The sequence below is a fragment of the Musicola keenii genome (assembly GCF_014855505.1).
GTDB lineage: Bacteria > Pseudomonadota > Gammaproteobacteria > Enterobacterales > Enterobacteriaceae > Musicola > Musicola paradisiaca.
The window spans coordinates 1-115,343 of sequence record NZ_JAAWVW010000009.1; the positions used below are offsets into that span (position 1 = coordinate 1).

98 protein-coding genes and 2 pseudogenes (1 of these 100 running past the window's edge) are annotated in these 115,343 nt (G+C 57.0%); 40 read left to right on the forward strand and 60 right to left on the reverse strand.

The window, feature by feature from the left end:
• The 4 genes and pseudogenes from HEP82_RS11300 to HEP82_RS11315 all read right to left on the reverse strand — a co-directional run.
• Nucleotides 1-234: pseudogene (locus HEP82_RS11300) on the reverse strand (MBL fold metallo-hydrolase); the annotation flags it as partial.
• A gap of 10 nt (nucleotides 235-244) precedes the next feature.
• On the reverse strand, nucleotides 245-571 hold the full coding sequence (locus tag HEP82_RS11305) for a hypothetical protein (RefSeq protein WP_192458173.1): 327 nt from the start codon (nucleotides 569-571) through the stop codon (nucleotides 245-247).
• Nucleotides 572-604: 33 nt separating this feature from the next.
• On the reverse strand, nucleotides 605-1,168 hold the full coding sequence (locus tag HEP82_RS11310) for a peptidylprolyl isomerase (RefSeq protein WP_192458174.1): 564 nt from the start codon (nucleotides 1,166-1,168) through the stop codon (nucleotides 605-607).
• 96 nt (nucleotides 1,169-1,264) lie between these two features.
• Entirely contained in the window at nucleotides 1,265-2,047 is a 783-nt protein-coding gene (locus HEP82_RS11315; RefSeq protein WP_192458175.1) for an alpha/beta fold hydrolase, read from the reverse strand.
• 439 nt (nucleotides 2,048-2,486) lie between these two features.
• Here HEP82_RS11315 and HEP82_RS11320 point away from each other — a divergent pair, with 439 nt between their 5' ends.
• The gene (locus tag HEP82_RS11320) at nucleotides 2,487-3,236 is read left to right on the forward strand and encodes an SDR family oxidoreductase (protein ID WP_192458176.1); all 750 of its coding nucleotides are present in this window, start codon (nucleotides 2,487-2,489) and stop codon (nucleotides 3,234-3,236) included.
• 89 nt (nucleotides 3,237-3,325) lie between these two features.
• On the opposite strand, the gene HEP82_RS11325 is transcribed toward HEP82_RS11320, so the two are convergent.
• The 6 genes from HEP82_RS11325 to HEP82_RS11350 form a co-directional block, all read right to left on the reverse strand.
• On the reverse strand, nucleotides 3,326-4,450 hold the full coding sequence (locus HEP82_RS11325) for a ribosomal protein uL16 3-hydroxylase (protein ID WP_192458177.1): 1,125 nt from the start codon (nucleotides 4,448-4,450) through the stop codon (nucleotides 3,326-3,328).
• A gap of 205 nt (nucleotides 4,451-4,655) precedes the next feature.
• Nucleotides 4,656-6,050: a glycoside hydrolase family 1 protein gene (locus tag HEP82_RS11330; protein WP_192458178.1), complete on the reverse strand. Its 1,395-nt coding sequence runs from the start codon at nucleotides 6,048-6,050 to the stop codon at nucleotides 4,656-4,658.
• 259 nt (nucleotides 6,051-6,309) lie between these two features.
• Complete coding sequence (gene licT, locus HEP82_RS11335) at nucleotides 6,310-7,140, reverse strand: BglG family transcription antiterminator LicT (RefSeq protein WP_192458179.1); 831 nt, start codon at nucleotides 7,138-7,140, stop codon at nucleotides 6,310-6,312.
• 33 nt (nucleotides 7,141-7,173) lie between these two features.
• On the reverse strand, nucleotides 7,174-9,051 hold the full coding sequence (locus tag HEP82_RS11340) for a beta-glucoside-specific PTS transporter subunit IIABC (RefSeq protein ID WP_192458180.1): 1,878 nt from the start codon (nucleotides 9,049-9,051) through the stop codon (nucleotides 7,174-7,176).
• Nucleotides 9,052-9,338: 287 nt separating this feature from the next.
• Nucleotides 9,339-9,902: a desulfoferrodoxin family protein gene (locus HEP82_RS11345; protein WP_192458181.1), complete on the reverse strand. Its 564-nt coding sequence runs from the start codon at nucleotides 9,900-9,902 to the stop codon at nucleotides 9,339-9,341.
• Between the two features lie 2 nt (nucleotides 9,903-9,904).
• A complete protein-coding gene (locus tag HEP82_RS11350) occupies nucleotides 9,905-11,050 on the reverse strand; it encodes an acyl-CoA dehydrogenase (RefSeq protein ID WP_192458182.1) in 1,146 nt (381 codons plus the stop codon).
• A gap of 637 nt (nucleotides 11,051-11,687) precedes the next feature.
• Between HEP82_RS11350 and HEP82_RS11355 the strand changes: the two genes are divergently transcribed.
• The 3 genes from HEP82_RS11355 (at nucleotide 11,688) to HEP82_RS11365 (ending at nucleotide 15,483) form a co-directional block, all read left to right on the forward strand.
• Nucleotides 11,688-12,854 carry an acyl-CoA dehydrogenase family protein gene (locus HEP82_RS11355; RefSeq protein ID WP_012765021.1) on the forward strand — a complete coding sequence of 389 codons (1,167 nt, stop codon included), beginning with the start codon at nucleotides 11,688-11,690 and terminating at the stop codon, nucleotides 12,852-12,854.
• A gap of 236 nt (nucleotides 12,855-13,090) precedes the next feature.
• The gene (locus tag HEP82_RS11360) at nucleotides 13,091-14,392 is read left to right on the forward strand and encodes an MFS transporter (RefSeq protein WP_192458183.1); all 1,302 of its coding nucleotides are present in this window, start codon (nucleotides 13,091-13,093) and stop codon (nucleotides 14,390-14,392) included.
• A 101-nt stretch (nucleotides 14,393-14,493) separates the two neighbouring features.
• Nucleotides 14,494-15,483, forward strand: coding sequence for a helix-turn-helix domain-containing protein (locus HEP82_RS11365; protein ID WP_192458184.1), 990 nt, complete (start codon nucleotides 14,494-14,496; stop codon nucleotides 15,481-15,483).
• Between the two features lie 312 nt (nucleotides 15,484-15,795).
• Here HEP82_RS11365 and fadK read toward each other — a convergent pair whose 3' ends face one another.
• The 6 genes from fadK to HEP82_RS20120 all read right to left on the reverse strand — a co-directional run bounded on the left by fadK (nucleotide 15,796) and on the right by HEP82_RS20120 (nucleotide 21,241).
• Nucleotides 15,796-17,463, reverse strand: a complete 1,668-nt coding sequence (gene fadK / locus HEP82_RS11370) for a medium-chain fatty-acid--CoA ligase (RefSeq protein ID WP_192458185.1) — start codon at nucleotides 17,461-17,463, stop codon at nucleotides 15,796-15,798.
• A gap of 258 nt (nucleotides 17,464-17,721) precedes the next feature.
• Nucleotides 17,722-18,015 (reverse strand): 4Fe-4S dicluster domain-containing protein, encoded by a 294-nt coding sequence (locus tag HEP82_RS11375; protein ID WP_192458186.1) that lies wholly within the window; start codon nucleotides 18,013-18,015, stop codon nucleotides 17,722-17,724.
• Nucleotides 18,012-19,301: an FAD-dependent oxidoreductase gene (locus HEP82_RS11380; protein ID WP_192458187.1), complete on the reverse strand. Its 1,290-nt coding sequence runs from the start codon at nucleotides 19,299-19,301 to the stop codon at nucleotides 18,012-18,014. Before HEP82_RS11380 ends, HEP82_RS11375 begins: the two co-directional genes overlap by 4 nt.
• Nucleotides 19,302-19,352: 51 nt before the next feature.
• On the reverse strand, nucleotides 19,353-20,306 hold the full coding sequence (locus tag HEP82_RS11385; RefSeq protein ID WP_192458188.1) for an electron transfer flavoprotein subunit alpha: 954 nt from the start codon (nucleotides 20,304-20,306) through the stop codon (nucleotides 19,353-19,355).
• A 21-nt stretch (nucleotides 20,307-20,327) separates the two neighbouring features.
• Nucleotides 20,328-21,092: an electron transfer flavoprotein gene (locus HEP82_RS11390; protein WP_192458189.1), complete on the reverse strand. Its 765-nt coding sequence runs from the start codon at nucleotides 21,090-21,092 to the stop codon at nucleotides 20,328-20,330.
• A 14-nt stretch (nucleotides 21,093-21,106) separates the two neighbouring features.
• Nucleotides 21,107-21,241, reverse strand: a complete 135-nt coding sequence (locus HEP82_RS20120) for a hypothetical protein (protein WP_269150423.1) — start codon at nucleotides 21,239-21,241, stop codon at nucleotides 21,107-21,109.
• Nucleotides 21,242-21,865: 624 nt separating this feature from the next.
• Here HEP82_RS20120 and HEP82_RS11395 point away from each other — a divergent pair.
• Nucleotides 21,866-22,777 (forward strand): AraC family transcriptional regulator, encoded by a 912-nt coding sequence (locus HEP82_RS11395; RefSeq protein WP_192458190.1) that lies wholly within the window; start codon nucleotides 21,866-21,868, stop codon nucleotides 22,775-22,777.
• A 491-nt stretch (nucleotides 22,778-23,268) separates the two neighbouring features.
• Here HEP82_RS11395 and HEP82_RS11400 read toward each other — a convergent pair whose 3' ends face one another.
• The 3 genes from HEP82_RS11400 to aroD all read right to left on the reverse strand — a co-directional run bounded on the left by HEP82_RS11400 (nucleotide 23,269) and on the right by aroD (nucleotide 27,178).
• Nucleotides 23,269-24,420 carry an acyl-CoA dehydrogenase gene (locus HEP82_RS11400; protein WP_012765007.1) on the reverse strand — a complete coding sequence of 384 codons (1,152 nt, stop codon included), beginning with the start codon at nucleotides 24,418-24,420 and terminating at the stop codon, nucleotides 23,269-23,271.
• A 14-nt stretch (nucleotides 24,421-24,434) separates the two neighbouring features.
• On the reverse strand, nucleotides 24,435-26,030 hold the full coding sequence (locus tag HEP82_RS11405) for an acyl CoA:acetate/3-ketoacid CoA transferase (RefSeq protein ID WP_192458191.1): 1,596 nt from the start codon (nucleotides 26,028-26,030) through the stop codon (nucleotides 24,435-24,437).
• A 389-nt stretch (nucleotides 26,031-26,419) separates the two neighbouring features.
• On the reverse strand, nucleotides 26,420-27,178 hold the full coding sequence (gene aroD, locus HEP82_RS11410; RefSeq protein ID WP_192458192.1) for a type I 3-dehydroquinate dehydratase: 759 nt from the start codon (nucleotides 27,176-27,178) through the stop codon (nucleotides 26,420-26,422).
• Nucleotides 27,179-27,217: 39 nt separating this feature from the next.
• Between aroD and HEP82_RS20125 the strand changes: the two genes are divergently transcribed.
• Nucleotides 27,218-27,352: a hypothetical protein gene (locus tag HEP82_RS20125; RefSeq protein WP_269150424.1), complete on the forward strand. Its 135-nt coding sequence runs from the start codon at nucleotides 27,218-27,220 to the stop codon at nucleotides 27,350-27,352.
• A 5-nt stretch (nucleotides 27,353-27,357) separates the two neighbouring features.
• Here HEP82_RS20125 and ydiB read toward each other — a convergent pair whose 3' ends face one another.
• Together ydiB and HEP82_RS11420 are read right to left on the reverse strand one after the other, a co-directional pair.
• Nucleotides 27,358-28,227: a quinate/shikimate dehydrogenase gene (gene ydiB, locus HEP82_RS11415; RefSeq protein WP_192458193.1), complete on the reverse strand. Its 870-nt coding sequence runs from the start codon at nucleotides 28,225-28,227 to the stop codon at nucleotides 27,358-27,360.
• 68 nt (nucleotides 28,228-28,295) lie between these two features.
• Nucleotides 28,296-29,564: an MFS transporter gene (locus tag HEP82_RS11420; protein ID WP_192458194.1), complete on the reverse strand. Its 1,269-nt coding sequence runs from the start codon at nucleotides 29,562-29,564 to the stop codon at nucleotides 28,296-28,298.
• A 765-nt stretch (nucleotides 29,565-30,329) separates the two neighbouring features.
• On the opposite strand from HEP82_RS11420, the gene HEP82_RS11425 reads away from it, so the two are divergent.
• A complete protein-coding gene (locus HEP82_RS11425; RefSeq protein WP_192458195.1) occupies nucleotides 30,330-31,232 on the forward strand; it encodes a LysR family transcriptional regulator in 903 nt (300 codons plus the stop codon).
• Between the two features lie 201 nt (nucleotides 31,233-31,433).
• On the opposite strand, the gene HEP82_RS11430 is transcribed toward HEP82_RS11425, so the two are convergent.
• The 3 genes from HEP82_RS11430 to HEP82_RS11440 all read right to left on the reverse strand — a co-directional run bounded on the left by HEP82_RS11430 (nucleotide 31,434) and on the right by HEP82_RS11440 (nucleotide 34,457).
• Nucleotides 31,434-32,675, reverse strand: a complete 1,242-nt coding sequence (locus HEP82_RS11430; RefSeq protein ID WP_192458196.1) for an MFS transporter — start codon at nucleotides 32,673-32,675, stop codon at nucleotides 31,434-31,436.
• A gap of 846 nt (nucleotides 32,676-33,521) precedes the next feature.
• The gene (aroL, locus tag HEP82_RS11435) at nucleotides 33,522-34,088 is read right to left on the reverse strand and encodes a shikimate kinase AroL (RefSeq protein WP_192458197.1); all 567 of its coding nucleotides are present in this window, start codon (nucleotides 34,086-34,088) and stop codon (nucleotides 33,522-33,524) included.
• Between the two features lie 12 nt (nucleotides 34,089-34,100).
• The gene (locus tag HEP82_RS11440; RefSeq protein WP_192458198.1) at nucleotides 34,101-34,457 is read right to left on the reverse strand and encodes an Aca2/YdiL-like domain-containing protein; all 357 of its coding nucleotides are present in this window, start codon (nucleotides 34,455-34,457) and stop codon (nucleotides 34,101-34,103) included.
• Nucleotides 34,458-34,910: 453 nt separating this feature from the next.
• Here HEP82_RS11440 and HEP82_RS11445 point away from each other — a divergent pair, with 453 nt between their 5' ends.
• The 8 genes from HEP82_RS11445 (at nucleotide 34,911) to HEP82_RS11480 (ending at nucleotide 43,455) form a co-directional block, all read left to right on the forward strand.
• Complete coding sequence (locus HEP82_RS11445) at nucleotides 34,911-35,933, forward strand: sugar kinase (RefSeq protein WP_192458199.1); 1,023 nt, start codon at nucleotides 34,911-34,913, stop codon at nucleotides 35,931-35,933.
• A 421-nt stretch (nucleotides 35,934-36,354) separates the two neighbouring features.
• Complete coding sequence (locus HEP82_RS11450; protein ID WP_192458200.1) at nucleotides 36,355-37,224, forward strand: MurR/RpiR family transcriptional regulator; 870 nt, start codon at nucleotides 36,355-36,357, stop codon at nucleotides 37,222-37,224.
• A 208-nt stretch (nucleotides 37,225-37,432) separates the two neighbouring features.
• Nucleotides 37,433-37,999 (forward strand): D-alanyl-D-alanine dipeptidase, encoded by a 567-nt coding sequence (gene ddpX / locus HEP82_RS11455; RefSeq protein WP_192458201.1) that lies wholly within the window; start codon nucleotides 37,433-37,435, stop codon nucleotides 37,997-37,999.
• Nucleotides 38,000-38,015: 16 nt separating this feature from the next.
• Nucleotides 38,016-39,578 carry an ABC transporter substrate-binding protein gene (locus HEP82_RS11460; protein ID WP_192458202.1) on the forward strand — a complete coding sequence of 521 codons (1,563 nt, stop codon included), beginning with the start codon at nucleotides 38,016-38,018 and terminating at the stop codon, nucleotides 39,576-39,578.
• Between the two features lie 53 nt (nucleotides 39,579-39,631).
• Nucleotides 39,632-40,654 (forward strand): ABC transporter permease, encoded by a 1,023-nt coding sequence (locus HEP82_RS11465; protein ID WP_192458203.1) that lies wholly within the window; start codon nucleotides 39,632-39,634, stop codon nucleotides 40,652-40,654.
• Nucleotides 40,651-41,532: a D,D-dipeptide ABC transporter permease gene (gene ddpC / locus HEP82_RS11470; RefSeq protein WP_192458204.1), complete on the forward strand. Its 882-nt coding sequence runs from the start codon at nucleotides 40,651-40,653 to the stop codon at nucleotides 41,530-41,532. Before HEP82_RS11465 ends, ddpC begins: the two co-directional genes overlap by 4 nt.
• Entirely contained in the window at nucleotides 41,532-42,518 is a 987-nt protein-coding gene (locus tag HEP82_RS11475) for an ABC transporter ATP-binding protein (RefSeq protein WP_192458205.1), read from the forward strand. Before ddpC ends, HEP82_RS11475 begins: the two co-directional genes overlap by 1 nt.
• Nucleotides 42,511-43,455 carry an oligopeptide/dipeptide ABC transporter ATP-binding protein gene (locus HEP82_RS11480; RefSeq protein ID WP_192458206.1) on the forward strand — a complete coding sequence of 315 codons (945 nt, stop codon included), beginning with the start codon at nucleotides 42,511-42,513 and terminating at the stop codon, nucleotides 43,453-43,455. The genes HEP82_RS11475 and HEP82_RS11480 overlap by 8 nt, the downstream gene beginning before the upstream one ends.
• A 27-nt stretch (nucleotides 43,456-43,482) precedes the next feature.
• Here HEP82_RS11480 and HEP82_RS11485 read toward each other — a convergent pair whose 3' ends face one another.
• The 7 genes from HEP82_RS11485 to HEP82_RS11515 form a co-directional block, all read right to left on the reverse strand.
• Complete coding sequence (locus tag HEP82_RS11485) at nucleotides 43,483-44,661, reverse strand: acetyl-CoA C-acetyltransferase (RefSeq protein ID WP_192458207.1); 1,179 nt, start codon at nucleotides 44,659-44,661, stop codon at nucleotides 43,483-43,485.
• 291 nt (nucleotides 44,662-44,952) lie between these two features.
• Nucleotides 44,953-45,927, reverse strand: a complete 975-nt coding sequence (locus tag HEP82_RS11490; protein WP_192458208.1) for a SphA family protein — start codon at nucleotides 45,925-45,927, stop codon at nucleotides 44,953-44,955.
• Nucleotides 45,928-45,989: 62 nt separating this feature from the next.
• Complete coding sequence (locus HEP82_RS11495) at nucleotides 45,990-47,309, reverse strand: MFS transporter (RefSeq protein WP_192458209.1); 1,320 nt, start codon at nucleotides 47,307-47,309, stop codon at nucleotides 45,990-45,992.
• Between the two features lie 179 nt (nucleotides 47,310-47,488).
• The gene (locus HEP82_RS11500) at nucleotides 47,489-48,133 is read right to left on the reverse strand and encodes a CoA-transferase (protein WP_192458210.1); all 645 of its coding nucleotides are present in this window, start codon (nucleotides 48,131-48,133) and stop codon (nucleotides 47,489-47,491) included.
• Nucleotides 48,130-48,795 (reverse strand): CoA transferase subunit A, encoded by a 666-nt coding sequence (locus HEP82_RS11505; RefSeq protein ID WP_012764993.1) that lies wholly within the window; start codon nucleotides 48,793-48,795, stop codon nucleotides 48,130-48,132. Before HEP82_RS11505 ends, HEP82_RS11500 begins: the two co-directional genes overlap by 4 nt.
• Before the next feature lie 2 nt (nucleotides 48,796-48,797).
• On the reverse strand, nucleotides 48,798-49,967 hold the full coding sequence (locus HEP82_RS11510; protein ID WP_192458211.1) for a thiolase family protein: 1,170 nt from the start codon (nucleotides 49,965-49,967) through the stop codon (nucleotides 48,798-48,800).
• Nucleotides 49,968-50,044: 77 nt separating this feature from the next.
• Complete coding sequence (locus HEP82_RS11515) at nucleotides 50,045-50,893, reverse strand: BKACE family enzyme (protein WP_192458212.1); 849 nt, start codon at nucleotides 50,891-50,893, stop codon at nucleotides 50,045-50,047.
• 867 nt (nucleotides 50,894-51,760) lie between these two features.
• On the opposite strand from HEP82_RS11515, the gene HEP82_RS11520 reads away from it, so the two are divergent.
• Nucleotides 51,761-52,756: an enoyl-CoA hydratase/isomerase family protein gene (locus HEP82_RS11520; protein ID WP_192458213.1), complete on the forward strand. Its 996-nt coding sequence runs from the start codon at nucleotides 51,761-51,763 to the stop codon at nucleotides 52,754-52,756.
• A 60-nt stretch (nucleotides 52,757-52,816) separates the two neighbouring features.
• Here the strand turns inward: HEP82_RS11520 and HEP82_RS11525 are convergent, their stop codons facing one another.
• A complete protein-coding gene (locus HEP82_RS11525; protein ID WP_192458214.1) occupies nucleotides 52,817-53,725 on the reverse strand; it encodes a LysR family transcriptional regulator in 909 nt (302 codons plus the stop codon).
• Nucleotides 53,726-54,398: 673 nt separating this feature from the next.
• On the opposite strand from HEP82_RS11525, the gene HEP82_RS11530 reads away from it, so the two are divergent.
• Both HEP82_RS11530 and nrfD read left to right on the forward strand, forming a co-directional pair.
• Complete coding sequence (locus HEP82_RS11530; protein WP_192458215.1) at nucleotides 54,399-55,100, forward strand: 4Fe-4S dicluster domain-containing protein; 702 nt, start codon at nucleotides 54,399-54,401, stop codon at nucleotides 55,098-55,100.
• 26 nt (nucleotides 55,101-55,126) lie between these two features.
• Nucleotides 55,127-56,080: an NrfD/PsrC family molybdoenzyme membrane anchor subunit gene (gene nrfD, locus HEP82_RS11535; RefSeq protein ID WP_225622437.1), complete on the forward strand. Its 954-nt coding sequence runs from the start codon at nucleotides 55,127-55,129 to the stop codon at nucleotides 56,078-56,080.
• Nucleotides 56,081-56,125: 45 nt separating this feature from the next.
• Here the strand turns inward: nrfD and HEP82_RS11540 are convergent, their stop codons facing one another.
• The 4 genes from HEP82_RS11540 to HEP82_RS11550 all read right to left on the reverse strand — a co-directional run bounded on the left by HEP82_RS11540 (nucleotide 56,126) and on the right by HEP82_RS11550 (nucleotide 61,052).
• Entirely contained in the window at nucleotides 56,126-57,511 is a 1,386-nt protein-coding gene (locus tag HEP82_RS11540; RefSeq protein ID WP_192458216.1) for a carbohydrate porin, read from the reverse strand.
• Nucleotides 57,512-57,746: 235 nt separating this feature from the next.
• Nucleotides 57,747-59,333, reverse strand: coding sequence for an FAD-dependent oxidoreductase (locus HEP82_RS11545; protein ID WP_237048274.1), 1,587 nt, complete (start codon nucleotides 59,331-59,333; stop codon nucleotides 57,747-57,749).
• Nucleotides 59,334-59,344: 11 nt separating this feature from the next.
• On the reverse strand, nucleotides 59,345-59,614 hold the full coding sequence (locus HEP82_RS19970) for an FMN-binding protein (RefSeq protein WP_225622438.1): 270 nt from the start codon (nucleotides 59,612-59,614) through the stop codon (nucleotides 59,345-59,347).
• A 52-nt stretch (nucleotides 59,615-59,666) separates the two neighbouring features.
• Nucleotides 59,667-61,052: an MFS transporter gene (locus tag HEP82_RS11550; RefSeq protein ID WP_192458217.1), complete on the reverse strand. Its 1,386-nt coding sequence runs from the start codon at nucleotides 61,050-61,052 to the stop codon at nucleotides 59,667-59,669.
• Nucleotides 61,053-61,440: 388 nt separating this feature from the next.
• Here HEP82_RS11550 and HEP82_RS20130 point away from each other — a divergent pair, with 388 nt between their 5' ends.
• Together HEP82_RS20130 and katG are read left to right on the forward strand one after the other, a co-directional pair.
• Nucleotides 61,441-62,898: a sigma-54 interaction domain-containing protein gene (locus HEP82_RS20130; RefSeq protein ID WP_192458218.1), complete on the forward strand. Its 1,458-nt coding sequence runs from the start codon at nucleotides 61,441-61,443 to the stop codon at nucleotides 62,896-62,898.
• 480 nt (nucleotides 62,899-63,378) lie between these two features.
• Nucleotides 63,379-65,565, forward strand: coding sequence for a catalase/peroxidase HPI (katG, locus tag HEP82_RS11560; protein WP_192458219.1), 2,187 nt, complete (start codon nucleotides 63,379-63,381; stop codon nucleotides 65,563-65,565).
• Nucleotides 65,566-65,692: 127 nt separating this feature from the next.
• Here the strand turns inward: katG and HEP82_RS11565 are convergent, their stop codons facing one another.
• Nucleotides 65,693-66,622, reverse strand: coding sequence for a LysR family transcriptional regulator (locus HEP82_RS11565; protein ID WP_192458220.1), 930 nt, complete (start codon nucleotides 66,620-66,622; stop codon nucleotides 65,693-65,695).
• Nucleotides 66,623-66,748: 126 nt separating this feature from the next.
• On the opposite strand from HEP82_RS11565, the gene HEP82_RS11570 reads away from it, so the two are divergent.
• The 3 genes from HEP82_RS11570 (at nucleotide 66,749) to HEP82_RS11580 (ending at nucleotide 72,311) form a co-directional block, all read left to right on the forward strand.
• A complete protein-coding gene (locus HEP82_RS11570) occupies nucleotides 66,749-68,545 on the forward strand; it encodes an adenine deaminase (protein WP_192458221.1) in 1,797 nt (598 codons plus the stop codon).
• Between the two features lie 33 nt (nucleotides 68,546-68,578).
• The gene (locus HEP82_RS11575) at nucleotides 68,579-69,922 is read left to right on the forward strand and encodes an NCS2 family permease (RefSeq protein WP_192458222.1); all 1,344 of its coding nucleotides are present in this window, start codon (nucleotides 68,579-68,581) and stop codon (nucleotides 69,920-69,922) included.
• A 331-nt stretch (nucleotides 69,923-70,253) separates the two neighbouring features.
• Nucleotides 70,254-72,311 (forward strand): sensor domain-containing protein, encoded by a 2,058-nt coding sequence (locus HEP82_RS11580; RefSeq protein WP_192458223.1) that lies wholly within the window; start codon nucleotides 70,254-70,256, stop codon nucleotides 72,309-72,311.
• A gap of 105 nt (nucleotides 72,312-72,416) precedes the next feature.
• Here the strand turns inward: HEP82_RS11580 and HEP82_RS11585 are convergent, their stop codons facing one another.
• Nucleotides 72,417-73,466: a DUF2235 domain-containing protein gene (locus HEP82_RS11585; protein WP_192458224.1), complete on the reverse strand. Its 1,050-nt coding sequence runs from the start codon at nucleotides 73,464-73,466 to the stop codon at nucleotides 72,417-72,419.
• A gap of 434 nt (nucleotides 73,467-73,900) precedes the next feature.
• Between HEP82_RS11585 and HEP82_RS11590 the strand changes: the two genes are divergently transcribed.
• Both HEP82_RS11590 and HEP82_RS11595 read left to right on the forward strand, forming a co-directional pair.
• Nucleotides 73,901-74,671, forward strand: coding sequence for a CDP-diacylglycerol diphosphatase (locus HEP82_RS11590; RefSeq protein ID WP_192458225.1), 771 nt, complete (start codon nucleotides 73,901-73,903; stop codon nucleotides 74,669-74,671).
• Nucleotides 74,672-74,891: 220 nt separating this feature from the next.
• Nucleotides 74,892-75,815, forward strand: coding sequence for a LysR family transcriptional regulator (locus HEP82_RS11595; protein WP_192458226.1), 924 nt, complete (start codon nucleotides 74,892-74,894; stop codon nucleotides 75,813-75,815).
• Nucleotides 75,816-75,834: 19 nt separating this feature from the next.
• On the opposite strand, the gene HEP82_RS11600 is transcribed toward HEP82_RS11595, so the two are convergent.
• Entirely contained in the window at nucleotides 75,835-76,869 is a 1,035-nt protein-coding gene (locus HEP82_RS11600; RefSeq protein WP_225622446.1) for an ABC transporter substrate-binding protein, read from the reverse strand.
• A gap of 288 nt (nucleotides 76,870-77,157) precedes the next feature.
• On the opposite strand from HEP82_RS11600, the gene HEP82_RS11605 reads away from it, so the two are divergent.
• From HEP82_RS11605 to HEP82_RS19985, 4 genes are all read left to right on the forward strand, one after another.
• A complete protein-coding gene (locus HEP82_RS11605; RefSeq protein ID WP_192458228.1) occupies nucleotides 77,158-78,735 on the forward strand; it encodes an ABC transporter permease in 1,578 nt (525 codons plus the stop codon).
• On the forward strand, nucleotides 78,732-79,520 hold the full coding sequence (locus HEP82_RS11610; RefSeq protein ID WP_192458229.1) for an ABC transporter ATP-binding protein: 789 nt from the start codon (nucleotides 78,732-78,734) through the stop codon (nucleotides 79,518-79,520). The genes HEP82_RS11605 and HEP82_RS11610 overlap by 4 nt, the downstream gene beginning before the upstream one ends.
• A gap of 78 nt (nucleotides 79,521-79,598) precedes the next feature.
• On the forward strand, nucleotides 79,599-81,395 hold the full coding sequence (locus HEP82_RS11615) for an aryl-sulfate sulfotransferase (RefSeq protein WP_192458230.1): 1,797 nt from the start codon (nucleotides 79,599-79,601) through the stop codon (nucleotides 81,393-81,395).
• A gap of 296 nt (nucleotides 81,396-81,691) precedes the next feature.
• Complete coding sequence (locus tag HEP82_RS19985; protein WP_225622439.1) at nucleotides 81,692-81,913, forward strand: hypothetical protein; 222 nt, start codon at nucleotides 81,692-81,694, stop codon at nucleotides 81,911-81,913.
• A 114-nt stretch (nucleotides 81,914-82,027) separates the two neighbouring features.
• Here HEP82_RS19985 and HEP82_RS11625 read toward each other — a convergent pair whose 3' ends face one another.
• Genes HEP82_RS11625 through HEP82_RS11640 form a run of 4 tightly spaced genes read right to left on the reverse strand, consistent with a single transcriptional unit; the run spans nucleotide 82,028 to nucleotide 85,365 of the window.
• Complete coding sequence (locus HEP82_RS11625; protein ID WP_192458292.1) at nucleotides 82,028-82,687, reverse strand: methionine ABC transporter permease; 660 nt, start codon at nucleotides 82,685-82,687, stop codon at nucleotides 82,028-82,030.
• The gene (locus HEP82_RS11630; RefSeq protein WP_192458231.1) at nucleotides 82,684-83,475 is read right to left on the reverse strand and encodes a methionine ABC transporter ATP-binding protein; all 792 of its coding nucleotides are present in this window, start codon (nucleotides 83,473-83,475) and stop codon (nucleotides 82,684-82,686) included. The genes HEP82_RS11625 and HEP82_RS11630 overlap by 4 nt, the downstream gene beginning before the upstream one ends.
• A complete protein-coding gene (locus HEP82_RS11635; RefSeq protein ID WP_192458232.1) occupies nucleotides 83,475-84,284 on the reverse strand; it encodes a MetQ/NlpA family ABC transporter substrate-binding protein in 810 nt (269 codons plus the stop codon). Before HEP82_RS11635 ends, HEP82_RS11630 begins: the two co-directional genes overlap by 1 nt.
• A gap of 49 nt (nucleotides 84,285-84,333) precedes the next feature.
• Complete coding sequence (locus tag HEP82_RS11640; protein WP_192458233.1) at nucleotides 84,334-85,365, reverse strand: isopenicillin N synthase family dioxygenase; 1,032 nt, start codon at nucleotides 85,363-85,365, stop codon at nucleotides 84,334-84,336.
• A 450-nt stretch (nucleotides 85,366-85,815) separates the two neighbouring features.
• Between HEP82_RS11640 and HEP82_RS11645 the strand changes: the two genes are divergently transcribed.
• Together HEP82_RS11645 and HEP82_RS11650 are read left to right on the forward strand one after the other, a co-directional pair.
• Nucleotides 85,816-86,535 carry a DUF2076 domain-containing protein gene (locus HEP82_RS11645; RefSeq protein ID WP_192458234.1) on the forward strand — a complete coding sequence of 240 codons (720 nt, stop codon included), beginning with the start codon at nucleotides 85,816-85,818 and terminating at the stop codon, nucleotides 86,533-86,535.
• Between the two features lie 454 nt (nucleotides 86,536-86,989).
• Complete coding sequence (locus tag HEP82_RS11650) at nucleotides 86,990-88,279, forward strand: GGDEF domain-containing protein (RefSeq protein WP_225622441.1); 1,290 nt, start codon at nucleotides 86,990-86,992, stop codon at nucleotides 88,277-88,279.
• Nucleotides 88,280-88,283: 4 nt separating this feature from the next.
• Here HEP82_RS11650 and HEP82_RS11655 read toward each other — a convergent pair whose 3' ends face one another.
• Nucleotides 88,284-89,132, reverse strand: coding sequence for a GNAT family N-acetyltransferase (locus HEP82_RS11655; protein ID WP_192458236.1), 849 nt, complete (start codon nucleotides 89,130-89,132; stop codon nucleotides 88,284-88,286).
• Nucleotides 89,133-89,323: 191 nt separating this feature from the next.
• Between HEP82_RS11655 and HEP82_RS11660 the strand changes: the two genes are divergently transcribed.
• The 4 genes from HEP82_RS11660 to fdnI all read left to right on the forward strand — a co-directional run bounded on the left by HEP82_RS11660 (nucleotide 89,324) and on the right by fdnI (nucleotide 95,062).
• Entirely contained in the window at nucleotides 89,324-90,142 is an 819-nt protein-coding gene (locus HEP82_RS11660) for a C1 family peptidase (RefSeq protein ID WP_192458237.1), read from the forward strand.
• Between the two features lie 323 nt (nucleotides 90,143-90,465).
• Nucleotides 90,466-93,513 carry a formate dehydrogenase-N subunit alpha gene (gene fdnG / locus HEP82_RS11665; RefSeq protein ID WP_192458238.1) on the forward strand — a complete coding sequence of 1,016 codons (3,048 nt, stop codon included), beginning with the start codon at nucleotides 90,466-90,468 and terminating at the stop codon, nucleotides 93,511-93,513.
• A gap of 12 nt (nucleotides 93,514-93,525) precedes the next feature.
• Complete coding sequence (fdxH, locus tag HEP82_RS11670; protein WP_192458239.1) at nucleotides 93,526-94,434, forward strand: formate dehydrogenase subunit beta; 909 nt, start codon at nucleotides 93,526-93,528, stop codon at nucleotides 94,432-94,434.
• Nucleotides 94,427-95,062: a formate dehydrogenase-N subunit gamma gene (gene fdnI, locus HEP82_RS11675; RefSeq protein WP_192458240.1), complete on the forward strand. Its 636-nt coding sequence runs from the start codon at nucleotides 94,427-94,429 to the stop codon at nucleotides 95,060-95,062. The genes fdxH and fdnI overlap by 8 nt, the downstream gene beginning before the upstream one ends.
• 143 nt (nucleotides 95,063-95,205) lie before the next feature.
• On the opposite strand, the gene HEP82_RS11680 is transcribed toward fdnI, so the two are convergent.
• Complete coding sequence (locus HEP82_RS11680) at nucleotides 95,206-96,093, reverse strand: dihydrodipicolinate synthase family protein (RefSeq protein WP_192458241.1); 888 nt, start codon at nucleotides 96,091-96,093, stop codon at nucleotides 95,206-95,208.
• A 282-nt stretch (nucleotides 96,094-96,375) separates the two neighbouring features.
• Between HEP82_RS11680 and HEP82_RS11685 the strand changes: the two genes are divergently transcribed.
• From HEP82_RS11685 to HEP82_RS11700, 4 genes and pseudogenes are all read left to right on the forward strand, one after another.
• Nucleotides 96,376-97,530 carry an alpha/beta fold hydrolase gene (locus HEP82_RS11685; protein WP_192458242.1) on the forward strand — a complete coding sequence of 385 codons (1,155 nt, stop codon included), beginning with the start codon at nucleotides 96,376-96,378 and terminating at the stop codon, nucleotides 97,528-97,530.
• Nucleotides 97,531-97,742: 212 nt separating this feature from the next.
• Nucleotides 97,743-98,798, forward strand: a complete 1,056-nt coding sequence (locus HEP82_RS11690) for an MBL fold metallo-hydrolase (RefSeq protein WP_192458243.1) — start codon at nucleotides 97,743-97,745, stop codon at nucleotides 98,796-98,798.
• 41 nt (nucleotides 98,799-98,839) lie between these two features.
• Nucleotides 98,840-98,941: pseudogene (locus HEP82_RS11695) on the forward strand (type II toxin-antitoxin system HicA family toxin); the annotation flags it as partial.
• A gap of 27 nt (nucleotides 98,942-98,968) precedes the next feature.
• The gene (locus HEP82_RS11700) at nucleotides 98,969-99,379 is read left to right on the forward strand and encodes a type II toxin-antitoxin system HicB family antitoxin (protein WP_192458244.1); all 411 of its coding nucleotides are present in this window, start codon (nucleotides 98,969-98,971) and stop codon (nucleotides 99,377-99,379) included.
• 149 nt (nucleotides 99,380-99,528) lie between these two features.
• On the opposite strand, the gene HEP82_RS11705 is transcribed toward HEP82_RS11700, so the two are convergent.
• The 10 genes from HEP82_RS11705 to HEP82_RS11750 form a co-directional block, all read right to left on the reverse strand.
• Nucleotides 99,529-100,341, reverse strand: coding sequence for an ABC transporter ATP-binding protein (locus HEP82_RS11705; protein ID WP_192458293.1), 813 nt, complete (start codon nucleotides 100,339-100,341; stop codon nucleotides 99,529-99,531).
• A gap of 11 nt (nucleotides 100,342-100,352) precedes the next feature.
• Complete coding sequence (locus tag HEP82_RS11710) at nucleotides 100,353-101,402, reverse strand: FecCD family ABC transporter permease (protein WP_192458245.1); 1,050 nt, start codon at nucleotides 101,400-101,402, stop codon at nucleotides 100,353-100,355.
• The gene (locus HEP82_RS11715) at nucleotides 101,395-102,417 is read right to left on the reverse strand and encodes a FecCD family ABC transporter permease (RefSeq protein WP_192458246.1); all 1,023 of its coding nucleotides are present in this window, start codon (nucleotides 102,415-102,417) and stop codon (nucleotides 101,395-101,397) included. Before HEP82_RS11715 ends, HEP82_RS11710 begins: the two co-directional genes overlap by 8 nt.
• Nucleotides 102,414-103,325 (reverse strand): iron-siderophore ABC transporter substrate-binding protein, encoded by a 912-nt coding sequence (locus tag HEP82_RS11720; protein WP_225622442.1) that lies wholly within the window; start codon nucleotides 103,323-103,325, stop codon nucleotides 102,414-102,416. The genes HEP82_RS11715 and HEP82_RS11720 overlap by 4 nt, the downstream gene beginning before the upstream one ends.
• 100 nt (nucleotides 103,326-103,425) lie before the next feature.
• A complete protein-coding gene (locus HEP82_RS11725; protein ID WP_192458248.1) occupies nucleotides 103,426-105,540 on the reverse strand; it encodes a TonB-dependent receptor in 2,115 nt (704 codons plus the stop codon).
• A gap of 507 nt (nucleotides 105,541-106,047) precedes the next feature.
• Nucleotides 106,048-106,935: a phosphonate ABC transporter, permease protein PhnE gene (gene phnE, locus HEP82_RS11730; protein ID WP_192458294.1), complete on the reverse strand. Its 888-nt coding sequence runs from the start codon at nucleotides 106,933-106,935 to the stop codon at nucleotides 106,048-106,050.
• A gap of 11 nt (nucleotides 106,936-106,946) precedes the next feature.
• The gene (phnE, locus tag HEP82_RS11735; RefSeq protein ID WP_192458249.1) at nucleotides 106,947-107,813 is read right to left on the reverse strand and encodes a phosphonate ABC transporter, permease protein PhnE; all 867 of its coding nucleotides are present in this window, start codon (nucleotides 107,811-107,813) and stop codon (nucleotides 106,947-106,949) included.
• 128 nt (nucleotides 107,814-107,941) lie between these two features.
• Entirely contained in the window at nucleotides 107,942-108,874 is a 933-nt protein-coding gene (phnD, locus tag HEP82_RS11740) for a phosphonate ABC transporter substrate-binding protein (RefSeq protein WP_192458250.1), read from the reverse strand.
• Between the two features lie 62 nt (nucleotides 108,875-108,936).
• The gene (gene phnC, locus HEP82_RS11745; protein WP_192458251.1) at nucleotides 108,937-109,773 is read right to left on the reverse strand and encodes a phosphonate ABC transporter ATP-binding protein; all 837 of its coding nucleotides are present in this window, start codon (nucleotides 109,771-109,773) and stop codon (nucleotides 108,937-108,939) included.
• 132 nt (nucleotides 109,774-109,905) lie between these two features.
• Nucleotides 109,906-110,802 (reverse strand): LysR family transcriptional regulator, encoded by an 897-nt coding sequence (locus HEP82_RS11750; RefSeq protein ID WP_192458295.1) that lies wholly within the window; start codon nucleotides 110,800-110,802, stop codon nucleotides 109,906-109,908.
• A 103-nt stretch (nucleotides 110,803-110,905) separates the two neighbouring features.
• Between HEP82_RS11750 and HEP82_RS11755 the strand changes: the two genes are divergently transcribed.
• Nucleotides 110,906-111,556: an NADPH-dependent F420 reductase gene (locus HEP82_RS11755; protein ID WP_192458252.1), complete on the forward strand. Its 651-nt coding sequence runs from the start codon at nucleotides 110,906-110,908 to the stop codon at nucleotides 111,554-111,556.
• Nucleotides 111,557-111,682: 126 nt separating this feature from the next.
• Here HEP82_RS11755 and phnP read toward each other — a convergent pair whose 3' ends face one another.
• The 5 genes from phnP to phnK all read right to left on the reverse strand — a co-directional run.
• Nucleotides 111,683-112,432 carry a phosphonate metabolism protein PhnP gene (gene phnP / locus HEP82_RS11760; RefSeq protein WP_192458253.1) on the reverse strand — a complete coding sequence of 250 codons (750 nt, stop codon included), beginning with the start codon at nucleotides 112,430-112,432 and terminating at the stop codon, nucleotides 111,683-111,685.
• 84 nt (nucleotides 112,433-112,516) lie between these two features.
• On the reverse strand, nucleotides 112,517-113,071 hold the full coding sequence (phnN, locus tag HEP82_RS11765) for a ribose 1,5-bisphosphokinase (RefSeq protein WP_192458254.1): 555 nt from the start codon (nucleotides 113,069-113,071) through the stop codon (nucleotides 112,517-112,519).
• Entirely contained in the window at nucleotides 113,071-114,207 is a 1,137-nt protein-coding gene (phnM, locus tag HEP82_RS11770; RefSeq protein ID WP_192458255.1) for an alpha-D-ribose 1-methylphosphonate 5-triphosphate diphosphatase, read from the reverse strand. Before phnM ends, phnN begins: the two co-directional genes overlap by 1 nt.
• Nucleotides 114,204-114,908, reverse strand: a complete 705-nt coding sequence (phnL, locus tag HEP82_RS11775) for a phosphonate C-P lyase system protein PhnL (RefSeq protein WP_192458256.1) — start codon at nucleotides 114,906-114,908, stop codon at nucleotides 114,204-114,206. Before phnL ends, phnM begins: the two co-directional genes overlap by 4 nt.
• Before the next feature lie 19 nt (nucleotides 114,909-114,927).
• Nucleotides 114,928-115,343 carry the 3' portion of a phosphonate C-P lyase system protein PhnK gene (gene phnK / locus HEP82_RS11780; RefSeq protein ID WP_192458257.1) on the reverse strand. 373 nt of this gene lie beyond the right edge of the window, so the window shows 416 of its 789 coding nt (coding positions 374-789); its start codon lies beyond the right edge, outside the window; it ends in the stop codon at nucleotides 114,928-114,930.

Sequence of the window (115,343 nt, forward strand, 5' to 3'; positions counted from 1 at the left end):
CCCCTTAACACCGCCTGCCCCGCTATCAATAAGAATATTTTTCCCCTTCCGACGAACCAGAAAGGTATTAATATGAACTGCGTTGAGTTCATTCACTTTCGCCTTGCGTTGAATGGTTTCGCATTCGTCCTCATCAACATTTGAAAGCATTCCGAATCCGACTTGCAAATATCCATCGCTAATTGCTGTAACCTCTATATCGCCGAGATCTCTGGTTGGAAAATCGGTATTCATTATTTGTTCCTTAGTTCTTGGCATAAATATGATTTGCTTCAAAAGAGAAACAGCGAATTCGCGCCGTGACGCCTGTCTTCTTCTTAATTAATAAATCAACCTGGTGCATAAACTCATTCAATACGGACGTGGTTCGGAAAATTTCCTGCCTGAGCCTTGCTTCGAAATAGACTGGCGTGCCAAAACCTATCTCTGCGGTGAGGTAGCTGATGTGAATATTATTTTCTTTCGCGTTCAATATCTCTTTGGCGAGACGGGCTAAAGCAGTTGAAAATTCCGCAAAAGAATCTGCATCTAACCGATGGCTTGCAGACGTATAGAGCGTAATGCTGGGCATCTTATATTGACTCCCTCCGATGGGTATTGAAGCTTATGCCGCTCTGGCAGTTGCTAATCTGATGCTTTTAATGACATCCGGATTCACCACCGAGCCTGTTTCAGGAACTCCCTGGCGAAGTTGGTCAATCAATTCGATACCACGAGTGACTTTCCCAAAAGCCGTATAATTTTGGTCTAAATAACCGGCTCTGGCGGAAGTGATAAAAAACTGATGGCTGGCGCTGTGTGGATGTCGAGACCGGGCCATGCCGACGGTACCACGCTCAAAAGGCAGGCTATTAAATTCGGCGGCCAGCGGCGGTAAGCGCCTGTAATCCAACCCCGTCTCTTTTATCGGATCCCCCGTTTGCGCCATAAAACCTGAGATGACCCGGCTAAACGGCATGCCATCGTAAAATTTGGCCTGCACCAGCGATGTTATGCGTTCAACATGGCTTGGCGCCAAATCGGGAAATAAGCTGATGGTCACGGATCCGCTCTCCAGTTCCATCTCGAGGAGATCATGCTGGCTCATTAACCCTTTAAACACGGCTGGAAGCATTACCGCCCCTGCGCACAGGCTCAGGCTTCCGCCAATAAACAACCGACGATTCATATGATTTACTCCGATAGCACATCAGACTTTTTATCATCTGCCATGCCAAATTTGCCCATTAACCCCTTTCAACGACTGTCTTTCTGCTGCGGATTTTTACCGTGTGTTCTTTTTCTCAATGAACGAGATGATTTCATCAGTGAGTGCGTCGGGTTGCTCAAAATTCGGTAAATGAGCAGCGCCGGGTATGTTATGCAACTCTGCATTTCGCTTTTCAGCCAGACGTTGCGCGTAGTCCAGGGGCGTCAGTTGATCCTCACTCCCTCTCACAACCACAGCCCTTACTCCCGGAATCTTCATGTCGGTAAGATCGGTATCGGCGATGGCATACGAGCACCCCGCAAAGGCTTCAACCGTTGTCCGGCGCAGCATCTGCTTCATACCGTCTGCGTAAGGAGAGTCGATAAATTTCGGTGTCACCCATTTGCTCAAAATCCCCATTTCGAGATGTTCAACACCATGGTGAAAAACATCTTCAGCTCGGGCTCGCCAGAGCGACGGCGGAGCAGCATTCACCAGTGCAGTATCGACAATAATCATTCCCTGCACTCGTTTGGGGAGCTTGAAGCCAAGCCATTGCGCTATTGTTCCGCCGATTGACACCCCGGCAACGTAGAATTCGTTGATGTGAAGATGATCCAGCGCCGCCACGACATCATCGGCTAAATCTGACATTGAAAATGGCAGAGCGTCGACCGCGCTTAACCCATGCCCACGGATGTCCAGACGAACAACACGATAACGCTCAGTCAAACGCGGCATTTGCAAATCCCAAAGGTGCAAATCTGTCCCCAGCGAATGGAGAAGCACCAGAGGTGTCGCATTTTCACGCCCCTGCACATCGACGTGCTGCGTTAATTTACCCGGCCGAATAAACATTTATACTCCCTATTCTTATTTTGGCTTCTATCTCGTCGATTTCACATGTCGTACTCCATGAACCGACAATCTTAATTGCTGATAAACCCGATAATTTCTGCCAAACCATTGACAGGAGATATCTATATTTGAAATATCTAAAATGGTCTTATTCCATACAATGGAAAGAAGCGTTCGTATTTTTGATATTCAATCTTGCTGGCGTTACTATTATTAAAACAATTCAAAGCCCCCCTCTACCGAATAATTTCGATGTGGCTATCGAATTTATTGATGCGGAGCCGTGCCGTAATCAATGCACTCACAATAATGTAATGACTTTCGCTGCTATACCCTAAATAATTCGGGTTGCAGGAAGAGCGTATATCGTTGATTATTTTATTTATTCGTATTCAATGAACGAGCAATAGAAACAACATACACCAGGAGGAGGATTAGCATGCCCCGAAAAATCACGTTAATTACCGGAGGGTCTCGCGGTATAGGGCGCGCCACCGCGCTTTGTCTGGCGGAGAAAGGGCATCATGTCTGTATTACTTACCGAACAAGAAAGGATAGCGCGGTAGACGTTATCAATGAGATCAAAAAACAAGGTGGGCACGCGACTGCTTTTCACGTCGATATATCATCAGAAGAACAAATTACCGATTTGTTCCAGCAGATAGACCAGAATATCGGCAGAGTTTCCGGGCTGGTTAATAATGCTGGCATCATTCAGCCTCAATCGACATTTGATCAATTAAGCTATGAACGTTTGCATACCCTATTCGCAACCAATGTTATTGGCAGCTTTCTCTGTGCCAGAGAAGCCATTAAGCGTATGTCATTCCAATATGGTGGCCACGGTGGAGGTATTGTAAATGTGTCATCTGCCGCATCACGATTAGGATCTCCATTTGAATATGTTGACTATGCCGCCTCAAAAGGCGCGATGGATACCATGACGATTGGGTTGTCCCTGGAAGTGGCCGCTCAGGGGATTAGAGTCAATGCAGTTCGGCCTGGATTCATTTATACGGAAATGCACGCAGCGGGTGGAGAACCCGGTCGGGTAGACAGGGTAAAAGATAATTTACCGATGAAACGGGGTGGGCACCCTGACGAAGTCGCTCAGGCGATCGCCTGGCTGTTATCGGATGAATCGTCCTACGTCACTGGAAATTTTATCGATTTAGCCGGGGGTAAATGAAAACTCAAGGTATTAGCGCCACACATCGCTAACAGGAAGTTAGCCTCCGGGCACGCCATGTACGTCCCCGGAAGCGACGCTAAACAGCCTTATTCTTCGTCAAAGAACCAGTAACCCTGATTAATCAACCCGGTCAGCTCCGCAATAAACGCCGGGTTACGCAGCGCGTCGCCCAACTCGTGCTGGCCGAGCGTGGTGTAGCGGCACAAGGCATCCGCCGCATCCGGCTCACACGTCTCCCAGCGTTCGCTATTCACAAAAAAGCTGTCGCCGATATGCAGCACCCGCAGCCCGCTCAGACGGGTAAGCGCTTCGCCGGACATCAACACATCGGCCACTTCATCCGGGGCATAAGGGGGCTGAGCCGGCGCAATATCCAGCTCGTGACGCGGCGTCGTGGCGAAGCGGCCGAACCACTGTGTAAAGTCCTCCGGTTGATTAATCACATCGATCATCATCCCACGCAGGCGCTCAAGCTCATACGCCTCAACCCGCCCAGGATGCGCGCGACAGGTTAAATCAGGATCGCTGTAATGTTCGCCGCCAAGGTCATTTTCCAGCGCATAGTCGGCAAAACTGCTGATTAAATCCCTGCCGTTAGGCCCACGGAAGCCCACAGAATAGTTGAGCGCAGTTTGGTGAGTGATGCCGTCGTGCGGGAAACCCGGCGGAATATATAAAATATCGCCCGGTTGCAGATCCGCATCGATGATCGGCGTGAACGGGTCGACATGCAGCAGCGCCGGATGCGGGCAGAACTGCCGCATCGGCAATTTATCGCCGACGCGCCAGCGACGGCTGCCCATGCCCTGAATGATAAACACATCGTACTGATCGATATGCGGCCCAACGCCCCCACCCGGTACCGAGAACGAAATCATCAGGTCATCCAGACGCCAGTCCGGCAGTACACGAAAAGGGCGCACCAGTTCCGCCGACGGCGCATGCCAATGGTTGACCGCCTGCGCCAGCAAAGACCAATGGGTCTCGCCCAGGTCATCAAAGTGTTCAAACGGCCCGTTGCTGGCTTGCCACTGGCCATTGATATGGCTGACCAGACGGCTGTCGACTTCCACCTCCATCGCCAGCCCCGCCAGTTCATCCGGCGTAATCGGATCGACAAAGTTCGGAAAGGCATTTTTTAATACAACCGGTTGTTTCTGCCAGTATTTTTCCAGAAACTCAGGCCAGTTAAGATTCAGTTGATAAGCCATGCTGCACACCCGTGAGAAAAAACAGGCCCGATTATAAAAGGATGAATAATCGGGCCGCTTTGTCATTGGTCAAGGCATAGTGCTTAGCCAGTAAAAATGCCAGTCTGGCAGGCAGCAACAAGATGCGCGGTTAACCGCTAATCACCGCAAAACGGCACGACGCCCGGCACAGTGAAACACTAACGAACCGCATTGCCGACGCCATTCACGCCAGACTGCCGCCGTTGCTCTTGATGACCTGCTGATACCAAAAGAAACTCTGCTTCCGGCGGCGTTCCAGCGTTCCCTGCCCGTCATCGTCGCGATCGACGTAAATGAACCCGTAGCGCTTCGACATCTGCGCCGTCCCGGCGCTGACCAGATCGATCGGCCCCCAACTGGTGTACCCCAACAGCTCGACGCCGTCGGCGATCGCCTCCCGCACCTGAATCAGATGTTCCTTCAGATACTGGATACGGTAATCGTCATGAATACTGCCGTCGGCTTGCGGCACATCTTTCGCACCCAGGCCGTTTTCAACGATAAACAGCGGTTTCTGGTAGCGATCGTGTAATTCGTTCAGCAAGTAACGCAGCCCTTCCGGGTCAATCTGCCAACCCCATTCGGAACTGGCGAGATGCGGGTTAGGGATCATCTTCATGATATTGCCCTGCGAGGTGGGATATTTCTCCGGTTCCGCCGTCGCGCACCCGCTCATGTAGTAACTGAAGGAAATGAAATCGACAGTTTCCCGCAGGTCGACGCTATCCTGTTCCGTCATCTGCAGATGGATATCGTTTTCCCGGAAATAGCGCTGTATCCAGTTCGGGTAGGTGCCCCGTGCCTGCACATCGCCGAAAAACAGCCATTCACGGTTGACGCGTTGGGCCTTCAACACATCCGCCGGCTTACAGGTGATGGGGTAGCGCACGCCGCCCAACAGCATATTGCCGATTTTCGCATCGGGAATTAGCTCGTGGCAGGCTTTCACCGCCCGTGCGCTGGCCACCAACTGATGATGGATCGCCTGATAAATCGCCTGCTTGGTTCGCTCGCCCCGCAGCCCGACACCGGTAAAGGGCGCGTGCAACGCCATATTGATCTCATTGAAGGTCAGCCAGTATTTCACCTTGTCGCGATAGCGGGAAAACACCGTACGCGCATAGCGCTCAAAACAGGCGATCGTCTCGCGGCCGCCCCAGCCGTCATACTTCTCGACCAACCCGTACGGCATCTCGTAATGCGACAGCGTGATCAACGGCTGGATGCCGTGACGAATCATTTCATCGAATAGCCGATCGTAAAACCGCAGCCCGGCTTCGTTCGGCTCCGCCTCATCACCATTAGGGTAGATGCGCGTCCAGGCGATCGACGTGCGCAGCACCTTGAACCCCATTTCGGCGAAGAGTTGGATATCCTCGGGATAGCGATGATAAAAATCGATGGCGACGTCCTTGATACCAGCGGGCCGATCCGCTCGCCCCGCCGCCTTACCGTGTATCCCATGCGGTTGCAGGTCGGACGTCGAAACGCCTTTACCCGCTTCGTCCCAGGCGCCTTCCACCTGGTTTGCCGCCAGGGAACCGCCCCATAGAAACCCGTCCGGAAATGTTTTTTGCATCGAGATTCTCCTCATCATGACGCTCGCCATCGACACAACAGGTGCGTTGTCGATTACTGGCGGTTGACATCTTTCCTCGGCGACACACCTCGCCGTCGCATAACCCGAAAACCTGTCGCTTCGCCATACGGTCGTTGCAAAACCGGCCAGACGGGAAACCCGATGCGCAGCCGGTGCGACGTTCACATTCGATACCGTGCGGACGATAGCACCTGAAAACCTGGCCGCGCACCGGTGTATCGCGGTACGACCAACGGCCTCAACGCCCCCGCAGACGATTGATATGAATAGTCAGAAACATGATTTCGTCCGTGGTCAGCGGACACTGATAGTGTTTTTCAACATAGTCATTCACCTTGATCGCGCTGGCATAGGCTTTGGGCATCAACTCCCTGATGCCCTGATAGATGCTGTCGTCCGCATAAGTGACCGTATTTCGGTTGAGCAAACGCAGCGCAAAAAACTTCAAATGCGTCACAAAGCGCTGATAATCCAGCGATGATTCGTCATAGGTGATACGCAGGTCATATTTGAGGATGGTCAGCACATCCTTGATGATGACGGCGCTCTGCATAGTGCTTTGCATGTCGCTGTTATTTTTGGCATTGGCCAAATGCAGCGCGATAAATCCGGCCTCATCTTCCGGCAAAGCGATCGCCAACCGTTGTTCGATCAGCGCCAGCGCTTCCATGCCGACGGAAAATTCGGGCGCGTAGAAACGCTTGATGTCCCAGAGCAGGAAATTCCTGATTTCCAATCCGTTTTTATGCCTCTGGATGGCGAAATTAATATGATCGCTGAGCGACAGGAACAACGTATCCTGCACGGTGATGGACAACCGCTGCTGCGCCAGCGTAATAATCTGCTGGACGACGGCCAGATACAGCGGCGGGATCTCGGCCAGCAGCCGGGAAAATACCTCGGTCAATCCTTCCGATTTTTTGACGAACTGGCTCTCTATCTGGCTGGCGTCAACGCGATCGCCCGGTTTTTTCCCAAAACCTATTCCCCGGCCGATCGCGACGATCTCCTCTTCATTTTCATTGAGAAGCAGGACTGCGTTATTGCTGAGCACTTTTTCCACTTTCATCACAGTCATCTCGCCAGTAAGCGACGTTACCCTTTAGGATAACGCGATAATGGTTTCGCCGACCTTCGGCTGCGGCGCCATGGGGTAGTCAACGGCGCGATAATCGTCGGCATTGATAACGATGACCGGCGTGGTGGCGTCATAACCGGCAGCCTTTATCGCCGCGAGATCGAACTCCAACAACAACTGCCCCCGGCTGACCCATTCACCTTGCGCCACCTTCATCTGATAATGGCGACCCTCCAACTGCACGGTGTCAATGCCGACGTGGATCAGCACTTCGGCGCCGGAACGGGAACGCAGCCCAATCGCATGTCCGCTGGCATAGACATTCACCACCTGACCTTCCACCGGTGAATACACGCAGCCTTCCTGCGGCCGGATCGCAACCCCCGGCCCAACGATGCCGGAGGAAAACACCTTGTCATCCACCGCGCTCAACGGAATGATTTCCCCCTGAATCGGCAAGCCCAGATTCTCGGCCACCGCGGCGCGCTTGCGCGCCGGCGCCGGCTGCACCGCCATCACGGGCTTGCCCGCCGTCTCCGTCGCGGGTTTGCTGTCTTCAAACCCCACCAGCAGCGTTAACACCAGGCTGACTCCAAACGCGATGGCGCACCCCAATACGAAACCGATAAACCCATCGCCGTAGAAAATCGGCAGCGTCAGCAGGCTCGGCATGCCCATCGAAATCGCCGAACTCTTCGCATACCCGACCACCCCGCCGCCAATCGCCGCCGCAATCACGGCGCAAATAAACGGCTTTTTCAATTTCAGCGTGACGCCGTAGACCCCCGGCTCGGTGATGCCGAACAACGACGCCACGAAGGTACTTCCCGCCAACGCCCGCAGTTTGGTATCCCGGGTTCGCAGCATCACCGCCAGCAACGCGCCGGACTGGGCAAACACCGACGGGCTGGACGATGCCTTAAGGAAACTGCGGCCCATCACCGACAGATCGTTGATAAACACACTGACAAACCCCCAGTGCACGCCGAAAATCACCAAAATCTGCCAGGCCGCAGCAATCAGCGCGCTGGCCAGAATCGGGTTAAATTCATAAATGGTGACGAATACCGAGGCAACCAGCTTACTGGCGCTGATGCCTATCGGCCCGATCGTCATCAGTGTCAGCGGCACCATAACCACCAGCAAAATGCACGGCGTCAGAATATTGCGCACGCTTTCATGGATCCGTCGGTTGAGAAAGCGCTCGGCGTGGGACATCACCCACACGGCAAGAATGATCGGCAGCACCGACGAGGTGTATTTCATCATCACCACCGGCATGCCGAGGAATGTCACCGCACGGCCGGCGTCGAACAACCCTTGGATGGTCGGGTAGACCAGTGCGCCGGCGATCGAAACCGCGACGAAAATATTGGTGTCAAATTTGCGTGCCGAGGTGATGGCCAGCAACATCGGCAAAAAATAGAACAGGCTGTCGGAAGCCGCATGCAGAATGACGAAGGTGCTGTCCTTGCCGCTGAGCCACCCCAGCGCCAGCACGATAGCCAATACCCCTTTCAGCACCCCGGCTGCCGCCATCGCGCCTAACAACGGCGTAAAAATCGAGGACACCAAGTCGACCAATTTGCCCAGCACGGAAGCGTTGCCGGTTGACGTCCCCGCCGTGTTGCGGTCGCCGGGGCTATCATTCAACAGGCCGGAAATTGCGCCGAACGCCCGATACACCTCGGGAACGCGATTGCCGATCACCACCTGGAACTGCCCGGCGCTGTTGACGGTGGTCACTACCCCGTCAAGCGCTTCGATCTCACTCACATCCGTTGCGCTGATAGCGCTACGCAACGTAAACCGCAGGCGCGTGGCGCAATGCACCAGCGTGGCGACGTTGTCCTCGCCGCCCACCAACCTCAGTAGGTCTCGGGCAAGAGATTGAGTATTCATGGTTATCCCCTTGTTCACCATTGATGCTCGGTTTTTTCGTCCTTGCATGAAAAAGCCAAAAAAAAACCTGATTCCCGTCATGCTGAGAACAACATGACGGGAATCAGGTTTCGCTCAGGTTGCCCTGATGACGTCCTTTAGCGGCTGTTATAGCGATTCACCGTGCCCGACTCAAGCGCCAGCGCTGCAATCTGTGATGAGTATCATCCTCGCCAGTCGGCCTCCCCGCTGGGGAAACGGCAGTCACCGCCGGAGCTTGCTGCTGATTGCCGCGCCATTCCTCGGGTTTAAAACGCACATTGCCACAGGCCGTGCTGACTGCAATAGCAAAACGCGCTGAAGCCGCGTTTGCAATTAAACTTGCAGCGGCTGCCCTTACACACTGGACGATCGCAGTACACATAAGCGTCATCATCCGCCAGTGAAAACGTCGCCCCGGGCTTACCGCCCGGTTTAAGGAATTTCAGTTGCCCGCCCTGAAACGTATAGAGATAAATCCACTCCAGATGATGTTCCACCGCCATCGGGTGCAGCGGTTCGCCCACGGTCACGCTGAGCACGTTGGCGTCGAAACCGCCGGAAACCTTCATGTGCGGCTGGTGCAGGGCGGCCAGCGGAGAATCCGCATCCTGTAGCGCCAGCGCCGTCATCGGCGCGCCGCAACAAGAGAAGGACGCACATGATAATGGCGATGTCGGTTGCACCGCGATCACCAACCGATGGCAGTGATCGCAGCGGTAAAACGCCGGCGCAGGGGTGTTGAAGGCGGGTTTGGTACTGTTGCGGATCCGGGTACTGCGCCGGGCAGAGACAGATTCCTCGCTCCCCTTACGCTGAGAGACCTCTGTCATTGCTATCCCTCGTACTGCTTCAGGATCTGACGGGCGGCGATATACACCATGATTTCATCGGTACCGCCACCGATACGGTTCACCCGCACATCGCGCCAAAAGCGGGAGATGCGGCTGTCATTGGTATAACCGAGCCCACCCAGGATCTGCATCGCATCATCGACGACTTCGCAGGCGGACTGGGCGCAGTAAAGCTTACACATCGGTGCCGACTGCCGCATCGGCAGCCCCTGGTCACACTCCCAGGCCACACGGTAGACAAAGTTTTTCATGTTCTGGATTTTGATCGCCATCTGGGTCAGCTTGAGTTGCGTCATCTGGAACTGGCCGATGGTTTTATCGAACTGAACACGCTGATTGGCATAGCGGGCGGCGTCTTCAAACGCGCATTCCGCCACCCCCAGCGAATGGGCGGCGATCACCAGCCGTTCGATATCAAAGTTTTCCATCATGTGGATGAAGCCCCAGCCCTCGCGGCCGACCATGTCCTCTTCCGACACCTCGACATTGTCGAGAAACACTTCGCAGTTGCTGATCATATGCCAGCCGACCTTGTGCAAATCATTGCGCTTGACGCCGGGGGAATTCGGGTCGAGCCACCACAGGGTAAAACAGCGTTTGGGATCTTCCGGTTCCGGATTGCGCGCCAGCACCAGCATATAGGGCAAATCTTTGGCACCGGTGATAAAGGTTTTCTGCCCGTTGAGGTACACCTTACCGTTTTTGCGGGTGTAGGTGGTGGCGATGCGGTTATTGTCTGAACCGGCCTGCGGTTCGGTGAACGCCAGTGAATAGGCCGGCACGCCGGTCAGCCCGGCCTCCGCCGTCATAGCCAGTTGCCGGGCATTACCGAAACGCTGCATGTTATGGATGCACTGCCCTTCGGTCATGATATAGGCCGGCGCGCCCATGCGGGCGATCTCCGCCAGTACCAGCATCTGCGTCGTCATATCCGCCGGTACGCCGCCCAACTCTTCGGGAATACCCAATAACCCGATGCCGCTGTCAGCCAGCGCCGTAAAGAATTCGCGGGGGAACCGGTGTTGTTCGTCGCATGTTTTGAAATAGGATTCAGGAAAGTCACGGCTGATCAGTTCCCGAATGCTGGCGAGCAGTAACTCCTGCTCTTCACTTAACGCAAAATCCATGATGCCTCCCGTTATTGGCTGGCGCACAGGGCATGATTATTTCCCGGCACACGTCGAATCTGTCGATAAACAGCATTAAAAAACAAATGAATTAAATACGCTTATTTTCAGGGCCAAGAATAAAACAGAAAGCATGAATACAGGATAGACGTTTTTGATAATCAATAGGACAAAACGAACACGGAAATTATTTCAACTTATAGGAGAAACACAAAAAACACGTTATGAAAAATACACCACGCATGTTTATTTTATGCAAATTTTCCCGACGAATTAAAAATTTGAGCTCGCTCCCAAAAAATAATCACCACACACAAAAACAAGACCAGCACCATAATTCAACCAATTGATTTTAAAATAAAAATAAATAAATGTTCGATTTATCCAGCGTTATGAGCCAAATGTCAATGGTTTGAATTTCCGCGCCGTACTTATACTTCCCTCAACCAAATAGAGGTAATAAACCATGAAAAAGTGATGCCACCTCATCATTTAACGTGTTATTCACATCCGTGAAATACGAATTAAAAGAAAGGGAAATCAATACTGTCGCCCCGCCCTAAATTCGAAATATTACGGGTCAGTGGTTTATTGCTCCTGTACTTATCGTTAATTGATAATACGTAGAGGCAAGCATATGGCAATATTATCAGAACGCGCGTTGGCAGAGCTGAAGGAAAAAGTCCGCCGGGTCACTGAAAATGATCTGGAGGAATTACAGCTGGAAGTGGAAAGGACGAATGTATTTCCGGATGCCTATTACGATGTCTGCCGCAAGAATGATTTATTCCGGTTGGCTATCCCGGAAGAATTTGGCGGCATGGGGCTTAATTGCGAACAATTTTTTTCCGTCATGGAGGAGTTCTGCCGCGGCCCAGGTGGCATGCGTATGAACCTGCACCACGCCAACGGGTTGAACTGGCGTATCCTCTACGATCATGGCGCCCAGGATCTGCGGGCCAAATGGCTGCCGAAGCTGGCCAATAAGGACGCCTACATCAACTTTGCCCTGACCGAAGCCGGGTGCGGATCCGGCGCGGATATCCGCACCACCGCAGTACGCAAGGGTGATAAATACATCCTGAACGGTTCCAAGACGCTGATTTCCCACACCGATATCTCCGATGCGTCCTATGTCATCGCCGTTACCGACGAGAACAAACGCAAGAAAGGCGGTCTGACGGCGTTCTTTGTGGAAACCAATACGCCGGGCTACTACATCGACCCGATGCCGCACATGATGGGTTGCCGCGGCGCCGGTCACGCCTACCTACGGTTTGAAAACTGCGAAGTCCCGGCTCACAACATCATGGGCAAAGAAGGCGACGGGCTGGATATCTTCATGAACGCGCTGGCTCACTCCCGCGCCATGATTGCCGTCACCTGTTTGGGCATGTCCCAGCGCTTCCTGGAACTGGCCATCGCCCGCGCCAAGGATCGCGTCACCTTCGGCAAACCGCTGACCGCGCGTCAGGCCATTCAGCAGACGCTGGCGGATATGGGCACCCAGGTGCACGCGCTGCGCGTCATGCTGCAAGACTGCGCCCGTAAGTTCGACCGCGGCGAAGACATCGAAATGGTCTCGGCCATGTGTAAATTGCACGGCATCGATACGGTACGCACCGTCTCTGACGGCTGTTTGGAAATCTTCGGCGGTATCGGTTACTTCGAAGACAACCCCTACGGCCCGGTAGAACGCATGTACCGCGACGCCCGCGCATTGTGGTTCGAAGAAGGGCCGCGCACCGTGCAGCGTCTGACCATCGCTCGCCCGCTGATTGAAAGCAAGGGCGTCATCAAATAACGCACCCATTGGCCCCGGCAAACCTGTCGGGGCCATGTTGTGGTGCCCAATGACGCGCGTAATGCCGTCCACCTGAACGGGCTGGCGGGACATCTCGGGTAAACGACGCCTGCGGGGACGACGCTTCCCCCTGCGGTCATCCGTCCCCCCCGTCCTCCCCCTCTCGCTTCAGGTCAAATGTCTTCATCTTCGTGGTCGCCATCGGCGGCCATTCCTGATTTCACGCGGGAGTCATCATGAGCACATCAATAGGAAACCGACGCTGGGGTATCGTCGTTCTGCTGATTATCGACTATTTCGTCATGTTCGTAGCCCGAAGCGGTATGTCCATGTGCGGTCCAGCGCTGATGCAAGAATATGGCTGGAGCGCCACCCAATTCGGCTGGGTCTCCACCGCCTTCTTTATCGGCTACGCCATCACCATGCTGCCGGCCGGCATGCTCGCCGACCGTTTCGGCGGCGGCATCGTACTGATGACCGGCACGCTGTGGTGGGCCATCTTCACCTTTCTGACACCGCTCGGCACTACGTTGGGCACCATGATGGCGCTGCGTATTTTGGTCGGCATCGGGCAAGGTTTGCTGGTGCCGGCCAACTTTTCGTTGCTGTCGAACTGGGTCACTCGCAACGAATCCGGCAAGGGTACCGGGTTGTTGCAAATAGGTTGTCCAGCCGGCATCGCCGCCGCCATGGTGATCGCCGCCTGGATTATTCAAACCTGGGGATGGCAACATGTGTTCTATCTGCTGGCCGCGCCGGGTCTCGTCTGGTGCCTGCTGTGGTGGCGCATGGGCAGCAATCGCCCGCAGCAAGACCGACATATCAGCCCGACGGAACGGGCCTACATCGAAGCCGGTCAAAAACCTGACGCACATACCGCCGACGATGAGGAGCATCCCATCACCCGTCGCGATATTCTCTCCACCCCGTCGGTTTGGTGCTGTTCGTTGTGCTACTTCTGCACTAACTATCTGTTTTTCCTGTTTATGACCTGGTTGCCCACCTACTTCGCCATGGGACGCGGCATCAACCTGAAACAGAGCGCTATTCTGTCGATGCTGCCGTATCTGGTCGCCATCCTCGCCTATCCGCTGGGCGGCGTGGTGACGGACGGCGCGGTTCGCCGGCTGGGGCAGAGCGCGGGCCGCAAGCTGACCCCGATGGTCGGGCTGCTGCTGGCCGGCATATTTCTGATCCTCGGCACCCGCGCCAACAGCCTGTGGAATGCTGCGGCGCTGATCTCGGCCTCCAACTTTTTCCTGTGTTTCACCATGGGTGCGCACTTCTCGATTCCGATGGTGTTTTCTCGCCGCAATACCGGGATGCTAGTCGGGCTCAACGGCGTATTCGGCACTACGGCGGGTATTCTCGCGCCGGTTTTCTCCGGTCTGATCATCGACCTGACCGGGCAGTATGAATACGCCCTGTATCTGGGTGCGACGCTGGCCATCATCGGTGCATTGTTTATGTGGATGGCGCGGATCCAACCGATCACCCGCAAAGATGCACAGCACCGATCGCTGCATCACGCTGGGTAATGACGACACCGGTGCGACTGCGCGGATTTTCGCCATTCGCACCGGTGAAGAAAATCGAATAAGTGCATAATTATCAATGGTTCGACAATAAGGGAATCACCATGAATACCACCATTCCTGCCTATGCGCTCTATGGCGAACAGTCTGAACTAAGCTGGGAAAACTTCTTTAATGTGGAACATTTGTCTTTTCGCTCCCGGTCGCTGAACTGGAAGGTGTCGCCCCATGTGCACGAATCCCTGCTGCAAGTGTTGTTCATCCAGCAAGGGGACGTGGATGTGTTGTTGAATTACACCCGTTTCAAGGCACATGCCCCGTGTCTGATTCTGATCCCCGCCCAAACGGTACACGGGCTGGAATACACGCCGGATTCGGAAGGACTGACCATCACTGCCTCCCAGAAACCGCTGGAATCGACCATCGCGCTGCTGGCGCCGAATGTCATGAAACTGGTCGATACCCCGTGCATCATTTCACTGGCGCAAACACCGGATGATTGCGAGGTGGTGCAGGGCTACTATCAGGCCATGGTGCGCGAACTGCGTATCCCCAACATCAACCAGTTCGCCATGGGCATGTCGCTGTTGACCTCGCTGTTTTTGCACCTTGCCCGCATCAGCGGTCAGGTGGTGGAACCGCAGGAATACGAGATCTGTTCGCGCAAGACAGCGCAAATCAACAAGTTTCTGCAATTGGTCGATCAGCGTTTCCGCCAGCGTCTGTCGGTTAACGACTACGCCTGCAAAATGGGCATGTCGCCGGGCCACCTGTCGCGGTTGTGCCGGGAAGCACTCGGCATGTCGAGCCTGGATGTGATCAATATGCGGGTAATTCAGGAAGCGCAACGCGATCTGGTGTATACCGCCAAAACCATCAAACAGCTGGCGGCTTCGCTCGGCTTCAACGACGAGGCCTATTTCACCCGCTTCTTTCACAAGCACGCCGGCGTTAGCCCCACCCAGTTTCGCGAGCTGGCGGTCAAACAGATCGTGTTATCAGAAAATGTGCCCAACGCGACGCCGGCCCACAACGCCAAAGGCCGCGTTGACGAAGAAGAAGAGGAAGACACTCGGCAGTTAACGTTCGCCTGAAGGCATTCCCTGCAACCGCCTGACTCAGACGAGCAGGCACACTAAAAAACCCCCGGCGCGTCATAACGCCGGGGGTTTTTATTGTCAGCGTTAAACCAACTCCTCGGGAGGTGGTGATTGTTCCTGTGAGGCTCTAGCCTGAAGAAAGCCCATGCGTAAATGTTTCATCTTACACTTTGATGATTCAGAGAGACTGTGAGGTTTTTTCCTCGGTAATGCATTCGAGAAGAAGGCTAAAGAGTGGCGAATAAAGATGTTGGCCCCCTTTCAGGGGGCTACATCAAAGCCGCCTTCTTTGAAGGCGGCTTTTTACTAGACATGCAGTGAGGTGTCGGAAATCGCCGTCGGCTCTTCCGCCAAACCGAGGCGCTGGGCGATATCCTGCCGCAGCAGGTACTTTTTGATTTTCCCCGACGCAGTGCGCGGCAGATGATCAATCACCACCAGATGCTCGGGGTACTTGTATTTGGCGACACGCTTGCGGCAGAAAAACGCAATCACTTCCTCCAGCGTCAGTATGGCGCAGGACTCTTGCAACACCACATAAGCACAGGTGCGTTCCCCCAGACGTTCATCCGGCATGGCGACGACGCCGGCATCGCGCACCCGCGGATGCTGCATCAGAATCTCTTCCACTTCACGGCTGCTGATGTTCTCGCCGCCGCGCACGATGATGTCCTTCTTGCGGCCGGTGATCTTGATGTACCCCGCTTCGTCCATCCGGCACAGATCACCGCTGTAATACCAGCCGTCTTCATCCAGCGCACGCGCCGTCAATTCCGGCTCGTCCAGATACCCCATAAACACCTGCGGGCCGCGAGAGGCTTCCTCGCCTTCTTCGCCGCAGGGCACCGTCTGGTGCTGCTTGTCGACCACCCGGATTTCCACCCCGGCGACGGCGGTGCCGTCGGTGTTGACCACGCGAGACAGCGGATCATCCAGCTTAACCACCGCATGAGGCGAGCTTTCCGTCGCGCCATACACGCTCAGCAGTTTGATGCCGGCTTGCAGGCAATCGCGGGTGATTTTTTTCGGAATGGTGGTGCCGCCGCACAAGAAAAAGCGCAGCGACGACAGGTCGTAGGGGTGTTGCTGTACGGTGCACAGCAAATCGTAAACGAACGGCGTCGCCCCCAGCACACAGGTGCAGTGTTCCCGTTCCAGCAGTGTGAGGCAGTGCGTCGGGTTGAAGATATCCAGCAACACGCTGCGCCCTCCGATGAGAAACGGCAGGGTGACGCCATGCAGAAAACCGGTGGCGTGCGCCAGCGGCGCCGGCATCAGGATGGTGTCCATCCAGTTGAGATTCAGGGTGGAAGCGTAAGCACGCTCGCTGGCGAGAATATTGTTGTGGGTCAGCATCACCCCCTTCGGCACCCCTTCCGTACCGGAAGTGAACAGTACCGCGGCCAACTCGTCACCGTTGACGCTGACCGGTTGCGCCAACGGCGGATAGTCCTGCAACAGTTGGCTGAGCGCCGGCGTCGAGGTCGCGGGGGCCAGTTTGTCCACTGCCACCAGGTGTTGCAGGTGCGGCAGTTGATCCCGCAATGGCGTGACCAGCTCCAGCGGGTTGGTGTTTTTGAAACGGGTCGGCACGAACAACACCCGCGCCTGACTTTTGTTGAGGGTCCAGATCAGTTCGGTTTCCCGGTAGGCCGGCAGCAGCGGAACCGACACCGCGCCGACTTTCAGACAAGCCAGATAAATCAGCGTGAATTCGCTCCAACCGGGAAGCTGAAACGCTACCCGATCGCCCGGCTTAATGCCGCACGCCAACAGATAGGACGCCAGGCTACCGGCAGCACTGTCCAGTTCAGCGTAGGTATAGGCGGTTCCCTGATTGTCGATTACCGCGGTCTTGTCGGGCGCGGCCTTCGCTGCCTGGTGCCAGTAGTCGCCAAGCGACGCATCTCCCCAATAACCCATCCGCCGGTACAAAGCCCGGCGTTCGGCGTTAAATTTGATTGTGACAGTCATTATGTTGTCTCTGTTATACACAGCAGAACTCTCGCGGGATGCGTTGCTCCTCTACCGGTTATCGGGGGAAACACAAGGGGAGAGGCCTCCCCCTGCGAGCGTCCCGCGCATACCGGTGGGTGGTAACACAGCGCACGATACCCTGTCGTTCCATCATCACTTGCCGACACATCGAACCGTCTCAACCGGCGGGAACATCGCTGTCGGCCTCTGTCCATTCCCACCGCCGGCGCCGATGGCCCCGGCAGGTCACATCAATCAACCAAAGCGGAACTCAATACCGAACGTGCCCTGGGGGTACTCCCATTTTTCCAGGATCGTATCGCCGCACAGGATCCGGCAAGTGCCGCACTCCAGGCAGCCGGCGTAATCAAAGTGGATATTGCCTTCGCTATCCTGCTTGTAGAGCCCGGCCGGGCAAGCCTTCACCAGTTTGTTAAACTGATCTTGCGCCGGTTTATCCACCAGCACGATATGCGGATTCCCTTCATCCACATGGAACTTGTTGATGCCCAGTTTGACGTCAACATTGACGCTATTTTCGTTGCTCATAGCGCTGTCGCCCCCTTGATGCCATCTTTCAACAGGTTCATCAGCCCTACCTTTTTAGCGCGGCCCATGATTTTCGAACCCATGGACTTGCTGGGGCTGCCATCAATCACAAACAAGTCGCTCATGATGCCGGCGACCATCTGCGGATACTGAGTAAACATGCGCGGGTTTTCCATCATTGCCGGCAGCTTGCGGTAACGCTGCATGTCCTGCAGCACAAAGCTCTGCTCCAGTTTTTTCCGGTACCCGGCCAGCCCGGCGGCGGAAAAGTCCTGCGTGCTCTTCGCTTCGATAGCGGTCTGCGCGGCGGCTTCTGCCGAGGCGATGGCCAAATCCATACCACGGACGGTAAAGCCCATGTTGAGACACAATCCGGCCGCGTCCCCAACAATCATCACGCCGTCGCTCGCCAGCTGCGGCACCATCTCCAGCCCGCCTTCCGGCACGACGTGCGCGGAATATTCTTGTAATGTGCCGCCCTGAATCAGCGGACGGATAGTCGGGTGCTGTTTAAAGTCTTCCAGCATCTGCGGCACGCTCTTGGTGGCGTGCTCGATATCGCCCAGACCACAAACCAGCCCCAATGAAATCGTATCCCGGTTGGTGTAAAGGAATCCGCCGCCCATCAGGCCGTTTGACGGCGATCCGGCGAACAGCCAGGCCGCGCCTTCACCGGCAGCAAGATTAAAACGATCTTCGATCACGGAGGACGGCAGCGCGATCAGCTCTTTCACGCCGACGGCGTAATGATGCGGCGATGATTTCTGTACCATGCCGATAGATCGGCCCAACAGCGAATTAACGCCTTCGGCCAGAATCACGATGTTGGCTTCCAATACGTCGTCGCCCGCCTGCACGCCGACCACCCGGTTGCCCTCGCGCACCAGTGAATCGACACGAACGCCGGGAATAAACTGCGCACCGGCTTCTTCCGCTTTTTCCATCAGCCACGGGTCGAACAGATTACGCAATACGGTGTAGGAGGCTTTCGACGCGATATCCGGCTGCTCGCTGTGGTAATCCATCGTGACGGCGCTGTCTTCGGTGAGAAAAGAGATCTTCTCCCGGGTCACTTTGCGCTCGACCGGTGCTTCTTGCGCAAAGCCCGGTATGATTTTTTCCAGGCTGTGCGCGTACAGACGCCCGCCGGTCATATTCTTGCTGCCCGCCGTGTTGCCGCGCTCAACCACCAACACATCCAACCCGGCTTTCGCCATCACATATCCGGCGACGCAACCGGCAACGCCGGCGCCGACCACGATGGCATCAAATTTTTCTTCCGACATTGCTTCGGCTCCCTTAATCCCGCCACCGGTAAAGCAGCGGGACATGCGTCATTAACGGGTCAACTGCTCAATCAGGGCGGGGATGACTTTGTAGATGTCCCCAACCAGACCGTAGTCGGCGTATTTGAAGACCGGCGCATTCTTATCCTTGTTGATGGCGACGATGGTTTTCGCGCTGTTGCCGCCCACCATGTGCTGGATCTGGCCGGAAATACCCAGCATCAGATAGAGATCGGATTTCAGCAGCACGCCGGAAACGCCGATGTAGCGTTCGCGTTCCATCCAGTGTTCGCCTTCGGCGATCGGACGGGAACAGCCGACTTCCGCGCCGATCACATTCGCCAGGTTCTGCACCATGCTCAGATCGGTCTGAGCGGCCAGACCGCGGCCGACGCCGATCACACGTTTGGCTTTGCTCAGGTCGACGCTGCTCAGCGATTTGGCACGACGTTCCTTGCACAGGATTTCCTGACGCGGCGCGACATAGCTGGCCTGATACACCGGGCAGTCGTGTGCCGGGTTGGCGGCGACAGGTTCCAGCGCACCAGGTGCCAGCGTCACGATGGCGATCGCGGTATTGATTTTTTCACGGCCGAAGGCCAGGCCGCCGTACATGCGGTGTTCAGCAAATACGCCGTCATCCGTCACGCTCAAGGTGGTGACATCGTTAACCAACGCGGCATTCAACAGAATGCTCAGACGTGCAGCCAACGCTTTGCCGCGTTTGGTGGCGGACAACAGGATCAACGACGCGGTACGGGCGCCGTCCGCCGGTTTTTCTACTACGGACGCCAGCGTCTCGGCATAGTTTTCAATCCGCTGATTTTCCGCATTCACACCCAGTACGTAGAGCGCATCCGCACCCAACGGTTTCACCGCCGGCACTACGCCGTCATGCTGAACCAGTGCGTCGACACGTTCGCCCCATTGACGTGCGCCGGCCATCAGGTCGGCATAGCGATCGGTGTTATCGCTGAACACCCATACATTGGCTAATTTACTCATGGTGATTTTTCTCCGTCCGGGTTAGTTCAGCACTTTCTTCAGATGTTCAGCCAGTTCGGCCACCGCTTCCGGTGAATCGCTTTCAATGATGATATGTTTGCGTTCAGCCTGAGGCGGCACATGGATGGTGGCCAGTTCGGTAAAGGGCGCGCTCGGCGTCCACTCGACATCGCCGGCTTTCCACTGCGTAACCGGTTTTTTCCCGGCGCCGAGGATGGCTTTCATGGTAGGAATGCGGGGCACGTTAATATCGGACGTCACACACAGCACCGCCGGCAGCGTCAACTCCAGCACCTCGACTTCTTCTTCCAGCGTGCGTTCGACGATGACGCGATTACCGTCCAGTTGGATGCTACTGACCGCATTGATGGTCGGTACCTGCAACAGTTCCCCGGCCAACAGACCCACCTGCTGGGCGTACAGATCGCCGGAGCCTTCGCCGAATAGCATCAGATCGAACCCGATTTTACCTGCGGCGGCAACGATCGCCTGCGCGGTGTCTTTGGGCAGCGCGTTTTCCAACTGTGCGTCCTGAACCAGATAAAGTTCATGCGGGCCGCGTGACAACACGTCCTTACGCACTTTGGAGTTATCCAGGTACTTGCCGCCGACACAGAGCGCCGCGACCTGGCCGTCGTCACCCACCAGTTGGGTAGCGGCTTCAATGGCATTGAGATCAAACTGACTGATTTTGGCGTCCGCGCGATCGAAATTCAGCGTCCGATCTGCAGTAACCACAATGTCTTGCTCTTCGGGTACCAGCTTGAAGCAGGTTATAATTTTCATGGTATCTCCTATCGTCAATCACGAATATTGGGGTTGGCGGTGAAGGCGTCCGTACCTGAATGACGATAAGCCAATGGGCAAACGGAACAATTCAGATAGATGCCGGTCGCCGGCAATAAAGAAAATGGAGAGATGTTTGATTGACTCATGTTTTTCTCCGTATTAAAGACTCTCTATAACGCTGCGCCCCAATGTTGGATGGGGAATACAACCGGGTATAGAAAACTCTTTCTCTCAAAGGAATCTACTAGGTTGATATATTGATGCCGCCGCCAATAAAATACGACATGATAATATGTTTTCGTCACCAACTATCTTGCAGAAAAAAATGCCAACCCAGACAATGTGTTAATTAATTGTTTTCTGTTTATCTCCACTCTGTGGAAGATAAAGAAAAAAGCGTGTTATGTCATCGCAATGATGAAATATAAAATAACGCCAGTAAGTTGTGATGGTCATCATGTTTATTTCGATATACTCTTTTTTTTCTTTGATGGTTTCAATTCAAAATAAATATCTCGCCGCATTATGAATGTTATATGTTCGTTTTGTACTCCTCTCACCACCCATTTCATAGTTTTTATGCATGAATCTATAGATTTTATTAATGAAAAATAAAAACATCCATTATTTGCACCAGTGCACAATCTTGCATTCCATACAAACAATCTTGTTTTGGGGTTGGTTTTTTTCGTGTTATATATTGTTTCCAGCTACTCGATTGAACCATTCAGTAATTGACTTGCAGCTTACAGCTACATGGGGAAGTCATTATGTATCAGTGCAACTTTGATAATAGAACGGATTCCATCTTTGAAAACGGCTTGACGCCAAAACTCTCCCGCTATGTTATTAGCGATGATCCCAACTGGGAATCCGGTCATCATGTTCATGAAGCTGAAACCGAGTTGATTTATGTCAAAAAAGGCGTGGTTAATCTCACGATTGATTCCTCCAGCTATATTGCCCGCGCCGGCGATATCATCGTGATAGAGCGCGGCAGCCTGCACACGGTGGCCTCCGACGCCGCCTCCCCCGCCACAACCTGTACCTGTGCCATCTATGGATTTAAAATCAACGGGATGGAAGAAGGCCAGCTCATGCCGCCGCATTCATGCCCCGTCGCCTCCATGGTGAAGAACAAAGACGTCATCAAAAGCATCTTTCAGGAAATCAGTTTACTGTTGCCACGCCAAGGCAATAACGCCTCGTCGTTGGTCTATGATGCGTTTAGTTACGCACTGGCCGTGCTTTATTATGAAAATTTCAAAAATGCCGGCCGCTCCGAACTGAGCTATATCAAAAAAGATGTCCTAGTCAAAGATATTTTAGTTTATCTTAACAGTAATTATCGGGAAAAAATCACGCTGGAGCAATTAGCGAAAAAGTTCCGCGCCAGCGTCAGCTATATTTGCCACGAATTCACCAAAGAATACCATATATCGCCCATTAACTATGTTATTAAACGTCGGATTACCGAAGCGAAGTTTTCATTGACCAACACCGAGCTTTGCCTGAATGAAATCTCATTTAAAGTCGGATACGATAATGTCGATCACTTCACAAAACTCTTTATCCGGCATGTCGGTTGTTCGCCATCAGAATACCGGAAGCAGTTTAAAAATGACCTCGGCAGTCTGGAATATATGACGCAGTTTGACGATAGTGAAGAAATTCTGATTTAACCTTACTCCCCATGCCCCGACACACGCTGTCTGGGCATTCTATTTTCTTATCTGCCGCATCAACACGTTGAATAACCCTATATTAATGATTAAAAAATACGTCCATCATTATGGAAAACCCTGCTCGGAAATAACACTGTAGGTGTAAGAGGTCATTATTTAACAGAAGGACAGCGGCATATTTCATCTCTGTCGAAATAAAATTTCCCATAAAATTACCGGCCATCATTCGAGTTGCAGAAAAGCGGCAAGTGAGTGAACCACGAGGGTACGACCCCGGTAAGTCATTCGAATGACCCAATCCACCGGCAACATGAAGTATGGCAGGTACTTATACTTGCGATATGCCACACCAGATGAAAAGAAAAGCCCAAAAGAACATGGGTGGGGAGAAGGGAAAAGGATACCTACAGCAAAAAAGCGACAGGCAGTAATACCTGTCGCAACAGCATGGCGGTTCACCCGTAGAGAGTGAACCACACTGAGGATGCTTACTTGTCCTGATAATCTTTCAGGATCTGACGACCGGCGATATAAATCATGATTTCGTCGGTACCGCCGCCGATACGTTCGCAACGCACATCACGCCAGAAGCGGGAAACGCGCGCATCGTCGGTATAGCCCAGGCCGCCCATGATCTGGATCGCATCGTCGATGACTTCCAGCGATGTACGGGCACAGTACAATTTGCACAGTGCGGCGCTGGTACGCAGCGACTGGTGCATATCCGCCTGCCAGGCCACTTTCATCACCATATTGCGCATGTTTTCGATTTTGATCGCCATCAGCGCCAGTTTTTCCTGGATCATCTGGTTATGGCCGATCGGCTTGCCGAACGCGATACGCTGGTTGGCATAACGGGCGGCATCTTCAAACGCACACTCGGCAAAGCCGGCGCTGCGCGCGGCGTTGATCAGGCGTTCCATTTCGAAGTTGTACATCACGTTCAGGAAGCCCATGCCTTCTTCGCCGACCATATCGCTTTCATCCACCTCAACGTTGTCCAGGTAGACTTCGCAGGTGCTCAGCATATGCCAGCCGATTTTATGCAACGGGTTGATCTTGATGCCCGGCTTGTTCGATTCCACCCACCACAGGGTAAAGGCTTTCTTCGGATCTTTCGGCTCAGGATCACGCGCCAGCACCAGCATGTAGGGGTACTCCTTCGCCCCGGTAATGAAGGTTTTCTGGCCGTTCAGATACACTTTACCGTTTTTGCGCGTATAAGACGTACTGGCACTGCTGTTGTCTGAGCCTGCGCCCGGTTCCGTCAACGCCAGCGCATAAGCCGGGTCGCCGGTGGCCAGCGTGCTTTCCGCCGTTTTGCGCAGCTGCTCTGCCGAGCCGAACCGGCGCATACTGTGAATACATTGCCCGTTGGTGATCAGGAATGCCGGAGCACCGCATTTCGCCACTTCCATCAGCGCCAGCATCTGGGTGACATAGTCAGCCGGAATGCCGTTATATTCTTCCGGCACGCCCAACAGGGAAATACCGTTATCAGACAACGCTTTCATAAACTCTTTGGGATAAGTCCCGGTCTGATCGCATGTTCTGAAATACTCTTCCGGGAAATTATTGGTAATTAATTCCCGAATACTGGCAAGCAACAGTTCTTGCTCTTCGGTTAAGGCAAAGTTCATCTTCTTTACTCCTGTTATTGATCTGCTTCAGGCAAAACAAATCCCATGACTTTGTCGTGAAACATTCTTTCATCCATCAACTTCAGATCGCCGGAAATAATTGGCGTGAAGTCCATTTGGGCCAAAACGTCTTTTTCCAGATCGACACCGGGCGCAATTTCGACCAAATGCAAGCCATCTTCTTTCAAGGTAAATACCGCACGCTCAGTGATATAACGAACGTCGAGGCCACGCTCCAGCGCCGTTTTCCCGCTGAAGGTAATTTCCGGTATTTCTTTAATGAATTTTTTAACTTTCCCTTCCTGGGTAATACTCAGTTTTCCATCACCCACCGCAGTTTTCAGGCTGCCGGCGGTCAGGGTGCCGCAGAAAATAATTTTCTTCGACGTGGCGCTGATATCGATAAACCCGCCGGTTCCCATGATCTTGCCATTGAATTTATGTACGCCGACGTTACCGTGTTGGTCGATTTCCGCGAAGCTCAGATAGCACACGTCCAGACCACCGCCATGGTAGAAGTCAAACTGCGAGGTCATATCCAGAATAGCGCGCGTATTCACATTGGCGCCGAACGCTACGCCCTGGGTGGTGATACCGCCGATCGGGCCGGTTTCCACCGTCAGAACGAAGTCATCTGCACATCCTTCCTCACGCGCCACCAGACCGATACCATCAGCAATCCCTACCCCCACGTTACCGACCGCGCCTTTACGCATTTCAAACAGGGCACGACGGGCAACCAGTTTGCGCTGGTTAAGCGGGATATCCATTTTGGTGCTGTCATCCAGCGTGAAGTCGCCGGAAATGAAGCGATTGACCGGCGCGCCGCCATAGAGCTGGGTCTGCGCGGAATCGACAACCACGATGTCCACCAGATAGCCGGGAATTCGCACCGATTTGGGGTGCAACGTGGCTTTCTTCACCATTTTCTGGACTTGCATCATCACGATGCCGCCATTGTTGTGAACCGCCTGCGCGATCACCAATGCATCCAGATACATCACTTCGTCTTCAAACGAGGCATAACCTTCGCTGTCGCAGGTGGTGGCGCGGATAAAGGCGATGTTCGGCGCAACGGCCTTGTAATACAGGTATTCCTGATTGTCGATTTCGACCAGTTTGATCAGCTCTTCTTTGGTGACTTCATTGAGCTTCCCGCCCTGTTGGCGTGGGTCGACGAAGGTGCCGATACCGATGTTGCTCAGGATACCGGGCTGGTGCGCCGCGGCGGCGCGCAGGGTCTGGGTCAGCACCCCTTGCGGATAGTTGTAAGCAACAATCTTGTTTTGCTCAGCCAGATCAGAGATACGCGGCGACTGCCCCCAGTGGCCGCACAGTGCCCATTTCACCAGGCCCTCTTTCGCCAGCGGGCTGATACCGCGCTCGGCGCGATCCCCCAGGCCGGTCGGGCTGATCAATGACAAATTACGCGGCGACTGCGTATTTTGATATCTTTCGGACAGCGCGGTGATTAATGTCGTGGCTTCAAGGATGCCGCCGCCGGCGCCTAATACGCAAAGCGTGGCTTCATCCGGAATATATTTAACAGCTTCTTCGGCAGATAGTACCGGGACCCTGCCATTGACTCTTTTCGGTTTTTCCAGCTTCATAATTACTCCTGATTCAGGCCGAATTGAATTATTTTTCTATTCAAAAATGTGACACAACGAAGCGACATTAAATAACGCATTCCATGTATGACTTATACGTAATAAATACGCGGTGATTTTTGAATAAAAATATCCCTACCCATAGACTCATCAATAATAATTCGTCTATTTCCCGTTTATTGATAATGAGCAGGCGTTCGTGCTTATTACATTAAAATATTCATTAACGCTTAGAGCCTATCCCATTAGGACTATTTCACTTGCCATTTTAGCCCTGGGCTGTGCTCGAAACCCTCACGTACTTCCGGTACGCTCCGGTTTAACTGTTCGATATTTCTTTTATTCAGGCGCCTTGCGACGCCCGAATATTCACCTTCATTCACATCGATTTAGGCTTCATGCAAAATCGTCAGCACCGCTCGCAAATCCTTAATAGCGATCTGACCCGGTGCGGATGCTTTTTTCAGTGCGCCGAATGTGGCCGCAGACCCGAATACTTCACCCGCTAACCGCGAAATCACCCCGGTTTTGGACATCGACATGGTAATGATTGGGCGATCCGCATGCAGCTCGGACATCTCCTGCGTGGCCAACAACAGCGTCAGCACATCGCTCTTGTTCTGCGGCATCAGAGCAATTTTGGGAATATCCGCGCCCAGTTCCTGCATCCTGCACAAACGCTTGATGATCTCGTCCTTCGGCGGCGTCTTGTGGAAATCATGGTTGGACATCACCACTTTGACCCCTTTGGCATGGGCATGGGCGATGGTTTCACTCACCAGTTGGTCGCCGGTAAACAGCTCCAGATCGATCATGTCCACCAGACCGCTGTCAATCAGCCGCTTATTCAACGCGATATAGGCTTGCGGGGCGATCTCTTTCTCGCCGCCTTCTTTCGCGGTGCGAAACGTAAAGAGAATCGGCTTGTCGCTAATGATGGTACGCAGCTTGTGGGCCGCATCCAGCACACTGTCGATGTTATCCAGATTATTAAAATGATCGATGCGCCATTCCAGGATGTCGAAGTCGAAATCTCGGTAGTAATGCGCTTCCGATTCCACGGAAGACACCTCTTTCCCCATCAATGACACGATAATTTTGGGGGCGCCTTCCCCAATCACCAGATTCTTCACAGTTACGGTTTTCATGCTGTTCTCTTCGGTTGATGCCCCGCTCAGGGAGTCATAATGTTTACTTCAGCCAGTCTGGCGCACCGCGGCGGCATACGCCATCCTAGCCGGGCCAAGGTCGCCGCGTTAATACGCCGGGGCGGGCTGAACGCACAGCATGTCGCTCAGGCGCCCACGGTCAACCGGCGATAACCGGGTTATTTCCCAGTGAACCCCATGGCCTCTTTAATATATTCCAGCGGGAAGTCTTTACCGGTCCAGAGTTTGAACTGTTCAGCTCCCTGCCACAGCAACATACCGTAACCATCGACAGTCTTACAGCCAACGTCCTGCGCCATCTGCAGCAATTTAGTGATATGCGGGTTATACACGCATTCCGTCACCAGCAATTCCGGGCGCAGCATGGTTTTGTCTGTAACCGGGCTTTCATTTTCCAGCGGTTTCATCCCCAGCTTGGTTCCGTTGGTCAGGATGTCGGCGGTGGCGATGGCATCGGCAAACGCTTGTTGGTCGCCCAAGTCGTGAACGGTCACGGTACAGTCGGTGTTTTCATTCACCCGTTTGGCGAAATCGAGTGCTTTGTCGTAGAACTCATCCTTGCGGTTGAACAACTTGATGGCCTTGATGCCTTCGATCGCCGCCTGAGCGCCAATCGCGGTGGAGGCACCGCCGGCACCCACCAACACCATGGTTTTGCCCTTGATATCAAAACCGCTTTCCTTGATAGCGCGGATATGACCGGTACCGTCGGTGTTGTAGCCCTTGAGATAACCGTTGTCGTTCACAATGGTATTGATGGCCCCCACCAGCTTGGCGGCTGGGGTCAGTTCATCCACATATTCGCAGGCCAACTGCTTGTTGGGCATAGAAACACCCGTACCACGCATCTTCAGCGCCTTAAGACCTTCGATAGCCATCGGGAAGGATTCGTTATCCACTTCAAACGCCATATAGGTATAAGGCAGGCCTTCTTTATCGAGCGCTTTATTCTGCATTTCAGGCGAAAGACTGTGTCTGATGGGGTAAGCCATCAAGCCGATCAGTTCATATTTTGCAGTTACATCCATTATAAACTCCTTACGCTATGAATATGATTCTTGCTCCCCGCGCCATCATTAATGACGCGGGACTCTGCTTATGAATGCGACGGTCGGTTATTGGCATTCTTCACTGAAAACATGCCTTCACCCAGACGAACGTCATTCGCAGGAATATTGAATACTTTGTAGTAGCGAACGAAAACGATAAATGCGGTGAGCAGCGATACAGCAGCAAAACCGATATCCAGCAGAATGATGTATTTCAATTCAATCTTGGACAAATAGCCGGTAATAATCGGAATCACGAAATTCGCCAGGCCGCCCATCAACATATACAGGCTGGTGACTTTGGCTTTGCTTTTCGGGAAAAACTCGGACATCACGGAGACGCCCAGTTGCAACAACCCGCCAGCCGCCGAGAAACCGATAACGAATGCGCCGACGTTACACACCATCGCTGACGGATACAGATAAATCACCGTGCTGGCCACTACCGCCAATGCAGAGTTGAACACATTGGCCCAGACGGGGCGCACCATGCTTTTCAACAACAGAGCGAAGACGAATACGCAAACCAGCGACCCCATGCTGTAATAGGAGATGGTTTTCAATGCATCGGTTTCCGCCATCCCCGCATAGGCGGCGGCATATTTCGGCATCCAGACCACGATCACGTAAAAGGTGGAGAAGATAGCCACGCCGAACACGATGGACGCCACACCTTCCAGCCAGGCCAGCGGTTTCTGATTCATCTGCGGCAAATCTTTGATGGCATTGGCATCCACCAACTGGCTCGGGAATTTGCTCCGGACGACCAACAACGACACCAGCAGGAACGCAATCCCCGGTAGGATGATGCCGTAGCCGTACCAGATATTGCTGGAGATCAAGTAGCCGACCAATATCGGATAGAACATCTGACCGAAAGAGATCATCGCCTTAAGCAGGATAACCGCCGAGCCGGACGTTTTAGGATAGGCTTCCATCAATGCCGGATACGCCCCGGTGTCCAACGCGGCGTTGGCGACACCGACGCAGACCGCGAGAATAAAGGCCACGATCAGGTTCGGGCTGGAAGGAATACCGAAGAAGAACAAGACATACAGCGCTACGCCGATGAGAATCGACACGCGGCGGCCGAACTTATCGGAAATCACGCCGAAGAACAAAATACTGACTAGCCGCCCCAGACCAATCCCTGAAATGAGATAGGCAATTCCGGCATTGTCTGTACCGAATTTTGCCGCCAGACTCGTCATATTCTGCGCCAGGGTGATGACGCTGATACCATGAAGGAAATAACTTAGATATATGCCAATGACAGCTAATAAAAATGGCGAATTGAAGGCCTTATTCTGGCTCATACTTCTCTCCGTTTATAGTGATTTTTCGTTGTACAGTTTTTATTGCACAAATTATTCTGCCGTCTTACTTCTCTTTTTTTCTTTTATTTTCCTGAGTGTTTCGCTTCGTAAAATATTGCTAAATTATTATCTGTATTTAATGTACACGACCCTGACAATGATAAATACATCCAATAAAGTTTTTGTTGCAAACTTTATTGCAGCCCATAACTTTAGACGTTAATACCCGGTGTTGATGATTTGTGTTCTATTTTACAAAATCACCACATCATCATACTGAAAGAGGCTATCGCTGGTACAATGTGCGCCAAATAAGAATAATGCGACACGCATCAAATTTATTTTTCTCTCTCATCCATAAAGCATCATTTTTTATGCCAACACCCGCAGTAAAAAAACATCACATGCCGTTATTGTGAGCAAGTCTGCATTAATAAATGAAAATGAAAAATAAGGGGAAGTACCGCCTCTCCCGCCGCTTTCAGACACCGTTTGAGAGATGCAACTGAGCTGTTTTCAATTAACAATCCATTTACCTTATTTTCCTGCATTCGCGGTGCCAAAAGACATGCTATGTTGCACGGCGCCATAATAATATTGCATTGAGGTACTGCGTCGCGTTCTCTCCGCCGGGTCACGGTCACTATTGAAACAACCGACTGACTCGTAATGTGATTTAATCTGCGGCACACCACAACGCATTGCAGTATGTTGATATTATTAGGCGACATAGCTTCGCACCGCACTGACTTCATGAGAGCCCGAATGAATTTAAAACAACTGCATTATTTCAAACGACTGGCGGAGAAACAGCACTATACCGAAGCGGCATCCAGCCTGTACATTACGCAACCGTCGCTGAGCCATGCCATTTCCGAGCTGGAAAAAGAGCTGGGCGTCAGCTTGTTTGAACGACACGGGCGCAACGTCCGTATTACCCAAAGTGGGAAAATCTTTTTACCCTATGTCGAAGGCGCGTTGCTTGAATTGGAAAATGGCCGCACGGCGTTGAAGAAAATGTGCGCGCCGCATGATGAAGTCATCAATCTGGCATTTATTTACACCATGGGGGAAACCGTGGTGCCGCAATTAATCGATCGTTTTATTCACATTCCCGAAAATAAAAATAAACGATTCTCGTTTTTCCAGGGCACGACGTTGTCGATTGTGCAGGATCTCAAGGAAGATAAATTCGATATGGCGCTTTGTTCCCATATTCCGGACGAGCCGGATATCGAATTCATCCCCTTGATCAGCCAGGAATTGGTGCTGGTGACATCCCGCGACCACCCGCTGGCACAACGCGACGACAGCGAAATCGATCTGGAGGACGCCATTGCCTACCCGTTCATCTTTTTCTCCCAGAAAAGCGGGCTGCGGCAGTTCATCGACAAAATCTTCATGCAGAAAAAACTGATCCCCGAAATCGCCTGTTATGTGGAGGAAGATACCGCGATGGTGGGGTTGGTGAGCATCAACTACGGCATCGCAATCATGCCGCGCATCAGTACCCTTTCGCACTCCAACGTACAGGTTATGCGCCTTCGCAACCCCGGCCAAACGCGCTACGTCTATCTGGCAACGCACAAAGACCGCACGCTATCGCCGGCAGCCGTGTCGTTTAAACAGTTTGTCCTTAATGCTTGCCAGTCGATGGAATTGAAATAGACCGGTTGAAATCACAAAGCGCCCCCCAACGCTGACATCAGGTTGGGGGGCGCTCGCGGAGGAGATTATCGGAAATGTAGCGGCTTCAGCGTCATCCTACCGGTAATGCTTTTCACACATGGGATTGCCGGCCGTAGCGACACGCCGCGTGATGGGAACGCCCGACTCGGTCAACACCACCTTGTCGGCGCCCCCCGAACATCAGGCGCCGATCTGTTTCATACTGACAGAACAGCGACGGGCCTCCATATCGCGATAGCCGATAAACAGCGCCGTCAGAAAACCGGCCGCCGCCAGGCCGACATCAAACCACATGATACTGGAGATGCTGATTTGCGACAGCCGGGCGGTCGCCAACGGTATGGTGAACGTCGCCACGCTGCCGGCGCTGTAATAAATCGCGGTCGCTTTGCCCTTGGCATTCGCAAAACGCATCGCCATGACAGTCAGCCCCAGTTGCAACACCCCGCCGGCGGCGGAAAACCCAATCACGAACGAGAAGCCAATCACCACCGGCACACTGGGATACAGACACACCACCAGCAGCGCGATTAATGAAATGAAGGTACACAGCATCAACACCATACTTGAATTGGCCGCATTCTTCGCCAGCCCCGCCGTAATGAACACCCCCAACAGCGAACCGATAGTGTAGATGCTCAGCAGCTTAATTGAGGTCTCATACGGCATCCCCGCCACAAACTGCCCGTACTGGGCCAGCCATTGGCTCACCAGATAAAAAGTCGCCATGGCGATATAGCCGAAAAAGGTAAAACTGGCGAGATCCAGCATGGAGTAGGTATTACTGCCTTTCGTCATCGCGCTATCCGCAGCCGGTTGCACGTCGCTATCCGCGTCAGCCTGAATCTGAACCGGCGGCCGCGTATGGGGAGGGAACGGATATTTGAACAAGCACACGGCGTTCAGCACCATAATCCCGGCGGCCAGCACGAACGACCAACCGAACCACAGATTGGCCCACACCAGTACGCTAATCACCAGCGGCAACAAAAACTGCCCGCAGGAAATGAATGCCTTAATCAACACATTGGCTGTCCCCGGACTCTTGGGAAACGCTTCCATCAACGACGGATACGTCCCTGCGTCGAGCAAACTGTTCGCCATCCCGGCGAGCAAACCAAAGCAGTATGCCGCGACGATACTGGTGGTGCTGATGATCCCCAAAAAGAACATCAGATAAGCGACGATCCCTAGGTAAACGAAAGGTTTGCGGCCATAGCGGTCAGACAGCACCCCAACGATCAACAACAGGCTGAGCCGCCCGATCCCCAGCGAAGAAATGACCACGGACACGCCCGCGGCATCGGTTTGCCACTGACGTTCCAAAAATTGCATATTCAGGCTCATCAGGATGACGCCCATACCATGTACCAGATAATTGAGGTACAAACCAAATGCCGTTGGTATATAACGATTATTCATGCGGAACCTTCGGTTCAGAGAAAGCGTATTTAAGAACCCATCCCATCTAGAGCTATTCGACTTACCGTGCTGGCCCTGGCAATGCGCGACATTCTGACGGACTCCATGTACACGCCGGTTTACTCGCTGCGCTCGCCCGTTGGGCCGGACAAATGGCGTTGCCCGTTCGCTCTGCGTTGCATATTGTCTGCGCGCTGTCCATGTTCACACTGGCTGCGCCAATAACGCCTGCTGGGATCGGCGCTAAATGATTAATTCATTGCTTTTTTCATGCTATCAATTCAATTACAAAATAAATAATTATTTTTTTAATTACAATTCATAGATTATTTTTATAGGGTTTTTTATGAGCCACTGCACATAAAAAAACAAACCATCATTTTCATTCACACAAATAAAAACATCAGTGCAACATCCACGTCGTTATTTAACAACCCTTCAAAATTAAAACACTAAAAGCACGATGAATAAAAATAAAGACAAGGAGGATAAGGCATCGGATATATATGAAAAAAGCACAATTTACACATTTATTCTGTGGCAAAAATTCATGTCGAAAGTGCGTTTAAAAAATAAAATGCAAGATTGTATGTTCCCAGTGGAAGAACAGAATACACTATTACTTCACACTTAAAATCTATTTATTTCCATTCACCTCAATATCCTCCTCATCATTCAGACATACTGGTTGCAGTCGTCATTCGGGAGAACGGTAAATTCGTCGGGAACGGTTTAAACGCAGCGGGCAGCAGCCCAAAAGGAAGGGCGGCCAGGCCGAATAATAACGCCTGCACAGCGGCAACCTGGCGGATGACGGGGATAAACGTCCCCGCCCTCTTTGTAAGATCAGCGTTCACCAAACGGTGAAATACGTGACATATTGCTGGCGGATTCACGCAACAACATCCGGTATATGGCGTGAATCTCCTCGGTGACGTGCTCTTTTTCCTCATTGGCGTTAATCACAAAATGCGCCGACTCATGATAGAAGGGATCGCGGATCTTGATGATATTGGCAATCTCATCGGTAATGGATAACCCGGTCAACGATGGCCGTTGGTTCACGGCCGGGTTGGACTTCAACCGCCGGATCACTGTCTCTACCGATGCCGACAGATAGAAAACAATACCATTATTTTTCATATGGTTGCGATTAGCTTCCGATACAACCATCCCACCGCCGGTCGCGACGACATAGCCGGCGACGGCCACCTCTTTCAGGATCTGACTCTCGATCATACGGAAGGCTTCCCATCCCTGCTGATCGACAATCTGAGCAATCGTCAGGCGGGTTTTCGCCTGAACCATTTCATCAGTATCGACAAATTTCAATTGCAAATGATTTGCCAGCATCTTCCCCACGGTCGTTTTTCCCGACGCCCGCGGCCCCACCAGTATGATCGTATTTATCATTGACCCTCTTCCTTAACACAATCGTTCGAGATCGCGTGAGTAAAGCTCATTAGCAACCGACTGATACACTTTCCACTCCAGGAAATCACCGTCGGTATAAACGGCAAGAAAAGCATCAAAATCAGTAAAGGATCGCATGGTGTTATTGCCGATTCGACTATTTATTTTTTCAATAATCGCGCTGATTCTCTTCTTTCTTTCTTTATTCATTGATTCAAATTGTTCAATAATGGATGCAGGTACTTCCTTTTCGCCACGCTCCCACATTAACCATTTTTCACTATTCCCATCACCGGCAATATAGTGCGCAGCTTCATCTACACTCAATAGAAAAAGCTGGCGCATTGCCTGTAGCTCCAGATGATTCATGGTGTATTACTCCGAAATTATCAGGATGAAAGGTTGATAAATATCATCTCCATTCTTTATGAGGTATGATCATTATCACATTACCTCCAATAAAAAAGCGCGATGAGTAAATATCTCCGTAGCGACGTCAATGACATGTGGTTTATCAATGTAACCGACATGTTCCGGTAATATTATTCCTTGGTTAAAAACAACGTCAATATCCCTCTAGTATTTCACATTGTAAAAAATCGCGAATGCGTAGACGTCGACTTAATTCAACAACGGGGTATGAAGAAAATCAGCGTACCGACAACCTGAAATAGGTATAGATAAAAAATTATTAATGAAATACCCCCAGGTTTGTTATTTAATCATGCACTCACCGCCGATACCCGAACGCTCAAGGCGCAGGATGCAACTCTGTACGCTGCGCCGGCAAGACGGCGGGTACATTCTGAATGGACCAACAAAATGAAAGTGCTTACTTTTGGGGAAATGATGTTGCGGCTCAAGCCGCTCGGCAACAATCGCATTATCCAGTCCGATGTGTTTGAAGCCGCCTACGGCGGCGCCGAGGCCAATGTTGCGGTCTCGCTCTCGCTGCTTGGCAACGATGCCGCTTACCTGACCAAATTACCGGCCAATCTGCTGGGGGAAACCGCGTTGTCGACCCTGCGCAAATACGGCGTCGACACGGCAAAAGTGCTGCGCGGCGGCAATCGCCTGGGGATTTACTTCTTCGAGAAAGGCGCCAGCGTCCGCTCCACCAACGTCGTCTATGACCGTGCCGGCAGCGCCTTCGCCGAGGCCCGGCAAACAGAGTTCGACTGGCCGACGATTTTCAGCGACGTCGACTATTTCTACTTTTCCGGCATCACGCCCGCCATCTCCGCCGAACTGGAACAGGCCGTGACCGCAGCCTGCCAATATTGCCAGCAGCACAACATCCCGGTGGTGTGCGACATGAACTACCGCGGCAAGATGTGGTCGCCGGAACGGGCGCAGGCGGTGATGTCCACACTGATGAACTACGTCACGCTCTGTATCGCCAACGACGAAGACTTTGAAGCCACGCTGGGCATCAAGGCGTTCGACGGCGACATGTCCCGCGGCATCGACCAGATCGACGCTTTCAAGGAAGGGATGCTGGAAGTCACCCGCCGCTATCCGGGCTGTAAAAGGGTGGCCAGCGTACTGCGCAACATCCGCTCCGTGGAAGACAGCCAGTGGATGGGCCTGTTGCTCAGCGACGGTCAGTTCCATGAAACCAACCGCTACAACGTGCACGTTATGGAAGGTGTGGCGGCGGGCGACGCCTTCGGCGCCGGCCTGATGCACAGTCTGCTGCACCAGTTCGACCACCAGGAAGCCATCAACTTCGCCATTGCCGCCAGCGTGCTGAAGCTGACCATCAGCGGCGACCTGAACCTGGTGCAGGAGTCGGATATCCGTGCGGTGATGAAGAAAGGCGGCGGCGCCAGCCTGAGCCGTTAACCCGCACGCCCATGCCCGGCCGATGCGATGTCGGCCGGGCCTCTTCCGCCCCGCCCCCCCGTATGGATTTTGCCATCGCCTCGTTATCACGCTGATGATCTGTGGCTGACTGCACCAACAGCGGGCAAATCGCCCGGCGCCTGGGCACCCATCGCCAACTCATCGGGCCGACACCCGGCAGTACCTCATCTGATTCATGCCGCTCACGCCACCACCAGAAGCCGTCATCAATACGGATAACGGCCTGCCGTGCGGTCTACTTACAGCGCAGATCCGCGCGCATCGCGGCGCCGGCCGTACATCCCCGTCAATACAGCGCACCACAAGGGATACCCCAACGTCAAAACTGGCATGGCTCATGCATTGTTAGCAAGATAACAATTTGTCAGATAATGACAGCACAATAACAGTCGAGGGCGTCATGGTTGGAAAACCCGAACTTTTCGTGCGAATCGAGGCGCTTTTCAGCCAACAAACGCCGAGCGAAAAACGCATCAGCGCCTGGCTGCTGAACCACCCGGAGCAGATCCCGTTCGAAACCGCCGACAGCATCGCCCACGCCACCGGCACCAGCGGCATTACCGTCGGGCGCTATCTGCGCAAACTCGGCTACCGCAATCTGGACGATGCCCGCAACAGCCTGCGGGAACTGCCGACCCTTCTGCCTTACAAACCCTGGGGCGTGACCGATCGGCTCGACTCCTGGCAACAACAGCGCACATTGCCGGATCGCGATGAACAGGCGTTGCAGTTAGAACTGGACGCCATTCGCCACGTCTACCAGCTCGCCCAGAGCGACGCCTTCACGCGCGTCAGCCAACAACTGGCGCAAGCGCAAGCGGTGTTCATCCTCGGGATCCAATCTACCCGCGGCGTCGCCAACGCCTTTTTCAGCCACCTTGAATATCTGCGCCCCGGGGTGATTTATGCCGAAGGCGCGTCCGGTAGCTGGCTGGAGTCGCTCAACTCAGGGTTTGAACGCCCCTATGTGGTCGTCACCGATACCCGCGCCTATTCCGTCGCCGCGCGTCAATTTTGTCGGGTCGCCAGCGAGCGCCAGATACCACTGGCGTTAGTGACCGACATCTGGTGCCCCTGGGCACGCGACTACCCGCTGGATCTCCTGCAGGTGAAAACCGACACCGGCCATTTCTGGGATTCGCTGGCCCCCATCAGTTGCCTGTTCAACCTGCTGCTGTCCGCCGTGGTGGAACAACTGGGGCCGGACCTTCCGGCGCGGCTGGCGCTCAACCGGCAGCTACAACAGGAGTTTGGGCAGTTTGAACGTTAACCGAAGCAACATCAGCGCCTGTTTCGCAAGGTGTCATGCAAACAGGCGTAATGTGCGCCGCCAGTTTGAACCTGGATAGCGCCCCCACAGCCGGCAACGCCGCAACCCCAGGCACTGACTCACCTCAGTGCCTGAGCAACCCGCGCGCCTGCCGCCTGACGTATCACGGGTATACACACTATGAATAGAGGCACTAAGGATCCCTGCCATGAATCAGGAACAGGTACTGGTGGACATCGCCGCCGCATTCCCTCAGTTACATATCGATTTGAAATACGCCGGCGCCGACAACATCACCGGCCGCCCCATCTACAGCCAGCCGTACTGCCTACTGCACTCGGATGCGGTATCGCCGTTAGCCAAAAGCATCCACATCGCCCAATTAGCCGGCTTTACGCTGGTGGTCTACGACGCCTACCGGCCGCAGCAAGCGCAGGAATATCTGTGGCAAGCCTGCCCCAACGCCGACTACGTTGTGCCGGTGACGCAAGGCTCCAACCATAGCCGCGGCACCGCCATCGACGTCACCCTGATGAATCAGCACGGCGACGTTCTCGACATGGGCACCGGTTTTGATGAAATGGACGATCGCTCACACCCCTATCACCCGGCGGTTGCCACTGCGGCCCACCGTAACCGGCTGTTGCTCAACGCCATCATGTTTGGCGGCGGTTTTGTCGGTATCGCCAGCGAGTGGTGGCACTTCGAGTTGCCGAACGCCGCCCGCTACCCACTGCTGACCGATTGTTTTAGCTGTCTCTCTCCCACCCCCTGACTCACGGAGTATCACTATGAAAACGACACACACCGCTTTTTCATTGTTGCGCCCGGCGCTATTGGCCTCGGCGCTGGCCCTGAGCATCACCCCGGCGCTGGCGGCGATCCCCAAAGACATGCTGGTGATCGGCAAAGCGGCCGACCCGCAAACGCTCGACCCGGCCGTGACCATCGACAACAACGACTGGACGGTGACTTACCCGCTCTACCAACGGTTGGTGCAGTACAAAACCGTCAACGGCAAGGGGTCGACCGAAGTGGAAGGCGAGCTGGCACAACGCTGGCAGGCGAGCGACGACGGCAAAGTCTGGACGTTCACACTGCGCAAGGACGCCAAATTCGATGACGGCACACCATTGGACGCCAACGCGGTAAAACGCTCTTTTGAACGCCTGTTGCGCATCAAACAAGGGCCGGCGGAAGCCTTCCCGGCCGACCTGAAAGTCGACGCGATAGACGCCAACACCGTGCGCTTCACCCTCAGCACGCCGTTTGCGCCGTTCCTCTATACGCTGGCCAACGACGGCGCCGCCATCCTCAACCCGACGGTGCTAAACGCACACGCCGACGACGATGCCCGTGGCTTTCTGGCCGAGCACTCCGCCGGTTCCGGCGCTTACCGGTTGACGCGCTGGCAGAAAGGCCAGCAGTTAGTGCTGGAGCCCAACCCGTACTACACCGGCCCGAAACCCGCCTTCAAGCGCGTCACGGTGAAAATTATCGGTGAAAGCGCCACCCGCCGACTGCAACTGTCTAAAGGCGATCTGGATATCGCCGATTCACTGCCGGTAGACCAAATAAGCGCGCTGAAACAGGAAGGAAAAGTGGCGGTGCAGGAATACCCGGCCCTGCGCGTCACCTATCTGTACCTCAACAACAGCAAGGCACCGCTGAATCAGGTGGATCTGCGCCGCGCCATCTCCTGGTCCACCGACTACCAAGGCATGGTAAAAGGCATCCTGAGCGGCAACGGCAAGCAAATGCGCGGGCCGATCCCGGAAGGCATGTGGGGTTATGACGCCACGGCACTGCAATACCAGCAGGACGGCGCCAAGGCCAAAGCCGCCTGGGACCAGGTGGCGGACAAGCCGAAAACCCTCAGTTTCCTCTATTCCGACAACGACCCCAACTGGGAGCCGATCGCCTTGTCGACGCAGGCCAGCCTGAAATCCCTCGGCATCGACGTGAAACTGGAAAAACTGGCCAACGCCACCTTGCGCGACCGGGTCGGCAAAGGCGATTACGATATCGCCATCGGCAACTGGAGCCCGGATTTCGCCGATCCCTACATGTTCATGAACTACTGGTTCGAGTCGGGCAAAAAAGGGCTGCCGGGCAACCGTTCGTTCTACAGCAATCCGCAGGTTGACGAGTTGCTGAAGAAAGCCGTTGCCAGCACCGATCAGGCCACACGCACCAAAGACTACCAGGCGGCGCAGAACATCGTGATCGACCAGGCGGCCTACGTTTATCTGTTCCAGAAGAACTATCAGGTCGCCATGAACAAAGAGGTGAAAGGGTTTGTGTTCAACCCGATGCTGGAGCAAATCTTCAATATTGCCACCATGAGCAAGTAATCCCACTTGCCTGACCGACAGCGCAGGGCCTGCGGGCCCTGCCGGAGAAAGCCATGACGTTCTGGAGCCTGATTCGACAACGTTGCTGGGGATTGGTGCTGGTGGTGGCCGGCGTCTGCGTCATCACCTTTATTATTTCGCACCTGATACCGGGCGATCCGGCGCGCCTGCTGGCGGGCGATCGCGCCAGCGACGAGATTGTCCAGCACATGCGCCGGCAGCTCGGCCTTGATCTGCCGCTCTGGCAGCAATTTTACCGCTACGTCGCCGCCCTGCTGCACGGCGATCTTGGCACCTCGATCCGTACCGGCCGGCCGGTGCTGAACGATCTGAAAACCTTCTTTCCCGCCACGCTGGAGCTGGCGTTCTGCGCGCTCTGTCTGGCGCTGCTGCTGGGCGTGCCGCTCGGCGTACTGTCGGCGGTGTATCGCAACCGCGGGCTGGATCATCTGGTACGGCTGCTGGCGCTGACCGGTATCTCCACCCCGGCGTTTTGGCTGGGGCTCGGCGTTATCGTGCTGTTCTACGGCCACCTCGGCCTGCTGCCGGGCAGCGGCCGGCTGGATGACTGGCTGGATCCCCCCGCCCACGTCACCGGTTTTTACCTGATCGACGCTCTGCTGGCGGGCGATCTCGACGCCTTTATCAACGCGGTGCAGCACCTGGTGCTGCCATCGCTGACGCTGGCGTTCGTCCATCTCGGCATCGTCGCGCGCCAAATCCGCTCCGCCATGCTGGAGCAGCTCGGCGAAGATTACATTCGCACCGCCCGCGCCAACGGTCTACCGGGGTATCGAGTCATCCTCCAATACGCCTTGCCCAACGCGCTGATCCCGTCGGTCACGGTGCTTGGGCTGGCGCTGGGCGATCTGCTGTACGGCGCGGTGCTGACGGAAACCGTGTTCGCCTGGCCCGGCATGGGCGCCTACGTGGTGTCTTCCATTCAGGCGCTGGATTTCCCGGCGGTGATGGGTTTTGCGGTGGTGGTGTCGTTCGCCTACGTGGTAGTGAACCTGCTGGTGGACGTGCTGTACCTGTGGATTGACCCGCGGATCGCTCGGGGAGGTAAACGATGACGACGATGCAGGAAACCGTGGCGGTGCGCCGCCCCTCGCCGTGGGCCCGACGGCGATGGCTGCTGAAACAGAGCCCGCTGACGCTGATCGGCGGCGCTATCATGCTGTTGATGCTGCTGATGATGCTGTTTTCCCCGTGGTTGACGCCGCAGGATCCCAACGCCATCAATCTGGCCATGCGGCTACAGCCGCCTTCCGCCGCGCACTGGTTCGGCACCGATGAAGTCGGGCGCGATCTGTTCAGCCGGGTGCTGGCGGGCAGCCAGCAGTCGGTGGCCGCCGGGCTGGCGGTGGTGGCGTTGGCGGGCATCAGTGGTTCGCTGTTGGGGTGCCTGTCCGGCGTGCTGAGCGGCCGTGCCGACGCGCTGATCATGCGGCTGATGGACATCATGCTCTCCATCCCGTCGCTGGTGCTGACCATGGCGCTGGCGGCGGCGCTCGGCCCTAGCCTGTTCAACGCCATGCTGGCGATCGCCATCGTGCGGATCCCGTTCTATGTTCGGCTCGCGCGTGGTCAGACGCTGGTGGTGCGCCAGCATACCTATGTGGAAGCGGCGCGCACCTTCGGCGCCTCGCGCTGGCACCTGATCGACTGGCACATTCTGCGCAATGTATTACCGCCGCTGGTGGTGCAGGCATCGCTGGATATCGGCAGCGCCATTCTAATGGCCGCCACGCTAGGCTTCATCGGGTTGGGCGCGCAGCAACCCACCGCCGAGTGGGGCGCCATGGTGGCCAACGGCCGCAATTACGTGCTGGATCAATGGTGGTATTGCGCCTTCCCCGGCGCGGCAATCTTGATTACCGCAGTGGGATTCAACCTGTTCGGCGACGGCATCCGCGATCTGCTGGACCCAAAAAGCGGAGGACGCCAGTAATGGAACAGCGGGTACTCACGATAGACAATCTCCACCTTGGCTTTCCGGGGTTCGGCGGCGAAGTGCACGCGCTGAACCGGGTATCGCTGCACGTCGATCGCGGCGAGATCGTCGGCGTGGTGGGCGAATCCGGCTCCGGCAAATCGGTCACGGCGATGTTGGCCATGCGCCTGCTGCCACCGGATAGCTACCGGATCCACAACGGCAGCGTGCGCCTGTTGGGCGAGGATGTGCTGGCCGTTGACGAAGCCCGAATGCGCCGGTTACGCGGCGCACGGGTGGCGATGATTTTTCAGGAGCCGATGACTGCGCTCAATCCCACTCGCCGCATCGGTAAACAACTTATCGACGTCATCCGCCAGCACCAGCCGCTGTCACATGCGCAGGCCAAAGCCAAAGCGTTGACGCTGCTCGACGACATGCAAATCGCCGATCCGCCGCGGGTGCTGGAGCGCTACCCGTTCGAACTGTCCGGCGGTATGCGCCAGCGCATCATGATCGCGCTGGCGTTCTCCTGCGAGCCGGAACTGATTATCGCCGACGAACCCACCACCGCGTTGGACGTCACCGTCCAACGCCAGGTACTACGGCTATTACGGCAAAAAGCACGGGCCAGCGGCACCGCAGTCCTGTTCATCAGCCACGATATGGCGGTGGTCTCACAGCTGTGCGATCGGTTGTACGTCATGTACGCCGGCTCGGTGATTGAAAGCGGCCCGGCCGCGGCGGTTATCCACCAGCCGAAACACCCTTACTCACTGGGCCTGTTGCGCTGCGCGCCGGATGAAAGCGAACCCCGCGCCGTACTGCCTGCCATCCCCGGCACCGTGCCGAACCTGAGTCAACCGCCGTCCGGCTGCGCGTTCCGGGAACGCTGCTTCGCCGCATCGGAGCGCTGCCACCAGACGCCGCCGCTCCAGCCGTGGCGCGACCCGGCGCAACAGATCGCCTGCTGGCACCCACAAGCGGAGGAATCCCATGTCTGACATCCTGCTGGAAATGAACGCGGTACACGTTCGCTTCCCGACGCGCGCTAACTGGCGAGGCCAGATCACCGAGCAGGTGCACGCGCTGAACGGTATCGACCTGCAACTGTACCGTGGCGAAACACTGGGTATCGTTGGTGAATCGGGCTGCGGTAAAAGTACCCTGGCCCAGCTATTGATGGGCATGTTGTCGCCTTCGCAAGGCGAATGCCATCTGGCGCGCACGCCGACATCCTGGTTGGGGCGCGGTATGCAAATGGTGTTTCAGGATCCGCTGTCATCGCTGGATCCACGGCTGCCGGTCTGGCGCATCATCACCGAACCGGTGTGGATCCAGTCCCACCCCAGCGAACGGGAGCGTCGCGCGCTGGCGGAGCAACTGGCGTTGCAGGTCGGCATTCGGCCGGAATATCTCGACCGCCTGCCGCACGCCTTCTCCGGCGGCCAGCGTCAGCGTATCGCCATCGCCCGCGCGTTGTCGGCGCAACCGGATATCATCGTGCTGGATGAGCCGACCTCGGCGCTGGATATTTCGGTACAGGCGCAAATCCTCAACCTGCTGGTGGAATTGCAGCGTCAGCATCAGCTCACCTACGTGCTGATTTCCCACAACGTCTCGGTGGTGCGCCATCTGAGCGATCGGGTGGCGGTGATGTACCTAGGGCAGATTGTCGAGCTGGGCGACGCGCAGCAGGTGCTCGGCGCGCCGGCGCATCCCTATACCCAACTGTTGTTGGATTCGGTGCCCCGTATCGGCCGGGAACTGGAAGGGGCTCCCGCCAATACCGAACTCCCCGGCAACCGGCAGCTGCCGCAGGGTTGCTACTTTCGCGACCGTTGTCCGCACGCCACCGTGGGCTGTGAACAGGCGCAGCCGCTGCGAACACTCGCCAGCAGTAGAGCGCTGCGCTGCCGGTACGACGCGCCGAACGACTAACGGAAGACGCGGTAGCCGCAACGCCGGTCACATCCGCTCGACCACCAGCGCCACCCCCTGGCCACCGCCGACACACAGCGTTGCCAGGCCGAGCGTTTTGTCCCGCGCCGCCAGCGCATGCAGCAACGTCACCAGAATGCGCGCACCGGATGCGCCGATGGGATGGCCCAGCGCAATCGCTCCGCCGTTCACATTGGTTTTCTCCATATCCAGCCGCAGTTCCCGGGCGACGGCGATGTACTGCGCGGCAAACGCCTCGTTGGCTTCGATCAGATCGAGATCCGCCACCGTCAGCCCGGCGGCGTGCAGTGCGCGCCGGGTCGCCGGAACCGGCCCAACCCCCATCATGGCGGGATCGACGCCGCAGGTGGCGTAGCCCCGAATCCGCGCCAGCGGCTGAACGCCCAGGCTGCGCGCTCGCGTTTCGCTCATCACCAGCAGGGCCGCCGCACCGTCATTGATACCGGACGCATTACCCGCCGTTACCGACCCCACCGCATCAAACGCCGGTTTCAGCTTCGCCAACCCTTCCAGCGTCACATCCGGACGCAGGTGTTCGTCGGCGTCAAACTGCCGGTCGCCGTTCTTACTCCGCAGCATCACCGGCAGAATCTCGCGTTGAAACGCGCCCTGCGCTTGTGCTTCGGCAGCACGGCGTTGCGACAACAACGCGATCTCGTCCTGATCCTGTCGGCTGACGCCGCAGCCCCGGGCGACATTTTCCGCAGTCATCCCCATGTGATAACGGTTGATGGCGCAAAACAGGCCGTCATTCACCATGCTGTCGGTAATACGCTGATCGCCCATCCGCAGCCCCCAGCGCGCCTTATCGAGCAGATACGGCGCCGCCGACATATTTTCCATCCCCCCGGCCAGTACGGTTTCAGCGTCCCCGGCCGCGATTGTCTGCGCCGCCGCGATCACGCTCTTCAGCCCAGACCCGCACACGATGTTGAGGCTGCTCGCCGGCGTGGTATCCGGCAAACCGGCCAACAGCATCGCCTGACGGGCCGGATTCTGACCGAGCCCCGCCTGCAACACATTACCGAACACCACCTCGTCAACCACGTCGGCGTCAACGCCGGCCCGCGCCAACGATTCTTCCATAACCAGCGCCCCGAGTTTCGGTGCGGCCAATGCGCTTAGACTGCCGCCGAATTTACCGATAGCCGTGCGTACCGCGCTGACAATAACGATTGATGTCATACATCGCCTCTCGAATTAACAATAAAACACGCCTGTTCCGGCGGAATTAACCACGTCGGAATGCCTATTTCTGGTTTGCTGTTTCCGTCCAACAAAGACGGCAATTAAAATAGAAAAACTATCCGCTCATCATGCACATTGCAGGAATGAGAGCATCACGCGATAGGCATAACCTCCCACAGTCAACTACCGGGAATTTGAAATATGCCGGATGTATTTATCTATTTTGTTATCGTATTTATAAACATCATCATGCTGTAACGCATAACGTGTTGGCCTATGCGTTTCTTATTATTTAATAGGCATACTGAACCCGACATGAATAAAGGACACATCGGCGTCATTTTTAGCGCGCAGCGAACGCAGCACTCTGGCGCTGAGCGCGAACGAGCCGAAGTCATAGGCCAGCAGCGGCCCGGCCAACACATGCTCGGCGCGATTGCCTCGCCCGTAAAGCCCCTCCACCGCATCCACCGTTCGGCCATTAATTTCATCATCGGTAATCTGATGGGTATAATTACCCACCACGCCGACGGTGAAATTATTTATTTTCTTCGCCACAGTCATATCCAAATAATAAGTCATGCCTGATTGGTAATGGGTGGTTTTATTTTCCGTATTCACATCCAGAATATTATTAAATGTGACACTCCAACCGTTGGATAAATACGTTAGCGCGACATTTGGCTCTATCGTCCAATAATCATTACCGATGGTGGTAGCAGATTTAACATTACGGCCGGCGGATGCATCGTAGGTATAACGAAACATACCGTTATCGGCATACAGCGTCAGCCCGGTGCCCAGAAAATACCCCCCGCCCAGCGACCACGACAGAATGACAGGCGTAATTGCGGTATTCACCAGGCCGTTACTCCTGATACTGGCGTCGCCGTCGGCGCTATAGGTTTTCGTCCGTGCCCATTTGTACGGCTGAGCCACAGCCATAGCATAACGCGCCCCCAACACCTGCCAATCCGTCACCCAACTCAGTGCCATTACGGCGCTGACATTCGCCGCCTTGATGCGCTGTCCGCCGGGCGTCACAGCGGTATCGCCGCGACCGTTCTTCACCCAGCCGCGCTCATCGGCGATATCCGCCATCAGATACACGCCGGGAGGCGGCAAGGCACCGGCGGCGGTGCCGGTGGTTGCGCCGGGCTGCAACGGGCTAATGCCTTCGGCGGCGCCGGCGGTGCCCGCCAGCATGCCAAGCGTCAGTGCCATGAATCCGCCACACCCGACTACTGAGTTATTCAACTGCATGGATGTTTCTCCCCTGAAAACCTGCATTATCCGGAACGACAACGCATCCGGTATCGACCTGTTCACTCGCTGACCGGCGTCACATCGATAAGCCAGATCAACAACAACGCCACCGCACCGACCCCCACCAGTAGCAGATAGGCGCCGGTATACCCACCCAGATACGCCAGGCCGAACGCCAGAATGGAGAAGGCAAAACAGCGCACGATGGACTGAATGGGGTGAACGATACCGATAGCCCGCACATAGAGGCGGCGAGGAAATTTGGTGGCGATAAGCGCAGTGCTCAGGTTGGTGGCGCCCGGCAGACTGAAGCCGATCATCAGCAGAGACAGCCACAGCATCAGCGGCTGATGCGCGAACAGATTGATCAGCACCGCCGCCATCCACCAGAGGGTATACACCAGCAGCGCCCGTTTCACGCCGAGGCGATGATTGAGCCAGCCCCAACCGTAGGCGCCAAACGTGCCGAACAGCGCCGAAGCGGTCATATACAAAATGGCGGTATTCAGTTCATAGCCCATCTCCATCAGCCGCGGCACAATCTGGCTGACCACCCCGACCAGCATGATGTAGATGGCGCCGGTCGCAATCCCCATGAACCAGACATCCCGCATCCCCAGCAGTTGCCGGACGCTAAGCGGACACACATAGCTGTCGTGCTGTTGCGCCCGCGCCGCCAGCTCAGCGTTGGACAGCGGTTCGTTATCCGGCGCCAGGCCGACGTCCTCCGGCTTGTTGGCCACACACAGCAATACCAGCATCGCCATCACGAACATGGCGATGGCGATGCCCCAAAAACCGTGCCGGATGCCCAGCAACGCAAACAACCCCGCCAGCGTCGGAACGAAGAACGCGCTGGACATAGTCTGCCCCACCGTGCACCAGCCCAACGCCAGCCCGGCTTTGCGTACAAACCAGCTGGTCATCACCGCCGTGCCGCCGACATAGGCGAACCCGGTGCCGAAAAAGCAAACACCGGCGAACAACAGCGTAAAGCCGACCAGCGAGCCGCAATACCCCAGCAGGCCAAAACACACCCCGCAGGCCAGCAGGCAGAACACAATGTTAAATCTGGCGCCTTTCTTTTCGCACAACCAAGCGCAGATCGGGCCTGCCGGGATCGACGCCCAGGACGCCGGCGTCGCCAGCGCCAGCAGCGCGCTGTATTCCAGATGGTAGGTGCTCGACAACGCAGGCAGCACCACATTCAAGCCGTGTGTCACCGCTCCCGCGGCCAGCCAGAACATCACGGCCTGAAAGACGATAAGGGTCCAACCGCGGGCGCCGAACCCGTGGTCGACGCGGGTAGAGGCGGTAGCGTCATAGGCGGCGCCGTCGGTATTTTTGGTTAACGCCATATTGTTATTTTGCCCGGTCATAAGGAGATGCTCCCACGGCGCTGGCGCCGTCATGCGGTGATATCAGCGGGTCGGCGAGGCCGCCGCCCGGTTCCCGTCATGCGCGCGACGCAACGGCCGCCGCGGCATATATGTAAGTGATTGCTTGCTTGTCTCCCGGCGGCGGGTGGGCCGAACCCGCGCACGCCGCCGGGTGCGTATCAAGGCTGTAGGGTTTTCAACCGGCTGGAAATCAGCAAGCGCGGCTCCACCTGGCGCTGAATGTCGTCAGGCGTCAGCTCCTCCAGCAGTTCCACCAACATCAGGCCGTCGCGCGTGACATCGATGACGCACTGTTCCGTCACGATGTGGTCGACACAACGCTGCCCGGTCAGCGGATAGCTGCAGGTATTGACGATTTTCGGCTGGCCGTCGCGGGTGCAGAGCTCCATGGTGATGATGACCTTGCGCGCGCCGTTAACCAGATCCATCGCTCCGCCCATGCCGAACACCCGGCCGGGCTGCGCCCAGTTGGCCAGATCGCCGGTTGCCGATACCTGCAACCCGCCCAGCACCGACGCCGCCAGCTTGCCGGAACGCACCAGCGCGAAGGATTCGGCGCTGTCGAATGCGCTGGCCCCCGGCACCGGCACAAAGCGCATGGCCGTCGCGTTGGAAAACCCTTCCACCGCCTGTATGCCGGACGCCAGCGGCCCCATGCCGACTAATCCGTTTTCGGTATGGAACATCACGCCGGGTTCGGCATAGTCGCTGCACAGGCTGGGGATGCCGATGCCCAGATTGACGACATCCCCCGCCGAGAAGTATTCCGCCGCGCGGCGGGCAATACGGTTACGTGGGTTCATGGCCGTTGTCCCTCCATCGTCAAAATCTTGTCCACGTACACGCCGGGCGTGGCGATGTCATCGACACCGAGTTCGTCCAGATCCACCAGCATGTCCGCATCCACCAGCGTCATGGCGCAAGCCTTGGCCACCAGCGGATTGAAATTACGCATCGTGCCGCGGTAGGTCAGGTTGCCTAACGGGTCGGCGCTGCGGGCACGCACCAGCCCGATATCCGCCCGCAGCGCCGTTTCCAGCAGCCAGGTTTCGCCATCAATATCAATCCGCTGCTTGCCTTGCTCCGCCACGGTGCCGAGCCCGGTTTTGGTCAGCACGCCGCCCAAACCGGAACCGCCGCTACGCATACGCTCCGCCAGGCTGCCCTGCGGCACCAGCTCCAGCGCCAGCTTGCCTGCCGCCACCAACGCGACCGTTTCGGTGTTGCGCCCGATATGGGAGGCGATCAGCTTATCCACCAACCCGAGGTGAATAAGGCGGCCGATGGTCAGATCAGCGTCGCCGCTGTCGTTGGAAATCAGCGTGAAATGCCGGGCTCCGCTCGCAATCACGCAGTCAATCAGCCGGTTAGGCACGCCATGATTGGCGAAACCGCCGCACATCAACGTCTGCCCGTCCTTGAACAGCGCGATGATTTCATCGGGTAACGCGAATTTTTCCGTCATGTTTATTCCCTCGTCAGCAGTACGGCCACGCCCTGCCCGCCGCCGACGCAGAATGAGATCACGGCGTTATGCAGATTGCGTCGGCGCATGTCATAGACGGTCTTGGTAGCCAGAATGGCGCCGGTTCCCGCCAGCGGGTGTCCCATGGCGATGGCGCCCCCATTCGGGTTGACCCGATCCGGATCCATGCCGATTTCACGGATACAGGCCAGCGACTGGGCGGCAAACGCCTCGTTCAGTTCCCACAGGTCGATATCGCCGACGTTCAAACCGGCCTGTTTGAGCAGTTTGGCCGTCGCGGGGATCGGCCCCAGCCCCATCAAACCGGGTTCTACGCCAGCGGCGGCATAACCGCGGAATACCGCCAGGATCTCGCGCCCGCTCCGTTCCGCCAGCTCGCGTTCCATCATCACCACCGCGCCGGCGCCGTCGCTCATTGGCGAACTGTTGCCCGCCGTCACCACGCCGTCGGGCAGGAAACTCGGCCGCAACGCCGCCAGCCCGTCCAGCGAGCAGTCGGGCCGGATGGCTTCATCCTGCTGTACCCAGCTTTCCCGCCCTTTTTTGTCGGTCAGCATCACCGGCACGATCTGCTCCTCGAACCTTCCTGCCTGCAACGCACCGGCGGCGCGTTGATGGCTGCGCAGCGCAAACTCATCCAGCTGTCGACGGCTAAACCCGTATTTCGCCGCCACGTTTTCCGCGGTGATCCCCATCGGCGGATTACCAAACCGATCCGGCGTGGTGTGGATATCCACAAAGCGCGGCGGCTGAACGGCATAGGCGGTATCGGTTTTCTCCAGCATCCAAGTCCGCCGGGAGTCGCTTTCCACCCCGCCGGCGACTATCACATCGGCGAACCCCGCCATGATCTGAATGGCGCCATAAGCCAGCGCATTGAGCGAGGCGGCACACTGGCGATCCAGCGTGATGCCCGGCACCGTCACCGGCAGCCCGGCCTCCAGCGCCACCATGCGTCCCATGTTGTTGATTTCGTGATTCATGAGATTGGCGAAGATGACATCGTCAATCTGTTCGGGCGCGATCCCGGCGCGACGTACCGCTTCGCTGACCGCCAAAGCCCCCAACTGGTGTGCCGGCACCGGGGCCAGCCTTCCCCGGCAGCGGCCAATCGGCGTGCGTGCCGCCGCTACAATCACTGCTTCTTTCATAAGTCCTTCTTTTCGGAATGTGTGAAACACCGTTCTGCGCGCCGGACAGCCGCCGGTGCACGCCGACGATCCGTGCGTCAGTTGGCCATCAGCGGCGGAATGCCCAGTATTTTTCTGGCGATGTCCGGCGTCGCCACCCGCTTGCCGAACAGCCGCACGGCCTGCGCTGCGCGCGTCACCAACTGCGCGTTGGTGGCCTTTTCGCCTTTGCTGAAATAAACGTTGTCCTCCAGCCCTACGCGCACATGCCCGCCCAGCGCCAGCGCGGTGAACAGAATGGGAAGGTGGTGTTTGCCGATGCCAAAAGCCGACCAGGTGGAGCCGGGAGGGATATGAGTCGCCAGATAGTGCAGGTTCTCCACCGACGCGGGCATACCGCCGGGGACGCCGAGGCAGAACTGATAGTGAAGCGGCGCGCGCAGCTTACCGGTTTCGACAAAATAGTTGGCGACGCCCAGCATGCCGCTGTCGAAGATTTCCACTTCCGGCTTGATGCCCCGCTCAGTCAGGATCCCGCCCAGCTGGCCGAGAAACTGCGGCGAGTTGACGAACACACCGCCGGGCATCCAATTGAAGGAACCGGCGTCCCACGATGCCATTTCGATGCCGTCCAACGTGGCGACATGGGCCTGTCGTTGGCTATCGTTAGCCCGGCTGTCGCCGGACGTCGTACAGTTGATAATGACATCGCAGTCTTTATGGCGGCGCAGTAGACGGATGGTTTCGGCGAAGCGCTCGCGATCCATCGTGCCCAGCCCCTGCTCATCACGCATATGCAGATGAACCACCGCCGCGCCCGCCAGCCAGCAACGGTAGGCATCCTCGGCGATTTCTTCCGGGGTCAGCGGGATATGCTCGTTGATATCTTTCGGCGTTACCGCCCCGGTCAGGGCGGCGGAAATAATGACGTCATCTCCGGTATTCATAATACTGCTCCCATTTTTCAAACCTGTTTTTACTTCGTCTTTTACTTCGTTTTTTACTTCGTCGCGCTATCACGCCGTCCGTAAGAACAATCACCGCAACACGTTCATGCTGAAAACGTATTTATTCTTTCGGCCACATCACCTCGTACAGACCACATATAATTCGGTCAATTCGGTATATTTTTGACAGCACCCCATCGATATTTCAGTCGACAGTCACGATATTTAGCAGGCGGTATTCCCCCAGCGAGTACATTGCTGAAAAAGAACTCACAATATGGAGGAAATGAAATTACAGCCCATGAAAAACGGCTTCACCTTTATATTAACTTAATAACCACTACCCACCGAAACTATCACCCCGCAGCGGGGCATAGAAATTCTTTTTATTCCCGCCGCTATGTTTTTTCTACATAACCGACGTCAATTGGGTTATGATTTTTTAAAAAAACAAACAAAATCAAATAACTAACAAATAATCACACACTATAAATAACCAAGTTCGTTAAGTAATTAACTGGGATTTTTTATTTTTCTGCGTCAAATCGGGTTATACAAAAAAAACATAACCGAAAGTATAAAAAGAATTTCTGATGTTTTATTGGTGATGATAGGTTTTTCGCATCGGGAATAATCGACATTAAAGTATGGCATCGGTCAATATTTTAAACCGTTATTTCCATAACGATCCGAAATCGTCGGATCCTGGTTATTACGCCGCGTATTCAACCATAAAAGCGCATCATTATTGCGCTTCAAAATGAATACAGGCATTGAAGCAGAATACACCGTTACAGTGACGCATTCTGTACTAAAAAAGAAGGATATATTCGGCCTTCACGCTATTTCCATTAAAAGGAGCCTATCATGGTGATTAAAGCCAATTTCGAATCCGATCACGGAAAAAGAAAAGAAATGTCCCACAAGGAACTGGGAACGATTCCCCACATGCCTTTTGAAGAATATTCGGAACGACTCAAACACTGTTTCACCATGAAGCGTGAAAACGGCATCCTTGAAGCGCGCCTGCATACCAACGGCGACAGTCTGCAATGGGGGGCGCCGGCGCATCAGGGTCTGCACTACTTCTTCGACTGGGCCGGCAGGGATCCGGACAACGAGGTCATCATCCTGGGGGGAACCGGGCCGGACTTTATGAAAGGCATCGGCCGTCTTGATGAAAAAGGCAACTGGCAACCGGCTACCGAATTTGCTTCCGCGCCGGAAGAAGCCTGGAAAATGTATGAGTATCAATACTATGACGGCACCAACGATATCGAAGGCCAGGTGTTCGACGTCGAAGTGCCGACCATCGGCGTCTGGAACGGCGCCGCATTCCATACCGATCTGGTGCTGTTCAGCGATATTACTCTGTGTACCGAAGACGCCTGGACCACTGAAATGCACTATCGCGTCAACATGGTGCCCGGCGACGGCATCCAGATCGCCTGGCGGGAACTGATGGGCCGTAAACGTTACGCCTACGCCGAACTGACCGGCGAGATCATCACCGCCCGTAAAGCACTGGCGCTCGGTATGGTCAACGAAATCTGCCCGGATATCGAATCCTGCTATAAACGCGCCCATGAAATCGCCGAGCTGATCATGAAGACCGGGACGCGCGTCACCCGCCGCATGACCACCCAGCAGTTGCGTAAACCCTGGAAGGAAGATATCGCCAACGAACTGCGTAACGCCTTCGCCACTGAAATGTTCGTCACTGCGACGGAACATTCTCCGCACGAAATCAACTACTGGAACTGGGCGCACGAAGAAGCTGAGTTGGTACGCGCCGCCGAGAAACGCGGCAAAGTCATCCGCCCGAGAATCGGCGGTGGTCAGGAAGAAGAAGAAATCAAGTAATAGCGCCTAAGCGCCACCGGCTGTGCCCGCCATGCTGCGCGGCACAGCCCGGCGCTGGCGTCACCCCGCCATGTCGTTGCCGAGAAACGCCCGGAACTCCCGAATGAACAGGCTCGCCGACGGGTTCAGGTTCTGTTTAACCCACACCAATTCCAGCACGAATCCGCAATCCGCTTCTTCCAGCTCCAACAGCACGCTGTTTTTACCCAGCAAATAGCCACGGTGCTTCGGCATCAGCAGCACCACGGAACGGTTCAGCTCCAGATTGAAACAGCAGGATTTCAGGTTCGAATACTCCTTATACAGGCTGAATTCAAACCCATGACGGCGGAGGAAATGGGTACTGTAATGCTCCGACTGGGCGAACTCCCGCGGGTCGACGCGGATCACCGGCCAGTCAACCACCTCCCGCAGCGATACCCGGCCACGGCCGGCCAACGGGTGGTGTCGGTTTACCGCCACGCACAGCGGGTCAGTCTGAAACGGCAACGAACAGAAATTTTCACGCTGCGCCATAAAATTGGGGCGAATCAGGAACCCCAAATCGCACTGGCCTTCTTCCAGCAATACCAGCGCTTCGTCCAGCTCGCTATCGCGGCAATCCACCATCACTTCCTGGTGTTGGCGCTGGAAATTATCCACCAGTTCGACCAGCAGTTGGCGGATGGCTTCCCCCAGAAACGTGATCGACAGACTGTGGCGGCTCTGCCCGGTAAAAGTACGCATCACCGATACCGAGCTGTCATATTGCTGAATCACTTTACGGACTTCAGAAAATAATAATTCCCCGGCGCTGGTGAGCTCGACTTTATGCGTATCGCGCCGAAACAACTCAGTGCCAAATATTTCCTCCATCTCTTTCATATGCCGGCTGAGCACCGGTTGCGTGATATTCATCTTTTGCGCCGCCCGGGTGAAACTCAAGGATTCGGACAACATAATAAATTCACGCAATAGCTGGATTTTCATGGGAATCCTTAATTCATATGAGCGATATAATTAGTGAGGATACATTCTAAGCTATTCGCCATGACAAACCGTGACAGGAATCATAACCGGTGGCTCGCGGTAAACAACAAAAAATAAATCATTTAAAATCATATAAATAAAATAAATCTCACCATTTATAACCGTCATCATCAACCTCTATTCGACCGTCGCCATCATACCCACACACAGGTGTGATGTATCCATCCGTAAAAATGTTGACGCGCCACCGGAATACATTTTTGTATCAGGATGATGTTTAAACGCATCGAATTATTGGCGCTCGCATTTTTCCCTGAAAAAATAAAAAAACATACCCGATAAAAATCAGACAAATAGAAAATTACGTTGTTCTTTTATTTCCCCCTTCGATACTGGCGCATGAATTGCTTTTTCTCTGTGTTTTCATTTACCGCTGTTATTCAGGCGATTTACCGGTGGGCATCATTGATGTGACCAGCCGGATAACGTTTCGCACCCGCGCATCTGACGGATGGCGACAGGCGGGCTCTGCGGTCGTCCACTCTCCGTGCGCTACGCGAGTACAGGCGATATCGGCATCAGCTAGCGTCTTCCCCTTTCCACTCTCCGCGCGCTACGCGAGTACAGCCAAACAGCCAGTGAACAAGACTTTCATACTCAAAAAGGCAATGTCATGCGTTATACAAGACGAGAACTACTTAGGAACCTGGGTTCCTGTACCGTGCTGTTGGTGGGGGGCGCTCCGCTGCAGCTGATTCTGGCCAGAGAAAACGTCGCCACCGGCGTTCGTTATGCCATGCTGCACGACGAAAGCCGCTGTATCGGTTGTCAGGCATGCGTCGCCGCCTGTAAGAAAACCAATCTGGTTCCGGATGGCGTAAGCCGGTTACAGGTGCTGCCTAATCCCGCCAGGGTTGAGGGCGCGCCAGCCGGCACGCCGCCGGTACGCCAGTTTTTCCGCCGTTCCTGCCAGCACTGCGACAACCCACCCTGCGTCAGCGCTTGCCCCACCGGCGCTTCTTATAAAGACCCGGCGACCGGCATCGTCGATGTCCACCACGACCGCTGCGTCGGCTGCCGCTACTGTCTGGCGGCCTGTCCTTACCATGTGCGCTTCATCCACCCGGAAAACCGTACCGCCGACAAGTGCAATTTCTGCCGCGATACCCAGTTAGCGAAGGGGAATCTGCCCGCCTGCGTACAGATTTGCCCGATGAAGGCACTAACCTTCGGCGATATTAACGACCCCAACAGCGACATTTCCCAGGCCATCCGCAGCAAACTGGTCTACCGCACCAAGCTCTATCTTGGCACGGGGCCGAACCTGTACCGGGTTGCCGGCAAGCAGGGCGAAATCCAGATCAATCGTACCTAACCACGCTTTCGATAATGGGGAACATCATGATTAACAACGCTTTTCACTTCGATACGCTGGTGTGGGACTGGCCTATCGCCATCTACCTGTTTGTCCTTGGTATTGCCTCGGGCATGGTGATCATCGCGCTTGGCCTACAACGCCATCTTCCGGCGGAACAACGCCTCCGGTTTCAATACCGCGCCGCCATCGGCGCGCCGTTAATGGTCGCCATCGGTCTGACGCTGCTGGTGTTCCACCTCACCCGGCCGTTGTCCTTCTGGTATGTCATGCGGTATTACAACCCCGGCTCGGTCATGTCGCTGGGCGTCATGCTGTTCCAGATCTTCTTCCTGGCGCTGGCGTTCTGGTGGCTGCAACTCGGCCACCACTGGCTGATGCAGCAGGCGCAGCGGTATCGGGGGGGAATCGGCGCGGCGTTAAGCGGGCTCGGACGGCTGGGAAACCAACTCGATCGCCATGCCCGGCAACTTAACGGCGTGCTGGCGCTGCTGGCCGTGCTGCTCGGCGTCTATACCGGCTTCCTGCTGTCGACGCTGAAAGGTTTTCCCTTGCTGAACAATGGGCTACTTCCGGTGTTATTCCTGAATTCCGGGGTCATCTCCGGCCTGGCCGTGCTGTCGCTGTGTCATGCTTGCAGTACATCGTCGCCGGAGGCGGCAAGGGCGGTTCCGTCATTGCTGCACCGGATTGAGCGCGGATGCCTGCTGCTGGAAGCGCTGCTGCTGACGGCGTTTTTCTTTGGCCTGTATACCGGCGGAGGCGCCAAAACCGACGCGGCCATCACGGCGTTGCAGGGGTTCTGGGGCGGTGTGTTCTGGATTGGCGTGGCGGGTATCGGCATCCTGCTGCCGCTGTTGCTGTCATTACGGCGCCACACTGGGCGATACGCTACCGTCGTGATGGCGCTGCTGGCACTGCTGAGTGTGCTGTCGTTCCGCTTTTTTATTCTGTATGCCGGGCAGATGGTGACGGCCTGATACACGTCCCGCCGCATCGATATGCGGATGCGGCGGGCAACGTCCTTAGCGTCTGGGGGTCAGCCCCAGCAGAGTATCCAGATACAGGTTGGCCTGGATCACAAACGACCAGCCATTCTGCGGGATCAAACTGGTGTAGGGATTGCCCCAGTTGTTCATCTTCCAGGTGCGCGAACCGATGAGCTGTAGCTCAACATCCGGAGTCAGGAACAGATTGGCGGTCAGGCTCGCCTGATATTGATTGCGATCCGGCGACCAGCCACGCCCCCCGGCGCTGCGGAATGCATCGGTCAGAAAGCGCTGTTCGTCGCTGGTTAAACGCAGCCAGCTGACGTTCAGGCTGTAACTGTCGAGCGGACGGGATTCCCAAGGCGAAGACAGGATCAGACCGGTATGCAGCAGCGACCCCAGCCCGTTATCCACCTGCTCGTTAAGCAGATAGGTCATATCCGCATAGCCACTGATCGCCGTCGGGTGCCGATTATCGGCATCACGCCCGCCGTCCTGGCGCCAGAGCGCTTTTTTAGCGCCGACGTACAACGCGCTGGCGCCGGAATCACGGCGGGCCGCCGCGCTGCTGTCCGTCACCTGCGATGTACCGTTCACGGTGTAATAAGGTTCGTTGTAGCTGCGAAAGCTATGCGTCGCCATCAGTTCCCAGTTCAGCGGATAGCGTGCGTCGCGCCAGTCCTGACGGCTGACCAGGTTGGCCGCCAGCAGCGCGTTTTCCCCTTTGCCGTCGCCCCGGAATCCTTCTTCCCAGCCGTTGGTAAACGGATAGCCACGATAGGTACGCCATCCGCCGACGCCGGCCGTGAGTTGCGGCGTCGCACGCCAGGCCATACGCGCCCCCCAGCCGGAGTACGGCATGGCGGAATACCCGACCGAATTGACCAACAGCGTATTGACGCAAGCCATTGGGGAATCGCACTGCGGCGTGCCGAAATACATCCCCGGGTTACTTTTGCCGAACTCCAGCGAGTAGCGATCATCAGCGCCCCAGGTCTGTTCATAGGTAAAACGCATCAGGTGCGCAGTCTGGGGAATGTAGGGCGGCGGATTCCCCACCAGTGTATCCCCGACCTGGGTACCGTAATCCCAGTTGTGGCTGAACGGCACCCACAGCTGCAAAAAGTGTACTTTGCCGCCGGGGATCAGGTTCATCCGTTCCAAATCGATATCCGCGCCGGCAAGCAGCATGGTCAAGGCTTCCGACTCATGCGTCTGCAAACCGGCGCTGGGGTTGGTGAAATAAAATTGGCTCGCCTGCAAATGCACGCCAACGCCATGCTGCTCTAGCCATTCCCCCGTTTCGCTCAGGGGTGCGTCGCCGGCGGCAATGCTGCAGGCGGGCCATAACAACAAGGCGGAGGAATAATAAGCAGCGGGTGAAACCAGAGAGGCAAAATATTCTAATAATGTCTTTTTCATCGTAATTATCCTTTTCGTTCCGAACCATGCCGGAACCGCTTGCTTCAAATGCCCTGAATGAATGTGCTCGCCCGACGCCGCAACGAGCAGACCGGGTGTGAGCCAACGGGAGAAGCGCTCGGCAAACGCATCACGCTCCCCGCCAGAGAACCTCCGCCAGGCAAGCAGGAACTATCATCAGGGCCAGGGCGTCAGGATGGCGCCCACAACGCGCCACCCCGCAGCCCGGTTAGTGTTATTTCGCCCCTTTCACGAACTGCGCCGCGTTTTCGCCGGCAATGCGTCCGGTGTTGAAGGCATAGCCATTCGCCAGCCCCTGGTAAGGGGGATAAGCCGGCGTGGAATAGAACCCAGCGGCGTCGTTGCCAACCACGTACAAACCCGGTATCGATTTAATATTCTTATCCGTGGCCTGTAATTGCTCGTTGACGCGCACCCCGCCCAGCGTACTCAAGCTGACTTCTTGCGCCTTGAAGGCGTAGAACGGCCCGGTGCTGACGGGGAACGCCAGATACCTGGCATTTTTGAGGTAGAGCGTGTCTTTTTTGTTTTTCACCATCTGGTTGTAAGTCGCGATGGTCGCGGAGAGTTTTTCCGGCGCCATGCCGGCGTTTTTTGCCAGCTCGGCCAGCGTATTCCCTTTGAGGACATTGCCCGATTTGACGCCCACCTCGCTCAGCGCGACGAAATCGCCCGCCCCGGTGGGGTTGGGCGCACCCGCGCCGGAAATGTCGAACGGCAATTTGCCCTGGCTGTAGGCTTTCAACGTCGGGGTATCCACCACGATGAAATAGTTGCCGCCCACACTGTAGCTGGCGTTGGACCAGTATGCGGTGTCATACACCAGGCCTTCATCGGCAAAACGCTGACCGGACACATCAACCCACAGCAACGGCGACTTCAACAGCCTGATCAGCGGGCTGTCGTTGAAACCGCTGCCCTGCTGCGCGTCCACGCCCACCAGTTTGTTGGCGTGCAACAACGCCGACTGGACATTCCACTGCGCTGCGCCGGCCTGCCAAGCCATCTTCACGCCCTCGCCGTGATTGGCCCAGGCCAGCAGCGAAATGTTATCGGTCAGCATCACGTCGGACAGCATCTTCTTGTTGCCGCCGAACCCGCCGGTGGCGAGGATAACCGCGCGCGCATGCACCGTCAGACGGCCGCCGTCCGCTTTGGTAGCAATCACGCCGGTAACGTCCCCGCTCTCATTTTTGATCAGCGACTGGCCGGTCGTCCGCGTCATCAGCGTGCCGCCCATTTTGGCCAGGTTCGCATACATATTGTCGAACGCGGCCCGGGTGTCTTTGTAGTGGTGGTAAATCTGCCAGCGAATCGGATCCTCGTCCTGAGCCTGCTGGGGATTCTTGTCGGACAGATAGGTTTCGACGCCATACTTCTGCAACCAGTCGATGGTTGAGGCGGACTTGTCGATCACCGCGCGCGTCAGCGCCGCATTCGAGAGGTAATGGTTGTAATCCATCATGCGGACGAACAGATCATCCGAGGTGAAGTTGATCTTCTTCGCCTTCTCCTGCGACGAGCCGACCGCAAACAGACCGCTCGCCAGCTTGCCCGCGCCGCCGACCGACGGTGCCTTTTCCAGCACCACGACCTTGACGCCGCGTTCCGCCGCGGCCAGCGCCGCCGCAGAGCCGGATGCGCCGCCGCCGACCACCACCACGTCCGTGGTGATTTCCTGTGCTTCTCCGACGACCTTCGCAATTTGCTGTTTATAGCGCCCGACGTCAGCGCCGGATTGCGCCAGCGCCGCTTCTGCGGCCTTTTTCACCGCGTTGCTGGTTTCCGTCGCGCCGGTCATACCGTCCACGCTCAGGCTTTGCCGATCCAGAATCGCCTTGCCGACTTCAGGCCCGGCGTTTCGCCGTCGGCATTGACCGACAGGTGGGTGATCTTGCCGCTCTGATCCACCCCGAGCGTAACGCTGACGCTGCTTTCCTTACCTTGTGCGCTGCCGGTGTAATCCCCGGGAACAATACTTTCCGCCTGAGCAGTGCCCATCACACACAAGCCCAGAAGACCAGCCAACACCGACCGTACGGGATAACGCTGTGGGCCAACTTTTTTTCTTTCATAAGTCATAGCAGTACCTTTTCTTCGTTATAAAAATACCTTCATCTGCGGCGGAACCACGTCAGGATGACGCGGTGCTGCCGATACGTTTTTCAAGCTGAAAAAACAGAGGGATACACAAAAACAGCCCAACGCCCATCATGCGGAATACCCGGTCATAGCCGATCGGCGGCGTACCGGACGCGGAGAGGCCGTCGGCATGCAGCAGCAGGAAACCTAAGGAAATGCCCAATGTCATGGACATCAGTTGAACCAGCGTGAGCAGGCTGTTGCCCGCGCCGTAGCTGTGGTCGTCAAGATCGTGAAACGCCAGAGTATTCAGACCGTTGTAGAGCATTGAGCTGCACAGCCCCAGCATCATGGTCAGCGTCAGCAGCAGGGATACGCTGGCGCCTTGTGCCGCCACGGCGATCAGCAACAGTGCGCACGACAGGCTGGCCCCGCTCAGTAAACGCCGATAGCCGTAACGCGCCAGCAGCACGCCGTTGAACAGACGCGCCCCCAGCGCGCCGAGGGAAAACGCCAGCAGCGCCAACGCGCCGGTCTGCCCGCCCGAGGCACCGCGGGCCTGCAACAACAGTGACAGCATCAATGGCGCGGCCGCCAGACACAGACGCACCAGCACATTCCCCAACAGACTCACGCGATAGCTATGCCGCCGGAGCAGCGAGAACCGGAAAATCCCGTCATGCCGCCCACCGCGCCGCCGCCAGTAAGACAGCGCCAGGCCCGGTATGATCACCGCCGCCAGCAACGCTGTGGCCGGTGACAGCAGACGCTGGCCGCTCGGGGTCGACAGCACCAGCAACGCCAGCAATGCCGGTGCGAGCAGCGCATAGCCGTGCAGATCGAAAACCGGCGTTGTCAGCCGCTGACAGCGCGTAACGGGCAGCCACAAACAAGGCAGACACAACGGCAGCGGTAACAGAAACAATCCGCGCCAGGACAGCAGCGTCAGACAGGCCGCCCCGCCTAACGGCCCAAGCAGCGTCCCCAGCAAGCCGATGGCCGTGGCCTGATTGAGCCGCCGCACCCGCTCGCGTTGATCCGCGCCGTGCAGCAGCATCACCCGAGCGCAGGCCAGCATCAACGCACCGCCGCACCCCTGCCACCCGCGCCACAGACAGAGCGCGTCCAGGCTCGTGGCGCTGGCGCTGCCCACCGCGGCGAGCATAAACAGAGTCAGCGCCCACCGGTAAACCAGCCCGGCCCCCCAACGCCCCATCAGATAGTCGCTACACGGCGTACTGACGACCACAGCGGCCAGATAGCTCAGCACCACCGCGTCCATGTCGCGCACCGCCACCCCAAACGTCTGCGCCAGCGTCGGCAGCGCCAGATAAAGCAACGTGGTATCGCTGGACTGGATCAGAAAGGTCAGTGCCGCCCCCAGGATCGGCGTGCGCGGATGCACAGAGGCGCCGCGTTGGTAAAACATGAGCTTCATGGGCACGAGTCCTTGGGGTGTGGGTGCGATGGTCTAGGGCTGAGCAAGGGGCATGCCAGTGTTACGACGGGAGATAAATCCAAATAACCAATTGATTAAAAAGAAAATAAAAACAGATGTCGTCAATTGTTTCAGACACCGACTGTAGGGTGATGCGATTCCGTATCGATTTGCTATCGTCGCCGTATCAGCGGCGCGCGGTTGCTGACTGGCACCGTGACGGCGGCGGTAAAGGGAACGGACATCGGGCATCGCGAAGCGATTTGCGCTTCCCGGAAGGAATGTCATCGCAGTCGCAGTTATCTGGCTGATTTAACATTTTTTATGCCGGTGAAACGATACTGTTTTCTATTAGCCAGGGGACCGTTTGCTGCGAGAAAAAATAATCATGAAAATGGCAGAGATGATAGAAAGCGACATTAACTACAAAGAGATCCTAGATAACCTGGAGTGTCCCATCTATGTCACCGATGCCAGGGGGATCACCCGTTATGTCAACCGCGCCTATATTGCGGAGAATCCCATGTGGGATCCGGCGCACCTTATCGGCCGCAACGTTCGGGACATCATCAAAGAAGGAAAATGCTTCTCGCAAGCCATCACCCCCAAGGTGTTGCAGGAGCGGCGGGAGGCGTTCGAATTGCTCAGCCACCCATTGCTGCCGGGGAAAAGCGCCTTTGTTTCCGGCCGCCCCATCTACGACCAGCACCGGGCTCTGAAACATGTGGTATCGATCCTCTATGTGGACTCTTTTTTTCAGCGTCTGCACACCCACTTTAACTACCCGCTGCGTCAGATCTGCTCATTAGGGAAAGTCCCTTCCCAGGCCACGCTAACCGGCGATACGTTGCCAATACCGCTGATCGGCCGCAGCGATACCCTCAACCGCATCCGAACACTATTAACCCGGATAGCGCCCACTAATGTACCCGTGTTAATCACCGGCGAATCAGGCACCGGCAAAGAAGTGATCGCCAGCGCCATCCAACGGTTCAGCGCGCGCGCCGACAAGCCGTTTATTAAGGTCAACTGCGCCGCCATCCCGACCAGCCTGCTGGAAAGCGAGCTGTTCGGCTACGACAAAGGCGCGTTCACCGGCGCAACCACCCAAGGGAAGCCGGGCTTTTTTGAACAGGCCAACGGAGGGACGCTGTTTCTCGATGAAATCGGCGAGCTGCCGTGGGAAGCGCAGGCCAAACTCTTGCGCGTGCTGCAACATCAGGAAATTCAGCGGCTGGGCAGCACTCGTAGCATCATGCTGGATGTGCGGATCATCGCCGCCACCAACGCCAGCCTGCAGGAAAAAATCCAGCAACGCCTGTTTCGCAGCGATCTCTATTACCGGTTGAGCATCATCCCGCTGCATCTGCCGCCGCTGCGTGAGAGACCTGAAGACATTCCGTTGCTGATCGAGTTTTTTTCCGGGGTGTTCGATCAGCAGTACCAGCGCATCATCCGCTTCGATGTGGACGGCATCGACCGCCTTAAGCACCATATCTGGCCCGGCAATGTGCGGGAACTGCGCAACTTTCTGGAGTACATGTACATCTGCGCCGAAGAAAACTTCGTCGATGTCACGACTATCGAACACTGGTTGCTCGGCAACCGTAGCGAGGCACCGACGGACACGCCGCTGCAGTGCCCCGTCAGCGAACTGGAGAGCTTCTGCCAGTCCATGCTGGAAATGGACGTGCCGCTGAAAACCATTATCGATGAGGTGGAACGGTGCGTGCTGCGCCAGTCGCTGGCGACTCACAAAACCACCTACGCCGTGGCGAAAAAGCTGGGCGTGGCGCAACCCACCATCGTACGTAAGCTCCACGGGCACAACCTGCGCCCGGAATAACGTCGCCATGGATAGCGCGTGGGAACAGGCGCACCCCAGCCTGACGTGCGCCACCCGGTGTCGGCGGCACATAAAACAGGCAGACGATGGGACAAGCTCGGCATTAGGTACATCACTGAGCGTGCGTCTGGCGCGCACGGCAGGGCCATCACCGCATAAAACCGACGCGACACAGGCCATCAATCGTGCAGGAGTCACCGAGCGATGCTGTCGGCTATCGTTAGTCAAATTAATCTATTAAAAATAAAAATCTAGATAGCCACTGGCTATCACAATAGTCATGTAATCCGATTTTATCTCCTCACCATTGCTCACTAAGCTTAACAGGGACAGTCAGGCTATCTGATGCAACGTCCAGCCAGCCCGACAAGCCAATTCACATGACGGCGCCCACACTCTCTGACGCGAGCTATTTCATGTCCGTCGTTCATCACCCGCACTCTAGGTGAACGAGGATCTTTGAGCAAAAGGTAGGAACACATGACGACTGAAAGCAAATGCCCTTTTCATCAGACCAACACCGCCGGCAGCGGCGGCACCTCCAACCGGGACTGGTGGCCGGAACAACTGAATCTGAATATCCTGCACCAGCATTCATCGTTGTCCGATCCGATGGACGACAATTTCAATTACGCGCAAGCCTTCAATACGCTCGATCTGGACGCCGTTAAACACGATCTTCACGCATTGATGACCGATTCCCAGGAATGGTGGCCCGCCGACTTCGGCCACTACGGCCCGTTATTCATCCGCATGGCCTGGCACAGCGCAGGCACTTACCGTACCGGCGACGGCCGCGGCGGTGCGGGCGCCGGTCAACAACGCTTCGCTCCGCTCAATAGCTGGCCGGATAACGGCAACCTCGATAAAGCGCGCCGCCTGTTGTGGCCAATCAAGCAAAAATACGGTCGTAAACTCTCGTGGGCTGACCTGATGATCCTCGCCGGTAATGTCGCGCTGGAGTCGATGGGCTTTAAGACCTTCGGCTTCGCCGGCGGCCGGGCAGATGTCTGGGAACCGGAAGAAGATGTGTATTGGGGGGCGGAAAAGACATGGCTCGGCGGCGACAAACGCTATGCTGGCGAGCGGGATCTGGAAAATCCGCTGGCGGCGGTGCAAATGGGGCTGATTTACGTCAACCCGGAAGGCCCGGACGGCAACCCGGATCCCATCGCTGCCGCCAAAGACATTCGTGAAACCTTTAAACGGATGGCGATGAACGACGAGGAAACCGTCGCCCTGATTGCCGGTGGCCATACCTTCGGTAAAACCCACGGCGCCGGCGACGCCGCGCTGGTCGGCCCGGAACCGGAAGCGGCAGCGATTGAAGAACAGGGGCTGGGCTGGAAAAGCCGTTTTGGTAGCGGTAAAGGCGGCGACGCCATCACCAGCGGGCTTGAAGTCATATGGACTCAGACACCGACCCAATGGAGCAACTACTTTTTCCAGAACCTGTTCGGCTACGAATGGGAACTGACCAAAAGCCCGGCGGGCGCTCACCAGTGGCAGCCGAAGAACGGTGCCGGCGCCGACGAGATACCGGATGCGCACGACCCGGCCAAACGCCGCGTGCCGACCATGTTGACTACCGATCTGTCGCTGCGTTTCGACCCGATCTACGCGGAAATTTCCCGTCGCTTCTACGAGAACCCGGATCAATTTGCCGACGCCTTCGCCCGCGCCTGGTTCAAACTGACCCACCGCGATATGGGGCCGCGTGCCCGCTACCTTGGCCCGGATGTCCCGGCCGAAGAACTGATTTGGCAAGATCCGATCCCTGCGGTTAATCATCCGCTGGTGAGCGAGCAACATATCGCCGACCTGAAAAACCAGATTCTGGCTTCCGGCCTGACGGTATCGCAGTTGGTCTCCACCGCTTGGGCTTCCGCTGCCACCTTCCGAGGCTCCGACAAGCGCGGCGGCGCCAACGGCGCGCGCATTCGCCTGGCACCGCAGAAAGACTGGCCGGTCAATCAGCCGGCGCAGCTGGCGGCCGTGTTGCACACGCTGGAAGGTATTCAGCATGCGTTCAACCATGCTCAGGCCGATAGCACGCAAATTTCATTGGCGGACCTGATTGTTCTGGCAGGCGGAGTCGGTATTGAACTCGCCGCGAAAAACGCCGGTTACACCCTGAGCGTGCCGTTCACGCCGGGGCGGATGGACGCCTCGCAGGAACAAACCGACGTTGAATCATTCGCGGTACTGGAACCGATCGCCGACGGTTTCCGCAACTACCTGAAGGGGAATTACAGTATCCCGGCCGAATCGTTGTTGGTGGATAAAGCGCAGTTGTTGACGTTGAACGCGCCGGAACTGACGGTGCTGCTGGGTGGGCTGCGTGTACTGGACATCAATACCGACCATACGCAACACGGCGTCTTCACTCATCGTCCACAGGCATTAACCAACGATTTCTTCGTCAATCTGCTGGACATGGGCACCGTCTGGAAACCGACCGCCGACGGTGTGTTCGAAGGACGTGACCGGGCTACCGGCGCACTCAAATGGACAGCCACCCGCGTCGACCTGATCTTCGGCTCACACTCCCAACTGCGGGCATTGGCGGAAGTCTACGGCAGCGCGGACGCACAGGAGAAATTCATCCGCGACTTCATCGCCGTCTGGACGCGGGTGATGAACCTCGATCGCTTCGATATCGCCTGATCATCCGGCATCACCGTGCACCGTCGGCGGAGCATATCGTCTTCCGCCGACGGTGCGTCGGCAGATACGGCGCACCAAAGGGATAGCCTCATGTGGGTGACGCAATCCCTCTCACATCATGCCGTTATCACTCCGTAGCGCTACGATCACCGAACATCGACAATACCGCCTGAAAGCAGGCGTCGACCAGCGGCGAGGCGGTATGACGGCTGCGCATCAGCGCGATGGTGCGCACCACTGATGGCTGTTCCAGCGGAACAACCGCTAACGACTCGTCGTGCAGGTGCGTGGTATAAATCCAGGGCAGAATGGCGATGGCGAGCCCGGAACGTACCAGCCCGTATAGCGTTTCCAGATACGAAACTTCATAACGCAAATGAAACTTGTAGCGGCCGCTTTCCGCCATCGCGACCACCAGACGGCGCACATTTCCCCTGGCGAAGACGACAATATCCCGCGAATCCAGCTGCTGCCAATCCAGCTCGGAGGGCGTGACAAGCGCATCGTCGGCAGGCATCACCGCAACCAACGGATCCTCCAGCAAGGGGTGGATCTCCAGTATCGATGGCACTGAGTTATCCAGCGCGCCGATGGCAAAATCAATGCGCCCTTTTTCCAATAACGACACCAACGAGTCATTGGCATGATCGTGAAATTCCACCCGCACCCGGGGGAAACGCTCGGCCAGCAAGCGCGGGACATCCGGAAACATCAGCGAACTGACTGAAGGCACCAGCCCGATACGCACTGAACCGTCGCCACCGTTATCCGCGATCCGCCGCATGTCCTCAAAGCCGCTCTGGGCAACATTCAATATCCGTTCGGCATGGGGCAGCACCGCCGTCCCCAATTCCGTCAGCGTGACCGCCGACGCTGTGCGGTTGAACAGCCGCCCGCCCAGCACGGCTTCAATATGCCGCAATGCGCTGCTCAGCGCAGGCTGGCTGATAGCTAGCCGATCGGCGGTATCAGTAAAGTGACGTAACCTGGCCAGCGTCACGAAATACTGCAACTGTTTTAGGGAAAGTGCCGGCAAGCGCTGCCAGGGGTCAGTCATCGTTATCCCTCACGCTAATTATTCAACGGATAATAAACCCTTCTTATCAGTCAATAAATTAAATCATCTGGGCAATCGTCTCGTCCATGAATAGAGTAACGGCGTTAAACATTTAAGGATAACGACATGGCCGCATTGACAGCCGAAAACCGTCGTAGAGCGGTGCAGGCCGCACGCGGCGATATTCCCTTTGATTTACTTCTCGCCAACACCAGGGTGATCGATATGGTCACCGGAGAGATTCGCGATGCCGATATCGGCATCGTCGGATCGCTCATCGCCAGCGTACATCCTTGCGGTACCTGGCAACAGGCTACTGAAATCCACAATCTTGCCGGTTTATTTATCAGCCCAGGGCTGATGGATACGCACGTTCATGTGGAAAGCTCCCACCTGCCGCCCGCGCGCTACGCGGAAATCGTCGTGGCCCAGGGCACTACCACCCTCTTCTGGGATCCCCATGAACTGGCGAACGTGCTGGGTGTCGAGGGCGTCCGCTACGCAGTACAAGCCAGCCGCAATCTACCGCTGCGCGTGATCTGCGCCGCACCATCGAGCGTCCCCTCAACCCCCGGGCTGGAGATGTCCGGCGCCGACTTTGCCGGCGATGAGATGACCACCATGTTGGGCTGGCCGGAAATCGCCGGCGTGGCGGAAGTGATGGATATGCACGGCGTCCTGAACGGCAGCGAGCGTATGCAGGCAATCCTCAACGCCGGGCTCGCCAGCGGAAAACTGATCGAGGGGCACGCCCGTGGGCTGAGTGGCGCTGCATTGCAAGCCTATCTTGCCGCCGGCGTCACCTCTGATCACGAGCTCACTTCCGCCGCCGACGCGCTGGAAAAACTGCGCGCCGGGCTGACGCTGGAAATTCGCGGTTCTCATCCCTACCTGCTGCCGGAGATTGTCGCCGCGCTCAAGACCTTGCCGCATCTGTCTTCGCAGATTACGGTCTGTACCGACGACGTGCCTCCCGATATGTTGCTGGAAAACGGCGGCATCATCGCCCTGCTCAATCGGCTGATCGAACACGGGTTGCCCGCAACGGATGTGTTGCGGTTTGCTACGCTGAACGCCGCCATCCGCTTGCAGCGCAACGACCTGGGGCTCATCGCCGCCGGTCGTCAGGCCGATCTGGTGGTGTTCGACTCACTGGAACGGTTGCACGCCCGCCGGGTATACGTCGCCGGTCGATTGACGGCCCAGGACGGCCGCCTGCTCACGCCGATCGCAGCCCCAGCCGATGTAACACCACCACGGGACACCCTGCGCCTCACGCCGCGCGACGCGGGTGATTTCATCATGACCCTCCCCGGCGCCACGCAGGGCCGCGCCACGCTGCGACATATCCGCGGCGCCCGTTTCACCCAGTGGGGCGAAGTCGACGTCGAGGTACGCGACGGGCAGGTTATCCTGCCGCCGGGGTTCAGTCTGATTTGGGTTCAGCATCGCCACGGCCGCCATGAGGCGGTGCCCCGGCTGGCGCTGCTGGAAGGTTGGGGTGAATTGCGCGGCGCCATCGCCACCAGCTATTCCCACGATGCCCACAATCTGGTGGTGTTGGGGCGCGACCCCCTCGATATGCAACTGGCCGCCAATACCGTTATCGCCAGCGGCGGCGGCATGGCACTGGCGCAGGATGGGCAGGTGTTGTCCCACGTCGCCATGCCGATCGCCGGCATGTTGTCCGACCTGCCACCCGTCGAGCTGGCTGCGGCGTTCCGCACGTTGCGTGAACGCAGCGGCGAGATTGTCGACTGGCAGCCGCCGTATCTGGTGTTCAAAGCGATTGAAGGCACATGCCTGGCCTGCAACGCCGGGCCGCATCTGACTGATCTCGGGCTGACCGACGGTTCGACGCGCCAGATTGTCGACCCTATTATTGAGTATCGCGACACCTCAACTATCAACATCACTTCATAATCAACGCAAAACTGGTCAAGGGAGAAGAAATCAATGGCTGAAAATTCCGTAGACGCGCCCGCAGCAGGAAGCTGGGTGGAACGCCGTTTCGGGTTATCGACACGCCGCAGCAGTGTCAAAGTAGAATGCCTCGCCGGTATTACCGGCTTCCTCGCCGCCGCTTATCTGCTGATCGTCATTCCCGGCCTGCTGGCTGCCGGCGGGATGGACAAGGGGGCGGCCACCACCGGCACCATTCTGGTGTTTGTGGTCAGTACCCTGCTGATGGCGTTTTACGGCAATCTGCCGTTTATCGTCGGGCCGGGCATCGGCGGCTCGGTGCTGGTCGGCGTGACGCTTGCCGGCAGCGCCGGTATCGGCTGGCAGGCCGGGTTGGGCATCGCCAGTTGGTCGGGCATTCTGTTTTTCGTGCTGACGTTGCTGGGGCTGCGGGAAGTGGTGACACGCTCAGTGCCGCAATCCATCAAGCTCGGCCTGACCGCCTCTATCGGCCTGTTCGTCGCCGTACTGGGTTTTCGCAACGCCGGGCTGGTACTGGCCAACGCCAAAACCAGCTCGCTGATGTTGGGGAACTTTCTGGCGCCCGGCGCGCTGGTAGCGTTGTGCGGGCTGCTGATCGCCATCGCATTGCAAGCGCGTCGCATACCGGGTGCCATTTTATGGGCTATTTTGTCGGCGACGCTGCTGGGCATCCCGTTCGGCGTGACGCGCGTACCGGAAAGCCTGATGTCGCTGCCGCACTCGCTAAGCCCGGTGCTGGGACAGGTGGACATGCTCGGTGCGCTGAATATCGCTTATCTGCCTTTCCTGTTTGTGTTCTTCGCCTCGGAGTTTTTCTCCACCATGGGTACGACGCTGGCAGTCGGCGGCGAAGCCGGCCTGCTGGACGAACATGGCAATATGGCTCACATCAACCGCCCGTTTGTGGTGGACTCCATTGCCGCCGCGCTGGGCCCGTGGGTCGGCATTCCGGCAGCCACGGCGCTGATTGAATCGTCTGCGGCGGCCGAAGCGGGCGGCAAAACCGGCCTGACGGCGCTGGCGGCGGCGGTGATGTTCCTGCTGATGCTGTTTTTCATCCCCGTTGCGCTGATGATCCCGAAAGAAGCCACTGCGCCGGCACTGATCCTGATCGGCCTGAACATGTTCGGCGGCCTGCGTAAAGTCGATCTGGCGAACCTGACCGATGGTTTGCCGGTACTGATGATGGTGATGGTGACACTGATTTCCAACAGCTTCGGAACCGGCATCGCAGGCGGTTTGCTGTTCTTCATCGCGATCAAGGCCGTCGCCGGTAAATGGCGCGAAATTCCCATTGGCCTGTGGGTTCTTGCGATCCCGCTGGTGTATTACTTCGCCACGCTGGTCAAACACTAAAGTCACCGGCGACGATCCCTCTCGTCGCCGAACTCCATCCTGCATGTCATCGCTGATAAAGCCATTATCGTCAACGCCACGCACGACCGGCGCGTGAGTTCAGACCTGACATTCACCAAAACATACCTTGTTCCACCCGGCATACCATGAAAACCTCAGAGATTTCTCCGCACCGTCGATAACCTTAAATAACACGCCAACTTCACCGTGAGTGACGTATAAAAGATTCGTTGTTGAGAAAACTGTTCTATGGTTTCAATAATCACTCTGTGCACATGTACCTCAACCATACTCTGTTCGATGGAGAGATATCTTGATAGCAAGGCGAACGATGCAACCCCCAGAATGGCGTTCGGATAGCCTGTTTCAGGCAATCCTTGACCGCTGTCCCGTCGGCATTGCCGTTATTGACTACAGTGGTCACTACCTGACGGTCAACCCGGCCTATTGCAATATTTATGGTTATACGCAACAGGAGATGCTCCATCACAGCTTCACGATGGTATTTCCCCCAGATGCACAGAGTTCAGTGTTGGAACGCCATCAGCGTTTTTTGGACGAAGGCGGCAAACTGGGCGGTGAATGGACAGTGACACGCCGGGACGGCACATTGCTGACCGTCTGGTCTGAATCGGTGCCTTTCGCACAGACCGGGCACAAAGCCGACAGGCTGGTGTACGTGCTCGACATCAGCGAGCGCAAAAAAACACAGGAACAACAACAGATTGCCGCCGCCGTCTACGACGTCAGCCATGAAGCCATTTTCGTCACTGATGCCGATAACAGTATCATCTCCGTCAATCCGGCCTTCTCCCGTCTGACCGGCTATCACTTTGGCGACGTGAAGGGCAAAAACCCGCGGATTTTCAAATCCAGCCGCCATCCGCCGTCTTTCTACGCCGATATGTGGCACGCGCTGCATGAGAAAGGGTTGTGGATCGGCGAGGTCTGGGATCGGCATAAAAACGGTCACGATTACCTCAAAGAGTTGACCATCACGGTCATCCGGGATGCCGCCGGTCATATCATTAACCATGTCGGCATGTTTTCCGATATCACCCTGCGCAAGAAACAGGAAGAACTGATCTGGCGACAGGCCAACTACGACGCCATCACCGACCTGCCGAATCGGCATCTGTTTCAAAGCAAACTGGAACAGGCGGCGCAACACGCCCGACGCACCGGCAATCTCATGGCTCTGATGTTGATTGACCTCGACCACTTCAAAGCCGTCAACGACAGCATGGGGCATCGGGCGGGCGATATGCTGTTGACCCGTGTATCGCAACGACTCATCGACAGCGCGCAGCATGCCGATACCATCATCGCCCGGCTCGGCGGCGACGAATTTGCCGTCATCATTTCCGATCTGTTCCAACCCCATGATTGCGACGCGCTCGCCAAAGCGCTGCTGGAGAATCTCTCCCACCCCTTCAATATCGACGGTGAGAATATGTTCGTATCGGCAAGCATCGGCGTTGCCTGCTTCCCGATCGATAGCGACAATCTCGAAGCGCTGTTCAAAAATGCCGATCAGGCAATGTACGCCGCCAAGAACGCCGGTCGCAACGGCTTCAGTTACTACAGCTCCGCGCTAAATGACGCGGCGCGCACCCGGCTACGCATGACCAATGATCTGCGTAAAGCGATCCGGGAAGAGCAGTTCGAGGTCTATTATCAGCCGATTGTTGCGCTGGACACCGGCCATATCCTCAAGGCGGAGGCGCTGGTGCGTTGGCATCATCCCACGCACGGGCTGGTCAGCCCGGCGGAATTCATCCCGCTGGCGGAAGAAACCGGGCTCATTATTCCTTTAGGCAATTGGGTGGCCCGGCAAGCTATCGCCCAGTTGGCGCGCTGGCGTCAGTTCTGCGATCCCAGGTTCCAGATGACCATCAACCTGTCGCCGATCCAGCTGCGCAGCCAGGACTTCGCCGACATGGACTGGTTGCGCGAGCTGGATCGTCATGGGCTGAGCGGCGATGCGATCACTATCGAAATCACGGAAGGATTGCTGCTGAATGCTGAATCCCGGGTCAATCGCAACCTGCGCATGTTCCGCGACGCCGGCATCCAGATCGCCATTGATGATTTCGGCACCGGCTATTCGTCGCTGGCCTACCTGAGGAGATTCAATATCGATTATCTAAAAATCGACCGTTCCTTCATTGAGGATATGGACGGCGTCGGCCATGAGCTGTGCGTCGCCATTGTCGCCATGGCGCACAGCCTGGGGTTACAGGTGGTGGCAGAAGGGGTGGAAACCCTCCAGCAGAGCGCCATGCTCAAGCGCATCGGCTGCGATTATGCCCAAGGTTTTCTGTTTTCCCGCCCGCAGTCTGCGGCGGATATCACCCAATTGCTGCCGACAGCGCGCAGCCTGCCCTAATCGGCATGACTGGCGTCAATCAATCGTCAGGAGCGTACAGGGATGTACGGCATGAAAGGATGCCCATCATCGTCCTGGCATCCTCAAACCAGAATCAGCCGGCACTCAGTAAATACGGCCCGTCGGTGTATAACCGCCGTTCAGATAATCGCCGAGGGAATTCTTCGGATGGTAATCGCTTTGCTGGCGCAGCATCTCTTGCACACTCGCGTTAATGGCTTCCTCACCGTACTCCGTATAACCGATTTTCCGGTAATACGGCGCTTTCAGTTTGCTATAGGCGCCGTCAAGAAACGCTTTGTAGGAATCCACCGGCCGGCTAAAGTGCTGCGGCAACGACGGCAATAACGACATATCTAACACCAGCCCGCATGCACTGGCTTTGCTCGCCATCCACAGCAACGTGATGTCAGACAGGTTGTTGTCCGCATAACCACCGCCGATATTGGCATGCGCCCCAGGAAACCACACCTGCTCAACCGTCTGATTCGGTTTTTGTTTGGGATCCCACAGGGTGCAATCATAATTTTCCCGATGCTCGTCAATAGCAATGGCGTGATAGGCATGTCTGACAATACCGCTCAGCTCCGTATCATGAAAATGATAAAACTCCCGGTTAAACCAGCCAAACGACTCCAGCGGAATACCTAGTGCCCCGACGGTATCCCAAACGCCGAGGAAATGAATATCCACTTCCGTGGAATAAGTATTGCGAAACAGCTGAGCATATTCGGTATCCGCGCCTTTATCACGATTGCGATAAAGTTGATACGCTTCGTTAACTCGATTTTTATTTTCTTTTTTTAGCAACCCTGAATTACGAATCAACCCCACCAGACTGCGTGCGCTATAGGCGCCGCGGCTAAACCCCAGAATAAATAGCCGATCGCCGGATTCATAATTATCCATCAATGCGGTATATCCCTGAATAATATTTGCCGACAACCCAACACCGAATATACCGCCGCTAAAACGATCATACCATTGTGTGCCGACCCCCGTGTCATACCACTTCACCTGTGCGATGGTGGTAGCCGCTGCGGTTTCTATTGCCTGATGAAGTTTGAATACGTTGGTGCTGGTTGAATCTTCCATATTGGATTTGATATCCGGAATGTTCCAGGTACCGTCAAACGATATAATGATATTTTTCATTATTTATTTCTCCGCACATAATAAGTTGATAAATAATTCATGTATTGCATGGCGATAACCGCCGCTGGAATACATCACGTATGGAATGAAAAAATAATTACGCCGCAATACACCTGCCGTTTGAAGTAGGGTGGGTATATCATGACGGACATCAGAGAAAAACCGACTTACAGCACGTAACGCTTATTTATATTTTTTTCGTTCTGTACTTTTCCTTTGTCATACTGACAACATAATTCCGCTCTATACCCAAATTAACCCCCGTTGCAGTAAGGCAGCGTACCGATGCCGACCTGCAAAAAACGTTTTAAATGCAATACGTGATGTGCAATAAGGACAAGGCTCATGGATGAGTCGGGTATAACGTCGGCTCCCTGCCCCTCAGAAGGCAATGTCGATATAACGCGGTATTTTCCCCATTCACAGGTTGAAGTATGAGACACAATAACGCTTTTATTTATCTTGTCATTCTGCTGGTATTGCCGCTGCTTGCCGTTGCGCTCTACCTGTGGCGCGAGTATTCACCTCGCGGCAACGGCAATGCGCTGTGGACTTTCGTCAGCGAACAGTGCGTGCCCAACCAGCAGCAGCACGCCGCTCCCGCGCCCTGTCTGGACGTCGACCTGCCGCACCGCTACGCCCTGTTTAAAGACAGGCGCGGCCCGTACCACAATCTGTTGATCCCGACCGATCGCATCAGCGGTATCGAAAGCCCGGCGCTACTTGAAACCGGCACACCCGCCTATTTCGCCGCTGCCTGGAACTACCGTGACAGGCTCTCCCGTCAGATGGGCAAACCGATCAACGATGCCTATATCGGCCTGGCGATCAACTCACTGTTCGGCCGCACGCAGAATCAACTGCACATTCATATCTCCTGCCTGAAACCGGACGTATACCGCACCTTGCAGGATCACACGTCTGCCATCACCACCGACTGGCGGGCGCTGCCGCAGCCGCTGGAAGGCCACACCTATCTGGCAAAGAAACTGTCCGACAACGACCTCATCCGCCAGGATCCGTTCCGGCTGCTGGCGCAATATGCCCAATCGACCAACGACAACATGGAGAATTACGGATTGGCGCTGGCCGCCTTGCCGTCAGGCGAACGGGTGCTGCTGGCGGTACATCGCGGCTTTCTCGGGTTAATGAACCGGGGGTCGGCGGAGGAAATTCTGGACGTGGGTTGCGCGCTGGCGCAATAAACACACCTGACCGATATCTCCCGACATAAGGCAGGTCGGCGGCGCTACGGGTGCCGTTGCGGGATATACGCTGCGCGCCGTGCCTCACCGTGTAGCGATCGTCAATGGCCGTCGTGCATCATGGCGGAATACCGCCTGGGGTATAACTTATAAGTATTCGTTCATTGCATTCCTGCACCGGCTTCCCCTACACCTGTAGCACTGATTCTAGGGGGGGCTTATGCATTTAGATTTGAGGCAGTTGCGCAATTTTCTGGCATTGGTGGAACACCGCAGTTTTGTTCAGGCCGCGGACGCCGTCTGCCTGTCCCAATCGGCCTTCAGTCGCAGTATTCAGGCGTTGGAGCACACTATCGGCCATCCGCTGGTGGATCGGCAAAATAGACAGTTCACGCTAACCTGGCAGGGAAAAAAGCTGCTGCCTTTCGCCCAGCGTATGCAGGCGCTTTCCTGGGAATTGATCAACGATATGCACCAGTTGGGCGACGATGGCGCGGGTGAACTGGCGTTCGGCTGCGGCCCGGCGCCGTCGATGGCGCTAATCCCGCGCGCGGTGGCCGCATTCCATCTGCTACGTCCGCAGGTACGAGTCACCTACTGCGTCGATAACTGGCATTCGCTGCACCAGCGGCTGCTGGCGGACGAATGGCCGTTTTTCATCGCCGATACCTGGCAGGCGGAGCTGGAGCCGCAGTTGCGGGTGCAGCCACTCGGCCCGCGTCGCTGCTTTTTCATCTGTCACCAAGACCATCCGCTGACCCGGCAGCAACATATCGCGCCGCAGGATCTGTGCCGCTACCCGCTGGCATCCCCGTATCTGCCGGTGGGCATGCGCCGGGTGCTGGCCGCACTCACCAATCAGCCGGACTACCGGCCGCACATCCAGTGTGACCACATTTATTCGGTGTTCAGCATCCTACGCCACACCCAGGCCATCAGCTTCTGTAGCGAGGAAGGCTTCTTGCTGGGGCGGCATAGCCATCAACTGGTGGAGATCCCTCTTGCGGAACAGCCGCCGGAGTGGGAACAGATGCAGACTCGTTTCGGCATCATCTCCAACCGTCAGAAACCGATGCCGCCGTTGGCTCAACTGATGGCAGAAACCATTCTGGAACAGGACCGGCTACGAACCCGTCCCGTATAGCCGCGGGACGGGAGTCAGGTCAGGGTTTAGCATTGCCGTCGACGTCATATGTCGGCCAGGCTGAGGCCAACGCCAAAGTTTTCAGCGCATTATCCACAAAACGCGGCTCAATCCATTCATCCACGGAGAAATCGCTGCGGATAAGACCGGCGTCTTTGGCGCGTTGAACACTGTCACGCAAGTTGTCACGCAGAAAAGGATCAATGCGCGGCGAGGTTTTCAGGCTCAGGGTTTGCGGCGTAAATTGCTCTTCAAACAGCGCCGCCGGGATCTGGCTCTGCTCGGTCATCAATGCAATATATTCGCCGAGGTGCGCCGGGTCGCCGCTCCACTGCGCCTCGCGCACCAGCACATCCACCAGTTGCTGCGTTGTCTGCGGATAACGCTGAATAAACTCCTGCGACGCCAGTACCGCCGCCTGCGTGGTATTGGCCCACCCCAGCGCCTGGCTGGAGGTCACTATGCGAATCCCCTGCGTACGCAACGTCAGCAGCGAAACCCCTCCCCACACCGCATCCACTTTACGAGCTGACAGCGCCGCCCGGCCCGCGCTCCAGTCCAAATTGATCACCTTGATGTCGCGTTCGTTCAACCCGGTGCTCTTCAGCGCGCGCTCGAACGACAATTGGTCTGCGGTGCCTTTGTATACCGCCACACGTTTGCCGCGCAGGTCGTCGAGGCGCTGAATGCCGGATTCCGGCGTCGCCGCCAGGTAGGCGCTGGAACCACGCGAGCCCAGTAGCAACCGGGTCGGCAACCCGCCGGAGCGGCCGATGATCGCCGCCAAGTCTCCCAGATACACCACATCCAACTGGCGATTGGCCAACGCTTCGTTCACCGCCGGCCCCGCGCCTTTGAAAAATGACCACTTAACCTTGATGCCCTGCGGTTCAAACGTCTGTTCCAGGCTGTGTCGGATATACGCCAGCCCCAGCGGCCCGCCAATGAAGGGTTTGCTGCCGGCGCTCTGATCCGGCAGACCGATACGAATCTCCGTCGGCTTCGCCTCCTCCGCCTGCGCCGGAGCGCCCCAAACGGCGAGCGCCCATGTCATTGCCGCCAGCACGCCGCGCCATCCCCGACCATATCCTATCCGCTGCATAAATTTCTCCGCGTTTTATCATGTTGTTTATGGGCAGAAACTAGCGAAGGTTGCTGGCGGGAGATAAATAACAATTATCTGTTTATTAAGCAAAAAAAAACATAAACCAGACCCAGGGCGGCATTGCAGACCATATGCATTTGCTGCACGCGACCTATCGGTTTATTGCATTGGCGTATCACGCCAAAATCCGCTTTCTTATGCCTTATTCATGCTCTCAATTTCGTTTTGCGAATAAAAATGAATAAAGCCATTCCCCTGAAAATGCCTCCGCCGATCGGGTTTCATCTTCCGGCGCGATCGCTGATGCCGCTGGTACTGCCGCTGATCCTGTTGCTGTTATGGAGCCTCGCCAGCCTGCGCGGCTGGATGCCGCCGCAGATCCTGCCTGCGCCACAGCAGGTGATCGCTACCGCCGTTTCCCTGCTGCAGGGCGACCTGCCGTCACATCTGCTGATCAGCCTGCAACGGCTTGGCGGCGGCCTGCTGGCGGGCGTACTGGCCGGTACGCTACTCGGTGCACTGATGGGCGCATCGCGGTGCGCCGAACAGCTTCTTTACCCGACGGTGTATACGCTGGCGCAAATCCCGACGCTGGGTTGGATCCCTTTTTTCATGGTGTTGTTCGGTATTGATGACGGGCTGAAACTGGCGGTACTGATCAAAGCGGTGATCGTACCGGTGACGCTACACAGCCAGCGCGGCGTGCGCGACGTCCCGACGACGCTGCGCGAAGCGGCGGCGGTGCTGCGCCTGCCGCCGCCGATTCGGTTATTACGGTTGACGCTGCCCGCGGCGCTGCCGGTTTGGTTCACCGGCTTACGGCTGGCGCTGTCGCAAGCCTGGGTTTCGCTGATTGTGGTGGAGTTGCTGGCATCGTCGCAAGGCATCGGCTATCTGATGGTGTGGGGACGACAGCTGTTCCAACTGGATATCGTGTTCGTCTGCATCGCGGCGATCGGCACCGCCGGGTTGCTGATGGAATGGGGAATCAACCGGCTCGATCACCGTCTGATCCGCTGGCCGCATGCGCCGGTCGGCCGACTGCCTTACACGCCAGGCCGTCCGGCCGCCGGGATGATACTGCCCTTGCTGCTGCTGGCGCTGTGGCACTTGTCCGGCACTCGCAATTGGGTTGACGCCACGCTATTGCCCGCGCCCGCTCTGGTGGCCCAAGCGCTGTGGCGCGGTGCGCTGGACGGCGCGCTGCCGGACGCCATGCTGCACAGCCTGTTCCGGGCGCTGACCGGTGGTGTCATCGGCGTGTCAATGGGATGGCTAGCGGGTATCGCGCTGGGTCTGAGCACACGGGCGGAAGCCCTGTTCGCGCCCAGCCTGTCGTTGTTGCGCCAGGTAGCGCTGTTTGCCTGGTTGCCGCTCATCACCGCCTGGGCCGGTAACGATGAAGGCGGCAAGGTCACGTTCGTCGCCCTCGCCGCTTTTTTCCCAATGCTGGTCGCCAGCCACCGCGGCGTACGTCAGCGTTCGTCGGCATTGCAGGAGGTGGCGCAGGTGCTGCGTCTGCCGCTGTCGACTCGGCTGCGCGTCTTGATTCTGCCCGGTGCGGCGCCCTCCATGTTCACGGGTCTGCGTCTGTCGATGATTCACGCCTGGCTCGGCACCGTCGGCGCCGAATACTTCATGTCGTCCGGCGCCGGTATCGGCAGCCTGATGATCAATGCTCAACAACTGATGGATATGCCCATCATTCTCAGCGGCATGCTATTGATCGGCCTAATCGGCGTGCTTATCGACCATGCCGGGCAACGGCTGGAAACGCACATGACTCGCTGGCGTCACACAGGAGGCTCACAATGACGGCGATCTCATCCTGCCCGGTGGTGGAATTCAACCACCTAAAAAAACAGTTCAGCGTCGGCGGCGAGCCGCTGACCGTGATCGACGATCTGTCGCTCAGCATCTACGGCGGCGAGTTGGTGGCGATTGTCGGTAGCAGCGGCTGCGGCAAATCCACCCTGCTGCGCCTGCTGGCGGGGCTCGACAACCAGTTTCAAGGCCGCATTCTGGTGGACGGCATGCCGGTACGCGGCATCGGCGGCGATCGGGGCATGGTCTTTCAGGAACCACGGCTGTTTCCCTGGCTAACGGTACGACACAACATCGCCCTGGGATTAGCCAGCGAAAGACTACGCCGCAGCGAACTTGACGCCCGGGTGGAGCGTTTTCTGAAACTGGTTGGACTGGAAGCCTTCGCCGACGCCCTGCCCGCCCAACTCTCCGGCGGTATGGCCCAACGGGTGGCGATCGCCCGCGGGCTGGTGGCCAACCCGCGCATCCTGATGCTGGACGAACCATTCGGCGCCCTCGACGCGCTGACCCGACAGCAAATGCAACAGGAACTGCGGCGCATCCACCAGCAGGAAGGCACCACCACCTTGTTGGTGACTCATGACGTGGAAGAAGCCGTCTATCTGGCCGACCGCATTCTGGTGCTGGCGCCGCGACCTGGACGGCTGCGTCATATCGCCGCCGTCGATCTACCGCACCCGCGCCGGCGCGACAGCCAGGTTTTTCATCAACAGTGCAGCGAACTGCTGGCGCTGCTGACACAGCAGGAAACGCAATCCGCGTCCGCTATCTGATGCCGCCGGCGCGGCCGAAACCACCGCGTTCGCGCCGCACGGCATTGCATCGACAATACTTTCTGAATGGAGCGACACATGGGACATCCTTCCGTTTATCCCACCGGAACCACTCTCTATAACCCAGACAAAGCCTGGGGCGGCTATACGGTTTTTCAGGCGCTGGAAACCGGCGCGGCGCTGATCGATATGAACGGCAACGAACTGCGCCTGTGGGAGGGGCTGCACGGTTTTCCCAATAAAATTCTGCCGGGCGGTTATATCCTCGGCCATAGCGGCCAGCGCGATTCCCGTTACGGCATGCAGGATATGGTGGACCTGATCCAGTTGGACTGGGATGGCAACAAAGTTTGGCAATTCAACCGCTATGAATACATCAGCGACCCGGAACTGCCGCCGGAATGGATGGCCCGCGCCCATCACGACTACCAACGCAGCGGCAACCCGGTCGGTTACTATGCGCCTGGCCTGGAACCACAGGCGCTCGGCGGCAACACCTTGATCCTGGCGCACAAGAATCTTCACAATCCGAAAATCAGCGACAAACTGCTGCTGGACGACACCATCATCGAGGTGGACTGGCAGGGCAACCTGCTCTGGGAGTGGCGCTGCAGCGACCATTTCGACGAGCTGGGCTTTGACGACGACGCCAAAACCGCGTTGTATCACAACCCGAATATGCGCAACAGCGGCGGCGGTATGGGCGACTGGATGCATATCAATTCCATGTCTGCGCTCGGCCCGAACCCCTGGTTCGATCAAGGGGATACCCGCTTCCATCCGGACAACATCATCTGGGACGCCCGCGAATCCAACATCATCGCCATCATCGATAAGCAGACCGGCAATATCGTCTGGAAGATCGGCCCGGACTACCGGACACCGGAACTGAAGCATCTGGGCTGGATCATCGGCCAGCATCATGCCCATATGATCCCGGCCGGCCTGCCGGGCGCCGGCAATATTCTGGTGTTCGACAACGGTGGCTGGGCGGGCTACGGCGCGCCCAATCCCGCCTCGGCGGACGGCGTCAAGAACGCCTGGCGCGACTACTCCCGCATACTGGAAATCAACCCGGTCACACTGGATGTGGTCTGGCGCTACTCGCCCTACGAAGCCGGTATTCCGCATCCCACCGATGCATTCCGTTTCTACAGCCCCTATATCAGTAATATCCAGCGCCTGCCGAACGGCAATACGTTAATCAATGAAGGCGCCAACGGGCGGATTTTTGAAGTGACGCCGGACCATGAAATCGTGTGGGAATTTATCTCGCCGTACTGGGGAAAAACCGTCAACACCAATATGCTCTACCGCGCCTACCGGGTTCCCTACGACTGGGTGCCGCAATTGCCGCGCCCGCAGGAAACCGCCATTCAGGCACCGGACAATACGCGCTTTCGCCAGCCTGGCGCGGGCCAGCCCGGTTTTGCCAGCGTAGTGAAGGTCGACGGCGTCCGGCCGTTCAAACGCGGCGGCGATGCGCTGTGCGTCGCCACCGACAACGAGTCGCTCAAACGCAACCCGAAACTGTTCGCCGTCGACCGGGAACGTTTCGCTCCGCTGGCGGTCTCGGCTGACAACGGTTTACCCGCGCTGCCGGGCAGCCGGTTGCTGCTAGTGGGCGCTGAACGTTGCGTGCACTGCAAAGGGCTGTACCGCCAGTTGGAACAGGTGATCGACGATCCGGCATTCAGCACCTTGAGCGGGCATTATCTGGATGCCGACAGTCATGTCGCGCTGACGGCGCTGTTGGGCGTCAAGTCGCTGCCGACGCTGTTGTGGCTCAACAACGGGCAGGAACAGGCACGGCTGACCGGCGCGCAGTCCGCCGCGCAACTGCGGCGCTGGCTGGCGACGCAGGCCGAAAGATAAAGCGGAGAAAAGAGGTCGGGCAAAGTCGCTGAACGCGGGGAAGGATCCCCGGCCGGTCATCGCTGCCGTTCTCTGTCCACTACCGCCTACGTCAATTCTACCCACAGAGGATGGTGATCGGAGCCCTGATTATCGGTATCCACCCAACAGCGGCGCACCTCAGCGCTCAGTTGTCGGTGTACTGCGGCATGTCCTGCTGGGCATGGCTGATGGCGGTGTGATAGGAGGTGATGTCATGACGGTTGTTGTAATACGGCAGGGTCGCCATCGACACCGTCAGCATGATGACGCGGGATATGCTGAACCGTGGATTGTTGGAAGAGAGTGACCGAGCACAAGGGAGACGTGGCCCGCCGCAAATCAATCTGCAACCGATGGCGCAGGCCATCGTCGCTACCCTGACGCCGCCGCCGGATGACGATGCCCCGCTGACGCTACCGCCGATCCATATCTCGGTGTTGCCGACGCAACACAGCGCCGCCTTCGGCGCCGCCGTATTGGCGCTCAGCCAGTATTAACCATGAACCACATTGCCGCCGGGCAGAGCGACGCGCCCGACCACACGTTTAAGCGGGTGGAACGCTCGCCGGGAAACCTCAGTACCCTACTTTCCCTGTGTTGCCCGATCGGCTTCAGCGCCGGTAGGCCAGCGAGCGCACCCCCCATTCCCCCAGCGATTGCACCAATTGCACCAGTAATACCAGTACGATCACCGTGCCGGCCATGATCTGGTGATTAAAACGCTGATATCCATAACGGATAGCCAGATCACCCAGCCCACCACCGCCGATGACCCCCGCCATCGACGAAAAGCCGATCAGCATGACTATCGTCAAAGTGATACCTGCCACAATGGCCGGCAAGGCTTCCGGCAGCAGCGCTTTGCCGATGATGTGCCAGACAGTGCCGCCCATCGACAACACCGCCTCAATCCGACCGCGATCCACATCGTCCAGCGCGTTTTCCACGATACGGGCGAAAAACGGGAACGCGCCGATGGTGATCGGCACCACCGCCGCCGTACTGCCGAGCGTGGTTCCCACCACCCAGCGGGTAAAGGGGATCAGGGCTATCAGCAGCACCACGAACGGCAACGAACGCCCCACATTGATGATGCCGCCCAACACCGCATTCACCGCCGGCATCGGCAGCACGCCGGCGCGACGGCTGATGAACAGCACCACGCCCGTCGGCAACCCCAACAATACGGTGAACAACGCCGCCAGCCCCACCATGTAGAGCGTCTCCAGCGTGGCATCCACGATGAGCGGAAAGGTGTCTTCCCCGCTTATGCGACCCGGCATAGCCCACCCCCTTCAACGCCATGACGCAGCAAAAAGGCGCGCTCCGCCGCATAGTCCGGCAACAGCGCCTGCCGCAGCCGCGATCCTTCATCCGCCAGTAGCGTGCGCAGCGCACCGCTTTCCACCACCTTTCCCTGCTCCAGCAGTGCGGCATGGTCACAAATGGCTTTCACCACCTCCAGTTCGTGGGTAATCAATACGATCGTCAGCCCCAATTGTCGGTTGATATCCGCCAGCAACGCCAGAACCGACGCTGTCGTTTCCGGATCCAGCGCGCTGGTGGCTTCATCGCACAACAGATATTGTGGCCCGGCGGCCAGCGCACGGGCGATCCCCACCCGTTGCTGTTGCCCGCCGGATAGCTGCGACGGGTAGGCGTGCGCCCGGTCGGTCAACCCGACCAGGGCCAGCAACTGCGCCACACGCTCGCGACGCGCCGTTCTGCCGACACCGGCTATCTCCAACGGCACAGCCACATTGTCCTGCACGTTGCGGGCATGCAGCAGGTTGAAATGTTGAAAGATCATACCGGTACGCTGTCGGTGCCGGCGCAGCGCCGGTGGCGACAGCGTGGTGATATCCACCCCGTCCATCAGAATGCGGCCCGATGAAGGCCGCTCCAGCAGGTTAAGACAACGAATCAGCGTGCTCTTGCCTGCGCCGCTGCGCCCAAGAATGCCGTAGACTGCGCCTTGGGGAATGGTTAGCGATACGTCTTCCAGCGCCGGAGCAACGCTGGAGTCGTACCGTTTACCCAACCGCTCGATGACGATCATTATTTCTGTCCTGCCACCGGGATCACCGATCCTTGGTACTTGTTACGGATGAAATCGGCCGTCGCCTTAGATTCCAAATCTTTGGCCAACTGCTTGATACGCGGATCGTTTTGCAATTCCGGCGTTGTCACCAGGATGTTGGCGTACGGATTATGGGTGGCGCTCTCCAACCCCAGCGCATCCTTCGATGGCACCAAACCGGCTTCCAGCGCGTAGTTACCGTTGATAATCGCTAGATCCACATCATCCAGCGAACGCGGCAGTTGCGGCGCCTCAATTTCCTTGATCTTCAGATGCCGCGGGTTTTCTGCAATATCCTTCGGCGTGGCCTGAGCTTTCGAGGGGTCGTTATAGCCGGCTTTTAGTGTGATCAATCCCTGTTCCTGCAACAGGTAAAGCGCTCGGCTCAGGTTGGTCACATTATTCGGCACCGCCACGGTGGCGTTGTCTTTTACATCCTTCAACGATTTAATCTTTCTTGAGTAAATACCCAGCGGTTCAATATGCACAGTGGCCGCTACCACGAACTTCCGGCCCAGCGCCTTTTCCTGATCGCGCAGATAAGGCACATGCTGGAAATAGTTGGCGTCGACATCGCCATGGGCCAGCAGTTCGTTGGCATTGACGTTACCGCTGAGCTCGACCACTTTCAGTTTCAGCGCCGGATCCTGCTTTTGCACCTGAGCCAGAATTTCCGCGTGCGGCACCGGGTCGGCGGCGACACGCAAGGTTTCCGCAGCCTGGGCGGAAAGGGCCAGCCCAGCGGACAACATCACAGCGGTCAACGAAAGAGTGAAACGGGTCTTCATGTTGTTATTCCTTATCGTGTGTGTACATGGTGGTTTTTATGACTGGGCATCAGGCTGCCTGCGACCGCTGCTGCGCCAGCACATCGCCGTAATAGCGACGGGCCACTTCGGGATGGGAACGTAACCGCCCTTTCAGGTAATTCCAGCCCACCTCCCGCAGCAGCGGATTGAGCGGATCGCTCGCCGGGCCGTGGGCCAACCTCGCCAATTCGGCGGGCAGCGGAAACACCGGGACTTCGGCATCCAGCCGGGCGCCGAGAAAAAACGCCACCGACAGGCGTTCATACCCGGCCGACGGCGAGACCACCCGATGCACCGTGGCGCGCAGATAACCGTTACTCGCCAGCTCCAGCAGTTCACCGATATTCACCACGAACGCCCCTGCCAGCGGAACGGCGTCCACCCAGCGTTCGGGCTCGACCTCCACCTGCAATCCACCTTGGCTATCCTGCAACAGCAAGGTCAGGAAACCGGAGTCCTTGTGCGCGCCGACGCCTTGATGGCTTTCCTGCGTCGGTCGCCCTGGGTAGCGGATAAGTTTGATGTGTTCATTCGGCTTATTACCGTACAAATCGTCGAATGCCGTGATCGGCAAACCGAGCAGTTCGGCGAATGCCCGCAGCAGGCGCAGCGACGTCCACGTCATGGTTTGTTGCCATTCCAGCAACGCCGGTTTCAACGCCGGTAACGTGGCAGGCCACTGGTTCGGGCCCTGCAGACGACGCCAGGCGGGATCGCCGGATAACAATCGCAGCGGCGGGCGCTCGGCGCCGATATCAAACTGTTCGCGCCAGTCCGGCTCGCCGCGCGTTAATTCGCTTCCCGAACGGGTATAGCCGCGAAAGTGCGGAGAATTAAGCATCGACACCCGCAGCTTGTCGGCCTCCGGCAGCGCGAAAAACGCCCTGGATATCTGCTGGACACGCTGTTGTAACGCAGGGTCGACACCGTGATTAATCAGGTAGAAAAAACCCACTTCGCGGGCGGCATAACTCAGGTCATGAAGAAAGGCGGCGCGCTGTTCCGCGCGACCATTAAGCAGAGAAAAATCGAGGATGGGCAGAGAAATAGCGTGACTCATGGCGGCTGGCTCCAGGTGCATTGTCGATAACAGAAGAAACGGTCAACATGGAGCGGCCACAACAACGAAAACGGGACATGGTGATTCCTTATCATCAACAGAATGGGAAAACGCTCAGGAAAAAACGTCGACATTCACCCTGCGCAACCGGCAAGCAGCGATCGTTCCGACGCCTCACCCTCTGATTGTATTAACCACCATTTTGTCAGGCAGGTGAAATATCAATACCGGTATAACTAAGATAAAAAGTTGCGCAGGTGTTGCCATAATGGGTAACAAATTTGCAGATAGGTTTACTTGACAGCTATTTATCGTGACATCAGAACCCAGTAGGATGGCGTCGAAGGGCGCACAACAGCCCCCTAAAATACCCAGAGCGGGTCGCGTGGTGGGCACCCCGCCCGACGCCCCCGCACGGTATGTTTATTCCAATCCTCTTGAGGTAATCCTATGCAATCTGAAGAACAACGCCTTATTGATGGTCTGTTTAGCCGCCTGAAAGACGCCGAGACCAAAACGGGGCCGCGGGATCTCAAGGCAGAACAGCAAATTAGCGACCACATCCGCCAACAGCCCGCCGCACCTTATTACATGGCGCAGGCGATGATTATTCAGGAAGCGGCACTGAAGCAGTTAGATCAGCGGGTCAGAGAGCTGGAAAACGAAGTCAATCGGCTAAGGCAGGAAGCCACCCGCCCGCAACAAAGCAGCGGCGGTTTTCTTGCCGGGCTGTTCGGCGGCGGTCGTACCGCCGCACCGGCCCCGCAGCAGTATCAGCAACCGGTCAACAACGGCTGGGGCAACCAACCCGTACCGGGATACGGCGCGCAGCCAGGATATGGCGCTCAACCGGGATACGCCCAACCGGCACCGAGCCGGGCCGGCGGTTTCCTGGGCGGCGCGTTGCAAACTGCGGCAGGCGTTGCCGGCGGCGTGGTACTGGCGGATATGCTGACCAGCATGTTCCACAGTTCCAAACCGCAGGAAATCGTCAACATTATTGAGGAAACACCGCAAAACCTCAGCGACGGTTTACAGAACACCGGCATGGAAAGGCTCGACGCCTTCGGTTCGGACAACGGCAGCGATTTTCTCAACGCCGGTTACGACTCGCAGGACAGCGGTTTTGATGCATTCGGCAGCGACAATGACGACGATTCCTACCTGTAATCCTCGTCGCGATATCCCTTAAATAATTCACGTTGCAGGAAGGCACCCGAATCACTGGCTCGGTCAGTGATTCGGGTGGGCGACGAATCCGCCGGAAGCCGACGTAAAAACAGCGGGCGACACACCCGAAGGGCCGAGGCCCAGCGAGGGGCAAGCCATAAAAACACGCCACCTGCAACGTGCAGTATGGCGAATATAAACTGCTCAATATCTCCGGTAGGCGAACCCAATTTATTTCCTCGCTATACAACAAATAAATGTTCTGCCCGGCCTGACTGTGTAATATTAGTGCTCATATTCAACTCTGTGGATTTCGATTACCGGATATTACGGCATGTTTCTGAATCTATCCCTATTCAAGAATGGCAAGATTTTTTTTAATAGCGTTAATCTTTTCATATTGACGCTTGTGGGTTGCATTATTGGTGCGCATGCCCGATTGTCAGCGATAGATATGTCCGTATTCTGGCCGGTGAATATTATTATTGCCGCTCTGTTCTATCGTTGCCGCTATTTAAATACCATCGGATATTATTTCATCGTTTATGTAGCGATGATTATTCAGGATACTTTTTTTTACGGCTGGGGGGTCAGTGCATTTACCATTAACTCCGCTAATATTATTTTTATTTTCACGCTGACCCAACTGTTAACCCGGTCTGCAGTATATCCCCGGCACGAGCAGGATATCGCCTCGTCGCTTTACACCTTCATCGCCTGCATGCTGGCCGCGTTTTGCTGCGCGGTGGTGGGCTCACTGGCGCAATCGCTGTCGGTGTTTTCACAGGATCAGTGGCGGGAGAACTTTCTCAACTGGTTCAGCGATCAATTCTATACCTCTGTGCTGTTTCTTCCGCTGTTGCTGACGGTGCGCAGCAACATTCGTTTGCGGATTCCAGCATTGAATTTTAATGATATTTTACCCATATTGTTTCTGGCCGCTTCGCTGAGCGTCGGGGCGATGATCGGCCCATTGGCCATTCTGGCGTTCCCGCTTCCGGCGCTGACCTGGTGCGCTATCGTCTATCCGCTGTGGCTTACCCGGCTGATCACCTTGTGTACCGGCACCCTGGAGCTGATCGTTTCTGCCGAACATGTATATGCTATTTACAGCAGCCTGCATGATGAGTTCACCAATCAGGTGGTTATTACCCGAATTAGTATTGCAGCCATTATTTTCAGCCCGCTGTTCATGGCGATGAATGCCAAAACCATACGCTTGTTGAATAAGCGATTATTATTACAAGCCAGCTATGATTTTCTGACTAATACCCTATCTCGCTACGGGTTTAATGAAGCCCTGATGAATTACGGGAAAGAAGAAAGATATCGTAACGCTTCCGTAAATATCATGTTAATTGATATTGATCATTTCAAACATATTAATGACAGTTTTGGTCATGCCTGCGGTGATGAGGTACTCAAACAGGTGGCGGCGGTTATCAAAGACACCATTAATGAACAGGGTCTGGTCAGTCGAACCGGCGGCGAAGAGTTTGCTGTCGTATGCTTCGATTATTCCCCGGATGCTTTTTATTGTCTGGCTGATAAATTGCGTCGACGTATTTACGAAGCCACTTTTACGTTTAATCAAAACTCCGTTCCTGTCGCCATCAGCATTGGTCTTGCTCATGCGTCGTCGCCAAACGGCGATCTGCTGAATACCGTACACCGGCTATGCATCCAGGCGGACAAGAACCTTTACGCCGCCAAGCGGCAGGGCCGTAATCAGACGGTGCAATAAGCGCTTATCCCATCGCCTGCGTCATCAGTCCGTAGCAGCGCATGCCGCCTGCAACAGGTTGCCACGGCACCCCGCGGATCATCATTACCGGCGCGTCGACCTGACGCAGCCCCCGCTCGAACAACCACTCATCCAGGCCGAGCGTCGCATCGCTGTCGATACGAACGAACTCGCCGTGCAACCCAGCCAGTAACGTTGCGATCAGCATGCGGGCATCAGTGCCGTCGCCCGCGATCACCGGCCCGATCGCATAGCCGCGCCCGAAACGGCGCAAGGCGACAAAACCGGCGACACGGCCCTGTCGCTCCAGCACGGTCAACCGCAAAGCCTGCCGCAGCAATTCGTGAATCAGCGCCGGGCGCCACAGGCCGTGCGCCTGCCGATCCAACTCACTCAGCACGGCGGCGTCCGCGTCCACCGCCTGACGCAAACACCAATCCGTCGCGGTGACAGCCGTCCGCACCGGCGGCAAGCACAGGCACTGGTACTGGCGGATTTCCCCAACGGCGGTGAAACCTAACCGAGCATAGAGTTTCTGCCCCGCCGGCGTCGCATGTAACCGAACGTGACATCCTTCCAACCCAGACAACACGCTATCCATCAGTCGGCGTCCTACCCCGCGCCCTTGCCAGCCAGTATCCACCAGCACCAGACCGACGGTGGCCCGCTCCGCCCCCCAGCGCCAGCGCAGCGCGGTGCCCACAGCTCGTCCATCCTGTTCCGCAATCACCCCGTCGCCGAGTTGCAGCGCTTGCTGCCAGTCCTCAAGGCGGTGCGGCCACCCCATCTGTCGGGTGAGCGCCAAGCCGCTTTGGGCATCCGCCAGGGTGATAGTGCGTAATGTCGTCATCATGCAGCTCTCGTTAAACGGTTATCGATGGCCGGGGCCCGCCCGGACAAAGCATTGTACGCGATGAAATGTGACCGGGGTGATATCCGGCAACATTATGTCGATTCGTATTCATACTCTCTCAACCCATTCCGATGGCGAAACCCAGCGACTCCCCGACAATCAAGGAGAACCTGACCCTAGGAGATCGCACTATGCCCATTAACGCGCCAATGCAACGACGTAAAGCCCGGCTCGGCTACCTGCCCGATCTGCCGGATATCCGCGACTATCACTTCGCCCCGGAACCAGACCGCTTGCAATCACTGCCTGCGGCCATCGACCTGATGCCTGACTTCCCGGTTTACGATCAAGGGGAGATGGGCTCCTGTACCGCCAACGCGCTGGCGGGCGCCATCCAATTTGATCGTCGTCGCGCTGGCGAAATACCGGACTTCGTGCCATCGCGGCTCTTTATCTATTACAACGAGCGCACCATTGAAGGCAGCGTGAAATACGATTCCGGCGCCATGCTGCGCGACGGCATCAAAAGCCTGCACAAACAGGGCGTTTGTCCGGAAAGCGAGTGGCCTTATGTGGTGACGCCCGCCGACGGTGAGAGCAATGAATTCCCGCCTGGCGCAGCGGCAGCCACCCGACCGCCGCCCTTGTGTTATCAGGACGCATTGCCGCACGCCATCACCCACTACCAGCGGGTACAACAGGATCTTGCTCACCTACAATGCTGCCTGGCGAGCGGTTTCCCGTTCGTTTTCGGCTTCACCGTATTCGACAGCTGGGTCGATAACCCGTCCCCTCCGACCCTCATTCCGTTACCCACCCACCAAGATAACGCCGTGGGTGGACATGCCGTCCTGTGCGTCGGTTACAGCAACCGCCGTAAACAGTTCCACATCCGTAACTCCTGGGGCAAAGACGTCGGTGAAGAGGGATACTTCTGGATGCCGTATGACTACCTGCTGGATAAGCGTCTCGCCAACGACTTCTGGGTCATTAACGCCGTACAGGGCTGAAATGGCGCATGTCCGCGGACAGCATCGGCGGACATGTGTGGTTCTTTCGGTCAGGCTGTTTCAGATTTGTTCCTCTTTTGTTTATTTTTTGCACTCCAAAGAACCCTTTTTATCTGCCCGAACCGTGCAATGAATAAACACTTTGCTCACAGAACGGCAACCTATCGTTATATAAATGAAAACATAACGACGAATAATTCTACCTACTAAGGGGGGGGAAAGGCCTTTAAAAACTTAAATTTTGATTTCGCGCAAAACCCACAATTTCTGTGTTGTTAGATTTCCCGCAACAAAAAATACACATAAAACACATAGGGAAACCAATGCAAATCAATCGAAGAGGCTTCTTTAAAGTCTGTGCGGGGGGCATGGCCGGTACCACGCTCGCCGTATTAGGGTTTGCGCCCACGGAGGCAATGGCGTCGGTTCGACAGTACAAACTGCTGCGAGCCAAAGAAACACGCAACAACTGCACCTATTGTTCCGTCGGCTGCGGGCTGCTGATGTACAGCCTGGGAGACGGGGCCAAAAACGCCAAACCTGCCATCTTCCACATCGAAGGGGATCCGGATCACCCGGTCAGCAGAGGGTCGCTGTGCCCGAAAGGCGCCGGTCTGGTCGATTACATCCACAGTGAAGGTCGGCTGAAATACCCGGAATACCGTGCCCCTGGCTCGGACAAATGGCAACGCATCAGCTGGGATGATGCCATCGACCGCATCGCGCGGTTGATGAAACAAGACCGCGACGCTAACTTCGAGCGCGTCAATGCCAAAGGCACCGTGGTCAACCGCTGGCTGACCACCGGCATGCTGTGCTCCTCCGCCGCCAGCAACGAAACCGGCATTCTCGATCAAAAATTCACTCGTTCGCTGGGGATGGTCGCCATCGATTGTCAGGCACGCCTGTGTCACGGCCCGACTGTCGCGGCGCTGGCGCCGACCTTCGGCCGCGGCGCCATGACCAACAACTGGGTGGACATTAAAAACGCCAATGTAGTTATCGTGATGGGCGGCAACGCGGCGGAAGCGCATCCAGTCGGCTTCAAGTGGGCGGTGGAAGCCAAAACCCACAACGACGCCAAACTGATCGTGGTCGACCCGCGTTTCAACCGTTCCGCCGCAGTGGCGGATCTCTACGCGCCGATCCGCGCCGGCTCCGACGCCGCGTTCCTGCTGGGCATCGTCAACTATCTGATTACCCACGACAAGATTCACCACGAGTATGTGAAGGCTTACACCAGCGCCAGCCTGATCGTGCGTGACGACTTCAGCTTTGACGAAGGCCTGTTCAGCGGCTACAACCCACAGACCCGTCAATACGACAAGAGCAGCTGGCAGTATGAACGGGGCGCCGACGGCTTCGCTAAACGCGACCAGATGCTGACCCATCCGCGCTGCGTATGGAATCTGCTGAAAAAACACGTCGCCCGCTATACCCCGGAAATGGTGACGTCGCTGTGCGGCACCCCGGCGAAAGCGTATGAAGAGATCTGCCGGTCGCTGGCGGAGACCTGCGTACCGAACAAGACCGCCACCTTCATGTACGCACTGGGCTGGACGCACCATACCAACGGCGCACAGATCATCCGTGCGGCGGCCACTATCCAGCTGCTGTTGGGCAACATCGGCATGGCCGGCGGCGGCGTCAACGCCCTGCGCGGACACTCCAACATTCAAGGCTATACCGACCTCGGTCTGCTCACCGTCAACCTGCCGGGCTATATGCCGCTGCCGTCGGAGAAACAGGGCGACCTGAAAACCTATCTCAGCCAAATCACGCCGGACGCGATGTTGCCGGATCAGGTCAATTACTGGAAAAACACACCGAAGTTCTTCATCAGCATGATGAAAAGCTTCTGGGGCGACAACGCGCAGGCCGCCAATAACTGGGGCTATGATTGGCTGCCGAAGTGGGACCGCAGCTACGACATCATGGTTCAGACCGAGCTGATGATGGACGGCAAGATGAACGGCTACATTGTGCAGGGCTTCAACCCCCTGGCGGCGTTCGCCAACAAGAACAAGGCCACCGCCGCGCTGTCGAAACTGAAATACATGGTGGTGATCGACCCACTCGCCACTGAAACCTCCACCTTCTGGCAGAACCACGGCGAGTTCAACGACGTGAATTCAGCGGACATTCAGACCGAAGTGTTCCGCCTGCCCTCCAGCTGTTTCGCCGAAGAGAACGGTTCCATCGCCAACTCCGGCCGCTGGCTGCAATGGCATTGGGCCGCGGCCGAGCCGCCGGGAGAGGCGCTGCACGACGCCAAAATTCTCGGCCGTCTGATGTCGCGCCTGCGTGAACTGTACCGCGAAGAAGGCGGCGTCTGCCCGGAACCGGTGCTGAACATCAACTGGAACTATCAGGATCCGGAAGACCCAATGCCGGAAGAGATCGCCCGCGAAGCCAACGGCATGGCGCTGGCAGACATCTACGACGACAAAGGGAATCTGGTGCTGAAGAAAGGCCAGCAACTGGCGGATTTCTCACAATTGCGCGACGACGGCACCACCTCCAGCTTCTGCTGGATCTACACCGGTAGCTGGACGGAAGCCGGCAACCAAATGGCCCGACGCGACAACACCGACGTCGGTCTGGGTAGCACGCCGGGCTGGGCCTGGTGCTGGCCGCAGAACCGCCGCATCCTGTATAACCGCGCCTCCGCCGATCTACAGGGCAAACCCTGGGACAGCAAACGCAAGCTGATCGAGTGGAACGGCCAGCAATGGAAAGGCATCGACGTGCCGGACTTTGCCGCCACCGTAGCGCCGGGCAAAGACACTATGCCGTTCATCATGCTGCCGGAAGGCGTGGCGCGCCTGTTCTCACTGGACAAGCTGGCGGATGGCCCGTTCCCGGAACACTACGAACCCATCGAAACACCACTCGATACCAACCCGCTGCACCCGGCGGTGGTATCCAACCCGGCGGCGCGTCTGTTCCCGCGCGATGCCAAAACCATGGGCAAGGCCAGCGATTTCCCCTATGTCGCGACCACCTACTCCATCACCGAGCTGTTCCGCCATTGGACTAAACACGCACGGTTGAACGCCATCGTCCAGCCGGAGCAGTTTGTCGAAATCGGCGAAAACCTGGCGAAAAGCAAGGGCATCCAGGCGGGCGATATGGTGAAAGTGTCCTGCCAGCGCGGCTACATCAAAGCCAAAGCGGTCGTGACCAAGCGCATCAAAACGCTGAACGTGGCGGGTAAAACCATCGAAACCGTCGGCATTCCTTGCCACTGGGGATTTGAGGGCACAACCCGCAAGGGCTTCCTGGCCAATACGCTCACCCCCAGCGTCGGTGACGCTAATGCGCAAACGCCTGAATACAAAGCGTTTCTGGTCAATGTGGAAAAGGTGTAAGGGTAGCCAGTCATGTCAATGCAATCTCAAGATATTATTCAACGTTCGGCCACCAGCAGCCTGACACCGCCCCCGCAGGTGCGGGATGACAAAAGCGAAGTCGCCAAGCTGATCGACGTCACCACCTGTATCGGCTGCAAAGCCTGCCAGACGGCCTGCTCCGAGTGGAACGATATCCGCGACGACGTCAGCCACAACGTCGGGGTGTACGACAACCCCGTCGATCTGAGCGCCAAGTCCTGGACGGTGATGCGCTTCTCCGAAGTGGAAAGTGAAGACAAACTGGAGTGGCTGATCCGCAAGGACGGCTGCATGCACTGCGCCGAGCCGGGCTGCCTGAAGGCCTGCCCGTCTGCGGGCGCCATCATCCAGTACGCCAACGGCATCGTCGATTTTCAGTCCGAGCACTGCATCGGTTGCGGCTACTGCATCGCTGGCTGTCCGTTCAATATTCCGCGCTTAAACAAACAGGATAACCGCGTCTACAAATGCACGCTGTGCGTAGACCGCGTCAGCACCGGCCAGGAGCCGGCCTGCGTGAAAACCTGCCCCACCGGCGCGATTCATTTCGGCACCAAGGAAGAGATGAAGAACGTGGCGCAGGAGCGCATCGCGCAGCTGAAAAAACGCGGCTACCCGCACGCCGGTTTGTACGACCCGCAGGGCGTCGGTGGTACCCACGTCATGTACGTGCTGCATCATGCCGACAAACCGTCGCTGTATCACAACCTGCCGGACAACCCGCAGATTTCGACGCCGGTCAACCTGTGGAAAGGCATCCTCAAGCCGCTCTCGACGTTGGGCTTCGTCGCCACGTTCGCCGGGCTGATGTTCCACTACATCGGTATCGGCCCGAACACGGAAGAGATAGCGCACCCGGATGAAGGGCAACCGCACGAAGGAGAAGATAACCATGAGTAACCCGAAAATGATTGTGCGTACCAAATTCATCGACCGCGTCTGTCACTGGATTGTGGTGATCAGCTTCTTCCTGGTGGCGCTGTCCGGCATCGCGCTGTTTTTCCCGACGCTGCAATGGTTGACGGAAACCTTCGGTACGCCGCAGATGGGGCGCATCATGCACCCGTTCTTCGGCATTCTGATCGTCGTCTGCCTGATACCGATGTTCTTCCGCTTTGTCGGGCACAACATCCCGAAACTGCGCGACCTGCCGTGGTTCCTCAACATCATTGAGGTGCTGAAAGGCAATGAGCATGAGGTGTCGGATGTGGGTAAATACAACCCCGGTCAGAAACTGATGTTCTGGAGCATCATGGGGTTAACTCTGGTGTTGCTGATTACCGGCGTCATCATGTGGCGGCCGTATTTCGCCCATCTGTTCCCGATCGACATGGTGCGCTACGCCATTCTGATCCACGCCACCGCGGCTATCGTGCTGATCCACGCTATTCTGATCCACATGTATATGGCGTTCTGGGTTCGCGGCTCGATTAAGGGGATGATCGAAGGCAAGGTGTCCGAGAAGTGGGCGTTGAAACACCACCCGCGCTGGGCGCGCGACATCATCGAAAAAAACCGTAAGCAGTAATCCCGCCAAAGACGATTCCCGTGGCGACACGGGAATCGTTGTCTTTCACCGCACATTCCGCGAAACACATTGCCCACAGGCAACGATGTCACTGAAAAGCTGCGCCAGGTGGCATCATCCCGGCGGATAAAAACGCGATCACGCTATATCGCCTGCAACCGTTCCAGCGCAAACACCAACGCCGGCAATTCCTGCTGGCTCGGCGGCAACAGCGGCAACGGCGGAAGGCTGTCGATCAGCCCCAGATGATGCGCGGCGGCGTACATCCAGCGCAGGCTGCCCTGTTGGCGGAACAGTTGCCATAACGGTTCGAACGCCGCATTGATACGGGCCGCCTCATGCGCGTTGCCTTCTCGCGCCGCCTGCAACAATTTGCGCGCCTGATGGGGAAACAGCCCCGCCGCCACGCTGTACCAGCTATCGGCGCCCGCCAGCAAGGCATCTGCCGCATACCAGTCACCGCTAAAACCGATGGAAAATCGCGGCGGCAACCGTGAACGCAGCAACGATAAATCGTCCGATACCGCATCGCCGCCCGGTTGTTTGAGCGCCACGATGCTCGGCTCGTCCGCCAGCCGGGCAATCAGATCATGGCTGAAGATAAAGCGGGTGGTAGAAGGGTTGTGATAAATACACAACGGCAGCGGCGTCGCGCGCGCTACCGCGGCAAAATGCCGGAAGACTTCCTCGTCGGTCAGCGGCGTATAGGATACCGGCGCCAACAACAGCCCATTCGCCCCCGCGTCGGCGGCGTCTTGCGCCAGTGTGATGGCCTCATCGGTGCGCAGCGCGCCGATACCGACCACAATCGGCGCGGCCCCTTGCGTCACATCGACGGCGGTTTCCACCGCACGCCGCCGTTCCTCGCGTGAAAGATAAGCATAAATGCCGGTGCTGCCCAGCACGCCAATACTGTCGACGCCAGCATCAACCAATCGGCGCAATAGCATGGCGAACGCATCGGTATCCACCCGGCCTTGTTCATCGGCCGGCGTCAGAGGAAAAGCGGATAATCCATAAAATGACATCATCGAGCAGTATCCTTATGAAGTTTTAGGGTGCGCCACATCACGCACCACCGATGCCATAGCCCAGTCGTGCGAATTATTACGAACCACAGCCAGTATAGGTTCACCCAGCGTCTACTCCGCCGCAGTCTCCCGTCAACATATCAAGAAACCACAAGACACCGAAGGAAACCGCGCGCAAAGTGCGGTATAACACCGCAACCACGCTGCCTCCGCCCTGCCAAGGCAACCCGCCGTCGGTATGCTTACACGCTAACGCGGCAGTAAAAAGGACTCCTGCAACAGATGAAAACCATTCTGGATATTGACGCGCTGAACCGGTGCTACGCCTGCCAACCATTTAGCATAGCCACCTCAGACAACGCCGCACATCTGAACGGGCAGATAAACACGCCTCCGGCATCCGTTTCCCGCCCCCCGCTGGTGATTCTGTACCCCGGCTCAGGGCTGCACGATCGCCATGCGCTGCTTGGCGAAAGCAATACCGCAAGCGACTACCTGTTTCATACGCTGGCGCACTATTTTCTCGAGGCGGGGTTTGCCGTCATGCGCGCGGACTGTCGCGGCGTCGGCGGCAATCACCGTTCGGCGGAGCTTGACCGACCGGAATACCGCTACAACCGCCAGCAGGCATTTCACCAGCGGTTTGTCGATACGCCGGCACGCCTGAGCGTCACGCCGCAGACCCAATATGAAGATGCTGCCGCGCTCTATCGCTTCGCCGCCGCGCTGGACACGGTGGATACCGACAATATTCTGCTGCTGGGGCATTCAGAAGGCGCCGTCAATATCGGCCGGATGCTTGACCGCTATCAGCTGTCGCCGCGAGGAGTCCTGCTGATGTCGCCGCCGTTGACGCCGTTGCGAGACACCATGCGCTGGCAAATGGCGGAGCGCTGTACGCAGTGGCTGAACGACATCCCGCACAACGGCGAGACCATCACGCTGGAGGAACTTAAAAACGGCTTCGGGCACAGCCCGCTGTCGTCACTGTATCCGATCAGTACCTGGCTCCCCTACCACGGTGCCTGGACACAGGACGACTTGCAGCAGGCCAGAGCGCAAAGCCTGGCGGCGTTCGAGCAAGAGGCTGACCGACTGGCGACATTGCCGGATGATATGCCCTGGCCCAACGCGCATGCCGTTCACGCCTCGCATGCCTGGTGGAAACAATTTTTTGCGCACGGCGCGCCGATCGTCAGCCATTTTCTCGGCTACGCCGGCCCGGTGAGCTGCTTTTTCGGCGACGTCGATACCCAACTAGACTACCGCGCCCAACTGGCCATACTGCAGCAGTACCGATCTGCCTTACCAAACTGGACCACCCAGGTTTACCAGGGGCTGGGGCACTCGCTGGGCATCCATGGCCTGCTCGGCCCCATCAGCGATAATGCGGCGCATCAGTTGGTCACGGCGGCGCGGGACATGCTGGCTGTTTGAGCACGCGATCGGTTTCCCTATCGCTCGCGTTTATAGCATGCCCGGCAATTGCCATGCGGTATTTTCGGAACCCTCAATAATTCGGAGCCGTCAATCTCTTCACATCTTTACCGTCCGATGTCCGGCGATGACACAAAAAAACATAAAATGACCGATTACGGCGCTATGCTTATTCACGGCCAGACTTCCCTATTCACCATGCTGGAGGCTCCATGCAGGATCAGACTCGGCAGCATTATTCCGCGCAAACCGGACGTTTCTTCAATACGCAACCCGCCTCGGCGCCGCGCCTGTCGTTCTGGCAAAGCCTATCGCTGATCTACCGGTTGGGATTTCGCACCGCAGGCCGTATTCCCGCATCGCGACTGCCGGACATCACACCGGACATGGCCGCTTTTCTGACGCCGGATACGCACCTGAAGTTCATCTGGTTCGGGCATTCGAGCCTGCTGTTGAATCTGGATGACACCCGCATTCTGATCGACCCGGTGTTCTCCGCCAGCGTGTCGCCGTTCAGCTTTATGTTTCGTCGTTTCCAACCGCCGGCACTGGCGCTGGAAGCACTGCCGCCGATCGACATCATCCTGCTGTCGCATGACCACTACGACCATCTGGATGAACGCACTATTCGCTTTTTCCGCCACACCGCAACTCGCTTTATTGCGCCGTTGAAAGTCGGCCAGCATTTGCGTAAATGGGGCATTGAGGCAAACCGTATCCGGGAGCTGGACTGGTACCATTCGCTGCACGACGGCGATATCACCTTCACCGCCACACCGTCGCACCACTTTTCCGGCCGCAGCCTGAGCGGGCGCAACCAAACGCTGTGGGCCTCCTGGGTGATTCAGGGCAAAACCGAACGGATTTTTTTCAGTGGCGATTCCGGCTATGGCAGCCATTTTCGGGAGATCGGTGAACGCTTCGGGCCGTTTGATTTAGCCTTTATGGAGAACGGCCAATACAACGCACGCTGGCCGGATTCCCACATGCACCCGGAGCAAACAGTGCAGGCGGCGTTGGATGTGCAGGCCCGGCGCTTCATGCCGATTCATTGGGGGATGTTCACCCTCTCGTTCCATCCGTGGGACGAGCCGGTGCGTACCAGCAGCCAACTGGCGCGAGAGCGGCAATTACCGATCATCATGCCGATGCTGGGGGAAATCGTCACGCTGGGGACATCCACAACCACGCCGATGTGGTGGGAGAAAAACATTGATGCCCTGCCGTCACAGCCTATCGCCAGAAACGCGGTACAGGATGCGGAATAACTGAGAGTGGGGATGAAGAACAGCAAACGAGTATCGCCGATTTCACTCCCTCAACCAAACCGGGATTAGTCACCATCCCACACCCGAAGAAGGATTTACCGATAGGCACGGTAAAAAGCATCAGGAAACAGGCAGGGATATGATCCCTGCTTACTCAAAGAGGCTGAATTATGTTTTATCCCATTGCAATTGAAGCCGGCGACGATACTCATGCCTACGGCGTGACAGTGCCGGATCTGCCGGGCTGTTTCTCCGCAGGTGATACGCTTGATGAAGCCATCGCCAATGCCAAAGACGCGATCACCGGCCATATCGAGCTGCTGATCGAGATGGGCCAGGATATTCCTGCGGTGTCATCCGTCGGAACGCTGGCGAAAACACCGGAGTACACCGGTTACACTTGGGCTGTTGTTGATATCGATATAACCCGGCTGATGGGGGGAGCGGAAAAAATCAACGTCACGTTGCCTAAGTCGCTAATTGACCGTATAGACCGTTGCGTAGCGAGTAACCCGGAATTTAAAAGCCGCTCAGGATTTCTTGCCCAGGCAGCGCTAGAGCGAATTTCATCCATGCGCTAACCGTCTCTAAAACCTGCTTCGGCAGGTTTTTGTCTCACATCCGCTGCATAGGCCGTTCCTAACATGCGGGTGGTGCCGGCGCCTTTGTCGAACATTGGCATACCCGACTGAACAACAGGCGCACGCTTCCTCATCATAGGTCTCCATCGTCAGCACGCCACCGGCGCGTCTTCCCATGGTTTCTCACGCCCGAACGGAATACACAGCGGCGTGTGGAAAAACGGGTCGGGAATGATCCGACAGTCCAGATTGAATACCGTTTTCACCAGTGCTTCGTCCAGAATCTCGGCCGGCGCGCCCTGCGCGAACGCGGTACGGTTATGCACCGCCACCATATGGTCGGCGTAACGGCAGGCCAGATTGAGGTCGTGCAGCACCATGATGATGGTTTTGCCGTGCTGACGATTCAACTCACGCAGCAAATCCAGCACCTCGATCTGGTGCGCCAGATCGAGGAAGGTGGTGGGTTCATCCAGCAACACCACCTCGGTGTCCTGCGCCAGCGTCATGGCGATCCACACCCGCTGGCGCTGGCCGCCGGACAACGCATCCACCGGTCGGTTCGCCAGTCCGTCGGTGCCGGTTTGTATCAGCGCCAGGTTCACCATCCGCTCGTCTTCCTGTGACCACTGCTGTAGCCAGTTCTGGTAGGGATAGCGTCCCAGGCTAACCAACTGCTTCACGGTAATGCCTTCCGGCGCGTCCGGCATCTGCGGCAAAATCGCCAGTGCACGCGCCACCTCGGCGGTGGACTGGCGGTGGATATCCGCGCCGTTGAGGATGACCGAGCCACTCAGTGGTTTAAGCAACCGGGCGAAGGATTTGAGCAACGTACTTTTGCCGCAGCCGTTGCTGCCAATCAGCACCGATACCTTGCCCTTCGGCAACTGAATATCCAGATTGTCGATAATGGTCTGGCTGGCATAGCCGAGGGTCAGTTCCCGGCTGGTAATGGCGGTCATCATCCGTTTCCTCAATGACGTTGTTTGATCAATAAATACAGAAAGAACGGCGCGCCCAGCGCCGAAACGAAAATCCCGGCGGGCAAATCCAGCGGCAAAAACAGCGTTCGCCCGCACAAGTCCGCCACCATCACCAGCGCGGCGCCGCAAACAAACGCCATCGCCGCCTGTCCGGCAAACCCCGGCGCCACCAGCCGTTTGGCGATGTGCGGCGCGATCAGTCCGACGAACGCCATCGCGCCGCCCCAGGCAATCGCCGTGCCTGCCAGCGCCACACTGAGCAACAGCAGCGCCAGACGCAGCCCCTGCACCCGCACGCCGATGCCTTGCGCCAGCCCATCATCCAGTTGCTGCACCTGTACCTGACGAGCCAGCCACACCAGCCAGGGCGCAATCAGCAACAGCCAGCCGCCCAGCTCACGGGTTTCGCGCCAGCTGGCGCCGTAGACGCTGCCAGTCAGCCAGACGTAAGCCGACAGCGTGGTGGTCAGCGGGCTGAACACCAGCATGAAGGTGGTGGCGGCCACCAGCAACGCCGATACACCGACGCCAGTCAGCACCAGCCGCTGCGGCGATACGCCGGATTGCCATGCCAATAGATACACCGCCAGCGCTGCCGTCGCCGCGCCAATCATCGCCGCCAGCGGCAGGTAGTGCGCTCCCAACGTGCCGGTGAGAAACGACAGGTAGAACACCGCCGCCGCGCTGGCACCACTGGTAATGCCCAAAATATCCGGCGAGGCCAGCGGGTTACGGATCATCGCCTGTAAAATCAACCCGGACACCGCCAGCGCGCCGCCCACCAGCGCCGCCAGCACCACTCGCGGCAACCGCAACTGCTGGACGATCAATGTTGCGCCTTCTGACGGCGACGACCACAGCGCCCGCACCACCTCCCACGGCGACAACATCAGCTTGCCAACGCCAAGCGATACCACCATCACGGCCAGCACCAGCAACAACGCCAATAGCACACGGCCAACGGTGGTCAGATTGATCTGGCGGGAAAAACGCCCCTGCCGCCACACCAGCACGGGCTCTATGCTCCCACGCTTATCCATGCCGACCTCCGCGTCGCAGCAGCACAATAAAGAACGGCGCGCCGAACAGCGCCGTCATCACACCAACCGGCACCTCCTGCGGCACAATCACCACCCGCGCCAGAATATCCGCCAGCAATAGCAACGCGGCCCCCAGCAGCGCACAGCCCGGCAGCAGCCAGCGGTGGTCGGCGGGCAACAGCTTCCGCGCCATGTGCGGCACTATCAAGCCGATAAAACCAATGCTGCCGGCCATGGCTACCGCACCACCGGCCAGCACAATCACCAGCAGACTCATCAGCAGCCGGATGCGCCCGGTACGCTGTCCCAGCCCACGCGCGATGGCTTCCCCGGCGTTCAGTACGTTGACCTGTCCCGACAACAGCAGCGCGCCGATCAGCGCCGCCAAACAGTAGCCCATCAGCGGCAGCACCGTCGCCAATTCGCGATCGGCCACCGAACCCGCCAACCAGAACAGTACCGTATCCAGCCCTTCCTGATTCACTACCAGCATCGCCTGACTGAACGCGGCGAACATGGCGGTGATGGCCGCGCCCGCCAGCACCATGCGCAACGGGTTCAGGCTGCCTTTACCCATGGTGCCGATCAACCACACCAGGCACCCAGCCGCCGCCGCGCCGGCAAATGCCGACCACAACCACACCGACATCGCCACCTTGGGAAACAGCGACACACAGGCAATCAGCAAAAACATCGCCCCGGCGTTGATGCCGAACAGCCCCGGCGAGGCCAGCGGGTTACGGGTCAGCACCTGCATCAATGCACCCGCCACCGCCAAACTCCCCCCCACCACGACGGCGATCAGCGTGCGCGACCAGCGAGTAGACGTCACCAGAATATGGCTGACATTGAGCGGATCCGGGTGCCACAACGCACCCAGCACCTGCGACGGCGCAATCCACATCGGCCCGACCATCAGACTGAGGGCGGCCAACGCCAGCAGGCACACGCCGCCGCCCGCCAGCACCTGACCGGGTGTTACCCGCCTCCCGGCCGGTATCACGGTATGACTCATGACGCGCCCCCGGCGATACCGGTGACGCGAGCGATGTCGTCCAGCATCATGTTGGCGCCCTGAATGCCGCCGGAAAGGCTCCAGGTGACGCCATTCACCACCCACACCTGATTACGCCGCGGGGCGCGCAACTGCTGCCACAGCGGGTGACGAATCAGCGATTCATAGTTGCGTTGCACCGACGGGCTCTCGGATCGCAGGAAAATGAAAAAGATGTCGGCATCCACCACGGGGATGCTCTCTTTACTGGTCAATTTGAGCGAGACGCCCGGCTGAGCGCGGCTGGCGTCGCTCCAGCCAAACCCCAGTTCGCTCAGCACCGAGCCGGGAAAACTGCCGGCCAAATAGCTGCGGATATGGTCTTCGCGAATATCCAGTATCGACACGGTCGGCGGCCAGTCGCCGCCGAATTTGCGTTGCAACTGCCCACGCAGCCCGCTCACCCGCTGTTGCCAGTCCTGCAACAACCGTTCGGCTACCGCCTGACGCCCCAACGCCTGCCCCATCACCTGTACCGTTGTTTTGAACTGATAGATTTCATCCAGCATCACCACTGGCGCAATCTGCGACAACAGCGGCTCTAGCCGCTGATGGCGAAAGCGCGACGCGACGATGGCGTCGGGCCTCAGTAACACGATGTCTTCCAGACTGGGCTGGGTTTCCAACCCCACATGCGGTACCCCGACCAGCGCCTGACGCAGGTAGCGATACATGGGCTTCTCACTCCATGAGTCCACCACCCCGGCGGGGGTGACGCCCAACGCCACCGCGGTATCCGTAGCCCCCTGAAACAGCGTGATCACCCGTTGCGGCATCAATAACGACTGGGCCAGCGCAGGCCGGCCCAGTCCCAGTGGCAACAGGCTTAACGACCACCGCAGCAACCTGCGGCGCGAAAGCGAATACATCCTCACGTTATCCATATTCCATCGTGTTTACTCTCCACCGACGCCCTTCTGACAGCATGCTTTGCGGTCTATCGGCATACCGTCGCCAGAGGGAAATGCATCAAAAATCAACGCTGTACCCTAATGTCACGGTTCTACCCCGGCCGGAGAAATAGCGCAGAGAGTTCACAATCGCACTTTGCGAGTAATACGTGATGTATTCCTTATCCAGCAGATTAGAGACCGCCAGATTGATTCTGCCTTTGGGTAAACGATAACCGACGGCAGCATCCACCAGCAGATAGCCGTTAAAATCCTGCTGACGGTTATCCATAATGCGATCAAAGGCATAGTTTGCCTGAATGAAGGTGGACCACTGCGGCGTCCAGGTGGCGGACCAACTGGCGGTCAGACGATCGGGCGGAATATTCAGGCCATCCAGCTTGCCGTCCAGGCTGCCGTCGCCGTCGCTGTCATACCAGCCTTGAATGTGTGAATAGCCAAATTTCAGCCGGTGATCGTCATTCACTTTGTAACCGAGCGACGTTTCGATACCGTCAATACGGGTTTTCTGACGCTCGCTCTGGAAGGTGCCGCTCACATCCACCACGCGCTCACCCAGCTTGGATGTCGAGCGGTAGTAGCTCAGCTCAAACTCCACCGGGTCTTTCTGGATCCGAAAGCCGGTTTCAACGTTGTCAGTCACAATCGGTTCCAGCGGCAGCATGCTGACCGATTGACCGGCGGTTTTAATGCCGCGCAATGTACGGCCCACGTCCGGAATACCGAAGCCCTGCGAATAATTGGCGAACAAACTCAACGGTTGGTAAGGCGTTGTCCACACCGCGCCGACGTTGTACAGCGTCTTGTTGAAACTCAGGCGCCCGCCCTGGACATCCACGCTGTTATTGGGCGCACGCGCGGTGCTGGCCGCCACCGTGCGAAAGCTGTCGATATCCAGACGCGCATACTCGTAACGCACCCCAGTGGTGATTTTCAGCGAATCGATCGGCTGGATATCAAACTGCATAAACGGCGACAGATCGGTGTATTCCATCTGCGGCGCATACAGGCGTTTGGTCAGCCAGAAATCCTGTTTACCGGTATCGAACAGGGTATCGAACCCAACCGTCGCTTTCAGGTAATCGTCCCAGATGTCGTCTTTCGTCAACGCCACTTTGCTACCGTACCGCTTAGACGTCACCCGCGACTGGTCATACAATCGCCCGATCGGGGCGATACTTATATCCTGAAAAGACGATGAATTGTCCGCGCCGAACAGTGATTCATAGTTTTGGTAATACACCAGCGAGTTCAAATTCATGCCCGCCAGATTGTAGTTGTCATAGGTGGCGCTGGTAGTCCAGACGCTGTTCATCGGCGCATCGCCGACCGGACGCCCGGATACCGAGGTCGTTGCGATGCCGTTATTCCGGTCGCCGGTGACACCTACATAGTTCATCTTGCCCTTGATCTGATAGCGGTTAAGGCTGAACTGTATCCGCTGGTCGTTATCCAGCCAGTAGCCGACCTTCGCCATCACATCATAAGCACGCGAATCCATCAGATCGCCCTGGGTGTTATCCACCCCGATAGGGCGATCTTTTCCATCCAGGAATAACCCCTGATCTTCATAACTGACTGAAAACAGGTAATCCAGATACTCTTCACGGCCACTGAACCCGTAGGTGGTTTTGTAACTCATGGCATCCGAACTGACTTTTGTCGGCGAGGTGGTTTCCACACTGAAGTGCTGGTTGAACGAGCCTGGCTCCGGGCGGCGGGTAATAATATTAATCACCCCGCCGGTCGCGCCGATGCCGTTGCTGGCGCTGGCGCCGTGAATCACTTCAATGTGATCCACCATGGCGAAATCGATGGTGTGCATTTCACGCCCGGTGGGGCGCAGCGGGTTGGATTGCGGAATGCCATCCACCAAAATCAACGGCGCGCGGCCGCGGAAGGTCTCGCCGCTGCCGCTCATTTTCTGACGGCTTGGCGCCATTGACGGCAATAGGTTGCTTAATATCTGGGAAGAATCACTGGTGATTTGTCGCTGCTGTTCGATCTGTTCTTTAGTAATAATCGTCACGACCTGAGGTGAATCTTTTTTCTCGGTATCCGTTCGGGATGCCGTCACCACCATTTCGTTGTCACTCCTGTTTACGGTGTCTGCCGCATACACCGATGTCACTAAAAACAGCGGCGTCAACGCCTGCCATGCCTTAACCTTCATTCATTCAACCTCGTTGTTTTATTTCCCAGAGCACTCAGGGTGTTCATCCATATCGTATTAATAATCAAAGCATTAAAATCAAATTCACTCGGAATAACCGGGCCAGAACGCAGTATATGCTGATGTTCACATTCTCCTTCGTTACAGGAAAAAGCCCCCACCGAGCACGTATCACGCCAGCGCCTTGTTAACACCCATAGTGATAATGACAATAATTATCATTACTAATGATAACATTCAATGTCTATTTCATGACGGGACGATAGCGAATTCATTGCGATTGATAACGATTTGATGACCAAACGTGAACACTGCGAGGGGGCATATGACTGAGGCCGGGCAAAGAGAACGGGAAAATCGTCCTTACAGGTCGTCAACAGGCGGGTGCCGACGAATATTCTCCGGCGGCACCCGTGTCAGGCATAAACAGAAACACTGTTCAGGGGAGCATGGCGGCAATAGCATGATGCCCCGCTATCGGCGAATGCCTCAACAAAGATGAACGGCTCAACGTGGCGATGATGGTGATTCAAACAACGGCACCGGTTTGCCGGTGATATAGCGTTGGCGCAGGCGGGCGGAGAGCACATCCATCGCCATCACCACCCCCACCAGAATCAGGGTGATGAACATCACCACATCCCAATTCCACAATCGCATGTTTTCGGCATAGACCAGGCCGACGCCGCCCGCGCCGACAAACCCCAACACCGCCGCCGAACGCACGTTCGATTCCATCTGGTACAGGCTAAGTGCCAGAAACGCCGGGAACGATTGGGTGAAAATGCCGAAACGGTGCTTCTGCAAGCTGTTGGCGCCGACCGCACCCAACCCGCGACTGGGCGCGCGCTCCACCGCCTCGTGCCCTTCGGCGTACAGCTTGCCGAGCAGGCCGGTATCCTGCATCAGGATCGCCAGCGCACCGGACAACGGCCCCATGCCCACCGCCCGCACGAAAATCAGCCCCCAGATCGCCATATCGATGCCGCGTAGCACATCCAGCAGCCGTCGCACCAGCAACGCCACCGGGCGCTGCCACGGTTCGTGCATCACATTACGCGCCGCCAGAAACGACAGCGGCAGCGCGACGAACGTCGCCGTCAGCGTCCCGGCGAAGACGATGGCGATGGTGATAAATACCTGCGACAGGTAGTAGCCGAACGGCCAGTCGAGGAAATCGTGCCAGACGAACATCCGCAGAAAATAGCGGCCCAGTTCGCCCACGCCGTGCCCCCACTGCGTCAGCGTGATGCCGAACGTCGACAAAAACCACAGGTAGTAGACAACCATCGCCAACGCCATCATGCCAATGCGCCACAGATAGCGCCGCTGCATGGAAAACAGTTCAACGTGTTGCTTGCGCAGCACCGCCGTATCATTACCCGCAGAGAACATAGGCCTCATGGTCATTTTTTTCCCTCGACGATTCGCTGCCGAATCCGGCCGGATAGCGCATCCAGCACCGAGACCACCACGATAATCAGCAGTATAGTCATGCTGACCTGATCGTAACGATCCAGTTTAATGTTAGTCATCAGCTCCTGGCCGATGCCGCCGGCGCCCACCAATCCGAGGATGGTGGATTGACGAAAATTGATTTCCAGCCGCATAAAGCTGTAGGACAGAAACGCCGGTTTCACCTGCGGCCACTGGCCGAAACGCATCCGCTGCATCACGCCGGCGCCGCAGGCGGCCAGGCCGCGCACCGGTTTGTCGGAGGTGCTTTCAATCGCTTCATAAAACAACTTGGTCAGGCTGCCGATGGTATGCAGCGTCAGCGCCAGAAATCCGGGAATGACGCCGATGCCGAACGCCATCACAAACATCACCGCCCAGGCCAGTTCCGGCATGGTGCGCAAGAATGCCACCAGTGCGCGCAAACTGATCTGCACCCCTTGCGGAACCTGAGTATTCCCGGCAGCCAGAAACGCCAGCACCATCGATACGCCGACGGAGACCAGTGTCGACGCCAGCGCCAGGTTAAGCGTCTCCCAAATCAACGGTAACTGAATATTCAGGCGATACCCCCAGTACGCCAGCGATCCTTCGGTATGCCCGTCGGCGAACAACAATTGCCAGTGCAGGATCGGCAAGGTTTCCGCCAGATAATCCAAGAAATGCGGAAACGAACTCCACAGCGTATAGACATTAAATTCGGACAGCTTACCCGCGCCGAGATACAACAGCGCCAGCGTCAAAGACCAGAGCAGCGTGTCGCGTTTCTGACGGGTGCGAATTTGCTGGTAATAGTGCTCAAAATCGGGATTGTGCATAAGCGGGCCGTGTGAGTGGGGGCGGGAAAAGCGCTTCCCTTGCGTTTCTCAGGCGGCGGATTTGTCGTGCCCCGCCGCCTCGTCTGGCGCTCTGGGTCGGGCTGAGCATAGCCGACCCCTTTGCCGTACTAGCGGTTGCCTTTGGTCAGCTCACGCTTCATCTCGATGATGGTTTTGTAATCATCGACCGTGGCTGGGCCGATGTGTTGCTTACCACCCACCGCCTTCACGAAGCAGGCGTGGTCTTCCTTATCCAGTTTTTGCACCGCCGCGATAAGCTTCGTTTTCAGATCCGCCGGCAACGCATTGCTCACCAACACCGGGCCGTTCGGGATCAACGGCGATTGCCAGATGATACGGATTTGCTTCATCAAATCAGGATGATCCATGCGAATCAGCCGGCCGAATGCGCCGCTGGTGTAACCGCTGTTGTAATCGCCGATCATTGATGCCCACGTCACTGCGCCATCGAACTGGCCGTTCAGTACCCCGAGAATGTCCTGCTCATGGCCGCCGGAGAAGGTCACGCTGGAAAAGAAGTTGTTGTATTTATTGTCCGGCGAGCCGCCGAATTTTTCTTTAAACGCATGGTTGGGGATCAGGTAGCCGGAGGTGGAATCCGGGTCGGCAAAACCGAACGCTTTGCCTTTCAGATCTTCCAGCTTCTGGTACGGGCTGTCCGCCTTGACCACCACCACCGAGTGATAACCGCGCGACTGGTCGGCGTCATCCACCACGATACCCATCACGTCCACCGCGTTCGGATCCTTGATGTAGACCGAGGCGAACGAGGACGGCGACATGCTCAATACCAGATCGATCTTCTTGCCCAGCAGCCCCTGGATCACCCCAGCGTAATCGGAAGCATTGCGCAGCTGGGTATCCACCTTCAGTTCTTTGTCCAGAAACTGTTTCACACACTGGTTATCGCCGATCTGCTGGGTCGCATTCTGGCCGCCCAGAATTCCCAGGTTCAGCTCCCGCGGCGCAGCCTGGGCAAAAGAACCGGCGGTCAGTACCGCACCTGCCAGCAGCGTAGTCATCACGATATTTTTCTTCATGGGTTCTGCCTGTTGTTATGGAGTGTTTAACGAGTCATTAAATGACAAGGGGGTGTAAAAAATCAGTGAACCTGATGGATCTCGTCGCCGTACAGCGTTTGCAGCAGACCGTCGGTCAGTTCGGATGGTGCGCCGTCAAAAACGATGCGCCCTTGCGCAATACCGATAGCGCGAGTGCAATAGCTTTTGACCAGCTCGACCGAATGCAGATTGACGACCACGGTAATGCCGTTGTCGCTGACCTGACGCAATACATCCATAATGCGGCGGGTGTTTTTCGGATCGAGAGAGGCGACCGGCTCATCCGCCAGCAGGATGCGCGGGTTCTGCATCAGCGCACGGCAAATGGCGACGCGCTGCATCTGGCCGCCGGAGAGATGCTCCGCGCGCTGCAACGCCTGCGGCAGTAGGTTCATCCACTGCAACAGCCCGATGGCGTGGGCGCGGTCTTCGTCGGAAAACAGCTTGAAAAAGGATTTGATCGTGGAGGTTTGGCTCAGGCGGCCCAGCAGCACGTTGGTCAGCACATCCAGACGCGGCACCAGACAAAAATCCTGGAAAATCATGCCGCACTCGCTGCGCCACTGGCGCATGTCGCGTCCGCCAAGTTGCAGAATGTCCTGCTCGTCGTGCGCATCGCGATAACGCAGGATCTGCCCGGCGTTGGCCGGCAGGGTACCGTTCATCACATGCAGCAGGGTGGATTTCCCGGCGCCGGAACGGCCAATCACCGCCACCATTTCCCCGGCACACAGATCAAAACTGATGTCATCCAACACCGGGTTGCGCTGTCCCGCGTAAGTCTTACCTAACTGACGCACCGACAGGACTTTGTTCGGCGCGAACACCCGATGTTCAAACTGCGGGCTGACTTCAGGTTCCAACAGTGCGTGTGCCATTTGCGTGCTCTCGATAACCCAACAATGGCTGTTATTAAGAGCACCGCAGATGAAAATTTGATGACGGGTTTATGATTAAAAAATGAACTCACGAACATGTCAGCCGTTGCTGCCGCCACGCGATGAGGGCGTTTACGCCGGCTCCCCGAAACGCATTCTGAGCGCGTCGACAACGCTTTTAATTTTAACGGTCTGCCGCCGCCCGGCCGGCACCAGCACATGCATAGGGCGAGCAGGTCCTTCATACTCCGGCAACACCTGAACAAGACGCCCTTGCCGCATCTCTTCGCGCAGCACATCTTCAGGGCCTAACGTGACGCCATATCCCTCTATCGCGGCATGTAGCAATGCCTTCCAGTCATTTGAGCGGAATCGGCCTTGCGGTCTGACTTCTTCGGTCTTGCCCGCGCGATGGAACACCCAGCGGCAAGGGGCGGCGGGCGACCATATTCCGTAAACGAGGCAAGCGTGACGTGCGAGATCAGCCGGTACCGACGGTAAACCTGCGCGCGCAACATAGCCCGGCGAGGCGCAGGCGATTAAACGGTAAGGCCGCAACGGCCACGCTAGCATTGAACTGTCGGCCAGTTCACCCAAGCGAATGATGACTTCAAAACCCTCTTCAATCGGGTCAACCAGGCGATCACTCAACGTCAGTTCCACCTGCGTATCCGGATAATTTCCGAGATAATGCGTAAGAAAAGGGGCCAGAGTATACGAGCCAAATGTCACCGGCGCGTTTATCCGAATAACACCGGAAGGCGTGGTCTTCATGTCCAGCACAATAGCATCGGCGGCTTCTGCTTCAGCCAGCACTATCCGACACCGTTCATAATAATTGCGGCCAATATCGGTCAGGCTCTGGCGGCGCGTGGTGCGATTGAGCAATCTGACGCCGAGCCGCGCTTCCAGCCAGGCCACATGTTTCGCGACCATTTGCGCAGAGAGATTCAACACCTCGGCCGCCGCGGCAAAAGAGCCCAGCTCCGCCGCCTTCACAAAAACGTTCATGCTGGTCAGCCTATCCACCATTCCCTCCATTTTGTTGTTTATCTATCTCTTATATTGCGATTTATCTCCAATTAGTAGGGAACTATTTTATGGTTATCTCAACACGAAAAAGGAAAAAAAGATGAAAATCGGCATTATCGGCGCAGGTTTCGTCGGACGGGCAATAGCAACACTCGCCATTAAAAACGGCCATCAGGTGATGCTCAGCAATTCACGCGGCCCACAGACGCTGTTCAGTCTCCGGCCGATGGTTGGCTGCGACGTTGGCACCGCCGCCGAAGCCGCCATTTTTGGCGATATCGTCGTTATCGCGGTTCCCCTCTCGGCGATAGGCCAGCTTCCCGTGGCGGAACTCCGGGGAAAAACGGTGGTGGATGCCGTTAACTACTATCCCGAACGCGATGGGCAGGTTGAGGCACTGGACAGACTGGAAATCACCACCAGTGAACTTCTGGCCGGCTATTTGCCCAGTGCGCTGATAACAAAAGCATTTAACGCCATCCCCATGACACAACTCGAAAGCGACGGCCTCCCCTCTGGCGCACCGACGCGCCGGGCACTACCGCTTGCCGGAGATGATGCGACAGGTAAACGGCGGGTCGCCGAACTCTATGACGCTTTTGGTTTCGATGTCGTTGACGCAGGCGCTCTCGCCGAAGGATGGCGCTTTGAGCGGGGCACGCCGGCTTATTGCGTACGGATGACCAAAGAGACGCTGAGCGCGGCGTTGAAGAATGCTCAACGCAGTGACGTCGCGGTTTCCGGCAGATGACGCCGCCGCAATACCGCGACACGCCTATTCCGCAACCGATTCAGGCTAGATATCCGCTCGACTGACGTCTGAGCAGGAACCGACGTCATCCTCCCGTCTCGGCGTATTCAGTTGCGGTTTTCGTCGCTACGGGTTGATCCACGCGCCATCGGCCGCCGCACCCACCCCGTCTGGCAAGTCGTTTTGCATCAGCCAGGCGTCGGTGTCGTGGCTGATGTGGGTCAACCAGGTATGTCTCGGTTGCAACCACTCACGCACTTGCAACACCGTATTCAGGTCGCTGTGGTTAAGCGGCGGTTTGTCGCACGGCGGCTGGGTGCAATCCATCACCATGTGGTCGAGCCGTGTGCCGCGCAGAAAATCCAACGTGTCATCCGGCAGGCCGCCGGTGTCGGTCAGGTAAGCTACCGCGTGATTGTCCGCTTCCAGCAAATAGCCAAAGGTGGGTCTGGAATGATGAAGCGGTAATGCGGTTACTCGTAATGCGCCCATCGCTACAGTTTGAAACGGCGTCATCGCCGGCTGAAAATCCAGCCGCCGCGGATGTTTGTACAAGTCATCGCACCCGTGTTCATCCGGTGGGCCGAACACCGGGATACGATCGCCGATGCCCCAGCGCAGCGAAAACAGCCCTTGCACATGGTCAACGTGGTAGTGCGTCAGCAAAATGCGCCGAATCTCGTTGACGCCAAAGCGCTGCTCCAATTGCGTGACGCCGGCATCCAGCAACGTCACCTCACCGCCACACCGAATCAACAGGCTGCTCGGCCCGCGCCGAAAGCGCGGATCCCGCCGCGCGCGTTCGCAAGCCATGCAGTCGCAACCGGTCAGCGGCACCTGCTGCGCGTCGCCGGTCCCCATAAACATCAGTTCCATAGCCGTAGCTCCACTGTTAAGACGATTGACCAATCGCCGTGACGCCGGGAAAAACCCCCCTCCCTCGCTTAAGGAGGGCGTTGGTCAGCAATCTGACTTTTCAGCCTCAGCCGCCAACAGGGTGTGAAACGCCAGCAACGTTTGCGCCAGCGCGCCATCATTATTCAACCGGCGGTACGCCGTCGGGATAGGCATGGCACCCGATCGCGCTAAACGCCGCGCCATCTGCTCTTCGCTTTCCCGCCCGCGTGCACGCAAACGCTGCGCCAGTACCTCCGGCGATACCTGTAGGCATACCGGCAATAAACGCTCGCCGTAGCGCGCTTGCGCCTGCTGATGATGAAAACGGGAGCCGTTGACCACCACATCCAGCCCGGCGGACAGCCACGCATCAATCTCAATGCCGATGGCGTAATGGTACTGGTGCGCCTGCCAGTGCAGCGCGAACAGGCCGCACTCGCGGCGATACGCAAACTCCGCTTCGCTCAGGGCGACATGGTTTTCGCCGCCCGCCGATGCAGACCGGGTGATGTAACGGTGCGCCACCAGCAGGTGCGTCGGGTTCGTCCGCCGCAAAGCTTCCAGCAAAGCATCTTTGCCGGCGCCGGAGGCGCCCGTCAGCCAGATCAGCCGCGCCATCAGAACACCTGCCTGCCCTGCGCCCAGACATGACGCACCCGTATCTGGCCGTGCGGCGCGTGCGCCAGCACCAGATCCGCCCGCAACCCTTCGGCGATACGCCCCCGATCGCCAAGCCCGATCGCCCGCGCCGGGTTGGCGCTGACCATCGCCGCCGCCTGCGGCAACGTAAAGGCATTGCTCTCGTCTTCCGCCAGCCGAAACACCGCATCCAGCAGGCTGGCGGGGTAGTAATCCGACGACAGGATATCCAGCGCCCCCAGCGCCGCCAGCCGGGACGCCGCCACGTTGCCGGAATGGGAGCCGCCGCGCACGATGTTCGGCGCCCCCATCAAGACCTGCATGGCATGTTGATGCGACAGACAGGCCGCTTCCTCGGTGGTGGGAAACTCGGCGATCGCCGAGCCCAGCGCCAGCGACTCGCGCACATGCGCCTGGGTGGCGTCGTCATGGCTGGCCAGCGCGACGCCGCGCGCCCGACAATGGGCGGCGATCGCCTGCCGGTTGGGCTGCGACCAACGTGCCGATAATGCGCACTGCTCCGCTTCGAACGCATCCATTTGCGCGTCGTTCAGGTGGTACTTGCCCTGATAATACTCACGATACTTTTCCGGCGTGGCGAACTGGCGCTGCCCCGGCGAGTGATCCATCAGCGACACCAGCCGGAGTTCCGGCAGATCCATCAGGTTCTCGAACAGCGGCAGCGTGGATTCGTGCGGCAGTTCGCAACGCAGATGGATCAGATGCTGCGCCCGGTTTAGCCCCTGCTGCTGGCTGTGCACGATGGCATCCAGCATCCGACGCAGGTTTTCCAGCCGATGGCCGCCGTCGCGCACATCCCCCACCGCCACCGCATCCAGCACGGTGGTGATGCCGCTGGCGACAATCAGCGCATCGTGGCTGCTCATTGCCGAATGCGCCGGCCAGTCCACCTTCGGGCGCGGCATAAAAAATTTATCCAGATTATCGGTATGCAGTTCCACCAGCCCCGGCAGCAGCCAACCGCCTTCGCCGTCCAGCGCCTGCGGCAACCGGCTGGGGGTATCGGCCAGCGTGCGAATCATGCCCTGATGACACTCCAGCGAGCCGGTGACGACTTCGTTGTCCAGCACCAGCCGAACGTTGTTAATGATCATGCTTTCGATTCCTGTGTTACGGGGGCCATCACATGGAGCCGGTTCGCCACCCGCTGCCGCACCGCGTCGTCGTGGAAGATCCCCACCACCGCCGCGCCACGGCCACAGGCCTCTTCGATCAACGCCACCACCGCATCGCGGTTGGCGGCATCAAGAGAGGCGGTGGGCTCATCTAGCAGCAGCAGTGCAGCGTCGGCGATAAACCCGCGGGCGATGTTGACCCGCTGCTGCTCACCGCCGGAAAAAGTGGACGGCGCCAGCCCCCACAATCGGGACGGCACGTTAAGCCGGGTCAACAGCTCGGCTGCCCGTGCTTCGCATTCCGCACGCGGCACGCCGCGTTCCAACAACGGCTGCATCACCACCTCCAGCGTAGGAATCCGCGGGATCACCCGCAAAAACTGGCTGACCCAACCGATGGTGTCGCGCCGTACCGCCAGCACCTGCCGCGCCGGCGCCGCGACCAGATCCACCCACCCGCCGCGATGACGCACCCAGACATGCCCGCTGTCCGGCTGGTAGTTGGCGTACAACGCACGCAACAGGGTGGACTTACCGCTGCCGGAATGGCCGTGCAACACCACACACTCGCCCGCGTTGACCGTCAGGCTGGTTTGGTGCAACACCGGCAGATGAACACCGTGTTGGTTGTGCAATACAAAGGTTTTACTCAGATTTTCAACGCGCAGTTGCGTAGTCATGGGTTCCGTTGCTCCTTATTCAGCCCAACACGGACGACACCAGCAGTTGCGTATACGGGTGGTGGGGGTCGTCCAGCACCCGGTCGGTCAGGCCGCTTTCCACGACGACGCCCCCGCGCATCACCAACAGCCGGTGCGCCAGCAATCGCGCCACGCCGAGGTCGTGGGTGACAATCACCACCGCCAGCCCCAGATCGCGCACCAGATTGCGCAGCAGATCCAGCAGCCGCGCCTGTACCGACACATCCAGCCCGCCGGTGGGCTCGTCCATAAACACCAGCTTCGGGTGCGTCACCAGATTGCGGGCGATCTGCAGCCGCTGCTGCATGCCGCCGGAAAACGTGGTCGGCAGGTCGTCGAGCCGGGATAGCGGGATCTCCACCTCCTGCAGCCACGCCCCGGCCTGACGACGAATCTCCCCATAATGTCTTGCCC

Coding starts and splice junctions, on each gene's coding strand:
- HEP82_RS11305 (WP_192458173.1), bottom strand. CDS start 571: ATGCCCAGCATTACGCTCTATACGTCTGCAAGCCATCGGTTAGATGCA.
- HEP82_RS11310 (WP_192458174.1), bottom strand. CDS start 1,168: ATGAATCGTCGGTTGTTTATTGGCGGAAGCCTGAGCCTGTGCGCAGGG.
- HEP82_RS11315 (WP_192458175.1), bottom strand. CDS start 2,047: ATGTTTATTCGGCCGGGTAAATTAACGCAGCACGTCGATGTGCAGGGG.
- HEP82_RS11320 (WP_192458176.1), top strand. CDS start 2,487: ATGCCCCGAAAAATCACGTTAATTACCGGAGGGTCTCGCGGTATAGGG.
- HEP82_RS11325 (WP_192458177.1), bottom strand. CDS start 4,450: ATGGCTTATCAACTGAATCTTAACTGGCCTGAGTTTCTGGAAAAATAC.
- HEP82_RS11330 (WP_192458178.1), bottom strand. CDS start 6,050: ATGCAAAAAACATTTCCGGACGGGTTTCTATGGGGCGGTTCCCTGGCG.
- licT (WP_192458179.1), bottom strand. CDS start 7,140: ATGAAAGTGGAAAAAGTGCTCAGCAATAACGCAGTCCTGCTTCTCAAT.
- HEP82_RS11340 (WP_192458180.1), bottom strand. CDS start 9,051: ATGAATACTCAATCTCTTGCCCGAGACCTACTGAGGTTGGTGGGCGGC.
- HEP82_RS11345 (WP_192458181.1), bottom strand. CDS start 9,902: ATGACAGAGGTCTCTCAGCGTAAGGGGAGCGAGGAATCTGTCTCTGCC.
- HEP82_RS11350 (WP_192458182.1), bottom strand. CDS start 11,050: ATGGATTTTGCGTTAAGTGAAGAGCAGGAGTTACTGCTCGCCAGCATT.
- HEP82_RS11355 (WP_012765021.1), top strand. CDS start 11,688: ATGGCAATATTATCAGAACGCGCGTTGGCAGAGCTGAAGGAAAAAGTC.
- HEP82_RS11360 (WP_192458183.1), top strand. CDS start 13,091: ATGAGCACATCAATAGGAAACCGACGCTGGGGTATCGTCGTTCTGCTG.
- HEP82_RS11365 (WP_192458184.1), top strand. CDS start 14,494: ATGAATACCACCATTCCTGCCTATGCGCTCTATGGCGAACAGTCTGAA.
- fadK (WP_192458185.1), bottom strand. CDS start 17,463: ATGACTGTCACAATCAAATTTAACGCCGAACGCCGGGCTTTGTACCGG.
- HEP82_RS11375 (WP_192458186.1), bottom strand. CDS start 18,015: ATGAGCAACGAAAATAGCGTCAATGTTGACGTCAAACTGGGCATCAAC.
- HEP82_RS11380 (WP_192458187.1), bottom strand. CDS start 19,301: ATGTCGGAAGAAAAATTTGATGCCATCGTGGTCGGCGCCGGCGTTGCC.
- HEP82_RS11385 (WP_192458188.1), bottom strand. CDS start 20,306: ATGAGTAAATTAGCCAATGTATGGGTGTTCAGCGATAACACCGATCGC.
- HEP82_RS11390 (WP_192458189.1), bottom strand. CDS start 21,092: ATGAAAATTATAACCTGCTTCAAGCTGGTACCCGAAGAGCAAGACATT.
- HEP82_RS20120 (WP_269150423.1), bottom strand. CDS start 21,241: ATGAGTCAATCAAACATCTCTCCATTTTCTTTATTGCCGGCGACCGGC.
- HEP82_RS11395 (WP_192458190.1), top strand. CDS start 21,866: ATGTATCAGTGCAACTTTGATAATAGAACGGATTCCATCTTTGAAAAC.
- HEP82_RS11400 (WP_012765007.1), bottom strand. CDS start 24,420: ATGAACTTTGCCTTAACCGAAGAGCAAGAACTGTTGCTTGCCAGTATT.
- HEP82_RS11405 (WP_192458191.1), bottom strand. CDS start 26,030: ATGAAGCTGGAAAAACCGAAAAGAGTCAATGGCAGGGTCCCGGTACTA.
- aroD (WP_192458192.1), bottom strand. CDS start 27,178: ATGAAAACCGTAACTGTGAAGAATCTGGTGATTGGGGAAGGCGCCCCC.
- HEP82_RS20125 (WP_269150424.1), top strand. CDS start 27,218: ATGTTTACTTCAGCCAGTCTGGCGCACCGCGGCGGCATACGCCATCCT.
- ydiB (WP_192458193.1), bottom strand. CDS start 28,227: ATGGATGTAACTGCAAAATATGAACTGATCGGCTTGATGGCTTACCCC.
- HEP82_RS11420 (WP_192458194.1), bottom strand. CDS start 29,564: ATGAGCCAGAATAAGGCCTTCAATTCGCCATTTTTATTAGCTGTCATT.
- HEP82_RS11425 (WP_192458195.1), top strand. CDS start 30,330: ATGAATTTAAAACAACTGCATTATTTCAAACGACTGGCGGAGAAACAG.
- HEP82_RS11430 (WP_192458196.1), bottom strand. CDS start 32,675: ATGAATAATCGTTATATACCAACGGCATTTGGTTTGTACCTCAATTAT.
- aroL (WP_192458197.1), bottom strand. CDS start 34,088: ATGATAAATACGATCATACTGGTGGGGCCGCGGGCGTCGGGAAAAACG.
- HEP82_RS11440 (WP_192458198.1), bottom strand. CDS start 34,457: ATGAATCATCTGGAGCTACAGGCAATGCGCCAGCTTTTTCTATTGAGT.
- HEP82_RS11445 (WP_192458199.1), top strand. CDS start 34,911: ATGAAAGTGCTTACTTTTGGGGAAATGATGTTGCGGCTCAAGCCGCTC.
- HEP82_RS11450 (WP_192458200.1), top strand. CDS start 36,355: ATGGTTGGAAAACCCGAACTTTTCGTGCGAATCGAGGCGCTTTTCAGC.
- ddpX (WP_192458201.1), top strand. CDS start 37,433: ATGAATCAGGAACAGGTACTGGTGGACATCGCCGCCGCATTCCCTCAG.
- HEP82_RS11460 (WP_192458202.1), top strand. CDS start 38,016: ATGAAAACGACACACACCGCTTTTTCATTGTTGCGCCCGGCGCTATTG.
- HEP82_RS11465 (WP_192458203.1), top strand. CDS start 39,632: ATGACGTTCTGGAGCCTGATTCGACAACGTTGCTGGGGATTGGTGCTG.
- ddpC (WP_192458204.1), top strand. CDS start 40,651: ATGACGACGATGCAGGAAACCGTGGCGGTGCGCCGCCCCTCGCCGTGG.
- HEP82_RS11475 (WP_192458205.1), top strand. CDS start 41,532: ATGGAACAGCGGGTACTCACGATAGACAATCTCCACCTTGGCTTTCCG.
- HEP82_RS11480 (WP_192458206.1), top strand. CDS start 42,511: ATGTCTGACATCCTGCTGGAAATGAACGCGGTACACGTTCGCTTCCCG.
- HEP82_RS11485 (WP_192458207.1), bottom strand. CDS start 44,661: ATGACATCAATCGTTATTGTCAGCGCGGTACGCACGGCTATCGGTAAA.
- HEP82_RS11490 (WP_192458208.1), bottom strand. CDS start 45,927: ATGCAGTTGAATAACTCAGTAGTCGGGTGTGGCGGATTCATGGCACTG.
- HEP82_RS11495 (WP_192458209.1), bottom strand. CDS start 47,309: ATGACCGGGCAAAATAACAATATGGCGTTAACCAAAAATACCGACGGC.
- HEP82_RS11500 (WP_192458210.1), bottom strand. CDS start 48,133: ATGAACCCACGTAACCGTATTGCCCGCCGCGCGGCGGAATACTTCTCG.
- HEP82_RS11505 (WP_012764993.1), bottom strand. CDS start 48,795: ATGACGGAAAAATTCGCGTTACCCGATGAAATCATCGCGCTGTTCAAG.
- HEP82_RS11510 (WP_192458211.1), bottom strand. CDS start 49,967: ATGAAAGAAGCAGTGATTGTAGCGGCGGCACGCACGCCGATTGGCCGC.
- HEP82_RS11515 (WP_192458212.1), bottom strand. CDS start 50,893: ATGAATACCGGAGATGACGTCATTATTTCCGCCGCCCTGACCGGGGCG.
- HEP82_RS11520 (WP_192458213.1), top strand. CDS start 51,761: ATGGTGATTAAAGCCAATTTCGAATCCGATCACGGAAAAAGAAAAGAA.
- HEP82_RS11525 (WP_192458214.1), bottom strand. CDS start 53,725: ATGAAAATCCAGCTATTGCGTGAATTTATTATGTTGTCCGAATCCTTG.
- HEP82_RS11530 (WP_192458215.1), top strand. CDS start 54,399: ATGCGTTATACAAGACGAGAACTACTTAGGAACCTGGGTTCCTGTACC.
- nrfD (WP_225622437.1), top strand. CDS start 55,127: ATGATTAACAACGCTTTTCACTTCGATACGCTGGTGTGGGACTGGCCT.
- HEP82_RS11540 (WP_192458216.1), bottom strand. CDS start 57,511: ATGAAAAAGACATTATTAGAATATTTTGCCTCTCTGGTTTCACCCGCT.
- HEP82_RS11545 (WP_237048274.1), bottom strand. CDS start 59,333: ATGACCGGCGCGACGGAAACCAGCAACGCGGTGAAAAAGGCCGCAGAA.
- HEP82_RS19970 (WP_225622438.1), bottom strand. CDS start 59,614: ATGACTTATGAAAGAAAAAAAGTTGGCCCACAGCGTTATCCCGTACGG.
- HEP82_RS11550 (WP_192458217.1), bottom strand. CDS start 61,052: ATGAAGCTCATGTTTTACCAACGCGGCGCCTCTGTGCATCCGCGCACG.
- HEP82_RS20130 (WP_192458218.1), top strand. CDS start 61,441: ATGAAAATGGCAGAGATGATAGAAAGCGACATTAACTACAAAGAGATC.
- katG (WP_192458219.1), top strand. CDS start 63,379: ATGACGACTGAAAGCAAATGCCCTTTTCATCAGACCAACACCGCCGGC.
- HEP82_RS11565 (WP_192458220.1), bottom strand. CDS start 66,622: ATGACTGACCCCTGGCAGCGCTTGCCGGCACTTTCCCTAAAACAGTTG.
- HEP82_RS11570 (WP_192458221.1), top strand. CDS start 66,749: ATGGCCGCATTGACAGCCGAAAACCGTCGTAGAGCGGTGCAGGCCGCA.
- HEP82_RS11575 (WP_192458222.1), top strand. CDS start 68,579: ATGGCTGAAAATTCCGTAGACGCGCCCGCAGCAGGAAGCTGGGTGGAA.
- HEP82_RS11580 (WP_192458223.1), top strand. CDS start 70,254: ATGCAACCCCCAGAATGGCGTTCGGATAGCCTGTTTCAGGCAATCCTT.
- HEP82_RS11585 (WP_192458224.1), bottom strand. CDS start 73,466: ATGAAAAATATCATTATATCGTTTGACGGTACCTGGAACATTCCGGAT.
- HEP82_RS11590 (WP_192458225.1), top strand. CDS start 73,901: ATGAGACACAATAACGCTTTTATTTATCTTGTCATTCTGCTGGTATTG.
- HEP82_RS11595 (WP_192458226.1), top strand. CDS start 74,892: ATGCATTTAGATTTGAGGCAGTTGCGCAATTTTCTGGCATTGGTGGAA.
- HEP82_RS11600 (WP_225622446.1), bottom strand. CDS start 76,869: ATGACATGGGCGCTCGCCGTTTGGGGCGCTCCGGCGCAGGCGGAGGAG.
- HEP82_RS11605 (WP_192458228.1), top strand. CDS start 77,158: ATGAATAAAGCCATTCCCCTGAAAATGCCTCCGCCGATCGGGTTTCAT.
- HEP82_RS11610 (WP_192458229.1), top strand. CDS start 78,732: ATGACGGCGATCTCATCCTGCCCGGTGGTGGAATTCAACCACCTAAAA.
- HEP82_RS11615 (WP_192458230.1), top strand. CDS start 79,599: ATGGGACATCCTTCCGTTTATCCCACCGGAACCACTCTCTATAACCCA.
- HEP82_RS19985 (WP_225622439.1), top strand. CDS start 81,692: ATGCTGAACCGTGGATTGTTGGAAGAGAGTGACCGAGCACAAGGGAGA.
- HEP82_RS11630 (WP_192458231.1), bottom strand. CDS start 83,475: ATGATCGTCATCGAGCGGTTGGGTAAACGGTACGACTCCAGCGTTGCT.
- HEP82_RS11635 (WP_192458232.1), bottom strand. CDS start 84,284: ATGAAGACCCGTTTCACTCTTTCGTTGACCGCTGTGATGTTGTCCGCT.
- HEP82_RS11640 (WP_192458233.1), bottom strand. CDS start 85,365: ATGAGTCACGCTATTTCTCTGCCCATCCTCGATTTTTCTCTGCTTAAT.
- HEP82_RS11645 (WP_192458234.1), top strand. CDS start 85,816: ATGCAATCTGAAGAACAACGCCTTATTGATGGTCTGTTTAGCCGCCTG.
- HEP82_RS11650 (WP_225622441.1), top strand. CDS start 86,990: ATGTCCGTATTCTGGCCGGTGAATATTATTATTGCCGCTCTGTTCTAT.
- HEP82_RS11655 (WP_192458236.1), bottom strand. CDS start 89,132: ATGATGACGACATTACGCACTATCACCCTGGCGGATGCCCAAAGCGGC.
- HEP82_RS11660 (WP_192458237.1), top strand. CDS start 89,324: ATGCCCATTAACGCGCCAATGCAACGACGTAAAGCCCGGCTCGGCTAC.
- fdnG (WP_192458238.1), top strand. CDS start 90,466: ATGCAAATCAATCGAAGAGGCTTCTTTAAAGTCTGTGCGGGGGGCATG.
- fdxH (WP_192458239.1), top strand. CDS start 93,526: ATGTCAATGCAATCTCAAGATATTATTCAACGTTCGGCCACCAGCAGC.
- fdnI (WP_192458240.1), top strand. CDS start 94,427: ATGAGTAACCCGAAAATGATTGTGCGTACCAAATTCATCGACCGCGTC.
- HEP82_RS11680 (WP_192458241.1), bottom strand. CDS start 96,093: ATGATGTCATTTTATGGATTATCCGCTTTTCCTCTGACGCCGGCCGAT.
- HEP82_RS11685 (WP_192458242.1), top strand. CDS start 96,376: ATGAAAACCATTCTGGATATTGACGCGCTGAACCGGTGCTACGCCTGC.
- HEP82_RS11690 (WP_192458243.1), top strand. CDS start 97,743: ATGCAGGATCAGACTCGGCAGCATTATTCCGCGCAAACCGGACGTTTC.
- HEP82_RS11700 (WP_192458244.1), top strand. CDS start 98,969: ATGTTTTATCCCATTGCAATTGAAGCCGGCGACGATACTCATGCCTAC.
- HEP82_RS11705 (WP_192458293.1), bottom strand. CDS start 100,341: ATGACCGCCATTACCAGCCGGGAACTGACCCTCGGCTATGCCAGCCAG.
- HEP82_RS11710 (WP_192458245.1), bottom strand. CDS start 101,402: ATGGATAAGCGTGGGAGCATAGAGCCCGTGCTGGTGTGGCGGCAGGGG.
- HEP82_RS11715 (WP_192458246.1), bottom strand. CDS start 102,417: ATGAGTCATACCGTGATACCGGCCGGGAGGCGGGTAACACCCGGTCAG.
- HEP82_RS11720 (WP_225622442.1), bottom strand. CDS start 103,325: ATGTATTCGCTTTCGCGCCGCAGGTTGCTGCGGTGGTCGTTAAGCCTG.
- HEP82_RS11725 (WP_192458248.1), bottom strand. CDS start 105,540: ATGAAGGTTAAGGCATGGCAGGCGTTGACGCCGCTGTTTTTAGTGACA.
- phnE (WP_192458294.1), bottom strand. CDS start 106,935: ATGTTCTCTGCGGGTAATGATACGGCGGTGCTGCGCAAGCAACACGTT.
- phnE (WP_192458249.1), bottom strand. CDS start 107,813: ATGCACAATCCCGATTTTGAGCACTATTACCAGCAAATTCGCACCCGT.
- phnD (WP_192458250.1), bottom strand. CDS start 108,874: ATGAAGAAAAATATCGTGATGACTACGCTGCTGGCAGGTGCGGTACTG.
- phnC (WP_192458251.1), bottom strand. CDS start 109,773: ATGGCACACGCACTGTTGGAACCTGAAGTCAGCCCGCAGTTTGAACAT.
- HEP82_RS11755 (WP_192458252.1), top strand. CDS start 110,906: ATGAAAATCGGCATTATCGGCGCAGGTTTCGTCGGACGGGCAATAGCA.
- phnP (WP_192458253.1), bottom strand. CDS start 112,432: ATGGAACTGATGTTTATGGGGACCGGCGACGCGCAGCAGGTGCCGCTG.
- phnN (WP_192458254.1), bottom strand. CDS start 113,071: ATGGCGCGGCTGATCTGGCTGACGGGCGCCTCCGGCGCCGGCAAAGAT.
- phnM (WP_192458255.1), bottom strand. CDS start 114,207: ATGATCATTAACAACGTTCGGCTGGTGCTGGACAACGAAGTCGTCACC.
- phnL (WP_192458256.1), bottom strand. CDS start 114,908: ATGACTACGCAACTGCGCGTTGAAAATCTGAGTAAAACCTTTGTATTG.